This is a genomic window from Sphaerisporangium krabiense, assembly GCF_014200435.1.
In the GTDB taxonomy this organism is placed as follows: domain Bacteria; phylum Actinomycetota; class Actinomycetes; order Streptosporangiales; family Streptosporangiaceae; genus Sphaerisporangium; species Sphaerisporangium krabiense.
Window position 1 is genome coordinate 3,007,501 of the sequence record NZ_JACHBR010000001.1, and the last position, 115,343, is coordinate 3,122,843.

The window sequence follows — 115,343 nt, forward strand, 5'->3', positions numbered from 1 at the left end:
CAAGTAGCACGGGGCTCGAGGAATCCTGTGTGAATCTGCCAGGACCACCTGGTAAGCCTGAATACTCCCTGATGACCGATAGTGCACGAGTACCGTGAGGGAAAGGTGAAAAGCGCCCCGGTGAGGGGTTGTGAAATAGTACCTGAAACCGTGTGCCTACAAGCCGTAGGAGCGTAGACGAGGGCTTGCTCTTGTCTGTGATGTGACTGCGTGCCTTTTGAAGAATGAGCCTGCGAGTCATGGTGTGTGGCGAGGTTAACCCGTGTGGGGGAGCCGTAGCGAAAGCGAGTCTGAATAGGGCGTTTGAGTCGCATGCTGTGGACCCGAAGCGGGGTGATCTACGCATGGGCAGGTTGAAGCGCGGGTAAGACCGTGTGGAGGACCGAACCCACCAGGGTTGAAAACCTGGGGGATGATCTGTGTGTAGGGGTGAAAGGCCAATCAAACTCCGTGATAGCTGGTTCTCCCCGAAATGCATTTAGGTGCAGCGTTGCGTGTTTCTTGCCGGAGGTAGAGCACTGGATGGCTGATGGGCCTTACCGGGTTACTGACGTCAGCCAAACTCCGAATGCCGGTAAGTGAGAGCGTGGCAGTGAGACTGCGGGGGATAAGCTCCGTGGTCGAGAGGGAAACAGCCCAGACCACCGACTAAGGCCCCTAAGGGTGTGCTAAGTGGGAAAGGATGTGGAGTCGCAGTGACAACCAGGAGGTTGGCTTAGAAGCAGCCACCCTTGAAAGAGTGCGTAATAGCTCACTGGTCAAGTGATTCCGCGCCGACAATGTAGCGGGGCTCAAGTACGCCGCCGAAGTCGTGGCACTCACACGTGTAGCCCGGTGCGTTTTGCGCATCCAGGTGTGTGGGTGGGTAGGGGAGCGTCGTGTGGAGGGTGAAGCGGCCGTGTGAACGAGTCGTGGACTCCACGCGAGTGAGAATGCAGGCATGAGTAGCGAATCAGAAGTGAGAAACTTCTGCGCCGGATGACCAAGGGTTCCTGGGCTAGGTTAATCCGCCCAGGGTAAGTCGGGACCTAAGGCGAGGCCGACAGGCGTAGTCGATGGACAACGGGTTGATATTCCCGTACCCGCGGGCACGCGCCCATATCGAATCCAGTGATACTAAGGGTCCTTAACCCCCTGGTTCCTTCGGGAGCCGGGTGAGGGTGAACGCCTGGCCTGATCTGGTAGTAGGTAAGCGATGGGGTGACGCAGGAGGGTAGCCCATCCCAGGCGATGGTTGTTCCTGGGGTAAGCATGTAGGGAGGAGCGTAGGCAAATCCGCGCTCTATTATCCTGAGATGTGATGCCGAGCCGATTGTGGTGAAGTGGGTGATCCCATGCTGCCGAGAAAAGCCTCTAGTGAGTGTGCCGGCGGCCCGTACCCTAAACCGACTCAGGTGGTCAGGTAGAGAATACCGAGGCGATCGGGTGAACTGTGGTTAAGGAACTCGGCAAATTGCCCCCGTAACTTCGGGAGAAGGGGGGCCTTCGCTGGTGATGGACCGTGCGTCCGGAGCTGGTGGGGGTCGCAGTGGCCAGGGGGAAGCGACTGTTTACTAAAAACACAGGTCCGTGCGAAGTCGTAAGACGATGTATACGGACTGACGCCTGCCCGGTGCCGGAACGTTAAGGGGACCGCTTAGCTACACGCGAGTGTGGCGAAGGTGAGAACTTAAGCGCCGGTAAACGGCGGTGGTAACTATAACCATCCTAAGGTAGCGAAATTCCTTGTCGGGTAAGTTCCGACCTGCACGAATGGCGTAACGACTTCCCCGCTGTCTCAACCGCAGACCCGGCGAAATTGCACTACGAGTAAAGATGCTCGTTACGCGCAGCAGGACGGAAAGACCCCGGGACCTTCACTACAGCTTGACATTGGTGTTTGGGACGGCTTGTGTAGGATAGGTGGGAGACGGTGAAGCTCGGACGCTAGTTCGGGTGGAGTCATTGGTGAAATACCACTCTGGTCGTTTTGGATGTCTAACCCGCGCCCGTGGATCCGGGTGGGGGACAGTGTCTGGTGGGTAGTTTAACTGGGGCGGTTGCCTCCTAAAGGGTAACGGAGGCGCCCAAAGGTTCCCTCAGCCTGGTTGGCAATCAGGTGGCGAGTGTAAGTGCACAAGGGAGCTTGACTGTGAGACCGACGGGTCGAGCAGGAGCGAAAGCTGGGACTAGTGATCCGGCGGTGGCTTGTGGAAGCGCCGTCGCTCAACGGCTAAAAGGTACCCCGGGGATAACAGGCTGATCTTCCCCAAGAGTCCATATCGACGGGATGGTTTGGCACCTCGATGTCGGCTCGTCGCATCCTGGGGCTGGAGTAGGTCCCAAGGGTTGGGCTGTTCGCCCATTAAAGCGGTACGCGAGCTGGGTTTAGAACGTCGCGAGACAGTTCGGTCCCTATCCGCTGCGCGCGCAGGAGACTTGAAGGGGGCTGTCCCTAGTACGAGAGGACCGGGACGGACGAACCTCTGGTGTGCCAGTTGTTCTGCCAAGGGCATGGCTGGTTGGCTACGTTCGGGAGGGATAACCGCTGAAGGCATCTAAGCGGGAAGCCTGCCTTGAGATGAGGTCTCCCACCCCTGTGAGGGGGGTAAGGCTCCCAGGTGACGACTGGGTTGATAGGCCGGGTGTGGAAGCATCGTAAGGTGTGGAGCTGACCGGTACTAATAGGCCGAGGACTTGACCACAAAGCAACAACACCCGCTGCGCGGGTGGTGCTCGCGTCCACTGTGTGATCTCAGAGACATCAAACCTGAGACCCACACCGATACCAACACCGCAGGCATGCCCCTCTGGGTGCGTGTGTGGGGTGGTTGGCAGGGTGGTGTGCTCGGTTGGTTGTTTCACGGGGTTACGGCGGTTTTAGCGGAAGGGAAACACCCGGTTACATTCCGAACCCGGAAGTTAAGCTTTCCAGCGCCGATGGTACTGCACCGGGGACGGTGTGGGAGAGTAGGACACCGCCGGACAATTTTTCGAATAGCAGGAAGGGCCATCCAGGAGCCGCAGGGCTTCCAGGGTGGCCCTTCCTGCATTTCCAGGGACATTTCTGCGGTCACTCCGTTTTCCGGTGGGGAGCTGGTACGGGGTTGGCACGGGACCACCGCTTGGGAAGAGCGGCCGCCCTGCTGGCAAGCGTTTTCACCGGGCACGTGAAGCATTGCGCCCTGCAGGGATCGTTGCTGCGGGGACGTGCTGAGGTGGCGCCTGGCTTCGCTTGGCAAGTAGGCGCGGGGCTGCGCCGGGATATGGGCCTCGCCTGCAGCTCGGGCTGTGTTCTCTGGCGCTGACGCGCATTCCTCGCTAGGCGCTTACCACAGGCGAACCGGCTGGCCGGCGGCCGCTATGGGCGCCGGGCTCCACTGACCTACGTCCTGCCGACGCGGCGCCTGAGAAACGGTATGCACCAGGACTGAAGTCGCGCATGCCAGTGCTGATGTCGGAGCAGAACGATGAGCTAGACCAAGGAGCGGGAGTCAACGCCGGGCTTCGCTAAGAAGTGGACGTAGGGCTGCGCCGGGATATGGGCCTCGCCTGCAGCTCGGGCTGTGTTCTCTGGGCGCTACCGCGCACCCCGATCGACCCGTGACGCCTGACAACAACTCCTGGGGAGCTTCGCGCATCCCTGCCACGACCTCCGGAACCTCTCGCTCCGCCACGATGGGACCCATTAAGGGCGCCGCGGCGGCGGGACGCAGGTCGGCGAATCCCGGCGCCTACTACGGCGGCCCCCCCGATCCCCATCGGCACCGGCCCCGCCTCCTCGCGAAGGCATGAACGCTGAGGCACACCACGGAACGGGCCTCACCTGTGGCTCGGGCTATGTCTTCTCGACACCTTCGCGCGACCCGATAGGGCCGTGCGCCTGACATCAAACCCCGACGGCGTCGTGCGCACCCTGCGACGAGCTCCGGGGCCTCACCCTTCGCCACGATGAGGACCCATCAAGGGCGCCGCGTCGGCGGGATGCAGGCCGGCGAATCCCGGCGCCTACTACGGCGGCCCACCCATCCCTGGCGGCACCGGCCCGACTCCTCGCGAAAGCACGAACGCTGGGGCGGACTGCGGAACGGGCCTCGCCTTCGGCTCGGGCTGTGTTCTCTGGCGCTGACGCGCATTTCTCTCGCACCGCGTACGGCACAAGAGCGGCCGGGCCGGTTAGGCGCCGTTGTGGGCGCCGGACTCCGCCGACCTGCGTCCCGCCGACGCGGCGCCAAGGAGAGCGCGCAGCGGGGCAGGGCAAGTGGGGCGGGGCAAGGCAGGGCAAGGTGGGGCAGGGCAAGGTGGGGGCGGGGCAGGGCGGGGCAGGGCGGGGCAGGGTGAGAGTGCTAGGACTGGGTTCGAACTAGGGGCCCTGGTCGAACGCGAGCCGGCGATCGTAGCCTGATGTGTGGTGCTAAACAGGGACACCATGAGAGAGACGGCAATGGGCCAAGGCGCCCGCGGCGAGCTCGTCAGTTGGCTGGTCGAGGCGATCAGGTCCGTCTCGACCGCGCACCCGTTGCGGGTCGCCGTCGACGGGCCGCCCGCCGCCGGTAAGACCACGCTGGCCGACGAGCTGGCCGTCGTCCTGCGTGCGCAGGACCGCGACGTCATCCGCGCGACCATCGACGACTTCCTCTTTCCTCGTGCACAGCGCTACCGACGCGGCCGGTACTCGGCCGAAGCCTGCTACTTCGACGCCCACGACCGCGCCGCGCTATGCCGGGTCCTGCTCGATCCGCTGGGCCCAGGCGGAGACCGAAAATTCCAACGGGCGGTCTACGACAGTGACACCGACACCCCATTGTCCCCGCCGCCCACGACCGCCCCCGCAGACGCCGTCCTGCTCTTCGACGGCGTCTTCCTCCTGCGCCCAGAACTCGTCGACCGGTGGGACCTGCGCATCTTCGTGTCCGTCCCGTTCGAGCAGACGGTAGATCGCGCCCGAGACCGAAGCACAGCGCTGACCGGGTCCACCGCCCACACCACCGAAATCGAACGGTCCTGGCGCGACCGCTATATCCCCGCCCAGCAGCTTTACTTCGCCACAGCCCGCCCAACCGACCACGCCGACATCATCGTGTACAACGACCAGCTCCAACGGCCGACCTGCGAAGTCCGACCACACTCATCGATACACAGAATTTGACAGTGTCGCCGTGAGGGCTGATGCCAGTTGAGGAGGTGTGTGTGCTGCCTGCTGTGATGGCGGGCGGTATTGGGAGTGGCCTCGTTGTGGGCTGCGGGCTTGGCGGGCGGCGGGGTGGTCGCGGGCCGGGGGAAGGGGTCGGTGGCTGTTGGGGGTGGCGGGTTGTGACGGAGGTGAGGGGGGTTTTCGGGGGAGTTCTGGGCTTACTTTCCTGCGGTGGTTGCGGTGCAATTCGGTTGCAAGCGGAGTACAGCTGTCGTGGGGGAGAGTGGTCTTGCTGGGGAGGATGGGTTAGACGTGGAGGTGGCCGGACCAGATGGTCAGGGCTTGGCCGGCGAGGTGGACGCGGTCGCCTTTGACCGTGGTGTGGACCGTGCCGCCTCGGGAAGAGAGCTGGACGCCGGTGAGTGAGGCCGAGCCCAGTTTCTCGGACCAGTAGGGAGCGAGCATGCAGTGGGCCGAGCCGGTCACCGGGTCCTCAGGGACGCCGACGGCGGGAGCGAAGAAGCGGGAGACATAGTCCGCGTCGCGGGAAAGGGAGCGATTCGAGCCGTTGGGAGCGGAGTAGTCCGACCCCGGAGAGGGCGAGTGATCCCGGTCGCAGGATGGCGGGTCGTCTGGGCCGCTGGAAGGTGGGTAGTCCGGGTTTTCGGATGGCGAGAGGTTCGGGGCGGCGTCGGCTCGGGTAAGGGTGGCGTTGCTGGGGAGAAAAGTGGTGTTCGGGTGAGTCGCGGTGCGGGCGGTTACGCAGACGGCGCGGGCCGGAAGGGTGGCCAGCGCGTCGAGGTCGGGGTCCAGTGTGCGGACGGCCTCCTCGGAGTCGAGTTCCGCCAGCAGGTCGAAGCGGCCCATGCCGACCCACGTCGGGGACGCTCCCAACGCCTTGGCCAGGACCTCGGGGGCCGATATCTCGGTGGGCGGAGAAGCGGGGAAATCCATCGAAATACGCCCGTGATCGAGCTGCCGGGTCGTCAGGATTCCACTCTTCGTAGAAAATTCGATCGAACCGGAGGCCGCGCCGGTCGAATACAGGACATGCGCGGACGCGAGCGTGGCGTGCCCGCACAATGCGACCTCTACCGTGGGAGTGAACCATCGCAGGGACCACGGACGGCCCTCGCCCTGAGGCAGCACGAAGGCCGTCTCGGAGTGGCGCATCTCGCTGGCCAGGGCCTGCATCCACTCGTTCGATCGCGGACTCTCCAGCAGGCAGACCCCCGCCGGGTTACCCTTGAAGGGCCGATCGGTGAACGAATCCACGGTGAAGATACGCATGCCGCCGATCCTATCCACCCCCAGATAACCGGTCGAAACGGCAGTGAAACCCGTGCAAAATCAAAAGGACGTGGGCGTGTCGCACCCTCCCCGGCGACGTGTCCGTTACGGTCATTTGTGGTGGGGCACGGCGAATGCGGCCGGTTCTCGCGGAAAGGACAGAGCCGATGGGGGCAGTGCGCAGGGTGGTGAGTTACCTTGGCCTGGGCGATGGGGATCAGTACGACGAGCCCTACGACTATGACGAGTACGAGGATGAGCGGATGCCCGCGTCGGAACGGGCCGCCAGGCGCTGGGGGTCGGGTGTGGATCCCGCACGGATCATTATGATCCGCCCGCGGAAGTACTCCGACGCGCTCATCGTGGGACAGCACTTCAGGGACGGCCAGGCGGTCATCATGGACGTGGCCGGCATGTCCCTGGCCGAGGCCACGCGCATGGTCGACTTCGCGGCCGGCCTGACGTATGGCTGCGACGGACGTATCGAGCGGATCGCCGACAAGGTGTTCCTGCTGGCTCCGGCCGACATCGAGATCACGACAACCTAGCGCGACGCGTACGTGCGTCGGCCGGGTTGGCCGACGTAGAACGGCGTGAAGTCGCCGTGCCATGTCCGGCCGGCCCGGCCGTCGTGCGGCTGTGAGTGCCGTGTCGGCGCCGGCTTGGAGCGCCGTGTCCGCTGGGGAAGGGGCAATACGCGACGTGGGGTCTCGGGCTCCGGCGCTCCCCTTTCCGGCCTACTTCAGATGATCTTTCACTCAGGTTCGCCTTCGTCCTCGTGTCGTCGCGTGCCCCGTGTTGTCGCCTGTCTCTCGCTCAGACGCCGTGCGGTCGGCTGAATCTCCGGGCCTCTGGCACGCGCTCCTCTCGCACGGCGTAGAGGGCTGGCATGGCTGGCCGCCGTTATAGGCGCCGGGATTCGCCGACCTGCGTCTCGCCGACGCGGCGCCCAGGAGAGCACGTACTAGGGCCGGGGGAACAGCACGTACCAGGCGGTCCTAGGCGCCGGGATTCGCCGACCTGCGTCTCGCCGACGCGGCGCCCAGGAGAGCACGTACTAGGGCCCGGGAAGAGCACGTACCAGGCCCTAGGCGCTGGGGTTCGCCGCCTGCGTCTCGCCGACGCGTCGTCGTGTGTGCTGACTGGGTCAGCGGGGGGAGGCTGGGCGGTGGTCGGCGACGGCGGGGCCGCGGCGGAGGAGGCGGGTGATGGACGCGAGGTTGTCGGCGGCGGTCTCGGCCCGCTGTGCCGATTCGCGCGCGTAGTCGTGTAATGCCCAGACGGCCGCCTCGGCTTGCTCGCGGAGGCGGGTGATCTCGTCCTCGACCCGGCGGGCCTCGGCCTGGTCGCGGGTGTTGACGCGCCACAGAAGGGCTCCCACGATGCCGCCGAGCACCAGGGCGGCCACGGCGAACAGTTCCGACACCGTGAACGCCAGCACGAGCGCCACGATCGGCAGCAGCGCGGGTCCGTACACCAGCCAGCGCGGCGAGCGGCGGGCGGCCTCCGCGGCGCGGATGGCCGACTCCGCGGCGGTGAGGGACGGAAGGTCGGGTCCTTCGGGGCGGAGGATGACGTCGTGGCCGAGCAGGGGGACGGTGATCTCTGCGGGCGGCGCGACGGCGCTCTCTTCGGCCAGCCGTCCGGCGGCGTCGCGGACGACCGGGGCGGCGACGTGGAAGGCGATGGCCGCCAGGTACGGGTCCGCGTCGGGCCGGATGTCGTCCAGGAGGTGCGCGGTCAGCGGCTTGAGCGGCACGGAGCCGTCCTCCAGGACCATGGAGCGCAGTACGGTGAGCGGCTCGGCGTCCGGGGGCGGGGCGGAGTCGTCCTTCCCGGCGATGGTGGGAAGCTCCGGACGCGGCGGGTCGTCGGCCGACGGGTTGGCGAGGCTGGAGAGGTCGATACGCCGGGGGTTGGGATGGTCGGCGCGTGTCCCGGAGGAGTCCGTCTGGGCTTCAGAAGAGTGAGTACGAGCTCCGGGCGCGTCCGCACGGTGTGCGGAGGGCTTCGCAGGGGATCCGGAGCGGTCTGCATGGGATCTTGTGGGCTCCGCGGGAAGTCCGGAGCGGTCTGCGCTGGATCCGGTGGGGTCCGCGGCGGCTCCGGAAGGGTCCGTAAGGGGGCCGGAACGGTCCGCGTGGGGGCCAGAAGTGTCCGTGTGGGATCCGGGGGAGGCCGTGGATCCAGGAGGGGCGTTGCGCGGTTCTGACGGTGCGGGGCGCGGGGTGGGCGGGGTGTTCCTGGGCGGGCGGGTGGAGGTGATGTCCGTGCACCGGTCGAGCAGGCGGGACAGGCGCGCGGCGGCCTGGACGGGCGCGGCCAGCTCGGGGACGTCGGCGAGCGCGGGGAGCGCGGTCATGGCGGGGGAGGTGCCGGAGGACGACTCCTCTGGGGCCAGGACGCGCAGCCACAGGTCATGGTCGACGGACGAGGCGACGCCGGCGGCGTCGAGCTTGCGGAGCACGAAGATCTTGCCTGCGGGGCCGTACGCGCCTCGGGCGGCGGCGGTCCAGAGGGCACGCTGACCCGGGGTCACGGGGTGTTCGGCGGACAGGTCGCCGAAGGCGGTGCCGAGCCAGGAGGCGTGGATCCGGTCGCCGTGGCCGCTGACGGCGAGGGCGAGGCACAGGAACAAGGCGGTGCCGGGCTCGTCGAGCTGCGCGGCACGGCTCAGCGGCTCCAGCGCGTCCTCACCGGAGAGGATCAGCAGCAGCGCCTCCACTGCCGGGGCCAGCCACGTGTCCGTGACGCAGAGAACTCCCGCCGGCGGCCGCGGCGCGGCCCCGCCCGCCGCCAGCTCCTCGACCAGACGCTCGGCATACCGCCTCAGCTCCGCAGGCTCCCCAGGATTCGGACAACGCCCCGGATGCACGGACGGTCCGCAGGTCAGGGGTCCAGCGGCATGAGAGGCGTCCGCCGAGTGTGCGGGCTCTTCGGCACCCGAACGATGCTCCGGGTGCCCCGTCGGTCCGTGGGGCGGGAGGTCGGTGGCGTGGGAGGAGTCGGAGGATTGCGTGGGCTGCCCGGCGTTCGGGGGGTTTTCGGGGTGCGCCGTCGGTCCGTGGGGCGGGAGGTCGGTGGCGTGGGAGGAGTCGGGGGACTGGGTGGGTTCCCCGGCGTTGGGAGGGTTTTCGGGGTGCGCCGTCGGTCCGTGGGGCGGGAGGTCGGTGGCGTGGGAGGAGTCGGGGGACTGGGTGGGCTGCCCGGTGTTCGGGGGGGTTTCGGGGTGCGTTGACGGCTCGTAGGCCAGGGGGCCGGCGGGGGTGGAGGTGGTGGCTGGGGAGGTGGTCGGTGGTGCGGGGGGTGGGGGGATGACGGGGGCGGCCGCCGGTGGTGTTGTGGGGGAAGGGGCGGGGGCTGCGGGGGCCGGGGGCGTGGTCGAGGGTGGGGTGGGGTCTCCGGGGGTGGAGACGTTGGAGTTCGTGGTCAGGTCCATGCTCAAGGCGGGCAACTCCCCGAAGGCGTGAGGAAGGCCCCCGGCGGCGAGGGTTCGGCAGGCACTCCCATGACCGCGCCAAGGTTAGTTCTTTGGGCGCCGCGGTGTACGGCGGCACGCCGACGGAGGCCGGATAACCAGGTCAGGTGGTCACATGCGGTCAGGGACCGGCACGCCCAAAAGGTTCAGACCCGACTCCAGCACGCGAAGCGCGAGCGCGCACAGCGCGAGCCGGGAGGCGCGCGTGGCCGGGTCGACGCCGTCCTTCAGGACCGGGCACTTCTCGTAGAAGGTGGTGAAAGCGCTCGCGGTCTCGAACAGGTAGGCGCAGACGCGGTGCGGCTCGGCGGCCTGTGCGGCGGCCTCGACGACCGTCCCGAACCCGAGGAGCTGGAGCGCCAGATCGCGTTCGGCCTGTTCGCCCAGGATGATCGGCCCGGTCACCTCGGCCGGGTCGATGTCGCCCTTGCGGAAGATCGAGCGGATTCTGGCCGTGGCGTACTGCATGTACGGGCCGGTGTTGCCGGTGAAGGCGAGCATGCGGTCGAAGTCGAAGACGTACTCGCTCTCGTGGCTGAGCGACAGGTCGGCGTACTTGACCGCGCCCATGCCGACGACGTTGGCGATCTCGGAGCGCGTGGCCTCGTCGTAGCCGCGGTCGGCGATGGCGGCGGAGGCCCGCTCGACGGCTTCGTCGAGGAGGTCGCTGAGCTTGACGCTCTCGCCGCTGCGGGTGCGGAACCGGCGGCCGTCGGAGCCGAGCATCATGCCGATGCGGATGTGCTCGGCGGAGACCTCGTCGGGCAGCCAGCCGGCCTGCCGGGCGGCGGCGAAGACCATCTGGAAGTGGAGGGCCTGCTCGTTGCCGACGACGTAGAGGACGCGGTCGGCCTTGAGGTCGCGCACGCGGTACCGGACGGCGGCGAGGTCGGTGGTGGCGTAGCCGTACCCGCCGTCGCTCTTGCGGATGATGAGCGGCAGGGGCTTGTCGTCGGTGCCGGTGAAGCCGGGCGGGAACACGCACAGCGCGCCCTCGCTGATCACCGCGAGCCCGCTCGACTCCAGATCGTCGCAGACCTCGGCGAGCATGGGGTTGTAGGTGCTCTCGCCGGCGATGTCGGCGTCGGTGAGCGTGACGCCGAGGGTGGCGTAGACCTTGTTGAAGTAGCGGATCGTGGCGTCCATGAACAGGTGCCACAGCCGGATGGTCTCCGGATCCTCGGCCTGGAGGGTGGAGACTCGCCGCCGCGAGCGCTCCTTGAAGGCGGGGTCGGAGTCGAACTTGGCCCGCGCCTCCTGGTAGTACTCGTTGCCCTCGCCGGCCTCCAGTCGCGCGATGGCGTTGGCCTCACCGATGTCGAGGAGATGCTCGATGAGCATGCCGAACGGAGTGCCCCAGTCGCCCAGGTGGTTCTGCCGGATGACGCGGTTGCCGAGGTGTTCGAGGAGCCGCACCAGCGAGTCGCCGACGATGGTGGTGCGCAGGTGGCCGACGTGCATCTCTTTGGCGGCGTTGGGCGCGGAGTAGTCGACGACGACGGTCTGCGGCGGCGTGGAGCGGCCGACACCGCTGCGGGGATCGCGCAGGACCTGCTCGGCCTGGGCGGAGATCCACGCGTCGCTCAGCGTGATGTTGAGGAAGCCGGGGCCGCTGACCTCGACCTTGGAGAAGGGATCGTCGGGGCCGCCCGCGCCGAGCGCGGCCGCGATGGCCTCGGCGACCTCCCGCGGGGCGCGTCGCAGCCGCTTGGCCAGGCTCAGCGCGACGTTCGCCTGGAAGTCGGCGAACTGGGAGGGCCGGATCAGCGGGTCGGCGCTCACGTGCTCAGGGCCGAAGGCGGTGCCCAGCGCCTGCTGGACCCGCTCGGCGAGCACGAGCTGCGGGTCGGTCATGCCCCAAGGATATCCGCTGATCATATGACCAGGAGCGCATTATCCACAGACATGATCATCATCGTGGGTCCGGAGGCGCGACGGCTCCTACCAGCGGCGATGTTTGTGCCCGGCCGCGATGCGCTCCCCCACGTGGGCGACGGTGCCCTGGCGGGCGAGGTTCATCGCGAGGACGCAGGCGGCCGTGACGCCCTTGGCCGTCGAGGCGCCGTGCGCGATGACGACGGTGCCGTTGAGCCCGAGCAGGACGGCGCCGCCGTACACCTCGGGGTCGAGGCGTTTGCGCAGGTCGCGAAGCCGTCGTCGTTGCAGGGCCGCCGCGAGCCGCGCGACGTGCCCGCTTTCGAGGGTCTCGCGCAGTTCGGTGAAGGCGTACCGGACGGCGCCCTCCATGGTCTTGAGCGCGATGTTGCCGGTGAAGCCGTCGGTGACGATGACGTCCACGACGCCGTTCAGCAGGTCGTGGCCCTCGACGTTGCCGGTGAAGTTGAGGGAGGGGACGGCGGCGGCGAGCAGTTCGTGGGCGCGCTTGGTGAGCTTGTTGCCCTTCTCGGCCTCTCCGCCGATCGTGAGCAGGCCGACGCGCGGCGCGGCCAGGCCGAGCGCGGTCTCGGCGTAGGCGGCGCCGAGGTGCGCGAACTGGACGAGCGTCTCCGGCTTGACGTCGGCGGTGGCGCCGGCGTCCAGGAGGACGGTGGGATGGGGCCTGGTCGGGAGGGGGACGGCGATGGCGGGCCGCAGCACTCCCTGCTGGGCTCTCAGCCTGAGCTTGCCGGTGGCCACGACCCCGGCCGTGGACCCGGCGGACACGACCGCCGAGGCGTCGCCGCGCCGGACGAGGTGGCAGGCGACGGCGATGCTGGAGCGAGGGCGGCGCAGGCTGGCGAGGGCGCCCTCGTCCATGGCGATGGCCTCTTCCGCCCGCACGATCGGGATCTCTCCGGCGGCGTCGTGGACGGCGAGGGCCTCCGAGACCGTCCGGGGGGACCCGACGAGGACGACGGGCACGCCGTGGTCCCGTACGGCCGCCACGGCTCCCGCCACGATCTCGCCGGGGGCGTTGTCGCCGCCCATGGCGTCCAGTGCTATCGGCGGAATGCCGTCCAAGCGGTCACCTCGTACGGAATCAGTGTGTGTCCCGCATCGTAGGTCGCCGGGTGGGGTGTTCGGCGCGGCAGGCCAGGTGTGGGGGCTGGTGGGGGGTGGTCAGTGCGCGTGCCAGGGCCAGTGGAAGCGGGTGGCGCCGCGCGAGACCACGACCTTGCCGAAGACGGCACGGCCGGTGACCCGGATCAGCGGGCCGTTGGGGTCGCCGCCCTCCTCGCCGCCGGAGATGTGGCGCTTGGAGAAGATGGCGCTGCCCTCGTCCATGACCCGGGCGTTCTCGGGGACGCGGACGATCAGCTTGCCGCAGAAGGAGTTGAGCTCGAGGGTGATCTCGCGTCCGGGCAGCACGGCGTCGGTGAGGTCGATGATGAGGGCTCCGAAGGTGGAGCGCAGGACGGTGTGGCGTCCGGTGACCCAGCGGCCCCCTCGGATGATCTTGCTGAAGACGGCGGAGACCTGCTGCTGGTCGGCGCTGAACCCGGCCGAGGCGGCGGGGGCGAGGCCGGGGAGGTCGCGGGTGATGGGGACGAGCTCGCCGACCGTGACCGCGTTGTAGGTGGCCTCCAGCCGGTCGGCGTGCTCGACGCTGGTGAGGCGGCCGGTGGCGAGGGCCTCGCCCAGGACGGCGGCGACGTGGTCGCGGTCGGCGTCGGACGCCCGCTGAGCGGTGTCCCGCGACTCGAAGGGCGTAAGAGAACTCACACGGAACAGCGTAGCCCAACTCAAGATATGTCGCGATATGCGGAAGGTTTTACCAAGGCTTTTCGGTCGCACGGAACCAAGCCGACGCGTCCGTGCGTCGGTAAGAGCAACAGACGCATAACAGGCGCATCAGGTTTACCGGACAGCCCACAAGAGAGGAAAAAATCTCTAGTGACCCTGACACAGGCCGGTACGCGAGGTTTCCGGGCCTACACGGCCAAGCATCTGGACGAACTGCTGCGACGCGCTGGATACGACACCGAGGCGCGGCTGCGCATCCGGGCGGTCGCGTCCGTGCTGCCGTTCCGGACAAACCAGTACGTCGTGGACGAGCTGATCGACTGGTCCGACATTCCCGGCGACCCCATCTACCGCCTGGTGTTCCCGCAGGAGGACATGCTCCCGGAAAGCGACGTGTCCGCCATCGCCGCGCTGCTCCGGTCGGACGCGCCCGCCGCCGAGATCCAGGCGGCGGCCAACAAGGTGCGCATGACGCTCAACCCTCACCCAGCCGGGCAGATGGAGCTGAACATGCCCAGGGTCGGCAAGGAGCCGATGCCCGGCGTGCAGCACAAGTACCCAGAGACCGTGCTGTTCTTCCCCAAGCAGGGACAGACGTGTCACGCCTACTGCACCTACTGCTTCCGCTGGGCGCAGTTCGTCGGCGAGCCGGACCTCAAGATGGCCTCCGACGACGTCCAGGGCCTCGTCCGCTACCTGCGCGAGCACCCGCAGGTGACCAGCGTCCTCATCACCGGCGGCGACCCGATGATCATGAGTGCGCCCGTGCTGCGGAGGTACGTCGAGCCGCTGCTCGCGCTCGACCAGCTCGAATCGATCCGCATCGGCACCAAGTCGCTGGCCTACTGGCCCGGCCGGTTCGTCACCGACCCCGACGCGGCCGACGTCCTCAGGCTGTTCTCCACGGTCGTCGAGTCCGGCAAGAACCTCGCCTTCATGGCCCACTTCTCCCACCCGCGCGAGATGGAGCCCGAACTCGTCCAGACCGCGGTGCGGGCCATCAGGGACACCGGCGCCGTGATCCGCACCCAGGCCCCGCTGATCCGCACCGTCAACGACCGCCCGGAGGTGTGGGAGCGGATGTGGCGCACCCAGCACGCGCTGGGCATGGTGCCCTACTACATGTTCGTCGAGCGCGACACCGGGCCGCGGGACTACTTCGCGGTGCCGCTGGCGCGGGCGTACGAGATCTTCCGTGACGCCTACGCGCGGGTGTCCGGCCTGTGCCGCACGGTGCGGGGGCCGTCGATGTCCTCGACGCCGGGAAAGGTGTGCGTCGACGGGATCGCCGAGGTGGCGGGGCGGCGGGTGTTCGTGCTGCACCTGATCCAGGCGCGGGACCCGAGCCTCGTCGGGAGGCCCTTCTTCGCGGAGTACGACCCGAGCGCGGTGTGGCTGGACGACCTGCGGCCGGCCTTCGCGGACCGTTTTCCCTTCGAGACCGGGGCTTTGGACGCGGCACGGCCGCTCGTGACGCCGGGCGGCCCGCTCGGCCGGCTGTAAGCCCGCCCGGCGAGCCGGGGGGCCGGCGCGTCCAGAGGAACCGGCCGGCGCCTCGCCCGAGGCGCCGGCCGGTTTTCGAACGACGTGGCGAATATCGGTGGACGACGGGTCAGGTGTCAGGTATCTGTCAGTTGTCGCCCGGATCGCGCACGTAGGTGCGGCGGGCGATCTGGGCCTGCAGACGGGCCATCTGCCAGTGCAGCTCGATGAGCTGCTCGGCGAGCAGGGCCCGAGGAATGTCCGAAGGGTCCTCGGCGGACAGGTGATCGATCGCGATCGCCAGCTCTCGCACCCCGCACCCCCACTCCATCACGTATCCCTCAGATCGAATCTTCGTTCGAATCATAGTGGAACGCCGGTCGCGATGTCAGCAGATTCGGGGGCGCGTGTCGGACTTCTGTACGGTCTGGCCCGTCCCGCATCAGAGGCCCCGCCGGGGCGCTCAGGTCTCGTAGACGGGCGCGAGGTAGCCGCGGGCGAGCGTGTTGGCCGTGATGTTGAAGCCCACGACGGCCGCCGCCGGGTCGTCCCCGACGTCGAGCTTCTCCACGCCGAGCGCGTGCACCGCGAACAGGTACCGGTGCGGCGCGCCCGGAGGCGGCGCGGCGCCGCCGTAGTGCTTGAGGCCGTAGTCGTTGCGCCCGTGGACCGCGCCCGCCGGCAGGCCCTCGAACCCCGCCGACCCGGCGCCCGCGGGCAGCTCGGTCACGTCGGCGGGGATGTCGTAGAGCACCCAGTGCCAGAAGCCGCTGCCCGTCGGCGCGTCGGGGTCGAAGCAGGTGACCGCGAGGCTCTTGGTGCCCGCGGGCACGCCGGACCAGCGCAGATGCGGCGAGACGTTGCCCCCGCTCATGCCCCAGCCGTCGAAGACCTGCTCCTGCGACAGACGCTCACCGTCGCGGACGTCGTCGCTCTCGACGGTGAGCGGCGCCACCTCGGGCAGAAAGTCGTAGGGAATCGGTGGCTGCTTTGCCACAGGGACCTCCGATAGAAAGACGTTCACGAACGCCCTCATCTTGCCCTGTGAGTGGCCGCCTATCTGGTTGCGCCCGGCCCCGTGGTTCGGGGCGCGGCGGTGTTCTGGAGTCGTCAGGCGCAAGGGTGAGGAACGATCCCTTGCGCCTGACGACGGAAGAACGCCGCCTAAAAGGCGCCCCGAACCCGCCGCGCCGGAGGCGCGGCCATGAACACAGCCATGAATTAGGCGTTATAAGCCGCGAGGACCGTCGCCGGGTCGCCGTCCATCTTGATCTTGCCCTTGTGGAGCCAGATGACGCGGTTGCAGGTTTCCTCGATGACGTCCAGGTTGTGGGCGACGAGGAAGACGGTTCCGGCCTCGTCGCGCATCTGCTGGATGCGCTCCTGGCTCTTGCGCTTGAACTCGCGGTCGCCGGTGGCGAGGGCCTCGTCGATGAGCAGCACGTTGTGGGTCTTGGCCGAGGCGATCGAGAAGCGCAGGCGGGCGCCCATGCCCGAGGAGTAGGTCGACATCGGGAACTGCACGAACTCGCCGATGCCGGAGAACTCCACGATCTCGTCGTAGCGCTCGCGGACCTGCGCGGGGGTCATGCCCATGGCGTAGCAGCCGAGCACGATGTTGCGCTCGCCGGTCAGCTCCTTCATCAGCGCCGCGTTGACGCCTAGGAGCGAGGGCTGGCCGTCGGTGTAGACGGCGCCCTTGTGCGGGGGCAGCAGGCCCGCGATGGCCCGCAGCAGGGTGGACTTGCCCGAGCCGTTGCGGCCGATGATGCCGATCGCGTCGCCGTGGCGGGCGATGAAGGTGACGCCCTTGACGGCGTGGACCTCCTTCATCTGGGGCCGGCCCTGGCGGCGGACGATGCGCATGAGGGCGTTGGCGGCGTTGCCCTTCTCGCTGTCGCTGGCCGCGCCGAAGACGCGGTAGACGATGTGGAGGTCGTCGACGATGACCGTGGGCGCGGGCTCGGACGTGTCCCGCGGGGCCGGGCCCTGGGCGGCCACCTGCTCGTTCGCCATGCCGGACAGCTCCTTGGTCAACTCAGCCACGGCCGTACCTTTCCTCGGCCCGCCAGAAGTACCAGAAGCCGCCGATCAGCGCGACCGCGGCCCAGAAGCCGGCGTACAGCCACAGTTGCGGCAGGCTGCTGTGCGGGAAGCCGTGCCGGACGAGATCCTCCGGGTAGGTCTCCAGGAGCAGGTGGCGCATCAGGTCGATGAAGACCGACGGGGGGTTGAACTCCAGCAGGAAGCGGGCCCAGTCGGGGTTGTCCTTCATCTTCGCCGGGATGCTGTAGAAGACGCCCGAGGTGTAGAGCCAGGTGCGCAGGATGAACGGCAGCAACTGGTTCATGTCGCGGACGAACGCGCCGATGCGGGCGAGCAGCAGGCTCATGCCGATGTTGAAGATGGTCTGCAGGACCAGCGCCACCGGGATCAGCAGCCACATCCACGTCAACGGCTCGCCGGTGACCAGCACGATCACGGCCAGGACGCCGATCGAGATGGCGAGCTGCTGGAACTCCTGGATGGTGTACGCCAGGGGGAGCGCCGCGCGCGGGAAGTGCAGGGCCCGGATCAGCGACAGGTTGCCCGAGATGGACTTGGCGCCGCCGGTGATCGACCGCTGCGTGTAGCCGTAGACGAACACACCGGTGATGAGGAACGCCGGATAGTTCGTGATGTTGTTCTTCTGCCCCAGGATCAGGCCGAACATCAGGTAGTAGACGGCCGCGTTCAGCAGCGGCGTCAGGACCTGCCAGAGCTGCCCGAGGATCGAGTCGGAGTACTTCGAGACGTTGCGCGACGTGGCGTACGTCAGGACGAAGTGCCGCCGCTCCCACAGTTGACGCAGGTATACGGGCAGACTGGGGCGCGCGATGGCGCGTCGCAACCCGTGGCGCTCGGCGAGCGCGGACAGCGACTCCTTCCCGCCCTGGGAGGAGCCGTGCGCCCGGTCGCCCGCCCGGGAGTCCGCGACAGCGGAATCCGGCTGACTCATGGCATGGACTCTATTGGATCCGGGTGAATGAGATGCCTGCGGTTCCATTCGATCGGGACGGGGGTCCGAACGTTCGGGGGTCGGCCGGAGGCCGGCGCGTTCGCGCAGGTAGGCCGGGGGAAGGGAGTGGCGTCCTGTATGCCATGAGGTGCGACCACTGGCCTAGCGTGTGTACCTTAGTGACGACTTTGTGCCATATCAAGGCATTATTGGCGGCCTAGTTGGTATGCGTGTGACGCCCGACAGGACGACGTGTGACCGAACTGCAATGCACCAGAGACTCGCTGGTGAGAAGTAGTGAGGGATGCTCGCGGTCGACTGGCAGGGCGTCAACTGACTTGACCGTGTCCGCGAATCTCAGGGCCGGATCCTCTGAGAGGCGTGCTGACATGAGCGGTTCAGTGTCAACGCTCACCTTAGAGGGAGGACAATCCACGATGCGTGTGACCAAGGGCGCACAGATCGTCACGGCGACCGCGTTGCTCGCGCTGGCGGTTGCGGCGTGTGGCGGTAGCGGCGACACATCCAGTTCCAGTTCGGGCAGCGCCGCCGCGGGGAACGCGAGCGCGGTCAGGGTGGAGATCGCCGAGCCTCAGCACGACCTCATTCCGGGCAACACCACCGAGACCAGCGGCGCCGAGGTGCTGAACGCCCTGTTCGTCGGACTTGTCGACTACGACGCGGACAAGAAGCCTTTCAACCGCATCGCCGAGTCCATCGAGTCGACGGACTCCACGACGTGGACGATCAAGCTCAAGGACGGGTACAAGTGGCACAACGGTGAACCCGTCGTCGCCCAGAACTTCGTCGACTCCTGGAACTACACGGCGAACGGCGCCAACGCCCAGGAGGGCAACTACTTCTTCGGCAGCATCGCCGGTTACGACGAGCTGAACCCGGGCGAGGGCAAGACGCCGTCGGCGACCACCCTCACCGGCCTGAAGGTCGTCGACGACAAGACCTTCACCGTCCAGCTCAAGAACCCCTTCTCCGGCTTCCCGACGATGCTGGGCTACACGGCGTTCTCCCCGCTGCCCAAGGCCGCCTTCGAGTCCGAGGGCAAGCTGAAGGCCGACTTCGGCTCCAACCCGATCGGCAACGGCCCCTTCAAGATCTCCAAGCCGTGGAAGCGCGGCACGGACCAGACCATCTCCACGGTCCGCAACGAGGAGTTCAAGGAGGGTAAGGCCAAGGTTGAAGCGGTCGACTTCAAGATCTACACCGACCTGGCCACCGCCTTCAACGACCTGCGCGCCGGCAACCTGGACATCATGGACCAGCTGCCCGCCGAGGCCATCGCCACCGCCAAGCAGGAGTTCGGCGACCGCTACATCGAGCAGCCCTCCTCCGGTATCGGCTACATCGGCTTCCCGGTCGTCAGCGGCGCCGACTACGCCAAGAACGCCGACATCCGCAAGGCGATCTCCATGGCGATCGACCGCAAGACGATCACCGAGACGGTCTTCTCCGGCACCCGCGTCCCGGCCGACGACTTCATCAGCCCCGTCGTCGCCGGTTACCGCCAGGGCGCCTGCGGCGAGGCGTGCACCTACGACCCGGCCAAGGCCAAGGCCCTGTTCCAGCAGGCCGGCGGCGACAAGATGAGCGAGATCGTCATCGGCTACAACGGCGACGGCGGCCACAAGGAGTGGATCGAGGCCATCGCCAACAACCTGCGCACCAATCTCGGTGCAAAGGTGACGCCGAAGCCCGTCGAGAAGTTCGCCACCATCCTGGACGACCTGGGCGCCAAGAAGTGGACCGGGTCCTTCCGCATGGCGTGGATCATGGACTACCCCTCGCCGGAGAACTACCTGCGCCCGCAGTTCGGCAGCGGCGGCAGCTCGAACTACTCCGGGTTCAAGAGCAAGGAGTTCGACGACCTGCTCACGAAGGCCGACGCCGCCAAGACCCTGGACGAGGGCGTCAAGTACTACCAGCAGGCCGACGACCTGGTCCTGAAGGAGCTCCCGTACATCCCGGTGTACTTCTACCAGACCAACGGCGCCTACTCGCAGCACGTGAAGAACGTCAAGATTGACCCGTTCGAGCGGATCGACCTGTTCAACGTAGAGAAGGCCTGACGTCGACCACGCCGGGTGGTTCGATACATTCGAACCGCCCGGGGTGGGCGACCACCCATGAGGGCAGCCCAGAGGTTGCGGCGGGCTGCCCTTTGTAATGATCGGGAGAATGAATGGGCCGCTACGTTCTACGGCGTCTGCTACAGGCGATCCCTGTACTGCTGGGCACCACGTTCCTCATCTTCGCCATCGTTTACGCCCTTCCGGGCGACCCCCTCCAGGCGCTGGCCGGCGAGAAGCGCGTCGACCCCGTCTTCGCTGCCGCGATGAGGGAACAGTTCCACCTCAACGAGCCGCTGGTCGTGCGGTACGGGTACTACGTCCGCGACATCGTCTCCGGCAACTTCGGAACGACGTTCCGCGGCCTGCCCGTCTCGACCATCTTCGAGGGCAAGTTCCAGGTCACCTTCAAGCTGGCGATGACGGCGCTCATCTTCGAGGCGATCATCGGTGTCGGGCTCGGCCTGTGGGCGGCGCTGCGCCGCGGCAAGTGGGAGGACAAGGCCGTCCTGGCCTTCACCCTGCTGCTGGTCTCGATCCCCACCCTGGTCAGCGGCTTCGTGCTCCAGCTCGTCCTCGGCGTCAAGTTCAAGCAGAGCACCGGGCTCGCGCTCTTCCCGGTCGCGGGCATCGGGGACGGCCTGCGCAGCTACCTGCTGCCGGGCTTCGTCCTCGCCACCGTCTCGGTCGCCTATCTGACCCGCCTCACGCGGACGAGCCTGATGGAGACCCTGCGCGCCGACTACGTGCGGACGGCCATCGCCAAGGGCATGCCGCGCCGCCGGGTGCTCGGACGGCACGCGTTGCGCAACTCGCTGATCCCCATGGTGACGTACCTGGGCGCCGACCTCGGCACGCTCATGGGCGGTGCGGTGATCACCGAGACGATCTTCAACCTGCCCGGTATCGGCCAGCAGCTTTTCCAGTCGGTCTACTTGCGGGAGAACCCCGTCGTGGTCGGCATCGTGACGGTCCTGGTCCTGATCTACATCGTGGCCAACCTCGTGGTCGACCTGCTGTACGCCGTCCTCGACCCCAGGATCCGCTATGAGTAACGACACTCTGCCCGCGGCCGCCCCCGCCGCGCCGCCGGCCAAGCCGGTCAAGCCGGAGAAGCCCGCCAGCCTGTGGTCGGACGCCTGGTACGACCTGCGGCGCAACCCGGTGTTCATCATCGGCGCCCTGATGGTCGCGATCTTCGTGCTGATCTCGGCGTTCCCGGGCCTGTTCGACACGGTCGGCGTCGACCCCTCGACCTGCCAGCTCGCCGACGCGCGCAAGACCTGGTCCTCCGCGCACTGGTTCGGCAGCGACAACCTCGGCTGCGACGTCTACTCGCGGGTCATCCACGGCGCCAGGGTCTCCATCCTGGTCGGCTTCATCAGCGCAGGGGTGACCGGCCTGATCGGCGGCCTGCTCGGGCTGCTCGCCGGCTTCTACGGGCGCTGGGTGGACGTGATCCTGTCCCGCGTCGCCGAGATCTTCTTCGCCATCCCCTCGATCCTGGGCGCCCTGCTCATCCTGGCGGTCGTCGGCCGCGACAACGCCGGCATCGGCAGCGTCGTGCTGGCCCTGTCCCTGCTCGCCTGGCCGATGGTGCTGCGCATCATGCGGGCCGCGGTGATCACGGCCAAGCACCAGGACTACGTGGTGGCCGCCCGCGCGCTCGGCGCGGGACCGTGGCGGATCATGCTCAGGCACATCCTGCCGAACGCGATCGCGCCCGTGATCGTGGTCTCGACCATCAACCTCGGCGCGTTCATCGCCGGCGAGGCGGCCCTGTCGTTCCTCGGCGTCGGCATCCAGTCGCCGCAGATCTCCTGGGGCCTGATGATCGCGGACGCGCGCAACCGCTTCCTGGAGGCGCCGCTGCCGCTGCTGTTCCCCGCGCTGTTCCTGAGCCTGACCATCCTCAGCGTCGTGATGCTGGGTGACGCGGTTCGTGACGCGCTCGACCCCAAGCTGCGGTAGGAAGGCACCGAGGTGAAGAACCCTTCGATCGACTCGCACCCGCTGCCGGGCGAGAACGCGACCGAGCCCCTGCTGGCGGTGGACAACCTGCACGTGGAGTTCACCACCCGCCAGGGCCTGGTCCGGGCCGTCAACGGCGTGAGCTACACGGTCAACGCGGGCGAGTCGCTGGCCGTCCTCGGCGAGTCCGGGTCGGGCAAGTCCGTGACCGCGCAGGCCATCATGGGCATCCTCGACATGCCGCCCGCCCGGATCCCCAAGGGGGAGGTGCGCTTCCGCGGTACCGACCTGCTCAAGCTGTCGGACCAGGCGCGCAGCCAGATCCGCGGCCAGCGCATCGCGATGATCTTCCAGGACGCCCTGTCGGCGCTGAACCCGGTGTTCACGGTCGGATGGCAGATCAGCGAGATGTTCCGCGTCCACCGCGGCGTCTCCAAGCGCGACGCCATGAAGAAGGCCGTCGAGCTCATGGACCGCGTCCGCATCCCGGCCGCGCGCCAGCGGGTCAACGACTACCCGCACCAGTTCTCCGGCGGCATGCGCCAGCGCATCATGATCGCGATGTCGATCGCGCTGGACCCCGAGGTGCTCATCGCCGACGAGCCCACCACCGCGCTGGACGTGACCGTCCAGGCGCAGATCATGGAACTGCTCGCCGAGCTGCAGCGCGAGAGCAACATGGGGCTCATCCTGATCACCCACGACCTCGGCGTCGTGGCGGACGTCGCCGACAAGATCGCCGTGATGTACGGCGGGCGCATCGTCGAGAACGCGCCCGTGCACGACCTCTACAAGACCCCGGCGCACCCCTACTCCAAGGGCCTCCTGGACTCGATCCCCCGGGTCGACATGAAGGGCCAGGAGTTGTACGCCATCAAGGGCCTTCCGCCGAACCTGCTCGACATGCCCTCGGGCTGTGCCTTCCACCCCCGCTGCCCGTACCGCCGGGACAACTGCGTGACCGAGGTGCCTCCGCTGTACGAGATCAGCGGGACGCGCGGCAGCGCCTGCCACTACTACAGGGAGGTCCTCGATGGCACCGTCGGGTGAGCCGATTCTTCAGGTCCGTGACCTGGTCAAGCACTTCCCGCTGAGCCAGGGCATCGTCTTCAAGCGGCAGGTCGGCGCCATCAAGGCGGTGGACGGCGTCTCGTTCGACCTGCACCGCGGCGAGACCCTCGGCGTCGTCGGCGAGTCCGGCTGCGGCAAGTCCACGCTCGCGAAGCTGCTGATGGCGCTGGAGCGGCCCACCTCGGGAGAGGCGAAGATCAAGGGCGTCGACCTGGCCAAGGCGCGCGGGTCGGAGCTCAAGCGGATGCGCCGCAACATCCAGATGGTCATGCAGGACCCCTACACCTCGTTGAACCCCCGCATGACGGTCGGCGACATCATCGGAGAGCCGTTCGAGATCCACTCCGAGGTGGCGCCGCGGGGCGACCGCCGCAGGAAGGTGCAGGAACTGCTGGAGGTGGTCGGCCTCAACCCCGAGCACATCAACCGTTACCCGCACCAGTTCTCCGGCGGTCAGCGGCAGCGCATCGGCATCGCCCGCGGCCTGGCGCTCCAGCCTGAGATCATCATCTGCGACGAGCCCGTGTCGGCGCTCGACGTGTCGATCCAGGCGCAGGTGATGAACTTGCTGGAGCGCCTGCAGAACGAGTTCAACCTCGCCTACATCTTCATCGCCCACGACCTGTCGGTCGTCCGGCACATCTCCGACCGCGTGGCGGTGATGTACCTGGGCAAGATCGTGGAGCTGGGCAAGGACGCCGACATCTACGAGCGGCCGAGCCACCCCTACACCCAGGCGCTGCTGTCGGCCGTGCCGGTGCCCGACCCCGAGGGCAGGGAGGGGCGGGAGCGGATCATCCTGCAGGGCGACCCGCCGTCGCCCGCCGACCCGCCGTCCGGCTGCCGGTTCCGCACGCGCTGCTGGAAGGCGCAGGACATCTGCGCCGAGCAGGAGCCCCTGCTGGAGATCCGCGCGGGCGGGCATCCGAGCGCCTGCCACTTCGCCGAGGCGCAGGACGTGATCAACGCCTGACGGGCGTGATCGGCAAGGGCGGTGTCCATGGCCTTCCATGGGACACCGCCCTTATCGTTCATCCGCGCGGACGTCAGAGGACGCTGAGGTTCCCGATGCCGACGCCCACGAGGCCGCCGGTGCCGACGCCGGTGTTCCCGTTGTGGTGGCCGCCGTAGCCGCCGAGGTAACCCCCGCCGTAGCCTCCGCCGAGGTAACCGCCGCCGACGTAGCCGCCGCCGACGTAGCCCCCGCCGACGTAACCACCGCCGACGTAACCACCGCCCCAGTAGCCGTTGCCGTAGCCGACGGCGTAACCGCCGGCGCACGGCACGACGGGAGTGACGACCGTGGCGGAGGGGACGACTGCGCCGACGGGGCCGCAGGGGCAGCAGTCGGCCTTGGCGCTCTTGGCGGAGCTGGAGGCCTTGGCGTTGGTGTCGGCCGAGGCGGCGGCGGCGGGGGCGACGATGGCGATACCGACGCATGCCGTAGTGACCAGAAGGCGGCGAATCATTCGTGCTTCTCCTTGAAAGAACCATCCGGAGCCAGGGGTGGCGTATGCACTCAGTGCTCAGATGGTTACTGGACGTGACCGCTCAGACAGTACCGAACCCGCGAGGCGGATCGACGGCTGAGATGGCCAGACGAGAGCAATGATTGACGGGCCTTTACGTGGCGGGACCACGCCGCTCGTCGCGGTCCGCACGGTGAATTGCTAGGTCAGGGCACCTGCCGGACCCCGGCTTCCGCCACGGTGACGCGGTGCGCCGGGTTGACCGAAGCTTGACCTGGCGCGGCCCCCGGGCTTCAGGCGATAAGCGCGCGATACGGACACTCGGCGCGCGGGCTCATCCGCCTGCCACGCGCCCGAGCCGCACGTGCGCGCCCGGGGGGAGGCCGAGGCGCTGGGCGGCGTCCCCGGAGTTGACGGCCACCGACACCATGCCCGCCGAGTCGGTGAAGGCGACCAGGGTGCCCGGCGGCACGGCGGCGTAGGTGTCGCGGAAGGGGACGGTGACCTGCCGCCTGCCCATGGAGACGGCCAGGGTGTCGCCGACGCGGATCCCGAGGGACGCCAGGTCGCCGGCGGTGACGGAGAGCTGGACGTTGCCGTAGCGGTCCAGGGACAGCACCTCGCCCTCGGCCGTGTCCTGACCGAGGCGCGCCGTGGGCGCGGGGAGCTGCAGCAGCCGGTCGAGGGCGACCTCCGGGCCGAGGTCGGCGGGCTTGCGCCCCGCGCACAGGTGGGCGGCCACCGGCGCGTAGATGTCGCGCCCGTGGAAGGTCGGCGACACGGGGGCGAGGAACAGCTCCTCGTTGGTGATCTCGTACGCCGCCCGCGCGCCGCCGGAGGCGAGCACCGCCCACGACAGCAGGCCGTTGTCCGGGCCGATGAACACGCGCTGCCCGGCCTCGACGGCGACCGAGCGCCGCGTGCAGGCGGCCGCGGGGTCGACGGCGGCGATGTGGACGCCGGCGGGGAGGTACGGCAGCGTCTGGGCGAGGATGGCGGCGCCGCGGCGGATGTCACCGGCCGGGACCAGGTGACATACGTCGATGATCCGCGCCTGCGGGGCGATTCCCACGATCACCCCGTGGCACGACGCCACGAAGCCGTCTTCGAGCCCGTAGTCGGTGAGGAGCGTGATGACAGAGGTCACACTTGGTGACCTTACGTCGCGAGAAGGCGGTGTCATAGGGGCGCGTCCGGACATATCAACGACCAACCGATCTTCGGTTTCGACCGGCCCGATCAAACCCGTACTCCACGCATGGATATACCCACATATCCGGCGAGATGCGCGGCGCGGGACCGAGCCTCCTGCCGGCCCGCCGTCCCGCGACCGGGCCCCCAGGTCTCCCGAACTGTCATGAACAGCCGCGAAATCCCTACTAGCATGGCCTCGGGCCCCACACGCGCGTCGTGGTCCAGGGGCACGCTCGCCCGGGCACACGTTCGCCGGTCTCCCGCATTCCCCCGCCCGGCCTGCCGTCCGCCCCTCCGCGTGCCCGCGCCGAGCCCGATCGCGTCCGATCGAGCCCGATCGAGGAGGACATCATGGACACCGCGCCGGACCACGGCGACGGCGACGCCGAGGACGCCGCGGTTCCCCAGGCCGCCGGTGAGCTGTCCGCCAGGGAACGCGAGCTCCTCGCCTTCGAACGCCAGTGGTGGCGCCACGCGGGCGCCAAGGAGCAGGCGATCCGGGACACCTTCGAGATCTCGGCGACGCGGTACTACCAGTTGCTCGGCCGGCTCATCGACCGTCCCGAGGCCCTGGCCCACGATCCGATGACCGTGAAGCGGCTGCGGCGGCTGCGCGCCTCCCGGCAGCGCGAGCGCGCGGCGCGGCGCCTCGGTATGCGTCCCTGAATCCGGGGGTACTGCTCCACGCGTGACTCATGAAGCATTGCCGGACAATGCCGGGTTAGCTGCTATAAAGGCGGATCCGACGGGCGCGGTGATCGGCCTCGACTTCGACGGCACGCTGGCGCCCATCGTCCCCGACCCCGCCGACGCCCGCGTCGCCCCCGAGGCCGCCGCCGCGCTGGTGCGGCTCGGCGGCCTGGTGGGCGCCGTGGCGATCGTCACCGGCCGCCCCGCCGCCACGGCCATCGAGTACGGCCGGGTGCCCGGCGGTCCCGGCCTCGCCGACGTCCCCGGGCTGGTCGTCCTCGGCCAGTACGGCCTCGAACGCTGGGAGGGCGGGCAGGTGACCTCGCCGCCGCCCCCGCCGGGCGTCGAGCGGGTCCGCGCCGAGGCGCCCGCCCTCGTGGCCTCTCTCGGGTTCACCCTCACCGACGGCGCCGAGCCGGGCGTGACCCTGGAGGACAAGGGCCGGGCCGTCGCCGTCCACACCCGGCGCGCCCCGGATCCCGAGGGGACGCTGCGGGCGCTGCGCGAGCCCTTGGCCAAGCTCGCCGCCGAGACCGGGCTCGCCGTCGAGCCGGGGCGGCTGGTCCTGGAGCTCAGGCCGCCCGGCATGGACAAGGGCCACGCGCTGGGGGCGTTCCTGGCCGAGCGCGCCGCGCGGTCGGTGCTGTTCGCCGGGGACGACCTGGGCGACCTGGCGGCGTTCGAGGCCGTGCGCCTGTCCGGCCTGCCGGGCGTGACGGTGTGCAGCGCCTCCACCGAGGTCACCGAGCTGGCCCGGCGCGCCGACGTCGTCGTGGACGGCCCGGCCGGGGTCGCGGCGCTGCTCACGGCGCTGGCGGACGCGCTTCCGCCGCGCGCCGCGAGCTGACCGCGATCCCGCAGACGGCGCAGAGGATCAGCAGCGGGACGATCAGGAACGCCGTGTGCGTGCCGAAGCCGTCCGCCAGGGCGCCCAGCGCGAACGGGCCGACGCCGGTCGCGGCCGAGCCCCACACCGAGGCCGCCGCGCTGGCCTCCGCCGCGCGACCGCCCGAGGACGCGATGACCCTCGCCAGGCCGAGCGGGAACTGCAGCGCGGCGCCGACGCCGCTCAGCACCAGGCCGGCGTAGCACAGCGCCGGCCTGTCGCCGATCCAGAACACCGCCCAGCCGGTGAGGGTCACGAACAGCGCGCAGGTCAGCAGCCGTGTGGGATCGACCCGCAGGGTCAGCCGCACGGCCGCGAACCGGCCGGCGGCGACGCCGACGGTGAACGCCGTCAGCCCGGTGGCCGCGGCGGCGGCCGTCATGCCGGTACGGTCGGCCAGCAGCTTGGCCGCCCACATGTTGAACAGGAACTCCATCGCCACCAGGCAGAACAGCACTCCGCACGCGGTGTGGAACCGCCAGCCGAAGGGGGCCTTCCGCGCGGCGGGGACCTCGCGCGCGGGCGCGCCGCCCGCGCCGGCGTCCCCCGGGATCCACACCCGGCCCATCAGCACGAGCAGCAGCACCGCCGCGACCGGCGTGACCAGGATGCCGGCGCGCCAGCCGAGCGGAGTGGGCGCCAGGGCGCTGATCAGGTAGGACACGCCGATGCCCACCGTGACGCCGACCGCGTTGGCCTCGTTGATGGCCGCGGGCCCCGCGCCGCCGTGGTGGTCGCTCAGCACCGACATGCCGGCGTACAGCGAGATCGAGCCGCCCGCGCTGGCCAGCCCGTACCCGAGCAGCGTGGCCGGGAGCGCCGGGGTGACGGCCACCAGCGTGACCCCGGCCGTCATCGCGGCCGTGCCGATCCAGGTGGTCAGGCGCCGGCCGATTCTGGCGATCACGCGGGGCATGGCGAGCCCGCTGGTCACGCCGCCGACGGCCATGGCGGTGCCGTGCAGGCCCGCGACGGCCTGCGAGACGCCCTGGTCGAGGCGCAGCAGCGGGAGGGCCGCGGACAGGCCGTACAGGTAGGTCGCGAAGAGGGCGAGCTGGAGGTAGATGAGCCAGGTGGGACGGTCCCGGGTGAGCGATCGGACGATGACGGTCGAGCTCACAGAACCCCCGGGTCTCGAAGTGGGCCACGATCCCACCCGAAATTACCATCGAGCGGACCTTTCACCCCGGGACCGCCGAGGCTAGAAATGTCCTACCCCGCGCCCCGGCTCGCCGGTCTCAGCGGTCGAGGGCGGCGAGCTGGTCGGCGAACCACCGGTGCGGGGGCAGCGCGGTGGCCGCCGCGCGCAGCCGCGCCCCGCGCTTGGCCCGCTCCTCCTCCGGCAGCACCAGCGCGTCGTGCAGGGCGTTCGCCGTGCCCGAGACGTCGTAGGGGTTCACCACCAGGGCGTCGGCCCCGAGCTCCGAGGCGGCCCCCGCCTCGCGCGACAGCACGAGCGCGCAGTGCGGCGCGAGGATCGGGCCCTCCTTGGCGACCAGGTTCATGCCGTCCCTGATCGGGTTCACGAGCAGGACGTCGGCCATGCGGTAGGCCGCCAGCGACCGGGCGTAGTCGTCGTTGACGTTGAGGATCAGCGGGTCCCAGTCCTCGCCGCCGAACTCGTCCTCGATCTCGGTGGCGCAGCGCTGCACGGCCGCGGTGTACTCGCGGTACTCGGGCAGGTCGTGGCGCGAGGGGTAGGCGAAGGCCAGGTGGACGACCTTGCCGTGCCACTCCGGATGGTCGGTCAGGAACTGCTTGTAGGCGAGCAGGCCGCGCACGATGTTCTTGGACAGCTCGGTCCTGTCGATGCGCACGATGAGCTTCCTGTCGCCCACGCGTTCGCGCAGCGCCGTCATGTGGGACTCGACGTCCGGCTCCAGCGCCCGCGCCCACAGCGCGTCGCCGTCCACGCCGAGCGGATGGACGCCGACGCGGGTCACCCGGTCGTCGTAGGTGATCGTGCGCTCGGCGCGGTCGACGTGCGCGCCGAGCAGCGTCTCGCAGCAGTCCATGAACGCCGAGGCCCAGCGGGCGGTGAGGAAGCCCGCGCGGTCGGCGCCCAGGATGCCGCACAGCAGCTCGGCGGCGATGTCGTCGGGCAGCAGCGAGAAGTACTCGGGCGGCGCCCAGGGGGTGTGCGAGAAGTGGGCGATGCGCAGGTCGGGGCGCTCCACGCGCAGCATCGCGGGGGCCAGGGTGAGGTGATAGTCCTGGATCATGACGCGGGCGCCGTGCGTGGCCTCCTCGGCCAGGGCCAGCGCGAACGCGGCGTTGTAGTCCTGGTAGGACTCCCACTCGCGGCGGAAGCGGGTGTCGAACTGCGGGGAGTTCGGCGTGTCGTAGAGCAGGTGGTTGACGAACCACAGCGTCGAGTTGGCCACCGCGTTGTAGGCGCGGTGGAACGTCGCGGGCGGGATGTCCAGCATGCGCACCGCGCCGGTGTCGTAGCCCGCCTGGTCCAGCCGTCCGCCCGGGGCGCGGCGCACGGCGCTGCGGTCGCCGTCGGAGAGGGCGGCGCACACCCACAGGACGTCGGCGTCCTTGGCCACCTCGGAGAGCCCGGAGACCATGCCCCCGCCGCCTCTGCGCATGGTCAGCGTGCCGTCGTCGGCGAGCGTGAACGAGACCGGGCCCCGGTTCGAGGCCATGAGAACCGTGTTCATCCGCCCATCACCACTCCTCGTCCGCCGTGGCGGTCGTCTCCACGCCGTTCCTGTCCATCGGAAAGCTCACCTGGCCGTGGATTAATGAAATTTAACTCTCCCAATAGGATGGGCCGGTGGTCAGGGCGAGGCGAGGCGCGGACGGTCGATGGAGGCCCCGGTATGGCGCTTGACGATACGACCGAAGAGCTCGCCCGTGCGGCCGCTCAGGGCGACCACCGGTCCCTTGGGGAGCTTCTCCGCCGCATCGAGCCCGACGTCCTGCGCCATTGCGCGAGGTTCCTGCCCTACCACCAGGACGCGGAGGAGGCTTGCCAGGATACTTTGCTGGCGGTCGCCCGCAACATCGGCAGGTTCGAGGGCCGGGCACGTTTTTCCACCTGGTTGCACATCGTGACGGCCAACTGCGCCCGCACCACCTACCGCACGCTCAAGCGGCGCGCCGCCGAGCAGGCGTCGGAGGACCTGCCCGACCTGCGGGCCGACCCGGGCCGGGTGAGCGTGATCGCCGGCTACCGGCTCGACCTGCTGGACGCGATGGAGGCCCTGGAGGCCGACAAGCCCGATCTGGCGCAGGCCCTGGTGCTGCGCGACATCTGCCAGCTCGACTACAACCAGGTCGCCGAGCAGCTCGGCATCCCCCTCGGCACCGCCAAGTCGCGCATCCACCAGGCGCGCAAGTACGTCCAGGGCATACTCGGCGACGCCTACGGCCCGCTGGCCTGACCGCCATGCGGTCGTGATCGTCCCACGATGTGGGACGGCACGCCGGTCCCGCGGGGCGCGAGGTACAGTGATGTCGGTCTGCCTGTCATGTCGGCAGTCTTACAACTGAACATTGCTCATCCAGAGGGGTGGAGGGACCGGCCCTGCGAAGCCCCGGCAACCCTCCCGGCTGTGGTCATCGCGTCTCCGAATGGCGCGGCACTAGACCAGTGTGACCGGCCGGGACAGGTGCCAATTCCGGCCCGAGACCAGGGTGGTCCGGGCGAAGATGAGGGAAAGGCCTCGCTTCATGGCGCTCGCGACAGCTGAGATCACCACCTCCAACGACTTCGGCCCCGCCGTCGGCCTGTCCTGCCGCGAATGCGGCACCCGCTATCCCCTGGGCCCGACCTTCGCGTGTATCGAGTGTTTCGGGCCACTCGAAGTGGCCTACACCTGGAGCGGCCCGGACTTCGACGGCGCCGCGCCCGTCACGCGCGAGCAGATCGCGGCCGGTCCGGCCAACATCTGGCGCTACCGGGCGCTGCTGCCGGTCCCGGCCGACGTCGCCGACAAGCCCAACCTCGCCCCTGGCTGGACCAAGCTCGTCAAGGCCGACAACCTGGCGCGCGAGCTGGGGCTGCGCAGCCTGCACGTCAAGGACGACTCGGGCAACCCCACCCACTCCTTCAAGGACCGGGTGGTCGCCATCGCCCTGGAGGCGGCGCGCACCTTCGGCTTCCACACGCTGTCCTGCTCCTCCACCGGCAACCTGGCCGGCGCCGTCACCGCCGCGGCGGCCCGGGCCGGGCTCGACGCGTGCGTGTTCATCCCCGCCGACCTCGAAGAGCCCAAGATCGTCATGGCCTCGGTGTACGGCGGCCGCCTGGTCGGCATCGAGGGCACCTACGACGAGGTCAACCGGTTCTGCTCGGAGCTCATCGGCGACCCGCTCGGCGACCGGTGGGGCTTCGTCAACGTCAACCTGCGGCCGTACTACGCCGAGGGCTCCAAGACGCTCGCGTACGAGATCGCCGAGCAGCTCGGGTGGCGCATTCCCGACCAGATCGTCATCCCGGTCGCCTCGGGCTCCCAGCTCACCAAGATCGACAAGGGCTTCAAGGAGCTGATCAAGCTCGGCCTCGTCGAGGACAAGCCGTACAAGATCTTCGCCGCGCAGGCGGAGGGCTGCTCGCCGGTGTCGGCCGCCTTCAAGGCCGGGCGGGAGGTCGTGCAGCCGGTCAAGCCGCGCACCATCGCCAAGTCGCTGGCCATCGGCAACCCCGCGGACGGCCCCTACGTGCTCGACATCGCCCGCCGCACGGGCGGCGCGGTCGAGGACGTCACCGACGCCGAGATCGTGGACGCCGTGCGGCTGCTCGCCCGCACCGAGGGCATCTTCGCCGAGACGGCGGGCGGCGTCACCGTGGGCGTGCTCAAGAAGCTCACCGAGAAGGGCCTGCTGGACCCCGAGGCCGAGACGGTGGTGCTCAACACCGGCGACGGCCTCAAGACCCTGGACGCGGTCGCGTCCGGCGCCCGGCCGACCGCGGTGATCCGTCCCTCTCTCGACGCTTTTCGTACGGCTGTCGTGGAAAACTCCTGAAAGGTCCACATAAATGAGCGTTTCTGTACGGATTCCGACGATTCTCCGTACGTACACCGACGGCGCGGCCGAGGTGGCGGGCGAGGGGGGCACCCTTCGCGACGTGCTGCAGAAGCTCGACGCCGACTACCCCGGAATCGGGGCGCGTATCCTGGACGAAACGGGCAACATCCGCCGTTTTGTCAACGTCTATGTCGGAGAAGAGGATGTCCGTTTCGTGGACGGACTTGACACCCCCACCCCGGACGGAGCCCAGGTTTCGGTGATCCCCGCGGTCGCCGGCGGCTGACCGCAAGCCGGGCCGAACGCCCGCTCGTCCCCCGGGACGGGCGGGCGTTCGTGCGTTCTGGGCCCTTGAACGGCCCAGCTATCACAATAGAAGCTTTTACTGGGTCCCCTCGGTAGTGTAATTGTCAACTAACTAAACGCGAGTGCGAAATAGTCACGTACCGCTTTGAGCGAACGTCAAGAAGTAGTTTCGTGATTGACTCTGTTGCGCCAAGGCATGCCACAGGTATGGTCGAGAACGATCGACGTGGCCGAGGAGTTCGCATGCGTCTCGGTTCCGAAGGTCACGGACCTCGCGGAGGAGTGGGCGGGGTCCGGAGCCCAGCAAGAGGAGTCGGAAAGTGGCGCAGGGCACCGTCAAATGGTTTAACGCGGACAAGGGCTACGGCTTCATCGCGGTAGACGGTGGTAAGGACGTGTTTGTCCACTACTCAGCGATCCTGGCGGAGGGATACCGTTCCCTCGAACAGGGTCAGCGGGTGGAGTTCGAGATCACACAGGGCCAGAAGGGTCCGCAGGCCGAGTCCGTACGGACTGTGTGACGCGGCCGGCGAGCCCGGCCCCGCAGTCGAAGAGATCCACTGGTCTATCACAGCCACTAGAAGGAGGGGCCGGTCCGCCCTGCGCAGGGGCGGGCGGGCCCTCTCCCGTTCTGACGTGGGACATCCTCGCCCGCCCGGCCGTCGCCGGATGAGGGGCAGGCCCAATATTCGGCATACGGTCGGAGAAATCCGTGTGCCTCCCAGGTCATAGGGGTGGTCGCTTGCACTCGACCGGGTAGAGTGCTAAATAGTTCGTTGGCACTCTCGTGCGGAGAGTGACAACCTGGATCGAGGCGATGGGGCCCGGTGATCCACGGCGACAGGGTCGTGGAGGAGCGGGTCTACATGCCGTCGCGGGCGTCGGCTCGATCCGTCGCAAGCCACCCTGTATCTGGGAGGTCTAGCCGTATGGCAGCCAAGATGATCGCGTTCAACGAGGACGCCCGGCGCGGTCTCGAGCGCGGTATGAACCAGCTCGCCGACGCCGTCAAGGTGACCCTTGGGCCCAAGGGCCGCAACGTCGTGCTGGAGAAGAAGTGGGGCGCGCCCACCATCACCAACGACGGTGTCTCCATCGCCAAGGAGATCGAGCTCGAGGACCCGTGGGAGAAGATCGGGGCCGAGCTCGTCAAGGAAGTCGCCAAGAAGACCGACGACGTCGCCGGTGACGGCACCACCACCGCCACCGTGCTCGCCCAGGCGCTGGTACGCGAGGGGCTGCGCAACGTCGCCGCCGGCGCCAACCCGATGTCCCTCAAGCGGGGCATCGAGGCGGCCGTCGAGCGCGTGAGCGAAGAGCTCTCCAAGATTGCCAAGGACGTGGAGACCAAGGAGCAGATCGCCTCCACCGCCTCCATCTCCGCCGGCGACACCCAGATCGGCGAGATGATCGCCGAGGCGATGGACAAGGTCGGCAAGGAAGGCGTCATCACCGTCGAGGAGAGCAACGCCTTCGGGCTCGAGCTCGAGCTCACCGAGGGTATGCGCTTCGACAAGGGCTACATCTCCGGGTACTTCGTGACCGACCCGGAGCGCATGGAGGCCGTCCTCGACGACGCCTACATCCTCATCGTCAACGGCAAGGTCTCCGCCAACAAGGACCTGCTGCCCCTGCTCGACAAGGTCGTGCAGTCCGGCAAGCCGCTCGTCATCATCGCCGAGGACGTCGAGGGCGAGGCCCTGGCCACCCTGGTCGTCAACAAGATCCGCGGCCTGTTCAAGTCCGTCGCGGTGAAGGCTCCCGGCTTCGGCGACCGCCGCAAGGCCATGCTCGGCGACATCGCCACCCTCACCGGCGGCCAGGTCATCAGCGAGGAGGTCGGCCTCAAGCTGGAGACCGCCACCCTCGACCTGCTGGGCCGCGCTCGCCAGGTCATCATCACCAAGGACGAGACCACCATCGTCGACGGTGCCGGCGACCCCGAGCAGATCGCGGGCCGCGTGAACCAGATCCGCGCCGAGATCGAGAACACCGACTCGGACTACGACCGCGAGAAGCTGCAGGAGCGCCTGGCCAAGCTGGCCGGCGGCGTGGCCGTCATCAAGGCCGGCGCGGCGACCGAGGTCGAGCTCAAGGAGCGCAAGCACCGCATCGAGGACGCCGTCCGCAACGCCAAGGCGGCCGTCGAGGAGGGCATCGTCCCCGGCGGTGGCGTGGCGCTGATCCAGGCGGGCGCGAAGGCGTTCGACAAGCTGGAGCTCTTCAACGACGAGGCCACCGGCGCCTCGATCGTCCGCAAGGCGCTGGAGGAGCCCCTCAAGCAGATCGCCGTGAACGCCGGCCTCGAGGGCGGCGTCGTGGTGGAGAAGGTCCGCAACCTGGAGGCGGGCGTCGGTCTGAACGCCGCCACGGGCGAGTACGTGAACCTGCTCGACGCGGGCATCATCGACCCGGCCAAGGTGACCCGTTCCGCGCTGCAGAACGCCGCCTCGATCGCGGCCCTGTTCCTCACCACCGAGGCCGTCATCGCCGAGAAGCCGGAGAAGGAGAAGGCTCCGGCCGTCCCCGGTGGCGGCGGCGACATGGACTTCTGAGCCGCCTCGGCGCCCAGATTTCCCAGATATCAGCGAAAGGGCCATTCCCGGTCTTCCGGGAGTGGCCCTTTCGCGTGCGGGGGAACCCCGCGCCGCTGCCGTCAGCGGCCCTCGACGGCGCGTTCCAGCGCGTCGAATCCGCGCTCCAGCAGGGCGACGTGGTCCTCGGCGACCTCGGCGGCGGGGTCGCCCGCGATGAGCCTGCGCGCGCTCTCGGCGTACGTCGTGCGGTAGACCGTGACGACGAAGGCGGCGGTCATCTTCTGCCACGGATCGCCGGGGTCCGCCCCCGCGGCCTCGGCCAGCGCGGCGGCGAGGACGCTCTCGGTCTCCTGGACCGACTCGCGGACGCGCGCCAGCAGGGCCGGTGAGCCGGCCACCACGCGCCAGAAGGCGTCGTACCCCTCGCCCACGCCGCCCAGCGGATGTCCCTGGCGCACCAGGCCGACGAACAGCCGGCGCAGCGCGGTCAGCGGCTCGACATCCGGCGGCCGGTCGCGGACGGCGCCGGTGATCAGGTCGAGCGCCTCGGGCAGCCGGTCCAGGAACAGGTCCTCTTTGCGTGGGAAGTAGTTGAAGACCGTCTTGGGGGAGACGTTCACCGCCTCGGCGATCTCGGTGACCGTGACGTTGTCGAAGCCCTTCGTGAGGAACAGGGACGAGGCCACGTCCGAGATCAACTGCCGTGTCTGCCGCTTCTTGCGCTCGCGAAGCCCTGGGTCACCGTCCACGGGATCCCACTGTACTGGCTAGAAAAATACTGTTACGGTAATTTTTTAGTGAAGGTATCTACAGGGGAGGCGGCATGACGGACGATGTGGACGTGCTGGTCGCGGGCGCGGGACCCGTGGGGCTGATGCTGGCTTGCGAACTGGCGCTCGCCGGCGTCTCGGCGCTGGTCGTCGAGCGGCGCCACGAGATCGACCCCACGATCAAGGCGGGAGCGTTGAACACCCCGTCGGTGGAGGCGCTGTACCGGCGCGGCCTGCTGGACGAGCTGCGGGAGGCGCAGGCACGCAATATGGAGCAGTTCGCCGCCTTCATGCGGCAGCGGGCGGGCGGCGACGGACCGGCCGGCGGGCCCCCGCGCACGCCGCCCCGGTTCGCGGGCCACTTCGCCGGCATCATGCTCCGCGCCGACCTGCTGGACGGCGACGACCCGGACCTGGCGGGCCACGGCCCCGCCGACGCGATCGGCCTGGTCAACCAGCAGCAGCTCGAAGAGATCCTCGCCGCGTGGGCCGGCCGCCTCGGGGTGCGGGTGCGCCGGGGCGCCGAGCTGACCGGCTTCACGGCCGACGACACGGGCGTGACGGTGACGGTCCGCGACGGGAGTGCGGACGGTCAGGGCGAGAGCGCGGTCCGGTGCCGGTGGCTGGTCGGCTGCGACGGGGGCAGGAGCACGGTGCGGAAGCTCGCCGGCTTCGAGTTCCCCGGCACCGATCCGGAGATCACCGCCTACCAGGCCCTGGCCGAGATGTCGGGCACCGAGGCGCTCGGCGTCGGCTGGCACGTCACCCCCACCGGCGTGTACGCCCACGGCCCCGTGCCGGGCCGCATCCTGACCGTCCAGTTCACCGGGCCCCGCGCCGAGCGCGACGCCCCCGTCACGGCCGAGGAGCTGGAGGCGTCGATCCGGCACGTCACCGGGGCCGAGGTGACCGTGGGCGAGATCAGGACGGCCACGCGGTTCACCGACAACGCGCGCCAGGCGAGCACGTACCGCCTCGGCCGCGTCCTGCTCGCGGGCGACGCCGCCCACGTCCATTCCCCGTTCGGCGGGCAAGGGCTGAACCTCGGCCTCGGGGACGCGGTGAACCTCGGCTGGAAGCTGGCCGCCACCGTGCGCGGCCGGGCCCCGGAGGGGCTGCTCGACACCTACACCGCCGAGCGGCACCCGATCGGCGCGTGGGTGCTGGACTGGACGCGCGCCCAGGTGTCGGTGATGCGCCCGGACTCCCACGGCCGGGCGATGCGGCAGGTGGTCCAGGACCTGGCCGGCACCGTCACCGGGACCACCTACTTCGCCAAGCGCATCTCCGGCGTCTGGCAGCGGTACGCCATCCCCGGCGACCACCCGCTCGTGGGCGCGAGCGCCCCCGACCTCGTCTTCGCCGACGGCGTCACGCTCGCCGGCCATCTGCGCGAGGGCCGTGCCGTGCTGTTCGATCTCACCGGGGACCTCGCGCCGGTGGCCGCCGGGCACCGCGACCGCGTGACCGTGGTCGCCGCCGCCTGCCCGGAACGTCCAGAGCTGGCGGGGTTGCTCGTCCGGCCGGACGGGTTCGTCGCCTGGGCCGGCGACGCGGGCGCGGCCGACATCGGGGCCTTGGAGCGGGCGCTGACCATGTGGTTCGGCGCGCCGGTCGCCGTGCTCGCGTGAGTACGTGGGGGTGATCAGCGGGCGCCGTAGGCGCCGATGCCCTTCTCCAGCAGGTCGAAGGCGGCCTCCGCGTGGGCGCGCAGGTCGGCGATGACCCGTTCGGCGTCCTCGCCCGCCATCCTGCGCCGCATCGCGTGCGCGGTAAGCCGCCGGGTGACCGCGGAGAGCTGGGCGGCGACGAGCCAGGGCGTCATGTCGTCGGGGTCGGCGTCGGTCTCGTCGGCCAGGGTGCGGGCGAGCGCCTCCTCCTGGCGCTCGCCCAGCTCGCGCACGCGGGCCGTCAGCGAGGCGCTCTGCTCCACCATGCGGGTGAAGACGTCCGCCCCCTCGTTCATGCCGCTGCTCCAGTCGCGGGCGTCGAGGCGTTCGAGGAAGGCGCGCCGGGCCGCGGCCACCACGGACTCCCCGGGCCGCCGCTCGCGCACGACGCGGGACGGCATGTCCTCGACCAGCTCCATGCGGTCGAGGAACAGGTCCTCCTTGGTCCGGAAATAGTTGAACACCGTGTTGACGGAGACGTCGGCCGTCCGGGCGACCTCGGCGACGGTGACCTGATCGAAGCCGCGGGCCATGAACAGGCCCATGGCGATGTCCGCGATGCGCTGCCGGGTCTCGCGCTTCTTGCGCTCGCGCAGGCCGAGTTGCTCTCCCATGCCTCGATCCTAAATACCTGGGGTGACTCCACAGTTGGCGTCACCCCAGGCAAGGGCCGGGGTCTTTTCCCGGTGTTTCCGGGGTGTACGACGCCGCGGCGCCGCTGGGACCATCGCCGGTGTGGCTCCGCGTGGGGCCAGGACCTGACGAGGAGAGACCATGCGGAAGATCGTCGTGAGCCAGTTCATCTCGTTGGACGGCGTCGTCGAGGCCCCGGAGACCTGGCACTTCCCCTACTTCAACGACGAGATGGGCGAGTCGGTGACGTCCCTGCTCACCGAGGCCGACGCTTTGCTGTTCGGCCGCGTGACCTACGAGACGTTCAAGGAGGCGTTCGCCGGCGCCGAGGGAGACCCGGTCGCCGACCGCATGAACGCCCTCGCCAAGTACGTCGTCTCCACCACGCTGGACACGGCGGACTGGGACGGCACGACGGTGGTGAGCGGCGACGTCGCCGCGCTCAAGCGCGCCCCCGGCGGGACCATCGCGATCAACGGCAGCGTCACCCTGGTCAGGTCGCTGCTGCGGGCCGGCCTGGTCGACGAGCTGAGGCTGCTGCTCCACCCGATCGTCGTCGGCAAGGGCACGCGCCTGTTCGAGGACGGCGGGCAGATCCCGCTGAAGCTCGCCCACGCCAAGCCGTTCACCACCGGCGTGCTGGAGCTCACCTACACCTCGGCCTGAGCCGTGAGCTGGGCGGGCAGGGCGGCGGCGTGCAGGACCGTCAGCGTGGTCACCGCGCGGGTGAGGACCACGTAGAGCCGCGCCAGGCCCCGGTCCTCCGCGGCGACGATGTCGGCGGGCTCGGTGACGATCACGTGGTCGTACTCGAGGCCCTTGGCGAGTGTGGCGGGGATCAGTGAGACGCGGGACTCGGCGGAGGAGTCGGGGCCGAGGACCTGGTGGGCGACGCCCGCGGCGGTGAGCGCCGCCGCGAGGGCGGGCAGGGCGGCGTCGGCGGCGATCAGTCCGACCGAGCCCTCGCGGGCCGTCACCTGCTCCACGGCCTCGGTCACGGCGGCGGGCAGGTCGGTGACCCGGCGGACGGTGAGCGACCCCGGGCCGGGGCGCAGGGACCGGGGGGCGGCCAGGGCGGGCGCCACCGACGGCAGCAGGCGGGCGGCGAAGTCGAGCACCTCGCGCGGCACGCGGAAGCCCAGCGTGAGCTCGGTGACCATGCCCTCGGCGAACCCCAGGTGGCCGAGGACCTCCTCCCAGGACCGCGCCGACCACGGCGTCGTGCCCTGGGCCAGGTCGCCGAGCACGGTGGCCGAGCCGGTACGGCAGCGGCGGCCGAGGGCGCGGAGCTGCATGGCCGACAGGTCCTGCGCCTCGTCCACGACGAGGTGCCCGAGCGTCGGGGTGCGCTCGATGAGGTCGGCCAGCTCGTCCATGAGCGCGGCGTCGGCGGCCGACCATTTGGCCGACTTCCAGGACCGCGGCGGCTTCGCCCAGACCAGCGTGTCGCGCTCCTCGGCGGTCAGGTCGCTCCTGGCGGCGCGGGCCAGGAACTCGCCGTCGGACAGCAGCCGGAACAGCACCTGCTCGGGGGTGACCCGCGGCCACACCGTGTCCAGGAGCTGCTTGACGGGCTTGGACCTGGCCACGGAGTCCTGCACCCGGTCGTCGGGCGACTCGCCGCGCTGCTCCATGCGCACCAGCACGGCGTGGGCCAGCCGCTGGGCGAGCGCCGCGCGGCCGGGGCCGTAGCGCGTGGTGCCGCGCAGGGACGCGACGATCTCGCGGACCTCGTGGTCGGCGACGCGGAACCGGTTGATGCCCCGGGTGATCAGCAGGCCCTCCTCGGGCTTGCTGACGTGCAGCCAGAGCGCGCGGTGCAGCACGGCGGCCATGCGGGCGTCGCCCTTGAGCGCGGCGACCGCCGGGTGCTCCGGGGCGGCGTGGTCGCCGAGGATGCCGGCGACCGTGCTCTGGTCGACGCGCACCTCGCCGAGGGCGGGCAGCACCGAGGAGATGTAGGACAGGAACGCCCGGTTCGGGCCGACGATCATGACGCCGTTGCGCGACAGCTTCTCGCGGTGGGTGAACAGCAGGTAGGCCGCCCGGTGCAGGCCGACGGCCGTCTTGCCCGTGCCGGGCGCGCCCTGGACGCAGACCGTGCTGGACAGGTCGGCGCGGACGATCTCGTCCTGGTCGGGCTGGATGGTGGCGACGATGTCGCGCATCGGGCCCGTGCGGGGCCGCTCGATCTCCTCGGTGAGGATGCGCGACTCGCGCCGCGGCCCGCTGCGGTCCAGCGGCTCGTCCTCGTACGCGGTCAGCTCGCCGCCGTGGAAGCCGAACCGGCGGCGCAGCCGCACGCCCATCGGGTCGGAGGGACGGGCCTGGTAGAAGGCGCGGGAGACGGGGGCGCGCCAGTCGATGACCATGGGGCGGCTGCCGTCGTCGTGGACGTGGCGGCGCCCGACGTGGATGGTGAGGGGAAGGTCGTCGTGGCCGGCGCGGTCGAGGCGGCCGAAGAACAGCGGCGTGTCGGGGTGGTCGGCGAGGGCGGCCACGCGCTGGTCGAGCAGGCCCTGGAGCACCTGCTGGGAGACCCAGTCGCCCGCGGCGTCGGCGGACAGGGACCGCGCGTGCTCGCGCATGGCCGTCAGCGCGGCGCGGGAGGCCGCGAGGTGGGCGCGTTCCTGGCGCAGGACGGCGTCCGGGTCGGTGCCGGGGGGAGCAGCGGGGTCTTCGGACGGGGAATCGGGGGTCTTGTCCGGTATGTCAGGGGCCAACTGGTGTCCGGGCATGCGGACGCACTCCTTGGAAGGAAGGGGGTCGACAAAGGCACGAACCCACAAGCTTATACGTCCGGACCCGCGTCCGCTGGAGAGGCGCGGGGTGTGTCCGCGCAGGCGTGCGATGGGAGGCTTGTCCTGGAGTTTGCAGACTGTTGAGCTTTGGGTACGCCGTGGGGGTGACGACGCGTACTCCGGGGGCGCTGTCTCCGGTCATTCCCATCCTGGCGAACCTCCTTCTGGGCGGGTTGTGGACGTTTTCGGTCTTCGCGGGATGGGGGTTGGAGGCCTTCTGCGGTAACGGGGAATCGCCGGAGTCGTGTGTGGACCGGCTCGGCATGGTGTCCCTGCTATCAGGGCTGTTCGCGCTGACCGCGGCCATCGCCACGGTTGCGGCCCTTCTTCCACCCCTATTCCGTAAATACCCGCAAAAGTCCCTCATGCTGGTAGGGATTACGACCGCCTCGTGGCTTATCGCGCTGGCCGTGCTTTACGTCGGCGGGTTGATCGGTCGGTGATCCTGCCAACACGTTGCGTGCACGTATCCCAAAATCCCGAAAAAGTGGGACAATCCTTGTGATTTGGTTAGATCATCGGGTATGCCGCAGTTGGCGCCGTGGGTGCCAATGGGCGAGGGGGTGAGTGGGGTGCGGAAGTTTAAGGGTATTTCGTGGATCTGAATCGTCAGCCACGCTGAAAGAACCCGAGACCGCTCTGGGTGGGGGCGACGGCGTGCCGCCCGGCGCTATTCGCCGGCCAGCACGTCGTCGGCGTCGATGATTTGGTAGGCGTAACCCTGCTCGGCCAGAAACCGCTGCCGGTGCGCCGCGAAATCCTGGTCCACGGTGTCCCTGCTGACCACCGAGTAGAACCGCGCCCCGCCGCCGTCCGACTTCGGACGCAGCACACGGCCGAGCCGCTGCGCCTCCTCCTGGCGTGAGCCGAACGTCCCCGACACCTGGATCGCGACCGACGCCTCCGGCAGGTCGATCGAGAAGTTCGCGACCTTGGAGACCACCAGTACCTGGATCTCCTTGTCGCGGAACGCCTGGAACAGCCGCTCGCGCTCCTTCACCCGCGTCTCGCCCTTGATCACCGGGGCGTTCAGGTGGTCGGCGAGCTCGTCGAGCTGGTCGATGTACTGCCCGATGACCAGGACCTGCTCGCCCGCGTGCCGCCGCACCAGCGTCTCGGTCACCCGGGTCTTGGACGGGGTCGTCGCGCAGAAGCGGTAGCGCTCCTCGGACTCGGCCATGGCGTACGCCAGCCGCTCCTCGTCGCTCAGCGTGACCCGCACCTCGACGCAGTCGGCGGGCGCGATCCAGCCCTGGTTCTCCATCTCCTTCCACGGCGCGTCGTACCGCTTCGGGCCGATGAGGGAGAACACGTCGCCCTCGCGGCCGTCCTCGCGCACCAGCGTCGCGGTGAGCCCGATGCGCCGCCGGGCCTGCAGGTCGGCGGTCATGCGGAAGATCGGCGCGGGCAGCAGGTGCACCTCGTCGTACACGACCAGGCCCCAGTCGCGGGCGTCGAACAGCTCCAGGTGGCGGTACACCCCCTGCCTGCGGGTGGTCATCACCTGGTAGGTGGCGATCGTGACCGGCCGGATCTCCTTCTTGGTCCCGGTGTACTCGCCGATCTCCTCCTCGGTCAGCGAGGTGCGCTTGAGCAGCTCCTGCTTCCACTGGTGGGCCGACACGGTGTTGGTGACCAGGATGAGCGTGGTCGCCTGGGCGTGGGCCATGGCCGCCGCGCCCACCAGCGTCTTGCCGGCGCCGCAGGGCAGCACGACCACGCCCGAGCCGCCGTGCCAGAACGAGTCGGCCGCCTCCCGCTGGTAGGGGCGCAGCGTCCAGGTGTCCTGGTCGAGGGTGATCGGGTGGTGCTCGCCGTCGACGTACCCCGCCAGGTCCTCGGCGGGCCAGCCCAGCTTCAGCAGGGCCTGCTTGATGTTGCCCCGCTCGCTCGGGTGGACGGCCACGCTGTCGTCGCCGATGCGCCGCCCGAGCATGGGCTGGATCTTCTTGGACCGCAGCACCTCTTCGAGCACGGCCTTGTCGGTGCTGGTCAGCGTCAGACCGTGGTGGTCGCTGTTCTCCAGCTTCAGCCTGCCGTACCTGGCCATCGTCTCGGCGATGTCCACGAGCAGCGCGTGCGGCACGGGGTAGCGGCTGAAGCTGATCAGCGCGTCCACGACCTGCTCGGCGTCGTGCCCGGCGGCCCGCGCGTTCCACAGCGCGAGCGGGGTCACCCGGTAGGTGTGGACGTGCTCGGGCGCCCGCTCCAGCTCCGCGAACGGCGCGATCGCCTTGCGGCACTCGCCGGCTCTCTCGTGGTCGACTTCGAGCAGCAGGGTCTTGTCCGACTGGACGATCAGCGGGCCATCAGACACGTTCTTTCTTCTCCCCGTCTTCGGACACGGCGCACCACCCCGGCGGCGCCGTCCGACTGTCCAACAAGCCGGCGGGCCGGATCAGTCCCGTTCTTCCCCGGCGCGGTGGCCCCCCGCCCCGCCTGCCGGGAACCACCCTTCTTATCACGACGCGGGGGACTCCCGCGCCAGCCGCGAGCGCAGCTCCCTCCTGTCGACCTTGAGCACGCTGGTCAGGGGGATCGCGTCCACGAACCTGATCTCGCGGGGATGGCGCAGCCGCCCGACCCTCTCCCTGGCCCACTCGGTCAGCGCCTCCGCCGTGACCGTGGCCCCCGGCCGCAGGCGCACGAACGCCACGACCTCCTCGCCGAGCCGGGGGTCCGGACGGCCCACGACGCCGGACATCGCCACGTCCGGGTGCCTGTTCAGCGCGTCCTCCACGTCCCGCGGGAAGATATTGAAACCGCCCCTGATGATCAGGTCCTTCCTGCGGTCCACGACGTACAGGTAGCCGTCGTCGTCCACGCAGCCGATGTCGCCGGTGCGCAGCTCCCCGTCCACCAGCGCACGCGCGGTCGTCTCCGGCGAGCGCCAGTACCCGCGCATGACCGGCTCGCCCCGGACGCAGATCTCGCCGAGGTCGCCCGGCTCCGCCGGCTCGCCGTCGTCGTCCCTGATCGTGATCGTGTAGCCGGGCAGCGGCGGGCCCGCGCTGCCCACCTTCCGCCGGTCCGGCGGGTTGACCGTCGCCACCGCGCTCGTCTCGGTCAGGCCGTACCCCTCCAGCAGCCGCACCCCGGCCATGCGCCGCTCGAACTCCTCGATGGCCTCCCGCCCGAGCGGCGCCGCGCCGCAGGTCAGGTACAGCAGATCGGGGAGCGGGGTGGTCTCCAGAGGCTCGTCCAGCAGGTCGCGCACCATGGCCGGCACCACCGCGCCGTACTGGACGCGGTGCTCGGTGGCGATCTGCAGGAACGCCTTGGCGGTGAACGCCCGCATCACCACGGTGTGCTGGGGTTCGGGGGAGTGCATGGCGGTGAGCGCGACGATGAGGCCGTAGGAGTGCGACAGCGGCACGGGGATGATGGCCCGCGTCACCCCCGGCCGGTAGGTGACCTCGTGGGCGGCCCTGGAGACCTGCCACAGGCCCGCGTGGGTGAGCATGACGCCCTTGGCCCGGCCGGTGGTGCCGCCGGTGTAGAGCAGGGCCGCGAGATCGCCCTCGTCACGGTCGGCGTGCCCCTCGCCGGGGGTGGCCTCCAGCTCGGCGAAGCCGACGACCCGCCCCTCGCCCTCCGGGGCCTCTCCGGTCACGACGATCGGGAGGTCCCGCGTCGCCGCCAGGACGAGCGGCAGCACCTCGGCGGAGACGACCAGGGCACGCGGCTCGCCGTCGGCCACGATGTGCGCCAGCTCGCCGGCGGACACCAGGGGCACCACCGGGGTCACGACCGCGCCCGCCGCCCACGCCGCCCGGTAGGCGATCAGCACCTCGGGCCGGTTGGCCGCCATCACCAGCACCCGGTCGCCCGGCCCCACGCCGAGCCGTCTCAGCCCCGCCGTGGCCCCGCGCACGCGTTCCGCCAGGGCGTGGGCGCGATGCCAGACGCCCTCGTGGTACAGCGCGTCGAAGTCGCCGAACCCGGCCCACGACCTCTCCGCCAGGCGGCCGAGCGTACGCTCCGGAGCCATCGCGATCACCTACTCCCACGGCGGGGGACTACCGTTCCGCACGCCAACCTGTTCCGGCGCGCCGGGCGGCGTCAACCCCTGTCGCGGTCAGTTCACGTCCGCGACACCGGTGATGCGGTGCAACGCGAAACGGTGGACGGCGGCGCGGGTCTCGTCGTACGCGGTGAGGTAGCCGCCCTCCATGCGGGCGGGCTCCAGGATGCGGCTGGTCGCGTGGCCCTGGGAGTCCAGGTAGCCGATCCAGACGCGCGAGCCCTGCCGGATCGCCTCCTGCAACAGCGTGATCGTCCCGGTCGAGGGCGTGCGCGGCACCTGGCCGTCCGGCGCGGCCGCGGGACGCCTGCGCGTCCGGTGCGCCTCGTCCCCCGCCCGCATGGCGCGCACGGCCGCCGCCGCCACGTCCGGGTCCAGGGCCGCGGCGGCGGGGACGGGACGGGCCGCGGGCGCGCGCTCGGTGCGGCGGGCGTCGGCCCGGGTGACCACCACGTCGCCCTCGGAGGACTCGGCGACGGGGGAGTACCCGAACGCGCGCAGCGAGTCCACCACGACCGCGCGGGAGCTGCGGGAGGCCACCACCGTGGGGGCCAGGCGCCGCAGCCGCAGCGGCGCCGCCCGCTTGTCGGCCATCACCTCGTCGAGCAGGGCCGGGTCGTCGCACCGCACGTAGGAGCTGGCCGTGCCCACCCGGACCCGGCCGTGCCGGCGCGCCACGTCAGACACCAGGTAGCGCAGCGGCTGCGGGACCGGCGTGGCCGAGTGCTTCTCCAGCATGGCCACCACGTCGTCCGCGCTGGCCCCGGCGTCCAGAGCCCTGCGGATCGAGCCCTCGCCGAAGCGGTACACGGTCGCGCCGCCCTTGGACTCGACGTCGGCGACCAGCGCCAGCCAGCGGCCGAGGTCGCCGGTCAGCGGGCCGGGGGCGACCGCCGTGAGGTCGGCCTGGAGCAGCACGTGGTCCACGGGCTCGGGCAGCAGCGGCGCCAGCAGCCGGGCGGGGCCCTCCGGCCCGGCGGACCCGGGCAGCAGGGCGCGGCCGAACACCGACATGACGCCGAGCCCGGTCACCCCGAGCTGCTCGGCCTCGCGCAGCGTGAACCCGGCGAGCCGGTCGCGGTAGGAGCCGCGGCGGCGCGGCTGCTCGAACGCCAGCCGCTCGCGCACCGACTCCGCCGACGGCGCCAGGCCGGGCCCGGCCGAGGCGGGGACGCGCAGCGTCCGCACCCGCACCTCGACGGCGGCCGGCCTGCGCAGTTCGGGATGCAGGACGTTGAGCAGGCGGTCGCGGTCGTCGCGCTCGCCGACCAGGCCCGGCACCCGGTCGCCGGACAGCCAGGCCGACGCCAGGACCTCCCAGCGGTCCTCGGTGGCCTTGACGCGCCAGATGTCGTACTGGGTGGTGGGCAGCCACTCGCCGTCGGCGGGCGCGCTGGAGGCGATGAGGCCCGCCGCGTGGGCGACCTCGATGACCAGCGCGGCCGTCCACTCGGGAAGGTCGAGCCACTGGGCGGTCCGCCGCAGATCGCGCACGGCGAGGCCGCCGGTGCGCAGCGTGCCCGGAGGGTCGACGCCCCAGCGCTCGCACAGCTCCTCGACCGTGCGGACGAACGTGAACGCCTGGCCCGCGGCCGTCCGGTCGGCCAGGGCCTGGTCGCGGACGGCGCCCTCCAGCGGCGGCGGGCCGGGGCGCAGGTCGCGGTGGATCCTGCCGCCGCGCAGCGCGAGCCCCACCTCGCGGGGCAGCACGACCGACTCCTCGCCGGTCGCGGCCAGCAGCCCGCGCGCCAGCAGCTCCTCGATCGGGGACTGGGCCGTGGCCACGCTCACCTCGCGCCGGGCGTTCGGCACGCGGCCGGCGGGCGGCCCCCAGGCCAGCTCGTCCAGCGCCGCGCGGGCCTGGGGGCCGATGCCGGCCAGCAGTCCTTCGACGACGCCCTGATCGGCCAGCAGCGCGGCGAGGCGCTCCAGCTCGCCCTGCCCCGCCGGCGCACGTCGCGGCTTGTGCCCCTGCCCGGCCGCGCGAAGGAGGTCGGCCAGGCGGTCGGGCGGGTGGTGGCGGAACGCCTCGACGGCCGGAGGGCCGAGCCCGGCGGGCGCGTCGGAGACGTCGCGGACCCCCGGCGCGGGGCGCAGCGCGTCGTCCGGCCCGTACACCAGGGCCAGGCCGCGCAGCCGGTCGACGGCCTCACGCAGCGGGCCCTCCAGCGGCCCGGCGTCCGCGGGCACGGACCCGGCCGTCGCCGCGCGCAGCTCGGCGTACGGCAGGCCGTCGCCGTCCTCGGAGGTCATGACGAGCAGGGTCTCGACCACGGCCAGCGCGAAGCGGTCCAGCCGGTCCAGCGCGCGGCCCGTCGCCGAGGGGCTGGTGGCGCGTATCACGAGCCCTTCGAGGTGGGCGGGCACCGGGGTGACCAGCTCGGGGCGCTCGGACACCAGCGCGCGCAGCCGGTCGTCGGGGAGCCCGCGCAGCCAGTCAGTGAACCGGGTGTCCATCACGCGCCACCGAACCCTCTGTTCACCGTCACCGCAAACGCCCGCTCGCCGTAGAAACCGTCTTCTCCATCGTAGGAGGCCCGCCGCGATGGCACGCCGGGCGGGCGATCACGGTCCCGTCCCGGCCGCGGGGTTCACGGTCATGGCGATTCCCGGGAAATGGTGCGTCCGCCGGGGCGGTGCGGCAGGATGGCGAGAATGAGCGAGCGCGCCGATCAGCTCGTCCTGGAGTACGTCAGCAAGGTCGCCGACCTCGCGCACGGCGTGTTGCGCACCGAGCAGCGCCTCGACTTCGTCCGGCGGCTGCGCGCCCGCGTCGAGGAGGAACGCCGCGGCAGGGACGACGTCGCGACCGCGCGCAAGGTGATCGCCCGCTTCGGCGATCCCGCGGCGCTCGTCCAGCGCGAACTTCGCCGCCTCGCCGACGGCGGGCAGGGCACCGGGGGCCGCGCGCCGTCCCCGGGGGCGCGCGCCGGCTCGGCGGCATCCCCACGGCGCGCCACGGGCCCGCGCCTCGGGAGCACGCCCCGCGTTCCGCCCCCGGACAGGGGGCCCACCGTCCGGGCCGTGCCCGCGGAGGCCGCGGCGGACGACTTCGGGGACTCGGCGACGGAGGTCATCCCCGCCGTCACCGACGATCCGCCCGCGGTCGTGACGGCCCCCGTCCCGGTGGTCCCTCGCGAGGCGGTCCCCGGCCGGCCCCTGCGTTCCGGCGGCCGTCCGGCGTCGGGGAGGCCCGTGCCCCCGGCCCGCGGGCGGGAGTCGTTGTCCGCCCGGCTGCGCGGGGCCGCGATGGCCCGGGTGACGGGGTGGGACGCCGGGACCGTCCTGCGCGAGCGGCGCCGCGAGGTCGCCGCGATGGCGGTGCTGCTGCTGGCCGGGCTGCTCATCCCCTTCCCCCTGCCGTACGTCGCGATCTTCCCGATGCAGCTGCTGGTGTGGGCGCTCGGCGCGGTGGCCGTCCTTGCCTGCGAGGGCTGGGGGTTCAAGGACCGCGTGACAGGGCTGCTGGCCCCGGTGTTCGCCTACGTCGTCGGCGGGGTCGTGCTCGGCGCGGCCAGGACGCCCGAGGCGCCGGGCGAGGGCCTGGCGGCGTTCTTCGCCTCGTTCATGAGCGTCAGCGGTCCGATGTTCATGGCCGGGGCCGCGGCGGGCGTGCTGTGGCTGGGGTACCGGCTGGTCGCTCCGCCGCCCCGGCGGCCGCTCGGCAGGGTGCGCTGACCGGTATCCCGCTAACGGCGGTATTTCCACATATAAAAGGTCAGTCGATAAAAGCGCTTCATCCCTTGTCCCGGTCGTCATGGCCATACGGAGTACGCGGGGCGTCGCGGGATTTGGCATCCTTCAAGGGTGTATTCCGTAGGATTCGATCTTGATCTCACGCTCGCGGACACCCGTGCGGGGATCACGGCGACGATGGGCGAGTTGGCGCGCCGCCTGGGCGTCCACATCGACACCGCCACCGTGATCGCCCGGCTCGGCCCGCCGCTGGAACAGGAGCTGGCCCACTGGCTGCCCGCCGAGGACGTCGCGGCGGCGGCCGACCTGTACCGAGAGCTCTATCCGGAGATCGGCGTCTCGATGACCACTCCCATGGCGGGCGCGGCGGAGGCCGTGGCGCTGGTGCGCCGGCACGGCGGGCGGGTCATCGTCGTGACCGCCAAGCACGAGAGGAGCGCCCGCGAGATCGTGGAGGCGCTGGGCCTGGAGGCCGACCAGGTGGTGGGTTCGGTCTTCGCCGCGGACAAGGGCGCCGCGATCCGGTCGTTCGGAGCGGCGGTGTACGTCGGGGACCACGTGGGCGACATCACGGCGGCCAAGGCGGGCGGTGCGCTGAGCGTGGGCGTGGCGACGGGCCCGTTCACCGCCGATGCGCTGCGTGACCATGGAGCCGATGTGGTGTTGTCGGATTTGACGGGTTTCGGGCAATGGTACGAGGGCTGGCGGGGCCCGGAAATCGAGGCCGTTTCGACGGTCATGTGATGCTCCGCCTGGGCATAACCTACATCCATCCACCATTCATGACAGTCTGAACGAGGTCACCCTGTGCCTACCGGCAAGGTCAAGTGGTACGACGCTGACAAGGGCTTCGGGTTCCTCACCCGCGACGACGGCGGTGAGGTCTTCGTGCACTCCTCGGCGCTTCCCAAGGGCGTGGAAGCGCTCAAGCCCGGTCAGAAGGTCGAGTTCGGTGTGGCCGAGGGCCGCCGTGGCCAGCAGGCTCTTTCAGTCCGCGTGCTGGAGCAGCCGCCCACGCTCGCCAAGACGGCGAAACCAAAGGCCAAGCGCAAGAAGCCGGACGAACTAGTCGTCATCGTCGAAGACCTGATAAAGCTCCTGGACGACGTCTCCAACTCCTACCAGCGCGGCAAGCACCCCGACGCCGCGCACGCCAGGAAGATCGCGACCGTGCTGCGCGCCGTCGCGGACGACCTCGACGCCTGAGGCGTCCCCTCGCCCGCTCTCCGATCCCGGCCCGCACCCCTCCCTGGGCCTCGGCCGGCGCGCGGGCCGTCGTCCCGTGCGGCTCCCCTCAGCCGTGCGGGTTGGTCAGTGGTTTGGTCCCGCCCGGCCTCGGGCCGTCCGAGTGCGACTCCGGGTACGACTCCCGGTGCGGCTCGGGCCGGGCCCCGGGGCCGTCGGCGCGGACGTCCTCGGTCCGGGCCGGGTACACGTCCGTGAACGGTTTCGGCCCGGCCGGTGACGGGGGCGGCACGTCGAGGACCACCCCGGCCCGGTCCCGCAGCCTGCGCCGCCTGCGGAGCAGGATCCAGACCAGCGCGACGACCAGCGCGGCGGCGACGACGCCGAGGCCCACCGGCCCCGTGGAGCGTCCCGACCACAGCGACAGCAGCAGGCCGGCGAGCCCGCCCGCCACCCAGGCGATCTGCAGCAGCGCCTCCACCACGCCGAAGGTCGAGGAGCGGACCTCCTCGCCGATCTCCCGCTGCACGACCGCGTCCAGCGCCAGCTTGCCGATCTCCTGGGCGAACCCGGCGACGAGGGCGACGCCGACGGCCGCCCAGAGCGAGAAGAAGATCGCCGAGGCCGCCGCCGTCACCGTGGCGAGGCCGAGCGCGACCAGCACGATCACCTGGGGCGGCCGGCCCCGCACCCAGGACGCGACGGCCGCGCCGAGCAGGCCGCCGGCGCCCGCCGCGCCCGCGAGCATCGCGATCAGCGCCTCCTCGGGGAGGCCGCTGCCGCGCAGGTTGCCGTCCTTGACCAGGAAGAGCAGGAACAGCACGAGAAAGCCGGACAGGACGCGAATCGCGGCGTTGGCCCGTACGGCCTCCGCCACCACCGGCCCGATGTTCAGCACCGTGCGCCAGCGCGGCCGCGCGGCCCCGCCCTCCTCGGTCTCCTCGAGATCGGGCGCGTCGACGTGCCGGGGCAGCCGCACCGCGCCCACCCCGGCCGCGATGAAGAGCACCATGGTGCCGCGCAGCACCCAGTCCGCTCCGGCCCACACCGTCAGGCCCGCCGCGACCGGGGCGGCCAGCCCCGCCGAGACCAGCGCGAACAGCGCGACCCGGGCGTTGGCCGTGACCAGGCCGATGTCGGCGGGCAGGACGCTCGGCATCGTCGCCGCCCGCGACACGTTGTACGCCTTGGACAGCACCAGGACCGCGAGCGCGGCCGGGAACAGCGTGAGGCCGTCGGCCGGGCCGATCGCGGCGGCCATCGCCCAGCACAGCAGGCCGCGGGCCAGCAGCGTCCCCGCCATGATGTAGCGGCGTCCCGAGCGGAAGCGGTCCAGCACCGGGCCGACGAACGGGGCGAGGACGGCGAACGGCACCATCGTGATCAGAAGGTAGAGCGCCACCTGGCCCCGGGCCTGGTCCACGGGCAGGCCGAAGAAGAGCGTGCCCGCCAGCGCCACCGTGACCAGCGCGTCGCCCGCGCTGTGGGCGGCGGTCAGCTCGATCAGGCGCCCGAGCCCGGTGCGGTCCGCCCCCTGGGCGTGGGTCAGCCTGCGGGTGGCGCCACGGACGCCGCGCCCGGCCCGCGCCGTCCCCTTGGCGGCGCCGCCGCCCGCCCGCGCCGTCGTCCTGACGGCCGTGCGCCCGGCGCGGAACGTGCCGCGGCCCGCGTCCGCGGTGGCGCGCGCCGCGCGGGACAGCGAGCGCCTGGCGCGGTTCCAGCCGTCCCCCATCACGCGCGCGCGGACGGGGCACCGTGACCGGTGGCCGAGCGATCCACGCTTCCTCCCTCGCAGCGATCGGTTCCGCCGTCCATCTCGCCCTCTATATGCGTCTTCCCCCTGTTCGCTGTGGCTCATGGCGGTACGCATGGATACGCCCGGCCGTCGCGGCCGGCGCCCGTTCCCGGCCGCTTGACGATGGGTCTTCCCGGCCTTGGGCGCCGCTTTGGTTTCCAGTCCTACCCCACCCATCGGCGTGATGTCCGCTCCCGGCATGGGTGAGAATTGACGTGTGAGCCGCACTCGTTCCCGCACCTTTGCCGTCGACCAAGCCTGCGCCGTCGCCGTGGAGCCGGCCAGGGCCGCCGCCGAAGCCATCGCCCGCCCCGGCGAGGTGGGGGAGCATCTCGGCTTCGAGTCGGAGGGCGAGCGCGTCGTCACCCACTACTTCGCCTGCCTCGACCGCGCCTATCGCGGCTGGCGCTGGGCCGTCACCGTGGCCCGCGCCTCCCGCGCCCGCAACGTCACCGTCAGCGAGACGGCCCTGCTTCCCGGCGCCGACGCGCTGCTGCCCCCCGCGTGGGTCCCGTGGAGCGAGCGGCTGCTCCCCGGCGACCTCGGCGTGGGCGACCTGCTGCCCACCTCGGAGGACGACGACCGCCTCGCCCCCGGATACACCGTCACCGACGACGACTCCGACCAGCAGATGATTTTCGAGTACGGCCTGGGCCGCGCCCGCGTGCTGTCGGCCGTCGGCCGCGACCGCGCCGTGCACCGCTGGCACGCCGGGGACTCCGGGCCGCACACCCCGCTCGCGCACGCCGCGCCCGCGCAGTGCTCCACCTGCGGCTTCTACTGGCCGCTCGCGGGCTCGCTGCGGCTCGGCTTCGGCGTGTGCGCCAACGAGTTCGCCCCCGACGACGGCAAGGTGGTCTCGGCCGACCACGGCTGCGGCGCGCACTCCGAGGCCGTCGCCACCGCGCCGGGGGGCGCCGAGCACGCGGTGCCCATCCTCGACGATCTCGGCTACGACCTCATGGAGGAGGGCGTGCCGGAGGCCGGCTCGGTCGTGGCGTCCAACGGCGAGGACGGCTCCGAGCCGCTCGGCCACTCCTGACCGCCGGGCGGGATCGTCCGCGAAACCCGCCCGCCACGGGCCGCGTCACGATATCTCCGGAAATTTCAAGCTTTACGGCTGTGTGGCAGCCGGCCGCCCTCCAGCATGGGACACGACTGGTGACCGACGTGACAGTGACAGACGGTGCGACAGACGGCGCGGCCGACGGCTTCGGCGCCGAGCGCGTGCGCGCGACCGTCCTCGCCGCCTGGACCGCCTCGCCCGCCCGCTTCCGCGAGGACGCCAACGCCGAGGAGGACTTCGCGCTCGGCGGCTACCGTGACCGCCTGATCGTCGAGCTGGCCCAGAACGCCGCCGACGCCGCCCTGCGCGCCGGGGTCCCCGGGCGCCTGCGCCTCACGCTCGAGGACGGCGTGCTCAGCGCCGCCAACACCGGCGCCCCGCTCGACGCGGCCGGGGTCGAGGGTCTGTCCACGCTCCGCGTCTCCGGCAAGCGCGACGAGACCGGCTCGATCGGCCGCTTCGGCGTCGGGTTCGCGGCCGTCGTCTCCGTCTGCGACGAGCCCCTGATCGCCTCCCGCGCCACCGGGGCCGTGCGCTGGTCCCGCGCCGAGACCGCCGCCCTGGTCGGGGCCGAGCCCGCCCTGGCCGCCGAGCTCGCCGCGCGCGGCGGCCACGTCCCGCTGCTGCGCCTGCCCTTCGCCACCGAGCCGGTCGAGGTCCCCGCCGGGTACGACACCGTGGTGCGGCTGCCGCTGCGCGACAAGGCCGTCGAGCAGGCCGTGCGCCAGATGCTGGACGAGACCGGCCCGGCGCTGCCTCTGGCCATGCCCGCCCTGGCCGAGATCGAGATCCAGGTCGGCGGCGAGTCCCGCGCGATCACCGCCGAGGGCTGGACGGTGATGGAGTCCGCGGGCGACTTCGGCCCCGAGCAGGTCGCCGAGCTGTTCGCCGACCGTCCCACCGAGGAACGCGCCCGGCCGTACTGGCTGGTGCGCTGGGCGGTGCCCGCCGCGGAGGGGCCGCTGCCCAAGGACGTCGCCCCGGTCGTGCACGCGCCGACGCCGAGCGACGAGCCGCTCGACCTGCCCGCCCTGCTCATCGCCACCTTCCCCCTCGCCACCGACCGCCGGCACGTCGCGCCCGGCAGGCTCGCCGACTTCCTCGTCGAGCGGGCCGCCGACACCTACGTCGAGCTGCTGCGGTCCCTGCCGAGGACGCCGCGCCTGCTCGGCCTGGTGCCCGGCCTGATGGGCAAGGGCGAGCTCGACGCCGCGATCCGCCGGGCGATCCTGCGCCGCCTGCCCGACACCCCGTTGCTCCCCGCCATCTCCCCGCCCGCCGACGCCGACCCGGGCCAGGCCGATACCCACGGGCCCGCCGCCGACCGGCCCGGCGAGCCGCCGTACGTCGTCTCCGGCCGGCAGGCCGCCGTGGTCGAGGGCCCGGCCGAGTTCCTGGACAAGATCGCGCACGCCGTGCCGGGCCTGCTGCCCGCGGGCTGGGCCGTCCGGCACCCCGCGCTCACCACCCTCGGCGTGCGGCGGGTCGAACTGTCCGACGTCATCGACCTGCTGTCCGGCGACGCCGTCGCGGACGCCTCGCCCGCCTGGTGGCGCGAGCTCTACGAGACGCTGCCCGGCGACGACCGCGAGGCCCTCGGCGCGCTGCCCGTCCCCCTCGCCGACGGCCGCCTCGTGCGCGGGCCGCGCGGCACGCTGCTGCTCGGGGACGGCGGCTCCTCCCTGGACGCGGCGCTGCTCGCGCCGCTCGGCCTGCGCATCGTCCACCCCGAGGCCGCCCACCCTCTGCTGCTGCGGCTCGGCGCCGCCGAGGCCACCCCGAACAGCGTCCTCGAGGACCCGCTCACCCGCGCCACGGTCTCGGAGTCCCTCGACAGCGCCGACCCCGAGCCGGTCGCCCAAGCGGTCCTGGCGCTGGTCGAGGCCGCGGGCCTGTCGGCGGGCGAGGCCCCCTGGCTGTCGGAGCTGGCGCTGCGCGGCGCGGACGGCGAGCTGTACCCGGCGGGCGAGATGCTGCTCGGCGAGGGCTCGCTGGCCAAGCTCATCGACCAGGACGTCCCCTTCGGCGTGGCCGCCCCCGACCTGGTCGAGCGGTACGGCTCGCGCGTGCTGTCCGCGGCGGGCGTCCTGGACGGCTTCGCGGTCGTCAACGACACCGACGTCCTGCTCGACCCCGACGAGTGCGACCACGAGCTCGACGCCGAGGACCAATGGCTCGAAGCCGTCCTCGACGTCCTGCCCGAGACCGCCGTCCCGCCGGTGGCCCGCGAGTTCACCGCGATCAGGGACCTCGAATACGTCGCCGACTGGCCCGCGGCGCTGGCCCTGCTGACCCGCCCGCCCCTGCGGGCCGCGCTCCAGCCGCTGCGCGCGCTCGCCGACGGCGAGGTGGTCGAGGCGCCCTCGTACACCGCGTGGTGGCTCTCCCGGCACCCCGTGCTGGACGGGCGCCGTCCCACGTCCCTGCGCCTGCCCGGCGGCGACCCGTTGCTGTACGGCCTGTACGGCGACGCGCCGGCCGGCCTGGACGCCACCGCGCTGTCCATGCTCGGTGTGCGCACCACGCTGGCCGACCTGCTCGCCTCGCACGGCGGCCCCGACGAGCTGCTCGACCTGCTCGCCGATCCCGCGCTGGAGGTGGACCGGGCCCAGCTCCGCGCGCTGTGGATCGCCCTGGCGGGCGTCGAGCCGTCCCGCGTCGCCCCGCCCACGGCCGTGCGGGCCGTGCTGTCCGGCCGCATCGTCGTCGCCGACGCCGAGGACGGCCACCCGATCGGCGGCAACGGCCCCGGCGACACCGTCGAGGGCCTGACCTCCGCGGGCGCGCCGGTCGTCGTCGAGGCGCCCGACCTGCTCGCGCTCGTCGCCGCGCGCCCGCTGGTGCTGGCCCCGTTCGACCTGGCAGAGGCGCTGTCGGAGCTGCTCGACCTCCCCGTGGCCGGGGAAGAGGTCACCGGCGAGGTCACCTCCTCGGGCGAGGAGCGTCCGGTGCCCGCCCAGGTGCGCTCGCTGCTGCCCTCCGCGCCCGCCACCTACGTCGAGCACGCGGCGCTCACCGTGGACGGCGCGCGCGTGCCGTGGCGCTTCTTCGAGGGGGCCGTGCACGCGACCGGCGTCGAAGGGCTGGCCCGGGGCCTGGCCTGGGCGAGCGGCCAGTGGGGCGACCGGCTCGCGGTCGCGGCCCTGCTGCGCGACCCGGACGCCGTGCCCCTGCTCCTCGCGGAGGCCGACCTCGACAGCTAGGGGACGCTACGACGGCGTGTGGCCGGGCACCGACCGGCCCGCGCGGTCGTCGTCCGGCATCTCGGCGGGCGGAGGGGCCGCGTGCCGGTCGCGGCGCCAGACGTAGAAGCAGCCGAACAGCCCGAGCCCGATGCCCGCCACGCACGTCCAGATCCACCAGCCGTGCTCGGCGGGCACCCCGAGGACGAGCAGCACGACCAGCGCGACCACCCACAGGCCCGTGCCCACGAGGATCGCCGCGGTGTCGTTGGTCTTCAACGGGGCAAGATCCGGGGGGCGCGGCTCGTTCACGCAGTCCAGCCTAGGCGAGAACCCCCGGCGAGGGGTCCACCGGGCCTTCGTCAGGACCCGAACCGCGCACAAGTTGGTCTCGAAAGGACTACGAGCAGGTCAGAGCTCTTCTCCGTTCTGACAGCGAGGTGCGAATCTGCCCGCGTGAGTGAGATAACCGCCCCTGCATCCCCGTCGTCCGGATTCCGCGACCGGCTCGACCGGTACTTCCACATCAGCGAGCGGAACTCGACGCTGAACCGCGAGATCCGCGGCGGTCTGGCCACGTTCTTCACGATGGCCTACATCGTCGTGCTCAACCCGCTGATCCTCGGCGGGGTCAAGGACGCCGACGGGCAGTACCTCGGCGACGGGACCACCCAGAACATCGCCCTCATCGCCGCGGCCACCGCGCTGACGGCGGGCGTTCTCACGATCCTCATGGGCGTCGTGGCCAAGGTGCCGTTCGCCCTGGCGGCCGGGCTCGGCCTGAACGCCTTCGTCGCCTTCGGGCTGGCTCCCACCATGTCGTGGGAGGACGCGATGGGCCTGATCGTGCTGGAGGGCATCGTCATCACGATCCTCGTGCTGACCGGGTTCAGGACGGCCGTCTTCCACGCCATCCCCGCCCAGCTCAAGACCGCGATCAGCGTGGGCATCGGCCTCTTCATCGCCCTGATCGGGTTCGTGGACTCCGGCTTCGTCCGCAAGGCCGCGGGGACGCCGCTGGAGCTCGGCATCGGCGGCTCGCTGTCGAGCTGGCCGATCTTCGTCTTCGTGATCGGCCTGCTGATCACCGTCCTGCTCGTGGCGCGCAAGGTGAAGGGCGCGATCCTGCTCGGCATCGTCGCCACCACGGTCCTGGCGATCCTGGTCGAGGCCGTCGCCAAGGTCGGGCCGTCCGCCGGAGGCAAGAACCCGCTCGGCTGGAGCCTGGTCACCCCCACCATGCCCGACAAGATCGTCGGCGTGCCGGACCTCAGCCTGTTCGGCCAGTTCAGCCTGTTCGGCTCGTTCACCAAGATCAGCGCCGTGCTGGCCGTCATGTTCGTGTTCACGCTGCTCATCACGGACTTCTTCGACACGATGGGGACGATCGTCGGCGTCGGCGGCCAGGCGGGCCTGGTCGACGCGGACGGCACGCTGCCCCGCACCCGCGAGATCCTGCTGATCGACTCGGTCGCGGCGGCGGCCGGCGGCGCGGCGTCCACCTCCTCCAACACCACCTACATCGAGTCGGCGGCCGGCGTCGGCGAGGGCGCCCGCACCGGCCTCGCCAGCGTGGTCACCGGCATCCTCTTCCTCCTGGCCGCCTTCCTCTCCCCCCTCGCCAACGTCGTCCCCTACGAGGCCGCCGCCCCCGCCCTGGTCGTCGTCGGCTTCCTCATGCTGACCGCCATCCGCCAGATCGACTTCACCGACTACGAGATCGCCATCCCGTCCTTCCTGACGATCGTCCTGATGCCCTTCACCTACTCGATCAGCAACGGCATCGGCGCGGGCTTCATCACCTACGTCATGATCAAGCTGGTCAAGGGCAAGGCGCGCGAGGTGCACCCTCTGCTGTGGCTCGTGACCGCACTATTCGTGATCTACTTCGCCATGGGGCCGATCAAGATCCTCTTTGGGTTGACCTGACAGCGACCTTCCGGGGCCGTTGTGGAGGACGTGAAGCACTTGCCGCGACGGCCCTCGCGTCGGCTTCTCCGTTGTGCGAGGGGACAGAGCGATGGATCACGTTCCGCTGAAGTAGGAGAACGGAGCCACGGATACACCTTCGGACACGGCTCTGTCGTCCTCCTCGCCGGCGTCGGGGTCCAGTTCCCCGGCCCACACTGAGCGCATGGACCACACGGAGAAGCCTGCATGGAAGTCGAATCCGATGTCCGATGGCTCGCTCGTGTACCATTCCGACGCTCGAACGCCTCGCTGCGGCGTTGGAGTTGCGGCTCAGCGTTCAGCTGGAGCCACGGCGCCAGGCGAGCTGATGGCGGCGGTGAGGTCTCAGCGCTTCACGGCGCGGAGGATGACGAACTTCGGGTTGCTGGCCGCTGTTTCGCAGTTGCCGAAGAGGCGGCGGAGTTTGGTGTGGTAGGCGAGGTGGCGGTTGCCTATCACCCAGAGTTCGCCGCCGGGGCGGAGGGCGGTGCGGGAGCCGGTGAACATGCGCCAGGCCGTGGCGTCGGTCGTGGCGCGGTGGGTGTGGAACGGCGGGTTGTTCAGGATCAGGTCCACCGACGCCTTCGGGACGCCTGACATTCCGTCGGAGGCGAGCAGTTCGACCGGGGCGTCGAGGTTGGCCTTCCAGGTGGCCTCGGCGGAGGCCAGGGCCTGGTGGGACTCGTCGATGAAGAGCACCTCGGCGTCGCGGTTGTCCAGGGCCGCCGCCATCCCGAGGACGCCGTTGCCGCATCCGAGGTCCACCACCCGGTCGTGGCCCCGGCGGTGCGGGAGGTTGCTCAGCAGGAAGCGGGTGCCGATGTCGAGCCGGTCGGCGCAGAAGATGCCCGCGTGGTTCACGACGGTCCGGCCCGAGGCGACGCCGACGTCGGAGGGGAGCTCGTAGCGTCGCGGCCACGGGCTCGGGCCCGGGTTCAGGCCGGGGTCCGGCGCGCAGAAGATGAGCCGCGCCTTCTTCGCGGCGAGGGACGTGCGGGTGGGGCCGAGGATCTTCTCGAAGAGGCGCAGCGTCGAGGTGTGGATCTCGGTCACCATGCCCGTGCCCACGACGAGCGTGCCCGCGTGGACGGAGGGCGCGAGGCGGTGGAGCTGGTCCTCCAGGAGGGCCAGGCTCTTGGGCACGCGGACCAGCAGCGTGTCGACGCGCGGGGGAGGGTCGTCCCGGGTGGTCAGCAGGCGCACGGCCGCGGGGTCCACGCCGTTGCGGGCCAGGTTGGCGCGGGTGGCCTCCTGGGTGAGGAACGAGTCGGTGATCTGGACGGGACGGCGCTCGGCGAGCGCGGTGACCAGCGCGCCCCACCGGTCGCCGAGCACGACCACGGTGCCCCGCGGATCGGCGGGCGGTCCGTCGGCGCCGGCGAGATGCCGGAGCAGGTACTCGTCGGCGGCGTCCCAGGCGCGCAGCGGATCGCGAGGATCCTCGGGATGGCGGGCGAGGTCGAGCTCGCCCCATTCCGTCGTCAGCCGCTCCACCGCGCCCACGCTAGCGACTCCCGAAGCCTGGGGAGTAATCCACGTCCCGGCGCCCGAGGGCGGACGCGCGGGGCCCGCGGCAGAGCCTTCGAGATGGGCCGCGCGGGCGTGGTGAGGGGACGGCGGACGGGCAGGCCGGGGTTAGGGTGGGGTGTGGTCGGCAAGGGGCGTCGGGGCGTGCCGGTGGAGCTCTTGGGGCATCTGCGGCAGGCGCGTGACCGCATGGACCGCGATTACCGCGCGGAGCTGGACCTGGACGCGCTGGCCGCCGTCGCCGGGATCTCCAAGTACTACTTCATCCGCTGCTTCGAGGCGGCCTACGGCGAGACCCCGATGCGCTACCTCACGCGCCGCCGCCTGGAGCGCGCCCAGGACCTGCTGCGCGCGGCCAACCTGACGGTGACCGAGATCTGCATGGCCGTGGGGTTCACGAGCCTCGGCTCGTTCTCGTCGAAGTTCACGCAACTCGTCGGCGAGAGCCCGAGCGCGTACCGCGACCGGTGGGCGGCGCGCGGCCGCCCGCACATCCCCGGGTGCTACCTGTTCATGAACGGCGTGCTCGACCTGGCCGGGACGAAGGCGCCGGGGGACACGGGGCCGTCCGATTGTGCAATTTTGGAGAAGCCCAGTTCAGAGGGCCCGGAGTAGCTTCTCCCGCATGATTACGAACATCTCGCTGACCACGGTGTACTGCCTCGACCAGGACGAGGCGCGTGACTTCTACGTCGACGTCCTCGGCTTCGTCCCGGCCGCCGACGTGTCCATGGAGGGCTTCCGCTGGGTGACCGTGTGCCACCCCGACCACCCCGAGCTCCAGATCACGCTCATGAAGCCGGGCCCGCCGCTGGACGAGGAGGCCGCGGCCTTCTACCGGCGGCAGCTCGAGAAGGGCCAGAGCGGGGGCCTCGGGCTGGCGGTGGACGACTGCCGCAAGACCTACGAGGAGCTGACCGCCAAGGGCGTGACGTTCCTGCAGACGCCGGAGGAGCGGCCGTACGGCGTCGAGGCCGTCATGCGCGACAACCAGGGGAACTGGATCGTGCTGGTCGAGGCCAAGGCGCGAGGCTGAGCCGGGGCCGCCCGCGACGGGGGTCGCGGGCGGTCGGCGCGGGGGTCAGCCCGTCAGGCAGGTGGCTCCGTTGAGGGAGACCTTGACGGGGGCGGTGGCGGTGCCGCCGTGTGCGGCGTTGAATCCGACCTGGGTGGCGGTGCCGGCGGGGATGGTCTTGTTCCATTGCAGGTGGGCGCCGCTGATCCGCGTCCCGTCCTGTGTCCAGGTGGCCGACCAGCCGGAGGCCAGGCGGGGCGCGGGCGAGGCGTAGTCGATGGCCAGCGTCCAGCCGTCGATCGTGGTGGTGCCGGTGTTGCGGATGGTGATCTCGGCGCTGAGCCCGGTGGTCCATGTCGTCGCCCGGTAGGTCACCGTGCAGGTCCCGGTGGGCAGGCCCTCGCGGGCCAGGGCGGACAGCGAGTCGGAGGGCAGGCTGAGGTTGTCCGCCGCGTCCCTGGCCACCACGAAGTAGAGGTAGCGCTTGCCTGTCTCCAGGCCCGACTCGGTGAAGCTGGGGTGCGCGGAGGCCGTGCGCGTGCCGACCTTGAGGTAGGTGGTCGCGGTCTTCCGGTAGAGGTCGTAGGCGGCCACGCCGACGTTGTCGGTCGAGGGCTGCCAGCAGAAGGCCACGCCGGGGTAGTCGGCCAGGCAGCCGTCCGTCAGACCGGTCGGTTTGGTCGGCGCCGCGATGTCGTCGGGGACGGGGCTCGGCGAGATGGTGGGCGTCATCCCGAGCGTCGCCACGGTTGTGATCATCTGGGACGGCAGGCTGACGTTGCCCGCGGCGTCCCTGGCCGAGACGTACATCGTGTACAGGCGGCCGTAAACGCCGGAGAAGCCGCCGATGGTGCTGGTCGTGGTGGTGCGGTAGACGAATCCGGCGGAGGTCAGCTCGTAGATGTCGTATCCGACGACCCCGGTGTCGTCGTTCGAGGGCGTCCAGCAGATGGAGGCGTACCCGGTCGGGACGGTGGGGGCCAGCGGGGGCGGGCAGGGACGCACGCCCCCGGGCTCGGTGGGCGGGGTGACGTCGCCGGCCGCGGCGGCGTTCGCGGCCTGCGGCGGGAGCGCCGCGGCCACCTGGGGTGCGGGTACCGCGAGGGCGGCCTGTCCCGCGGATCCGATCACGAGCGCGGTGGCGACGAACGCCAGGGTGAGGAGAACCGCGCTTAAGGAGTGCTTGCCGATCTTCATTCCGCCCCTTGTGTCGATTGGTGTCGGCGTGGATCCCCCCGCGTAGAGCGTGAAGCAACTTCACCAATTCGTAAAGGGCCCGAACTTTCGTGACCGGGGCCGCCCGCGACGGGGGTCGCGGGCGGTCGGCGCGGGGGTCAGCCCGTCAGGCAGGTGGCTCCGTTGAGGGAGACCTTGACGGGGGCGGTGGCGGTGCCGCCGTGTGCGGCGTTGAATCCGACCTGGGTGGCGGTGCCGGCGGGGATGGTCTTGTTCCATTGCAGGTGGGCGCCGCTGATCCGCGTCCCGTCCTGTGTCCAGGTGGCCGACCAGCCGGAGGCCAGGCGGGGCGCGGGCGAGGCGTAGTCGATGGCCAGCGTCCAGCCGTCGATCGTGGTGGTGCCGGTGTTGCGGATGGTGATCTCGGCGCTGAGCCCGGTGGTCCATGTCGTCGCCCGGTAGGTCACCGTGCAGGTCCCGGTGGGCAGGCCCTCGCGGGCGAGCGCCGAGAGGAAGGCGGACGGCAGGCTGATGTTGTTCGCCACGTCGCGGGCCACCACGAAGTAGTTGTAGCGCTTCCCGGCCTCCAGGCCCGACTCGGTGAAGTTCGGGGACGAGGTGGCCGTGCGGGTGCCGACCTTCAGGTAGGCGGTCGCGGTCTCGCGGTAGACGTCGTAGGCGACCACCCCGATGTTGTCGGTCGAGGGCGTCCAGCAGAACGAGACGCCCGGATAGTCGGCCAGGCAGCCGTCGACCAGGCCCGCCGGCCTCGACGGGGGCTGGATGTCGGGGAAGGCGGTCGGGGAGGGCGTCGGGGACGGCGTCATCCCGGTGACCGCGGGGACGGTGATCAGCTCGGACGGCTGGCTGACGTTCCCGGCCATGTCCCTGGCCACGACGTAGATCGTGTACATGCGGTTCAGTTCACCGCCGAATCCGCCCACGGTGGACGTCGTGGTGGCCGCCTTGACGAACCCTTCCACGTCGAGGCGATAGAGGTCGTAGCCGGCGATGCCGGAGCTGTCCGACGAGGAGTTCCAGCAGATCGAGGCGTATCCGGACTGGTAGTTCAGGGCGAGGGGCACCGGGCAGTGCCGCAGGCCCGAGGGCCGGGTCGGAGGCGTGGTGTCGTCCGCGCTCTGCGCCCGCGGAGCCGCCTGCCCGGGGACGACCTGGGCCTGTATCGGGGCCTTGGCCGCCTGCGGTGCGGGAACGGTCGCGCGGGCGGCCTGCCCCGTGGACCCGAGGACGAGCGCGGCGGCGACGAACGCCAGGGTGAGGAGAACCGCGCTTAAGGAGTGTCTGCCGAGCTTCATTCCGCCCCTTGTCGATTGGCGTGGCGTGGATCCCCCCGCGTAGATCGTGAAGCAACTTCACCAATTCGTAAAGGGCCCGAACTTTCGTGAACGGAACCACGCATGGCGAGGGACGCGCGGAAGAGAGGGCGGGCCTGCGGCGCGGGCGGGCGGCGGAAAATTGATTGCCGACGCCGGGCGGGATGACTAGCGTCGGACGCCCTTGCCCCGGACGATCGGATAGTGCTCATGGTGTGGCGCGCGGGCGCACGCCGGTTTCCGGTGCTCGCGATCCGGGACTTCCGGCTGCTGCTGGCCGATCGGCTGCTCGCGCCCGCCGCCGTGGCCTTCTCGGTGGTGGGCGTCTCCTTCGCCGTCCTGGACCTGACCGGGTCCACCGCGGACCTGTCCTACGTCCTCGCGGCCCAGATCGCACCGGCCCTGGTGTTCACGCTGATCAGCGGCGTGGTGTCGGACCGGGTGCCCCCGCAGCGGGTGATCGTCGCGGCGAACGTGGTGATCGCGCTGTCGGAGGGGCTGCTCGGCGTCCTGGTGCTGAGCGGCGCCGTCCGTCTCTGGCACATGATCGTGCTGGAGACGCTGACCGGCGTGGGCATGGCCGCGCTGTGGCCGGCCATGCAGTCGGTGCTGCCCAAGATCGTGCCGGACGAGCTGCTGCAGCAGGCCAACGCGGTGAGCCGGCTGGCGATGAACGGCGCCCAGATGGGCGGGGCCGCGGTCGCGGGCGTGGTGGTCGCGGCGGTGGGGCCGGGCTGGGCCATGAGCGTCTGCGGGGTGGGCCTGCTCGCCACGGTGCCCATGCTGCTCTCGATCCGCGCCTCCGGTCACGCGCGCACGGACGAGACGAGCGCGTTGCGCGACCTCAGGGACGGCTGGTCGGAGTTCCGCAGCCACACCTGGCTGTGGACGATCGTTGCGCAGTACTGCGTCGTGCTGATGGCCTGGTACGGCAGCTTCCAGGTGCTCGGCCCGCCGGTCGCCAAGGACCATCTCGGCGGCGCTGCCGCCTGGGGGGCGATCACCTCGGCCGAGGCGCTGGGCCTGATCGCCGGTGGCGTGATCTCGCTCCGCTTCACCCCGCGCAGGCCCCTCTTGCTCGTGGTCTCGATCGGCGCGATCCTGGCGGTGTCGCCGTTGTCGCTGGCCATGCGGTGGCCCCTGGTGGCGATATGCCTGGCCACGGCCGTGCTCGGCGTCTTCCTTGAGATCATGATGGTGCAGTGGAGCGTCACGCTGACCCGTAACGTGCCGCCGGAGAAGCTGGCCCGGGTCTCGGCGTACGACGCGCTCGGCTCGGTGATGGCGATGCCGATCGGCGCGCTGGTCGCGGGCCCGCTGGCGGCCGAGATCGGGCTGTCGGCGACGCAGTACGGCGCGGCGGCGCTGATGGTGGCCGTCTCGTCGCTGGCGCTTCTGCCCCGCGACGTGCGCCGGATGCGCTCCACGGACGGCGGGAGCGCGCCGTCCGTGCCCGCCGCGTCCCCGTCAGGATCCTGACCGCCCGAGTGCCGTCCCGCCCCGGTGGTGGGGGTGGGCCGAGCTGCGTCGGTTGCGGAGCGCGCCCTTTGTGTGGCAAGACGTAGCAAATGATCTCGGCGTCTCCGGCATTTTCGGCGTTTCGGACATCCCGGACGTATCCGCAGGGGCGTGCGGGAATCAGGGCCACGGGTATATAGTTAGCAAAGGTAATGAGTTATGACGAACATCACCACAAGGACGGAGCGCCCGGCGGTCCCGCGCAGCGACGCCGAGCTGGCGTCCGCGCTGCGCGTGTCTCTGGCCCGTCTGAACCGGCGGCTGCGGCGGCAGGCCGGAGCCAACAGCCTGACCCCCACCCAGTTCGCGACCCTCGCCGCCGTCGAGCGGCACTCCGCTATAACGCCTGGCGAGCTCGCCGAGCTGGAGAAGATGCAGCCCCCTTCGATGACGCGGGTGATCGCCGCACTGGAGCACAGAGGACTGCTCGCCCGCACCCCTCACCCGACCGACCGGCGACAGGTGACCATCAGTGTGACCGAGGCCGGACGCGGGCTGATGAAGGAGGAACGCCGACGGAAAGAGGCGTGGCTCGCCATGCGGCTGATGGAGCTGTCGCCCGAGGAACGGGCGACGCTGCGGGCCGCGGCGCCGATCCTGGAGAAGCTCTCGCAGACCTGAACCATCCCCGGGCCGCGGACTCCGGCGTGGCCACCGCCCAGGTGACCGAGCTACGCGAGGTCCAGGCCGAGGAGACGCAGGGCGCCGAGCCCGTCGCGCGCTCCCGCGGCGGGATGTTCCGGTCGCTCAGAAACTACAACTACCGCCTGTTCGTCTCAGGCAGCGTCGTGTCCAACGTCGGCACGTGGATGCAGCGCACCGCGCAGGACTGGCTGGTCCTGGAGCTGAGCCACGGCAGCTCGGCCGCGCTCGGCGTGACCACCGCCCTGCAGTTCCTGCCGGTCGTGCTGTTCGGCCTGTGGGGTGGAATGCTGGCGGACCGCTACCCCAAGCGCCCGCTGCTGATGGCGGCCCAGTCCCTCATGGGCCTGCTCGCGCTCGCCATGGGCGTACTCACGATCACCGGGCACGCGCAGATCTGGCAGGTCTACGTGATGGCGTTCATGCTCGGCTGCGTGTCGTGCGTCGAGGTGCCCACCCGGCAGTCGTTCGTCGTCGAGATGGTCGGCCGCAGCGACCTGCCCAACGCGATCGCGCTCAACAGCTCCACGTTCAACCTCGCCCGGGTCGTCGGCCCCGCCGTCGCCGGCGTGCTGATCTACGCGCTGGGCGGGACCGGCCCGATCTTCCTGCTGAACGCCCTGTCGTTCGCCGCCGTGATCTCCGGCCTGGTCCTGATGCGGACCACCGAACTGCGCACCCCCGAGCCGGTCGCCCGCGCCAAGGGCCAGCTCCGCGCGGGCCTGCGGTACGTGTGGCAGCGGCCGGAACTGCTGATGCCGATCCTGGTGGTGGCGTTCGTGGCGATGTTCGCGACGAGCTTCTCGATGAGCATCGCGCTGATGGCCAGGCAGGTGTTCGGCCAGGACGCCTCCTCGTTCGGCGTGGCCTCCAGCGTCTTCGCGGTCGGCGCCCTCGGCGGGGCGCTGCTGGCCGCGCGGCGCGCCCGCCCGACCCGCCGGCTGCTGATCGCCGGAGGCATCGTCTTCGGCGCCGCCCAGATCGTCGCCGGGCTGGCCCCGACGTACGCGGCGTTCCTGATCCTGCTGGTCCCCGCGGGCATGGCCATGATCACGACGAACACGACCGCGAACTCCTCGGTGCAGCTCGCCGCGTCGCCCGAGATGCGCGGGCGGGTCATGGGAATCTATGTGCTGGTGTTCACCGGTGGCGCCCCGATCGGCGCGCCGCTGATCGGCTGGGTCGGCGAGCTGGCCGGGCCGCGCCTCGGAGTGGTGATCTGCGGGGTGATGTGCCTGGCCGGGGTCGGGCTGGCCATGCTGCTGACCAGGTTCGCCGCGGGAAGGACGCGTCGTGCGGTTGTTCGTGGCGTTGTCGCCGCCCCCGGAGGCGCTCGCTGAGGTCGCCGGGGCCGTCGGCGCGCGTCCGGAGCGGTGGCCGGACCTGCGCTGGACCGGCAGCGAGACCTGGCACATCACGATGGCCTTCCTCGGCGAGGTCCCCGAGAAGGCGCTGCCCGAGCTGGAGACCCGCCTGGGCCGCGCGGCCGGGCGCCACGCGCCGATGACGCTGCGCTTCGAGGGGGCGGGGGCGTTCCCCTCCGCGCGGCGGGCCCGGGTGGTGTGGCTGGGGCTGGCGGGCGGGGGGACGGCGATCTCGCGCCTGGCGGCGTCCCTGGCCGCCGGGGGCCGGCGCGCCGGGGCCGCCGGCGCCGAGGGCAAGCCCTTCCACCCGCACCTCACGCTCGCCCGCGCGCGCCCGCGCGACGGCCTGGACGCCAGGCCCCTGGTCGAGGAGCTGAAGGACTTCGGCGGCGCGCCGTGGCGCGCCGACGCCGTCCACCTCATGCGCAGCCATCTCGGCCCCAAGACGCGTTACGAGGCGCTCGAATCCTGGCCATTGACCGGTGGCGGCTAGGCTTCAGGACGTGGACCGTCCCCGCCGCTGGCTGCTGCCCGCAGTGCTCGCGCTGCTCGTGGCGATCGTCGTCGTCGGCGCGCTGCTCACATAGCCGCCGGTCATCGAGGCCGTGCCGCCCGTCGGAGGGCGAGCACGGCCTCGGACGTCCCGTCACGGAAGACGGGGCCCTCCTACCAGGCGTACGCCTCGGGGGCGGGGCCGCCGGGGCCGGGGAAGATCTCGTCGAGCCGGGCGAGCGCCTTCTCGTCGAGCTCGATCTCCAGGGCCCTGAGGCTGCCGTCGAGCTGCTCGATCGTCCGCGGGCCGACGATCGGGCCGGTGACCGCCTTCTGCGCGAGCAGCCAGGCCAGCGCGACGTTCGCCGGGTTCTCCCCCAGCTCATCGCAGAACGCCTCGTACCGCTCGATCTTGTCGCGGTGCTTCTCCAGCTCGCCGAGCATCCTCTCGGACGCCGACCGGCCCTTGTCGATCTTGCGGAGCACGCCGCCCAGCAGGCCGCCCGCCAGCGGGCTCCACGGGATCACGCCGAGCCCGTAGTCGTCGCACGCGGGCAGGACCTCCAGCTCGACCTCCCGGACGAGCAGGTTGTAGTGCGACTGCTCCGACACCAGGCCGAAGAACCCGCGCCGCTTGGCGGTCTCCTGCGCCTTGGCGATGTGCCACCCGGCGAAGTTCGACGAACCGGCGTAGATGATCTTGCCCTGCTGGCGGAGGACCTCCATCGCCTCCCAGATCTCGTCGAACGGGGTGTTCCTGTCGACGTGGTGCATCTGGTACAGGTCGATGTAGTCGGTCTGCAGCCGCTTGAGCGAGGCGTCGCAGGCCCGGCGGATGTTCAGCGCGGACAGATACGACTCGTTCGGCCAGTCGCCCATCGAGCCGTAGAGCTTGGTGGCGATGACCGTCTTCTCACGACGGCCGCCCCCCTTGGCGAACCACCGCCCGACGATGTGCTCGGTTATCCCCTCGCCCTTCTTCCAGCCGTAGACGTTCGCGGTGTCGAAGAAGTTGATGCCGACGTCGTGGGCCTTGTCCATGATCGCGAACGAGTCCTCTTCCGAGGTCTCGGGCCCGAAGTTCATGGTGCCCAGGCAGAGGCGGCTCACGGACAGACCGGCGCGTCCCAGGTGTACGTATTCCATGAGCCTCACCCTAAGCACCTGGAGTGCACTCCAGCCCAGCCGAGGCCCGCCGGAAACGCGTCGTACGTCAGGAAGCGGCCGCGAAGACGACGGTCTCTCGACCAGACCTATCCCAACTCCAGCCCCCGACCCACGCCGACGGTCGGACGCGGCGCCCGTGGTGGCGGGGCATGATGTGGCAATGGGGAGTAGACGGGTGATCGCGGGGGCGCTGGCGGCGCTCGCCCTGGCGCCGCTGGGAGGCGCGATCGCGTCCCCCGCGCACGCCACGGCCGGGCACGGCTCCGGGGGGACGTCGGGCGGGTCCGAGGACGGCAAGGAACGGCTGCTGTTCCGCTTCAAGGACCCGCGCATCGGCGAGTCCAGCGGGCTCGCCGTCTCGCCCACGCACAAGAACGTGTACTACACGCACAACGACAGCGGGGCCAGCCCGCAGTTCTACGCCGTCGGGCCCGACGGCCGCACGCTGGCCACGTTCACGCTGGCCGGGGCGGCGGCCCGCGACTGGGAGGCGATGGCCGCCTCGGTGGACCCGGCGACCGGGCAGAGCCACCTGTGGTTCGCCGACATCGGCGACAACATGAACGGCGCCTGGCCCGACTACTCGATCTACAAGGTCGCCGAGCCGAAGGCCATGCGGGACGCGACCCTCCAGGCGACGCGGTACCGCTTCCGGTACGAGGACGGCGGGCGCAACGCCGAGGGCATCATGGTCCACCCCACGACCGGGCGGCTGTACGTCGTCAGCAAGGAGTTCGCCGGGTCGATCTACGCGGCCCCGGCCAAGCTGCGCACGGACAAGGTGAACATCCTGCGGCGGGTCGGCCCCGCGCCGATCATGGCGACGGACGCCGCCTACGCGCCGGACGGGTCGAGCTTCGTCATCCGCACCTACTTCTCCGCCTCGCTCTACAAGGCGCCGGGGGAGTTGATCGGCCGGGTGACCATGCCCGCGCTGGACCAGGCCGAGTCGATCACCTACACGCGGGACGGCAGATACCTGCTCACCGGCACCGAGGGCGCCTCCAGCCCGGTGTACGCGGTGCCGCTGCCCGCCTCGGCCGTCGCCAAGCACGCCAAGCCGGAGCCGGCCCGCACCGGAGGGCCCGCGCGCACGGCGTCCGCGCCGGACGTCGCCGCCTCGCACGCCGCCGGGAGCACCGGCGACGACGGCGGCGTCCCCGCCGGGGTGATCGCGCTGTGGCTCGGCGTGGCGCTCGGCGCGACCGGCATCATCGCCGTGCTGGCCCGCAAGGCCGGCTGACCCTCGCGGAGAGGGGCCGATGACGGGAGAGCCTGCCGGGCCGTGGTTCGCCGGCAGGCTCTCGCGTCCGTCCGGGCCGGGTCTCGGCCGGACGTCACGCGAACGCTTCTAGCGCGCGGGGCGCGGCAGCGGCACGGCCGTGTCCGGCGGCGCGATCAGGTAGCCGTCGGCGAAGTGCTCCGGCGCCTGCGCCGGCCTGGTCTGCCCCGCGGACGTCGCCGGCTTGGCGTGCGACGGGGGCGTCAGCGGCGTGCCCGCGACGATGGGCGGCGCCACGGGCTTCTGGACGGGCGTGACCGGTGTCACCGGCTTGACGTCCGGGGCGTGCGGCTGCGTGGCGGGCTTGAGGTCCGGGGCGTACGGCGGCGTGACGGGCTTGACGTCCGGGGCGTACGGCGGCGTGGCCGGCTTGGCGCCCGGGGCGTAGGGAGGCGTGGCCGGCTTGGCGCCTGGGACGGCGGGCGGCGTGACCGGCTTGACCCCCGGCGGCGTCACCGGATGGCCGGGTCTGACGCCCGGGGTGACCGGCTGGTGCGGCTGGATCGGCAGCCCGAGCGTGTCGCACGCCCGGGGCGAGTGCTTGGTCGCCTTCGGGCACGGCGGGGTGCAGAAGATCTCCACCGAGTCCAGGAAGTTGCCGTAGCTCGGCGACCCCGCGGCCGAGGAGACCGACTCGACGGCGATGCGGGTCACCCTCTGCCCCCTGGGCACGCGGTAGATGCCCGTGTAGTGGCCCCAGGAGATGCCGCCGTCCGCGATGTCCCCGGAGCTCTGGCCGAGCGGGACCTGGACGGTCAGCGCGCCCGGGGTGCCGATCTTCACGCGGACGACGTCCTTCTGGTCGGAGGTGGTGGTGCGGGCCCGGTGGGCGATCCGCCACACCAGGATCGTCCGGGGGTTGGTCGCGACGTCCTGGTAGAGGGTGGAGACCTGCGTCCCGTTGAGCTCGGCGAACTGCCTGCCGCTGTCCGCGGCGACCTCGCCGCCGTTGGCGCCCGCGTTGCCGGGGCCCCAGATCTCGATGGCGCCGTCGCTGGCCGTGGTGTGCCAGGCGGGGATGTCGGTCCTGAGGTTCCCCGCGCTGGTCAGCCCGCCGGGCTGCTCGAAACCGCCGTTGGCGGAAACGCACGCGGCCGGTGGGGGGGTTTTGGGAGGCGCCGGTTGCGCGGCCGCGCCGGCGGCCCCCGCGGCGGGGACCGTGAGCAGCGTGACGGCGCCGCCGAGCAGGAGGACACGCTGAGGCAGGGGCACCAGAGCATGGGTTCGGTTCATGAGATTCCCCTCGATCGATGACCGCCCCGGGAGGTCGGGGCGGGCACGCCGCGAACATCAGTGCGAATCATGTCGGCGTGCCTGTCGAGGTATGCCCTGCTGAAACGGGGAACCGTGGGACCGGAGTGACTCTTGGGACCGGCCGACCCATGGTTTTACCTAGGCGATCTTCTTTGTCCTGACTCGTCCAGGCGGGCGACGAAGGGCTCGCCGCGCAGCGCCTGCTCGACGAGCGCGATGGAGGCGCCGAGCTCGACCAGCCGCGGGCCTTCGCGGCGGTAGGCGGCGAGGACGGCCTCGACGGCGTGCGGCGGGAGGTGCTCCTTGAGGTCCACGGCGGCGGTGCGGTACCCGGCGCGGGCGGCCTCGACGGTGGCGTCCACGTGCTGGCGCGCCATGCGGGCGAGCGCCAGGGGGTACCGTCTGAGCACTCCGTAGGCCCGGTAGTCGGGTGGCACGGCGTCGAGCAGCCAGGTCACCGCCGAGGTCTCCCAGTCCGGGCTCCCCGGCGGCAGGACCTCTTGCGGCCAGCCCGGTGGCAGGTACACGTCGGGAAGTGTATCGAATGTCCGTTCGAGTTGGGGTATAGGCGTTATGTCGGTTGTGAAGATCCTGGCGGTCCGAAGCCCGTCGTCCCGACGGTCCGGAATCGGGTGGTCCGTGCTTCATTTCCCGCTGTCCTGGCGCCTGCTGTGGAAAACGAGGAAAATACCCAGTTGTGACTGAGCGAATCGGGGTGATCGGCGCCGGCATCCTGGGGCTGGCGGTGGCCAGGGAACTGGCCGCGCGTGGCGCCACGGTGACCGTCCTCGACAAGGAGGACCGGGTCGCCGCGCACCAGACCGGCCACAACAGCGGCGTCGTCCACGCCGGCATCTACTACGCCCCGGGGTCGCTCAAGGCGCGGCTGTGCAGGACCGGCGTCGCGCTGCTGCGCGAGTACTGCGCCGAGCACCGCATCCCCTACGAAGAGGTCGGCAAGCTCGTCATCGCCTCCAGCTCCGCCGAACGCGCCGGGCTGCGCCGCATCGCCGAGCGCGCCCGCGAGAACGGCGTCCCCGGCATCGCCGAGCTGGACGCCCTCGGCCTGCGCGAGATCGAGCCGCACGCGGTCGGCGTCGGCGCCGTCCACTCGCCGCACACGGCGATCATCGACTTCCCCGCCGTCGCGCGCCGCCTCGCCGAGGACGTCAAGGACCTCGGCGGGTCCGTCCGGCTCGGCCACCCGGTGCGCGCCCTCCGCGAGACCGCGAGCGGCGTGCAGGTGCTCGGCGGCACCACCAAGTTCACCTTCGACCGGCTGGTCGCCTGCGCCGGGCTCGGATCCGACGCCATCGCCAGGATGGGCGGCCACGCGGGCGACGTCCGGATCATCCCGTTCCGCGGGGAGTACTACAAGCTCGCCGGCGGCGCCAAGGACCTCGTCCGCGGGCTCGTCTACCCCGTGCCCGACCCGCGCTACCCCTTCCTCGGCGTCCACCTCACCCGGCGCATCGACGGCGAGGTGCTCGTCGGCCCCAACGCCGTCCTCGCCCTGGCCCGCGAAGGCTACACCTGGCGGGACGTCTCGGCGTCCGACCTGCGTGAGATCCTGCTCTGGCCGGGCACGCGCAAGCTCGCCGCCCAGCATTGGCGCACCGGCGTCTCCGAGGTCTACGGCTCGCTGGTCAAGAACGCCTTCCTCAAGGCCGCCCGCCGGTACGTCCCCACGCTGGCCTCCCACGACCTGGTCCGCACGCCCGGCGGCGTGCGCGCCCAGGCCGTGGCCAGGGACGGCGGCCTCGTGGACGACTTCGTGGTGGACGTCCACGGACGGGTGATCCTCGTGCGCAACGCCCCCTCGCCCGGGGCGACCTCCAGCCTGGCGATCGCCCGGCACATCATGTCTTTCGTCCCGGCTTAAGTCCGGCAGGTCACTATAGGTGGGTGACCGAATCGTCTGAAGCCCGACTGCTGATCGTCGAGGACGACCCCAACATCCTTGAACTGCTCGCCGCCAGCCTGCGCTTCGCCGGGTTCGACGTGGACACGGCCGCGAGCGGGACGAACGCCGTCGAGGCCGCCCAGCGCCGCCGCCCCGACCTGATCGTCCTCGACGTCATGCTGCCGGACATGGACGGGTTCGACGTCGTACGCCGCCTGCGCGGCGGCGGCGCGCACACGCCGGTCGTCTTCCTCACGGCCAGGGACGCCACCGAGGACAAGATCAGAGGGCTCACGCTCGGCGGCGACGACTACGTCACCAAGCCGTTCAGCCTCGAAGAGGTGATCGCCCGCATCCGCGCCGTCCTGCGCCGCACCGCGGGCGACCCGGCCGTGCCGCCGCCCCGGATGACCTTCGCCGACATCGAGCTGGACGAGGAGAGCCACGAGGTGTGGCGGCAGGGCAAGGTCATCCCGCTGTCCCCGACCGAGTTCAAGCTGCTGCGCTACTTCATGGCCAACGCCGGCCGGGTGCTGTCCAAGGCGCAGATCCTCGACCACGTGTGGGACTACGACTTCCGCGGCGACGCCGGCATCGTCGAGTCCTACGTCTCCGTCCTCCGCAGAAAGATCGACAACACGCCTCCCCGCCTCATCCACACCCTCAGAGGCGTCGGCTACGTCCTCCGCCAGCCCCCGAAATGACCCCCGCCCCGCCTGTACTCGCCTCCGGATCCGCGAGATGAACCCCACCGCGCCGCCCCCGCCCGAGAACCCTCGCCCGCTGCCGTACCCCGCTCCACCACCCGCGCCCCCCGGAGCCGTACGGCGGCGCAAGCGGTTCCTCGCGTCACTCTCGGGACGCACGCCGCTGCGCGTCAAGCTCATCTCCACCATGCTGGCGCTCGTCGCCGTCGCGCTGACCGGCATCGGCGTGAGCAGCGTGTCCGTCCTGCGCGGCCACCTCGTCGACCGCGTCGACCAGCAGCTCGACACCTGGGCCCACGACGTCGCGCGACGCCTGCAACGCGCCCCCGGACTCGGCCTCGGCACCCGGATCCCGCCGGACGGGCTCGTGCAGGTCCGCGACGCGAACGGCCAGGTCGTCGCCGAGGCCGTGGGCCTGGAGGCCGAATCACAGCCCGGGCCCGCCCTGCCGGCCACGATCTCGTCCTTCGAGCCCGAGACCGTCCCCGCCGCCACCGGAGGCGGCGACTGGCGGGTCCGTGTCGTCCCGGTGGCCGGCGTCGGCAGCGTCGTCATCGCCATCGACCTCACCTCCGTCGACCAGATCACCTCGCGCCTCATGATGAGCGAGCTGCTCGGCGGCGGCATCGTCATGGTCGTCCTCGCGGTGCTCGGCGTGGTGATCGTCCGCAGGAGCCTGCGTCCCCTCGTCGAGATGGAGCACACGGCCGCCGCCATCGCGGGCGGCCAGCTCGGCAGGCGCGTGCCCGACGCCGACCCGCGCACCGAGGTCGGCAGCCTCGCCGCCTCGCTGAACGGCATGCTCGCCCAGATCGAGGCCGCCCTCCACGCCCGCGAGGTCTCCGAGGCCGCCGCCAGGGGCTCAGAGGAGCGCATGCGCCGGTTCATCGCCGACGCCTCCCACGAACTGCGCACGCCGCTCACCTCGATCCGCGGCTACGCGGAGTTCTACCGCCAGAACCCGTCAGGCGACCCGGCCAAGCTCATGCGCCACGTCGAGGACGCCGCGGCCCGCATGGGCCTCCTCGTCGAGGACCTGCTGCTGCTCGCCCGCCTGGACCAGCAGCGCCCGCTCACCATGGGCCCCGTCGACCTGCTCGCCCTCGCCGCCGAGGCCGTCCAGGACGCCCGCATCCTCGCCGCCGACCGTGAGGTCGGCCTGGAGGTCTCCGGCGACACCGCCCCGATCGTCTCCGGCGACGAGGCACGCCTCCGCCAGGTCCTCGGCAACCTGATGACCAACGCGCTCACCCACACCCCCGCGGGCACCCCGATCCGCGTCCGCGCCGGCACCACAGGCCCCACCGCCTTCGTCGAGGTCATCGACAAGGGCCCCGGTCTCACCCGCGACCAGGCGGAACGCGTCTTCGAACGCTTCTACCGCGCCGACCCCTCCCGCGCGCGCACCACAGACGACAAGAACCACACGGACCCGAGCACCCGCGGCACCGGCCTCGGCCTCGCCATCGTCGCCGGCCTGGTAGCCGCCCACTCCGGCACCGTCACCATAGAAACCGCCGTAGGCACCGGCTCCACCTTCCGCGTAACCCTCCCCCTCGCCCCCGAGGTCCTAGCCTCGGACTGAGCAGGTTCAGCGCTCCCACCGAATTGGTGCGGTGCACTCTCGTGGAGGGGATGGTCGATGCAGGGCCTCTTCCGAAAAGGGCCTCCGCTCCGCTCCGGGCTGTTTTTCCCAGGGGGCCCGCCCCCTTCGACCCCCAAGCTGAAGCCTGCCCGAGGGAGGCCGTTGGTTACAGGGCGCCGTTTTTGAGCGCGATACGAAATGCACCCCACCCCGTGTGAGTGAAAGCCAGAATCCTGCCATGAGGATCCTTAGAATCGCGCACCAGGTACAGTGATTTCTCTCCCCCTCCGTACGATGCACGACTCGCGCCACGCGCGATGCAGACCTCGACGCAGTCTCCGCCGTTGTTGCTGTGACTACTCTTACGCCATTGACCGTGGAATCGAAGCTTGTCGTCCATCCGGCGCCTCCGTGAGGAGTCGGTCATGAAAGCTCTCTGGCCGTCCGTTCGATCAAGGCGCGTGAATCCACGGGTTCAGTCACGGGTAAGGCGGCAGGGGGACGGAGAAGCACAGCCCGAGCGTAGCGAGGACCAATGTTCAGGGGGTGGCCGTCGCTTCGGGAGTGACTGAGGTGTGTACTCGGCGTAGGTATTCCATGGCGTGTTCTGTGGCCGGGTCGTGGTTCAGTCGGTCGCGGTAGAAATGGAGACGGTCCTCACAGTCGTCGATGATCTCGCTCCAGGTGCGTGCCCAGAGGCGCACCCCTCCTTCCCACTCGGCGATACATCCGGGTGGGCGGTTCGGTGCGCTCGCATCGCGCCTTACGGTCTTTTCCAACTCGGTGGAGACGACCCAGAAGTCCCAGGAAACGCGAGCGTCGCGGAATTGGGGATCGCTGACTATCGCCTCCGCGTAGCTCTTGATCTGGGCGACCTCGACTTGACCGACCTTGACATTGGGAGCCTTCAACTCGACCACGAGATGCTCCCTTCCGGCGTTTCCCCTGTGGGCGCGTCCCAGAAGCAGGTCGACGATCCCCGTTCGGCCGTCCTCGCGACGTACCGGATTCAGCCGGCCGTCCTCGGGTCGGCGTCCAAGCTCTTTGAGATGGCGCGCCAGCACGGCGTCAAGGCTCTGGTCGCTGACCATCAGCGCGTAGGCGTCACCGAAGATCCAGGTCTCGCGTTCGAGGATCTTGTGGAGCTCGGCCCGCTCTTTGACCGTCCGGCTGATCGCCGGCTCGAATACCAGCTTCTTGAGGGCGGCGAGGAAGTCGAGCCGGTCGCTGACCTGGCTGGTCGCCTTGATCACTTCGGAGAGGCTGGTTCTCTGGAGGATACGCTTCAGCGCTTCCTGCTCGGACTGCGGCAGCCGGAACAACTCATCGAGTACCGGGTAGAGCCCGCCGGGGTCGTGCGCGATGATCTCCTTGAGCAGCCGCAGTGTGGTCTTCTTGCTCTGCGTCACACCTGGCAGCCGTCGTGCGATCGTGGTCGCCACCTCGTCGAACATCTGGCGTTCGACCGCCTGGGCGGGCAGGACGGGCTCGCCCGTGTACGGATAGACGCCTTCGCTTATCCAATCCTGGATCAGCCGTTCCCGTCGTTCCTGGTCGCGTCTTCTGAAGTGTATTCGCAGCTTTTCGCGCGCCGATTCCAGCAGGTCTGTGATCTCGTCCAGCTCTGCCAGCGGCAGATTACCTCGTCTTTCGACGAACCCGTCCCACAGAAGGTAGGCGGTGAAATGGTAGCCGGGAGCCTGTATTCCAGGGGAGGGCTCGTCCAGGACCACGCCGTTGGCGTCGCAGAGTGCGAGCACCCGGCCGACATTTTTGCGCCACTCGATGACGCGGAGCAAAGGAGGTGCCTGGTCCGCCGCATCCGGCCATGGCAGCACGTACTCCGCAATTTCAGTCCATACGGTGGCCGGGTCGAGTTGCGTGCCGTGATAGATGATTCGCACATCCGGATTGGCGGCGAGGAAGGGGGCGAAGGTGGAGGTGAGTTGCTGGGCGGTGTCCTCATGCGAGAGGCGGCCGACGAAGTTGGCCGGAACCGATACCTCGACACGAGTCCCGCACGGGATTTCGACGCGTTCTGGCTCGGAGATCTCGAAGTCGGCAGGCCGATCGACCGCTCCTGTGATGACCGTCCGCTCGGTCCGTCCGTCGGCGGCATGCGCCACTGTGATCCACCGAACCTGCTCTCCGAGGGCGAAAGCCCGAAGCCTGCCCTGCCCGCTGCGGCCATGCAGACCGCGCTTGAGGTTCGGCGAGACCTTGGCGGTCGTCTTCCATGATCCGCCCAGGCCGCTGAAGTAGCTCGTGCACGAGGCGTTGGGCATGCCATGGCCGTCATCGGTGATGCTGACCGACTCGACGCCGTTCAGTTCGTTGACCTCAAGTTCAACGCGGACATGACAGGCTTCGGCGTCCAGAGCGTTCCAGATCATCTCCGCGACCGCGCCCACGGGGTCTTTCTGCCGTGCCAGGCGCAGAAGATGATCGGGTTTCGCTTCGATGTGAACGATCGGCACAGGGTCACTATCGCAGACCATGTGCGTGACCACGGCGTGATCAGGTGAGAGGCGCGCCGCCGTTGGCGGTGGTCGTCTCAAGCGGCGGCGGCTGGGGAACTGTCGCGGCACATACCTCAAGGAGAGGCCGGTCGGGGCTGGCCGGGGGTGACGAGGCCGCATTCGTAGGCGAGGGCCACGGCTTGGGCGCGGCTGTTGAGGTGGAGTTTGGTCATGGCGCGGTTGAGGTGGGTTTTGACGGTGGCCTCGCTGACGCCCAGGGAGGTGGCGATCTCGGCGTTGGACCGGGCCTGTCCGACGTGTTCGAGCACCTCGACCTCGCGCCTGGTGAGGACGTCCAGGGCAGAGGACGGTGGGGCGGGGGCGGCCGGGAGGCCGGCCTGGTTGGTGTAGACCTCGATCAGGCGGCGGGTGACGCTGGGCGCGAAGAGCATGTCGCCGGAGGCGATCGTGTGGATGGCGGCGATGAGGCGTTCGGGCGGGGTGTCCTTCAGCAGGAACCCGGAGGCGCCGACGCGCAGCGCGTCGTAGACGTACTCGTCGAGGTCGAAGGTGGTCAGGATGAGCACCCGCGGCAGGTGGTCGCCGGGAGCCGCCAGGATGCGTTCGGCCGCGGTGACCCCGCTCATGCCCGGCATCCTGATGTCCATGAGGATGACATCGGGGCCGGTGACCGCCGCCTGGCCGACGGCCTCCTCGCCGCAGGCCGCCTCGCCGACGACGTCGAGATCAGGTACGGACCGCAGCAGCGCCACCAGGCCGGCGCGGACCAGGACCTGATCGTCGACGACAAGTACCTTGATCATGCATTCGGCTCACTGTTGTCGGTGGACAGGCTGATCAGGGGTGTCCGGAACCGATAAGGGCAGGGTGACCAACACCTCGAACCCCCCTGACGGTCCGGGGCCTGACTTAAGCGTTCCCTTATAGAGCTTGACGCGTTCCCGCATGCCGATCAAGCCGTGGCCCTCGCGTCCTGGGGCGGCGGATGCTCCGAGCCCGTCATCGGTGATGCGCAGCTCCAGGTCGGCTCCGTAGTGCAGATGGATGCGCGTCGTGGCCCGGCCCGCGTGTTTCAGCACGTTGGTGAGGGATTCCTGCACGATCCGGTAGGCGCACACGTCGATGCCGGGCGGCAGGGAGCGCACCGTGCCGGTAATCGACAAGTCCACCGGTACGCCAGCGCCGCGTAACCGATCCGCCAGCGTTTCGAGCCGTTGGAGGCCGGGCGCGGGGGAGTAGGCGTCGGCGTCGTCGTCGTCGGAGTCCACGCGCAGGACCGCCAGGAGCCGCCGCATCTCGCCCATGGCCTCGCTGCCGGAGTCGGAGATGGCGGACAGCGCGCCGCGGGCGGTGGCGGGGTCGGAGTCGAACACGTACCGGGCCAGCCCGGCCTGGATGACGATGACCGATATGTGGTGGGCGACCACGTCGTGCAGTTCGCGGGCGATGCGCACCCGTTCCTCGGTGACGGCGCGCCGGGCCCGGTCCTCCTGCTCCTGGCACAGCCGGGCGCCGAGCGCGGAGAGCTGCCGGTTGCGTTCGACCAGCATCCGGGTGCTGGTGCCGAATGACCACGCGACCGCGACGATGATGCTCGTCCGCCCGATGTTCAGCCAGATCTGGTCGTCCGGGCCGAGGGTCAGGGCGTACCACCACTGGGCCGCCACGCCCAGCGCGCAGAGGACCGACACGGCCGGGAGCAGGCGGCAGGTGACGGTGTAGAGGGCCAGGAGGGGCGCCGCCTCGTTGAGCTTGGTGGTGTAGCCGGTGACGTGGAAGATGGTCGCCGCCGTGCAGGAGATCGCCAGCACGGTGAGAGGCGCCCGCCGCCGCCAGGCGAGCACGAGGTTCGTCAGAAGGGCCAGTCCCACGCCTGCGGCGTCCATCGAACGCCGCGCGTACTCGGGGTCGGCAGAACCCCCCGTGAAAACGAACGCGAAGCCCAGCGAGATACCGGTGAGGAGCAAGCTCAACAGCAGGTCGACGATGAAGGGATTCGTCGTGGGGAGCCGTCGCAGGGACGACAGCACCTTTGCGCCCATCAGCGCATGCTAGCCGTCGGCCTCGCGATTGCTCATTGACCATGCGATTGATCGGAACTACGACCGGTGCGGTAGAGGCGGCGGGTCGTCTACCGCGCAGGTTTACCCGGCGGCGGTGCCCTACGGCGGGACGGCAGGTGGGCGTTCATCCTGCGGGCTGACGCCCTGTTTGACCGACCTGTTTCACAATAGTCACGTTTCGGATCGCCGGCACCTCCCATGCGGCGGGCACCGATGAGTACTCCGTGGAAATCCGTTACGCCGATTCTCTGGAGGCTTCATGCGCCGCCGCACCCGTGGTGGTCTCCTTGCCGTCGTCCTGTCGCTGACGGCCGGCTGCCTGGTGGCCGTACCCATGACGACGACGCCCGTACGCGCGGCGACGGGAAACGTCCCCGCGCAGACGGAACGGGAGGCCCTTGACCGCGCACGTGGCACCAAGCAGCAGGTCGAGGTCCTGTCACTGCGTACGGAGACCCGTCAGGTGTTCGCCAACCCCGACGGCTCGTTCACCTCGCAGACCTCGGCGCTGCCGGAGCGGGTACGGCGCGGCGGCGGATGGGTCGACGTCGACCCGAGCCTGGTCTTCGCCGCGGACGGGAGCGTACGAACCGTGGCGACCCCGCTGGAGCTGACCTTCTCCGGCGGCGGGACGGCCCCGGTGGCCGCCATCGGCGACGGCGGCCGTTCGGTCGCGATGACCTGGCCGCGGAGCCTGCCCAAGCCGTCCCTCGCCGGGGACACCGCGACGTACACCGAGGTCCTGCCGGGAGTGGACCTGAGGCTGACCGCGTCGGCGCTCGGCTTCTCCGAGGTGCTCGTGGTCAAGTCCCGGCAGGCCGCCGCCGACCCGGCGCTGAGCAAGCTCGCCTTCGGCGTGCGCGCGAACGGGGTGAGCGTGCGGAAGACGGCGACCGGCGGCCTGAGCGCGGTCACGGCGACGGGGACCGAGGTGTTCCACGCGCCCGCGCCGCGCATGTGGGACTCCTCGGGCGCGCCGGCCGCCGCCACGGCGAAGGCCGGGCCCGCGGCCGAGGGCAGGCAGGCGGTCATGGACGTGGAAGTGGCGGCGGACCGTCTCGTGATCACGCCGGACAAGGAGCTGCTGACCTCTCCCGGTACGACGTACCCGGTCTACATCGACCCGCAGTGGTCGGGGTCGAAGCTGGCCTGGACGTACGTGGACAAGGCATACCCCTCGCAGGAGTACTGGAACTCCAGCCACATGGCGGAGGCGGGGGACTACGGGAGCGGGGTCAAACGCTCGTTCTTCCGGATGGACTCCAACAACGTCAACGGCAAGCACATCCTCAAGGCGACGTTCCGCATCACCCAGATCAAGTCGTGGGGCTGCACCTCCACTCCGCAGGGCGTGGAGCTCTGGCTCACCGGCGGCATCTCCTCGTCGACGAACTGGAGCCACCAGCCGTCCTGGAGCCAGTACCAGGGCACCGTCGCCTCCGACGCCGGCTACAGCTCCTCCTGTCCCGACAAGGGCATCGAGTTCAACGTGACCGGCGCGATCGTCAAGGCCGCCAAGGGCGGCTGGTCGAGCACCACCTTCGGGCTGAAGGACTACAACGACACCAACAGCAGCGTGTGGGGCTGGAAGGGCTTCAGCAACGCGCCCAAGCTGGTCATCGACTACAACACCCCGCCGGCGGCCCCGGCGGGCATCGGCACCTCCCCGGCCACCCCTTGCGTCACCGGCGCCGCCAGGCCCACGGTCAACGCCGGCGACGCCGAGAGCCCGATCCAGCTCAAGGCCAAGATCTACGACCCCGACAAGGCCAACGACGGTGTGCGGGCCGAGTTCATCCTGCACCACTACAACACCGCGACCGGCGCCTGGGACGACATCACCTCGACCATGCCGGGCGGCGGCAAGACCGCCTACAAGTACACCACCTCGGCCACCGACCACTCGGTGAAACTGGCCGGGCTCGTCACCGGGCACAGCTACGCCTACAAGGTCAAGGCCTACGACGGCACCGACTCCAGCGCGTGGAGCAAGTGGTGCGAGTTCACCGTGGACACGATCGACCCCGCCACCCTGCCCAAGGTGACCTCCCTGGACTATCCGGCCGACACCCCGGACGCCTGGCAGGGCAGCGTCGGCTGGGCGGGCGCGTTCACCCTGGCCCCCGGCGACGGCGAGACCGACGTGACGGGCTTCCTCTGGGCGCTCGACGACCGGGAACTTGCCACCCCCGCCACCAAGGTGACGATCCCCGCCGGGCAGACCTCCGTCAACGTGCGCGTCGCCCCCCGCCACGACTGGCTGAACTCCCTGTTCGTCTACCCGGTCGACCGGGCGGGCAACGTCGGCAAGAATTACGCCGTCTACGACTTCTATGTGAACCCCGGGTTCGGCCCGGAGGGGCACTGGCGGCTGGACGAGACCTCCGGAACCACGGCCGCCGACTCGGGGGCGACGGCACACCCGGCGACGATCGCGGGCGGTGCCACCTGGGCCGGTGCCCGCGTGGCCGGTGGACTGAGCCTGAACGGCAGCACCGGATACGGCAGCACCGACGGCCCGGTGGTGCACACCGACAGGAGCCTGAGCGTCTCGGCCTGGGTGCTGCTGAAGGACAAGAGCAAGAACTCCACGGTGGTCAGCCAGAACGCCGCGCGCAACTCGGGCTTCCAGCTCTACTACTCCTCCGGCTACAAACGCTGGATCTTCAACAAGATCGCCGCCGACGTCGACGACATGACCATCGTCCGGGCGATCAGTGACGCCGAGCCGACGACCGACATCTGGACCCACCTGACCGGCGTGTACGACGCGCCCCACCGGCAACTGCGCCTGTACGTCAACGGCATCCTGCAGTCCACGACGGCCTCCTTCCCCTACGAACCCTGGGATGCGACCGGCCCGCTGCAGCTCGGACGGTTGCAGTGGCACGCCACCTACATCGAGAACTTCGCCGGCGACATCGACGACGTGAAGGTCTGGAAGCGGGAGCTGTCCGACCATCCGCAGACCGTCACCGATCCCGCGCTCGGCAACGAGATCGCCGCCATGGCCAAGCAGCCGCCCATCCAGCGCGGCTGGTGGAAGTTCGAGGAGACCAGCGGCAACACGGCCGCCAACACCGTCGACAGCCGCTGGCCCGCGGCGCTCGGAGGCGGCGCCGCCTGGTCCGACGACGGCTTCGACGACGGCGGCGTGCTCAGCCTCAACGGGACCACCGGCTACGCGGCCACCCCGTCGGCGCCGCTGCGGACCGACCACAGCTACACGGTGACGGCCTGGGTGCGCCTGACCGGCGACGACACCTGCACGCTGCCCAACCGTGTGATGACCGTCCTGGCCCAGGACGGAACCAACTACAGCTCCTTCTTCCTCAGCTACCGGCTCTTCAGCGAGAACGGTGTCGCGGTGCCACGCTGGTCGTTCTCGACGATCCCCGACGCCGCCGGCGGCACCCTGACGCACGCCTCTTCGGCCGAGCCCATCGACTGTTCGGCGATCACCGCCTGGACCCACCTGGCCGGCGTGTACGACGAGCAGTCCAAACAGATCCGCCTCTACGTCAACGGCCAGCTCAACGACCAGCGAACCTTCGGCACCGGCTGGTCGGCCGGGGCGCTGCAGATCGGCCGGGCCAAGTACCGCGGCGTGCCCGTCGACTACTTCGGCGGCGACATCGACGATGTGCGCGCCTACACCGGCGTCCTGACCGACCACCAGGTCCTCGCCGTCGCGCAGAACCTCCCCATCGACTCCTAGGCCCACCACGTCACCGACGTCCGCTCACGCTCACCGACCCCCTCGGAGGAAGCCGTGCCCGGTTCATGGCGAGGCTGGAACAAGATCGCCGTCATCCTGGCCATCGCGGTACCGGCCACGCTGGCCCCGCCGATCGCCGCGCAGGCGACCGCCGGTGATCCGGCCTGGCAAAAGGCCCAGGAGCAACATCCGGTACCCGGCCACGTCGCGAAGCCACGCGCGCCCCTGGCGGATCCAGGCGCCGCCTACGACCTGAAGGGCGCGCCGCCCGTCTCCTGGCCGGCGCCGGCCACGGCGGCGGTGAACCTCTCGCCGGCCACTCCAGGGGTGACGGCGCGCGGCGGCGACACCGCCAAGGTCCGGGCCGCGGGACTGCCGATCTGGCTGAGCCAGGCCGCCGCGAAGAGCGGCGGCACCCCGGCCGCCGTCACCGGCGTCCAGGTGCGCACGATGGACGCCGCCACCGCCGGCAGATCCCACATCACCGGTCTCGGCATCCAGCTCACCCCCCAGACCCGGCCCGCCGGGGAGTCCCGCCTGACGGTCGAGGTCGACTACTCGGGCTTCCGGTACGCCTACGGCGGCGACTGGGCGTCCCGCCTGCGCCTGGTCCGATTACCCGAATGCGCGGCCATCACGCCCGACCTGCCCCAGTGTCAGGGCAGAACGCCGCTGCCCACCCGCAACGACGTCAAGGCCGGCCATCTGACCGCCGACGTCGGCCTCACCACCGCCGGCACGATGACGCTGGCCGCCGAGGCCGGTCCGTCCGGAGCGGCGGGCACGTACGAGGCCACGTCGTTGTCGCCGTCGGCCACCTGGGACGTCAGCGAGCAGAGCGGCGCGTTCTCCTGGTCCTATCCGCTGCAGCTGCCCCCGGTCCCGGGCGGCCCGACTCCCAACATCGGCTTCGCCTACTCCTCCGGGAACGTAGACGGCCGCACGGTCGCCACGAACAACCAGGTGTCCTGGATCGGCGAGGGCTTCGACTACTGGCCCGGTTTCATCGAGCGCCGGTACAAGTCGTGCGCCGACGACGACGTCACCCCCAAGCGCAACGACCAGTGCTGGGGCAACCACAACGCCGTATTGTCGCTGAACGGCCAGGCCACCGAGCTGATCCTGGACGACGAGACCGGCACCTGGCAGCCGAAGGATGACGACGGCTCCAGAATCGAGAAGTTGTCGGGCGCCGACAACGGTGACGACGACGGCGAGTACTGGCGCGTCACCACCCCCGACGGCACCCAGTACTACTTCGGCCGCAACCGCCTGGTGAAAGGCGAGGCAGAGACGCAGTCGACGTGGACGGTCCCGGTGTTCGGCGACGACGACGACGAGCCCTGCCACAAGGCCACCTTCTCCGACTCCTGGTGCAACCAGGCATGGCGGTGGAACCTCGACTACGTCGTCGACACCCACGACACGGTCGCCACCTTCTGGTACGGCCGCGAAACCAACTACTACCGCCGCGACGTCACCACCCTGACCAACGGCGTTCCGAACGGCACCCCCACCGTCTACGACCGGGGCGGCTACCTCAAGCGCATCGACTACGGCCAGCGCTCGGATGCGATCTTCACCTCCTCGGCTCCGGCCCGGGTCGTCTTCGACGTCAGGGAGCGGTGCATCCCGGCCTCCGGTTTCGACTGCGCCGAGGGCAAGTTCACCAAGGACAACGCCAAGTACTGGCCGGATGTCCCCTACGACCAGCATTGCGTCTCCGGGGACAAGTGCGTCGACCGCTACTCCCCGACGTTCTGGACGCGTAAACGCCTGGCCGCCGTCACCACCCAGGTGCTGTCGGGCAGCGCGTACACCGACGTCGACACCTGGACCCTCGATCAGCAGCTACGCGCGCCCGGCGACGGCACGGCGCCGGCGCTGTGGCTGGCCGGGATCCAGCACACCGGAAAGGTCGGCGGGACGGCGTCGCTGCCGCCGGTGAAGTTCGCCGGCGTGCAACGCCCCAACCGGGTCGACGCCCTGGAGGGACGCCCGCCGCTGACCAAGTGGCGCGTCTCCGCGATCGACAACGAGACCGGCGGCGCCCTGTCCATCACCTACTCCGACGAGGACTGCGCCGCCGGGCACACCCCCGAGCCCGACTCCAACACCCGCCGCTGCTACCCGCAGTACTGGACCCCCGAGGGCGCCACCACCCCCAAGCACGACTGGTTCCACAAGTACGTCGTCACCCAGGTCCAGCAGATCGACAGGACCGGTGGTGCCCCCGACGTGCTGGAGACCTACGAATACCTCGGCGGCGGTGCCTGGCACCACGATGACGACGACGGCCTGGTCAAGGAGAAGTACAAGACCTGGTCGCAGTGGCGCGGCTACGGCAAGGTACGGGTGCTGCGCGGCGCCCCCGGCGAGCAGCGATCCAAGGTCGAGTTCACCTACTTCCGGGGCATGGACGGCGACGAGCTGTCCGGCGGCGGCAGACGCGACGTCAAGGTCACCGACTCCACGGGCGCCGCCGTCGACGACTCCGACCCCCTGCAGGGCCGCGTCCGCGAGGAGATCCACTACGACGGACCCTCCGGGCCCGCCATGACCGGCACCATCACCGGCTACTGGACCAGGCAGACCGCCAAGCGCGTCCGTTCCTGGGCCACCACCACCGCCCACATGGTGCGCGACGACAAGACCCGCACCCGTACGGCGCTGGCCGCCGGCGGCTGGCGGTACACCACCACCGACACCGACTACAACACCGACGGCCTGCCCACCCAGGTCAACGAGCTCGGCGACGGCGCCACCCCCGACGACGACCAGTGCGTCCGCACCACCTACGCCCGCGACACCGCCCGCTGGCTGGTCTCCTTCGCAGTCCGCGTGGAGACCGTCACCAAGGCGTGCGACCTCACGCCGCAACGTCCCGGCGACGTGGTCTCCGACGTGCGCAAATACTACGACGGCAAGGCGTTCGGCGACGCGCCGTCCAAGGGGAACGTCACCAGGACGGAAAAGCTCGGCTCCTGGGACGGCGGCCCGCAGTACGTCACCGTCGGCTCCACCACCTTCGACATCTACGGGCGCCCTTTGGTGGTCACCGACCCCAACGGCACCACCACCAAGACGTCCTACACCCCGGCCACCGGCCTGCTCACCCTCAAGCAGGAGACGAACGCGCTCGGCCACGTCATCAGGACCGAGATCGAGCCCGCCTGGGGTCTCGCCAAGGCGACGACCGACGCCAACGGCAAGCGCGCCGACCTGGCCTACGACCCGCTCGGCCGGCTGACCGGCACCTGGCTGCCCGGCCACGCCAAGGCGACGTTCCCGGCCACGCCGAACATGAAGTTCGGCTACCAGGTCCGCGCCGACGGCCCGACCACCGTCACCACCTCGACCCTGCTCGCGGACGGGACGACCTACGCCACCGGCTACGCCCTCTACGACGGCCTCCTACGCCCCCGCCAGGCGCAGGAACCCGCCCCCGGCGGCGGCCGGCTGGTCAACGACACCTTCTACGACACCCGCGGCCTGGTCTACAAGACCAACGCCGACTACTACACCGAAGGCACCCCCGGCAACGCCCTGTGGGTCCCGGGCAGCGACGACGACGTCCCCGGCCAGAACGTCACCGTCTACAACGGCATGGAGTGGCCGACCGCGGAGATCTTCCGCAAGCGCGGCACCGAGCAGTGGCGCACCACCACCACCTACGGCGGGGACCGTATCAGCGTCGACCCGCCCGCCGGCGCCACCCCCACCACCACGATCACCAACGGGCAGGGCGAGACCGTCGAAGTCCGCCAGTACAAGGGCGACTCTCCGACCGGCGACTACGACGCCGTCAAGTACACCTACACCCGCGCCGGGAAGCCGGCCACCGTCACCGACGCCGCGGGCAACACCTGGGCCTACCACTACGACCTGCGCGGCCGCCTGACCCAGGTGGACGACCCCGACAAGGGCACCGCCGAATACACCTACAACGACAAGAACGACCTCGTCACGACCATCACCGACGCGCGTGACTCCAGCCTCTTCTTCACCTACGACGCCCTCGCCCGCAGAACCGCGGAGTACGAGGGCACCTCCGCCGCGGGCACCAAGCTCGCCGAGTGGACGTTCGACGAACTGCCCGACGGCACCGTGGTCAAGGGCCAGCCGACCGGTTCCACCCGCTACGTCAAGAACGCCACCACCGGCGCCATGGACGCCTACACCAGCGCCGTCACCGGCTTCGACGAGGCCTACCGGCCCACCGGCACCCAGACCGTCATCCCGGCCGCCGAAGGCGCCCTTGCCGGTACGTACAAGACCACGACCGACTACAACTCCGACGGCACCATCCACCGCACCGTGCTGCCCGCCGCCGGCGGCCTGCTCGGCGAAACGCTCCTGTACGACTACGACGAGCTCGGCAACCCCACCACGATGCGGGGCCTGACCAACTACGTCACCTCGACGAGCTACTCCAAGCTCGGCCAGATCCTCGCCACGACGATGAGCACCGGCCTGAAGCGGGTCAAGGAGACCAACTTCTACGAGGAGGGCACCAACCGGCTCTCCCGTTCGGTGTTCGAGCGGGAGACCGCCCCCATCTCGGTGTCCGACGCCAACTACACCTACGACCCGGCCGGCAACGTCACCAAGATCGCCGACACGCCCTCCGGGCAGACGCCCGACGTCCAGTGCTTCCGCCAGGACCACCTGCAACGCCTGACCGACGCCTGGACGACGACCGGTGACTGCGCCACCGACCCCACCCAGGGCAGCGTCGGCGGACCCGCGCCCTACTGGCAGTCCTTCGCCTACGACGTCGTCGGCAACCGCACCAAGGAGATCGACCACCAGGCGAGCGGGGACATCACCAAGAGCTACGCCTACGCCGGACCCGGCAAACCGCGACCGCACACCTTGGCCTCCGTCGCCTACGAGGGCGGTCCGCGCGACGGCCAGACCGATGCCTACACCTACGACCAGGCCGGCAACACCACCCAGCGCGGCGCGGGCCGCCTCCTGGAATGGGACGTCGAAGGCCACCTGGCCAAGTCGACCGACCCCTCCGGCGTCAGCACCTACCTCTACGACGCCGACGGCGAACGGCTCATCCGCCGCGACCCCACCTCCACCACCCTCTATGTCGCCGACATGGAGATCCGGCTCGACGTCAAGACCGGCGCCAAGAGCGCGACCCGCTACTACGACTTCGCCGGGCAGACCATCGCCACCCGTACCGGCAAGGGCGTCACCTGGCTCGGCGCCGACCACCACGGCACCGCCGACGCCTCCGTCGAGGACACCTCCGTCCAGGCGACGAGCCGTCGTCGCTTCACCCCCTTCGGCCGGCAGCGCGGCACGCCTCCGTCGTCCTGGCCCGGCCAGAAGGGCTTCGTCGGCGGCGTCATCGACGAGGCCACGGCCCTGACCCACCTCGGCGCCCGCGAGTACGACGCCGAGACGGGCCGCTTCATCTCCGTCGACCCCGTCTTCGACGACGCCGACCCGCAGAGCTGGAACGGCTACGCCTACGCCGACAACAACCCGGTCACCGGTTCCGACCCGACCGGCCTGATGTACGACGGCGGCACGCAGTGCGGTGTCATCGCGTCGAACCCGTGCAACGCGCCCAGCGGAGGCGGCGGTGGGGGTGGCGGCGGTGGACGCCCCAAGTGGTCGCCTCCTCCGCCGAACAACCCGCCCACCTGCGGCCGGTTCGGGGCCCTCGGCTGCATGGCGAAGAAGTTCTGGAACAAGCACAAGGCCACCATCGTCAACGTCACCGTCACGGTCGTCGTCACAGTCGGCTGTGAGGCGGCCACGGAAGGCGCCGGCAGCATCGGCTGCCTCGCCGCGGGTGGGGCGGCGGGAAACGTGGCGGGCTACATGGTCGCGACCCCCCGCGACGAATGGAACACCGGGGACGCGTTCAAGGCCGCGGCGGTCGGCGCCACCACGGGCGCCGTCTTCGGCGCCATCGGCAAGGGCGTGGGCGCGGTACTCGGCAAGCTCGCCACCACAGCGGCCGGCAAGGTCGTCACCGCGGCGGTGAGCAAGGCGGCCGGCAAGGTGGGGAGCATCCTGGGACGCGGTGGCGGTTCCGCGATCGTGCCGAGCGCCCGTGGAATCGCCGGCAAGAACCCTGTGACACCCGTATTCGGTAAGGCGGAGGGTTTGTTCAAGCGCCAAAAGCTGGCGCGACTGGAGTCGCAGGTTCCTGGATTCGCGCTACGCAACCGCACCAGTAAAACCGCGGGTCGAGCGTACGTGGGCGCGCTGAACACCAGGACGGGTCAAACCGTTCTGGCAGCCTCCGGCGGCATTCCGGGATGTGCCTCCTACTGCGCCGAGGGCAATGCGCTGCTGGCTCTCGGTGGCGATGCCAGTGAAGTGATTTTCACCAAGGCTTTTTGGGTGAGGAGAATCTCCGGCGAATACCGAGCGGTACCGAAGCCGGTATGTAAGGGATGTCAGAAGGACTATCCCAGGTCGAACTTCCGCCGTGGCGTGAAGGGGGAGCCTGGCGGAGAATGGAACGACTAGGATGCCCTTCGTGAACCTCGTGAAGCTTGAGATCGAGCGGCACCGCTGGGATGGAATGCAGTGCGGCTGTGATCGGTCCGCTGCGCACGTAGCGACAGATCTGCTGCGACTGGCCCAGGGAGGCGGCGAACACGGATTCGACGTCGTCGAAACTCTTGACGGCCACGCGTACATCCCGTCGGTGCTGTTCGAGCCTTCCGTTCCCGCGGTGTCCGTCGTATTGGCGGCGCTCGCCGATGACATTTCCCCGGACGCTCGGGAGGGCTTCCTGGAGGCACTACTCCATCTGGTCGCCGGAGAAGGGCAGTCGATCAAGGCGGAAGCCGAGGGAAGAGACCTGATCAGTGAATGTATCGACGCGGCAAAAAGCGGGATCTGGCTCCTATATTCCGAGATGTTCTCCGGACGTTCTGTAGGCGCGGCCGGCTATGCCTATGAGGTGCTGACTCTGGTCGACGAGGATGAGGACCGTGTCAGGCGTGCCCAAGCCGCCGCCGCGCACTTCCTGCCCGAAGATCTCCGGCCTGAATGATCGAGGCCACGCCGGCACCTCGACGTCGCCCATCTCCGCGATAGCGAAGACGGCCCGTCGCGGGGATGGATGGCGGCGGCGTGAGTGACAGGGCCCGCCCGTGGTCGAGGGCGGGCCCTGATCTGATCACTCGCTTTTGAAGGCGCCCGGACCATGTGGGCGCGCCCTGGGTGGCGTGGCCGGGGCGAGTCCGCCGATTCCGTGGCCCGCCCGTCCTGGGCGAGAGTCGCGCGACGACTTTCCCATTGGGAAAGTAGATGCTACTTTCCTTGTAGGAAAGTAGTCATGCCGACCACGGGGGTGGACTTCTTGAACCCACACGACGCTCAGTCCTCGCTCGACGACATCCGCCGGTTCCAGGACACGACCAGGAACGAGATCGTTCGTCGTGCCTTCGCCATGCCTCGCGTGATCGTTGTCGCGCTCGGGCTCTTCCTCGGCTTCGCCTCGATCGACCTGGAGACGCCCTGGCGGCTCATCTGCTTCGCGCTCGGGTTCTTCCTGTACATCGGGGTGGGCATCGTGTACGAGTACCGGGCCGCGGTCCAGAGGCAGCCCACCATGCAGGAGATGCTGTACCACGGCATGGTGCTGATCGGCGTCTTCGTGGTCTTCGTCGTCGGGCGGGTCCTCGCCTTCGCGCTCTTCCACGCGCCCGCTCACGGCCTGATGTCCCAGGCCATGGCCGGCGCCGTCCTTGCGGCCGTCGCGTACGTCGCGGCCACGCCCATCAACCGGTCGGTGATGAGATCACTCGTCCGGCAGGGCGGTGGGCGGGGCTGATGGATCCGGGGTTCGACGAGTTCTTGCACGTACCGGCGCGACTGTCGATCGTGGCGGTGCTGGCGCCGGCCGACTGGGTGGACTTCGCCTTCCTGCGCGACTCGATCGGCACCAGCGACTCGGCCCTGTCCAAGCAGGTTTCGGCGCTGGCGGGCGCCGGATACGTCGTCGTCCGCAAAAATCAGGACAAGCGGGCTCGGCGTACGTACGTGCGGCTCACCCCGCAAGGGCGGGAGGCGTTCGTGCGGCACGCGGCGGCACTGGAGCGGATCGTCGCGCTCGCCCGCCCGTTCGAGGAGCGACCCGCCGTCGAGAGCGTTTCCTCGTCCAGACCCGAGGACGGCCCGGACGCCGCGCCGGCAGGCTGAGAACGCCTCTCTCCCGTACCGGTCAGGGGGTGGGGAAGGGGTCGGTGGGGAAGCCGGCCGAGTCGGGGGCGGGGAGTTCTATGCGGTCGCCGTCCTTCAGGCCCGAGCGGATCTCCACGTATTGGTCGCCGCGGATGCCTGGTTCGACCTGGCGGGTGGTGGTGTGGTCGCCGTCGCGGACGGTCACGGTCGTGGTGCCGTCGCCGCCGGGGCGGATGGCCTGGGCGGGGATGTAGACGGTGTCGTCGGCCTTGGCGGTCGTCACCTGGACGGTCGCCGTCTGGCCGACCAGCAGGCCCTTCGGCGGGTGGTCGAAGGCGACCGTGACGCCGTACTGGACCAGGCGTCCGTTGGTGGTCGCGGTGGGGTCGATGCGGGTGACCTCGCCGGTGTAGGTGCTGCCGGAACGGGTGGCCAGGGTGACGGACGCGGGCTGGCCGATTTTCAGGCGGCCGACGTCGGTCTGGGAGAACATGGCCTTGACCTGGAGCTCGTCGAGGTCGCCCAGGGTGAGGAAGCTCGTTCCCGCGGTGGCGTTCGCGCCGGTCGTACCGGAGACGGTGAGGATCGTGCCCGCCGCCGGGGCCTTGATCGTGACGCCGGCGAGGGCATGTTCGGCCGCCGTCAGCGTGGTCCGGGCCTTGCGGACGTTCGCCTCGGCTTGGGCGACCGTGGTGATCTGCCGGCCGCCCTGCGCTCCCTGGCCGGACCGGCCACCTGCCCCGGATTGGCCGCCTTGGCCTCCGCTGGCGCCGCCGCGTCCTCCGGTCTGGGGCATCTGTCCTCCTTGGCCGTTCTGGCCGTTCTGGCCTGAGGTGCCTTGGGGTGGGGACGTCTGCTGCCCGTTCGGGGGTTGGCCGTCGCCGTTCGGAGCCGTGCAGCCACCCGCGGGCTTCCTCGTGGGCGTCGCGGTCGGCTTGATCGGTTCAACGGTCGGCCTGGTCGGATCGACCGGTACGACAGTGGGCCTGGTCGTCGGCTTCGGGGTGGGTGTCGGCTCAGCGGTGGGCTTGGGAGCCCGAGACGGGCGCGTACGGCCGTCGGGGGTGTGGTTCTCGGTGTCCGGCGACGTCTTCGTTGCGCTGTACGCGGCCGGAACGACCGGGTGTGGTGTGACGGTGTAACCGTGGTTCCCGCCGTCGTCGTGCCGGAGGGTGGGAGTGGGGGAGGGGGTTGGCGCCGAGGGAGGGCAGGTGGAGGTCGGTCCTGATGACGGCTGTCCCTGCCCGGTCGGTGTGCCGGAGCCACCGGAACCGCCCGAGCCGCCGGAACCGCCGTGACCGCCAGATCCGCCCGCGCCGCCAGAACCTCCCGCACCTCCCGAGCCACCGGAGCCGCCCGCTCCTGCGGCGCTGCCGGCCGTGCCACCTGTGGTCAGGGTGCCGTTCTCTATGGCGTCGAGGGTTTCCTCGGCGGCGGCCAGGGACGCGCGGGCCGCGGTGAGGTCCTCCTGGGCGAGCGTGTCGTCGATCCGGGCGAGGACCTGGCCCTTCCTGACCTTGTCGCCGGGCTGGACGTACACCTTCTCGACCGTGCCGGACGCGCCGAAGGCCAGGTCGCGAATGTGGGTGTCCACGGTGTTGCCCGCCGCCGAGACCGCGCTGACCACCGTGCCGCGTTTGGCGGACGCGAGCTGGATCCTTGCGGGGGCCGTGTCGTCGCCGCCTCCCGCGTACACCAGCCCGGCGCCGGCCAGGAGGACCACGGCCGCGAGGGCGAGGCCGCCGACGCGGACCACGGTGGGAGGAGTGCTCGATCTCATGCGGGTCATCCTGGCGGTCCGACGTCATGCCCAGCTCAGCCGGACCTCCAGGTTTCCTGTGGAAAACCCGGCGATAGGGACGCGGTGAGCTGCGGTTTCTTCGCACCATAGGATGCTTTGCACGTCGATCGCCTACATATCGCGACGTTGCCAGGAAACGTTCAGGTATGCCGGAGGTTCGCCCAAGCGGCGTGCACCAGGCTCGGCGTCGTGAAGCTGTCGACGAAGCGCAGAGCGCTGATCGTGAACGGCGCCCTCGCCGTGGTGCTGCTGGGAGGTGCCGGTGTCGCCTACGCCTCGCTGAACCAGGGCCCGGCCGCCGAGGCCACCCCGCAGACCACGCGCGTCGCACGCGGGACCGTCCTGTCGGCGGTGTCGGCCTCAGGCTCGGTGGCGAGCGCACGGACCCGCTCGCTGGACTTCGGCACGAGCGGCACCGTCGAGAAGATCTACGTCGAGGCCGGCGACAAGGTGACCAAGGGGCAGATCCTCGCGAGGATCGACGACACGGCGGCCAGGGACGCGCTCGACGCGGCGCAGGCGAGCCTGGACGCGGCCGAGGACGGCGACACGACCACGGCGTCCGGCTACTCCCAGTACATCCAGGCCAGGAACTCCTACCGCGAGGCCCGGCGCGCGGTGAACGCCACGGTGATCAAGGCGCCGTTCGGCGGGACGGTCACGGCGGTGAACGGCACGGTCGGCGGCTCGTCCTCCGGAAGCGGCTCCTCCGGGTCCAGTGGGTCGTCCGGCTCCGGCGGCGCGGGCGGGTCCTCGGGCGGATCGTCGGGAGGCTCCTCCGGGAGCGGCTTCATCGAGCTGGCCGACGCCGGCCGCCTCCAGCTCGTCGGCAACTTCACCGAGGCCGACGTCACCAAGCTGAAGATCGGCCAGCCCGCCACCGTGACGTTCGACGCGCTGCCGGGAGTCACCGCGAGCGGCAAGGTCACGCGGATCGACCCCGTCGCCCAGACCACCGACAACGTCGTCCAGTACGCCGCCACGATCTCGCTGAGCGACGTGCCCGCCACCGTGCGCCTCGGCCAGACCGCGTCCGTCCAGGTCGTCGTCGCCAAGGCCGACGACGTGCTCACCGTGCCCACCTCGGCGATCAGGACCGCCGGAGGCCAGAACACGGTGACCGTGCTGGAGAACGGCCGTCAGGTCGCCAAGCGCGTCGAGGTCGGCGTCAAGGGCGACACCACGAGCGAGATCACCTCGGGGCTGTCCGAGGGAGACCAGGTGGTGCGCTCGACGGGCGGCACGAGCGGCGGCCTGCAGGGCGGCTTCCCGGGCGGGGGCTTCCCCGGCGGAGGGCTCACCGGCGGCGGCATCCGCGTCGGCGGCGGAGGCGGGCGATGACCGCGCCCGTCCTGGAGGTCCGCCAGGTCAGCAAGATCTACGGATCCGGGGACGCCCAGGTCCACGCCCTGCGCGGCGTCTCCCTGGTCGTCGAGCGCGGCGACTACGTGGCCATCATGGGCGCGTCCGGCTCCGGCAAGTCGACGCTGATGAACATCCTCGGCTGCCTCGACGTGCCCACCAGCGGCACGTACCTGGTGGACGGCACGGACGTGGGGGTGCTCGGCGACCGGCAGCTCGCCGTCCTGCGCAACCGGAAGATCGGCTTCGTGTTCCAGTCGTTCAACCTGATCCCGCGCATGAGCGCCCTGGCCAACGTGGAGCTGCCCCTCGCCTACGGCGGCGTCGGCGCGTCCGCCCGCCGCAAGAGGGCGCTGGCCGCGCTCGACCAGGTGGGGCTCGGCGACCGGCTGCACCACGAGCCGAACGCGCTGTCCGGCGGCCAGCAGCAGCGCGTCGCCGTCGCCCGCGCGCTCGTCACCGCGCCGTCCCTGCTCCTGGCCGACGAGCCGACGGGCAACCTGGACACCACCTCCACCGAGGACGTGCTGCGCATCCTCGACCGGCTCAGCTCCTCTGGACGGACGATCGTGCTGATCACCCACGAGAACGACGTGGCCGCGCACGCCAAACGCGTCATCAGGCTCATCGACGGGCGCGTCGTCGACGACCGCCGCCAGGCGCCGGTGGACGGCCCCCCGCCCCGGTTCGCGCGGGTGGCCCCCTGATGGGCGCCCTGGAGGTCCTGCGGTTCGCGGTGCGCGGGCTGACGGCGAACAAGATGCGCAGCGCGCTCACCACGCTCGGCATCCTCATCGGGGTCGCGGCGGTGATCCTGCTGGTCGCGGTCGGCGAGGGCACCTCGCAGTCCATCCAGCAGAACATCCAGCGGCTCGGGTCCAACACGCTGACCGTGATGCAGTCGTTCGCGGGCGGCGGCGCCCGGGGCGGCGGCGGGTTCGGGGGCGGCACGCCCGGCGGTCAGCGGCAGGGCGGCACGGGCCCGCGCACGCAGGCCAAGGAACTGAGCCTCGACGACGCCCGCGCCCTGGCGGACGCCACCGCCGCGCCCTCGGTGAAGAGCGTGTCCCCGGTGGTCACCGCGTCGTCGCAGGCCGCCGCGTACGCGGGGGCGAGCCACTCGATCGCCCAGCTCGTCGGCACCTACCCGAGCTACTTCGAGGCGTCCAACAAGCCGATCGCCAAGGGCTCCTACTTCTACAACGACGACGTGACCGCCGCCCGCAAGATCGTGGTGCTCGGGCAGACCGTCGTGGACGACCTGTTCGGCGGCGTGGACCCGATCGGCAAGCGGATCACGGTCGCGGGCGTGCCGTTCACCGTGGTCGGCGTGCTCAAGGCGGCCGGGTCGTCCGGGTTCCAGGACGCCGACGACGTGGCGATCGCGCCGCTGCCCGCCGTCCAGCAGAGCCTCACCGGCTTCGGGCCGCTCGGGCAGATCATCGTCCAGGCCAAGAGCGCCGAGGCCGTCGACACGGCGCAGTCCGAGGTCACGGAGATTCTCAACCAGCGGCACGGCATCACCGCGACCTCCACCGCCGACTACCGCATCCTCAACCAGGCGCAGCTGCAGGAGACGGTCAGCCAGACGATCGGCACCTTCACCGTGCTGCTCGGCGCCGTCGCCGCGATCAGCCTGCTCGTGGGCGGCATCGGCATCACCAACATCATGCTGGTCACCGTCACCGAGCGGACCCGCGAGATCGGCATCCGCAAGGCCATCGGCGCGCCGCGCGGGGCCATCCTCGGCCAGTTCCTCGCCGAGGCCACGATGCTCAGCCTCGTCGGCGGCCTGCTCGGCGTCGCGATCGGGTTCGCGGGCAGCAGGTTCACGATCGCCGGCGTCCAGCCGGTCATCGTGCCCGCCTCGATCGCGCTCGCGCTCGGCGTGTCGGTCGCGATCGGCCTGTTCTTCGGCAGCTACCCCGCCAACCGCGCGGCCAAGCTGCGGCCCATCGAAGCGCTCCGGCACGAGTGACGTACGGCTACCGCACCAAGGAGTGACATGAGCGACATGGGCACGCACAGACGCGGGCCGTACCCCGCCGAGGCGCCCGCCGACCCGCTGGAGACCTCCCCGTTCGACGGCGACCTCGACGCCGTGCTCGCGGCCCGGCCCGAGGCGCGCCGGACGTCCCGGCTGACGCTGGCGCTGGCCGCCGGGGTGATCCTCGTGCTCGGCATGCTGCTCGGCATCCAGGCGCACAAGGCGTGGGGGTCGGGCGGCGAACGCGGCGGCACGTCCTTCGGCGCCGTGGCCGGCCAGCGGGGGACGAACGGCGGCACGCGGAGCGGGTTCGGCGGCCAGGCCGGGCAGACGGGGCAGGCGGGCCAAGGCGGCGTGCCCGGGCAGCCGGGCGGCCAAGGGCAGGGCGGCGGGTTCACCGTCGGCACGGTGAAGCTCGTCGACGGCGGCAAGCTCTACGTGCAGACCGCCGGCGGCGGCCTCGTCGTCGTCACCACCACGGACGGCACGAAGGTGCAGGTCAGCAAGGCGGGCAAGCTCAAGGACCTCAAGCCGGGCAGCACCGTCGTCGTCCAGGGCACCCAGGGCGAGGACGGCTCGGTCAGCGCGACCTCCGTCAACGGCGGCGGGTTCGGCGCCAGGGGCGGCGGCTGATGCCCGCGCGCGAGACCAGGCCGCGCGGACGGCCGGCGCCGGGCGGCGGCGAGGCCAGGCTGCTGATCGTCGACGACGAGCCGAACATCCGCGAGCTGCTGTCCGCCACCCTGCGCTACGCCGGGTTCGACGTGCTGACGGCGTCCGACGGGCGCGAGGCCGTGCAGATCGCCGAGCGCGTGCGCCCCGACCTGGTCGTCCTCGACGTGATGCTCCCCGACATGGACGGCTTCGCGGTCGCGGGGCGCCTGCGCACGGCCGGTCGGCGGGTTCCCGTCCTCTTCCTGACCGCCAAGGACGAGCCGGAGAGTAAGCTGACCGGCCTCGGCGTCGGGGACGACTACGTGACCAAGCCGTTCAGCCTCGACGAGGTGCTCGCCAGGATCCGCGCGGTGCTGCGCCGCACCCGGGCCGACCTCGAACTGCCCTCCCGCCTCCAGGTGGCCGACCTGGAGCTCGACGAGGAAGGGCACCAGGTGTGGCGGGCCGGCGAGCGGGTCAAGCTGTCGCCGACCGAGTACAAGCTGCTGCACTACTTCATGGTCAACTCCGGCCGCGTGCTGTCGAAGGCGCAGATCCTCGACCACGTCTGGCACTACGACTTCGGCGGCGACCGCAACGTCGTGGAGTCCTACGTCTCCTACCTCCGCCGCAAGATCGACACCGTCGAACCCCGCCTCATCCACACACTCCGGGGGGTGGGCTACGTCCTGCGAGCACCACGCCCCTGACCTCCCCACCCCCCACCAGGAGAACACCGGCCCACCTCCCTCCACCACGACGCCGGAGCCCACCTCGCCAGAGGCCGGCTCCGCCGCTCCGTCGCCGGACCGCGGCGCCGCGACGGGCACGCCGTCCGGGGCGGCCGTCGTCCGATGGGTGCGCGCCCCTGCGCGCGAACTGCGGCGCCGCGTCGCGCGCACCCCGTTGTGGCTGCGGCTGGTCGCCGGGACGCTGTTGCTGGTCACGCTCGCCGTGACGCTCACCGGCGGGTTCGCCGTCCAGCTCCTGCGCGGGTACCTCGTGGACCGCGTCGACCGGCAACTGATGCTCGCCGCCGTCATCCGCCGCGAACCTCCCCCTCCGCCGCCCGCGGACGGCGCGCGCCGGCAGTACGGCCTGTACTACGTCGCCCTGCTCGGCCGGGACGGCGCGGTGGAGCGCATCCTCCAGGAGAGCCCCGGCACCGACCCGCCCAGCCTCCCCGCCCTCACCCCGAGCCAGGTGGGGAAGAGCGCGCCCCACCCCTTCACCGTCGTGTCCGGCTCCGGGACGAGCTGGCGGGCGATCGCCGTGGAGGACGGCGACGGCGCCCACGTCCGCGTGGTCGCCATCCGCATGGCCGACATCGACGCCACCGTCACCCGCCTCGCCGTCATCGTCGCCACCGTCGGCGGCGGCGTCCTCGTCCTGCTCGGATTCGCCTGCCACTGGCTGGTACGGCGCAGCCTGCGGCCCCTCGGCGAGATCGAGCGCACGGCGGGCGCCATCGCGCGCGGCGACCTGTCGCGCCGCGTCCCCCTGCGCCATCGCCGTACCGAGGTGGGACGGCTGGGGCGCGCGATCAACGGCATGCTGGCCCAGATCGAGTCCGCCTTCCGCGCCCGCGAGGCGTCCGAGTCCGCCGCCCGCGAGTCCGCCGCCGCGGCCCGGGAATCGGCCATCGCCGCCCGCGAGTCGGCCGCCGAGGCCCGCCGCTCGGAGGAGCGCATGCGCCGCTTCATCGCCGACGCCTCCCACGAACTGCGCACCCCGCTGACCTCGATCAGAGGCTTCGCCGAGCTCTACCGCCACGAGACCCCGGACCTCGCCGAGGCCGCCCGGCTGCTCTCCCGCATCGAGGCGGAGGCCGCGCGCATGGGCCTGCTCGTGGACGACCTGCTCCTACTCGCCCGCCTGGACCAGCACCGCCCCCTGGAACGCCGGCCCGTGGACATGCTCAGCCTCGTCGCCGGAGCCGTCCTCGACGCCCGCACCCTCGCCCCCGACCGCGAGATCGACCTGATCCGCCTCGACAACGCCGACGCCCCCGTCACAGTGCTCGGCGACGAGCCCCGCCTCCACCAGATAATCACCAACCTCATCGCCAACGCCCTCCGCCACACCCCACCGGGAACCCCGTTCCGCGTCGCCATCGGCAACCTGACCCCCCGCGCAGACGCCCCCGCCCCCTGCGCGGACGACCCTGCCCCAGGCACGGACCACCTCATCACCAACGCCGGCGACTCCGGCCCCCGAGTCGTCATCGAGGTCACCGACGAGGGCCCCGGCCTGCGCCCCGAGGACGCCGACCGCGTCTTCGAACGCTTCTACCGCGCCGACCCGGCCCGCACTCGCACCGACCCCACCGGCGGCACCGGCCTCGGCCTCTCCATAGCCGCCGCCCTAACAAAGGCCCACAACGGCACCATCACCGCCACCTCCACCCCAGGCCGCGGCACCACATTCCACCTCGAACTCCCCGCCGCACCGGATTCCTGACCCAGGACACGCGATACCGGCGCGTCGGAGACTGTAAAAGATGGCCCGGTAACGTATCGATCAGGGCAGTAGCTCGAAGAATCCGCCGTGGACATTCCTCACAGCGCCGAAGTGGCGGTGGTCCAAGGTGGCGATCTCCTGGACACCGAGCCGTTCCGCGATCGCGATCACGGAGGCATCCACTGCGCCCAGGGGAAAATTCGCATAGGTGGTCACCAAGGACCTCATCCTTGTGACGTCGGCAACGGACAGGGCCTCTAAGATCAACTCGCCGGCCACGATGGACTGGAGAAATTCAGCTTCTGCGGCTGGGCCCACGCGTGACTCCAGGATCCAGCACACTTCCGCGAGAACCGGGCCAGGGAGGATCAGAGGCCCTTCGTGGCTTTCGAGGAGATTCAAGCAGCGATCATGATCCTGGTCCTTACGGTTCATCGCCGCATACAGCGGACCAGTATCACAGACCAGCACTAACGGCCTCGGAATCGGTCGGCCAGAATCTCTTCCGAGCGTTGGGCGCTATCGGCTTCGTCGGAGACGATGCCGGCGAAGGAGAGGCGACGTCGTCGGCCATGTGGCTGGACCACGGTCGCGGCTTCGTTCTCAACGAGCTCAAGAGCGACGGCGCGCAGCGCTCTGGCCTGGTTGGGCGTCAAGCGATCGACCAAGCGATGCAGGTCTTCGTACTCTTCCGGTGCCGCGCTCATACATGCCAGTCTACGTCGCAACGAAGATCACCTATCGGTATCGGCTCGTCAGGCCGCATCCTCGCGAAACATGTCGCGGCCAAGGTGCGCCGCACTTGATCGCGCCTCCACTCGTCAATCCACGTCGAGGACGGCCTTGCCGGTTATGCGGCGAGCGGAGAGGGCCTGGGTGGCTTCGGTCACCTGGTGCCAGGAGACGCGCAGGCTCACCTCCGGGCGGAGTTCGCCCTGGGCGAGCAGGGTGAGGAGGGTGGTCAGGTCGGTGGCGGAGGCGGTGATGTCGCCGAAGGAGCTCAGGGTCTTCGCCGGGCCCAGGGAGAACGTCGCGTACGGGGGGAGGACGGCGGGTTCGCCGGAGGCCCAGCCGATGCTCTGCAGATCGCCGCCTGGGGCGAGGAGGTGCCACGCGGTGACCAGGTGGGGGCCGCCGACGTTCTCCAGGACCAGGTCGACGGGCTCGCCGATGCCGTCCAGGCCGGTCACCACCTCGTCGGCGCCGAGTTCGCGCAGGCCCGCGCCGCGTGCCTCCGAGCCGACGGAGGCGATCACGTGCGCCCCGCCGAGTGCCGCGAGTTGGACGGCCATCCGTCCGACGCCGCCGGACGCTCCGGTGATCAGGACGCGCTTGCCCGGGAGCAGCCGGCCGGCGCGCAGCGTCCGCAGCGCGGTGAGCCCGGCCGCGGGGACGGCGGCGGCGTCGGCCAGGTCCACCGACGCGGGCACCTCGGCCAGGTCGCCCGTCGGCACGGCCACCCGCCGCGCCCAGGCGCCCACCACGAAGGCCGCCACGCGCGTTCCCACGGCCGGGCCGCTGCCGTCGGCCGCCGCCCGGACCACCACGCCGGAGCCGTCGACGCCGAGCACGGTGCCGGGAGGACGCACCTCGGTCCGCAGGTCCCCATGGTTGACGGACGCGTGGCGCATCTCGATCACGGCCTGATCCGGCCGGGGGCGCGGGTCGGGGACCTCGCCCATCCTCATTCCGCCGGGCGCTTCGGGATCGGTGATCACAGCGCGAACGCTCATCGGGTTCCCCCTCGGTACAGGTGTGCGGTGGCGCGGACGACGGTCGCCGCGCCGCCCACGAGGTCAGTCGGCATCCACGAGGTCAGCCGGCCCGCCTCGGGGACGGATGCCGTGTCCGGGTTCGATGAACCGGACCAACAGTCCGGTTAGCTCTGGTCGATAATATACGGACCAGCGGTCCGCCTCTTCAAGAGGAGACCGGTGATCGGTGACAGGAGGCGTCGTGAGCGAAACGCAGGAGCGTCCGGAGCGCGCCGACGCCGTGCGGAACCGGCGGGCGATCCTGGAGGCGGCCGAGGCGCTGGTCGCCGAGCACGGGTCCGACTATGTTTCGCTGGACAAGGTCGCCGCCGCGGCCGGGGTGGGCAAGGGCACGGTGTTCCGCCGCTTCGGCAGCCGCACCGGCCTCATGCGCGCGCTCCTCGAAGAACGCGCGACCGTGCTCAGCGAGGCCATCGTGTCCGGCCCCCCACCTCTGGGCCCCGGTGCCCCACCCGGCGAGCGACTCCCCGCCTTCCTGGACGCCCTGACCGACCTGGCCACCCGCAACATCGCCGTCCTGACGGCCCACGAACGCGCCTGCGCCCCCGCCAAGCTCTCCGACCCCACCTACCTACGCTGGCACCGCCACATCACGTCCCTGCTCCACGAGGCCCGCCCGGACACCGACGCCGACTTCTACGCGCACACCCTGCTGAGCATGTTCGACGCCGACCTCGTCAGAACCCTCACCGCCAACGGCGGCCCCGCCCGCCTGTCCTCCTCCCTCCGCGCCCTCGTCGGCGCGATCCTCCGCGCGCCGGCATGATCTCGTGGTTTTCCAGGAGGCCGCGGGGGCGCGTGACCGGCTGTGATGGGGGTGCGTCGAGGACGACGCATCGTTTCGCGGGCGGGAGAGTGCCATGGAGGACGCCGAACGAGGATTAGGTCGGCGCGGTTTTATGGGGCGGGCGCTGCTGGGGGGTGCCGCCGTGGTGGCCGGGGGCGTTCTGGGGGATGTGGCCGTGCCTGCGCCGGCGCGGGCGGGGGTGAGTGACGCGTTTCGGTGGTGTAGCCGGTGTCAGAACATGTGGTTCGTCGCGGGCGGGAACAACGGGCACTGTCCGGTCAGTCACTTGTGGGACCACAACCACTACACCAACGGGAGCTGGACGTTCTGGCTGCCGGACGATCAGTCCACCGACACCTTCGGCCGGCTGTTGCTGAAGTGGTGCCAGACCTGTAAGGCCGTGTACTTCGCCGGCTCGGGGCGGGGCGTTTGCCCCAACAACGGGAACGGGCACACGCCTTCCGCGCGCGCGTACCGCATCGAAAGCAACGTGGGCGGCACGATCTCCGGTTTCGCCAAGCAGTCGGGGTGGCGGCGCTGTGAGCGGTGCCTGCTGTTGTGCTGGGGCGCCGGCTGGCTGGACAGTCACTGTCCCATGGGCGGCGGGGCGCACGTCATGGCCTGCTTCATCCACCCCACCTTGGGGTGGGTCTTCGAGGACTACATGCCCCGCCACACCTGATCCGCTGACCGGTGAGGCACGTGGACGATCGCCGTGCGAAGCGCCGCCGTCCGCACCGCCCGGCGTGGGCGGCGGTGGCGGTTGACAGGTTGGTTTCAGGTTCGGCTCATGGATTTTTGAGGTTGGGGGGCTGTGATGGGGGAGCCAAAGTCCCTCGGTTTCCCGACGGAGTCCACCTGTGACCGCGTTGCGCCGTGTCGTCGGCACCGCCGCCGTAGCCGCCACTCTGCTGACCTCCGGCTGCGGTGGTGGGGAGTCGCAGGCCACGACCGGAGCCCATCCTTCGCCCACTGGGTCCGGAGACGGGCGTGCGGCGTTCGTCGCGTGCATGAGGCAACACGGTGTGGAGGTTCCGTCCGGTCGTCCGGGAGGACGGCCGACGGCTCGGCCCAGCGGTTCCCCGTCCGTTCCGCCGAGCGGGGGGCCGAGGGACTTCGGCACCATGCCCTCCCAGTCCCCGCAGACGCGCCAGGCACTGGAGGCGTGCCGCTCGCTCATGCCGGGCGGGTTCGGCCAGGGGCGACGGCCGGGCGGGGGCATGGACGCCTCGGCGCTCCAGGCGTTCCGCACGTGCATGAAGGACAACGGGGCCGAGCTTCCCGAGAACGGCGGCATGCGGGGCCTGAAGACGGAGGACCCGGCCATCGCCAAGGCGCTGAAGAAGTGCCGCCCGCTGCTGCCCACCATGCCGCCCCGCGTGCCCGGCGGCACGGCCTCCCCGACCACGGGGGCCTGACCCGGACCGGCATGGGCCGGGAGGCTTGATCCGGTTGCGCCGCCGGCCCGGCGTATGTGTCGGCCGGTGTACGGCACCGGACACGGACGGCGCGGGCCCGGTGACCTAGGGTTTTCCACAGGTGGTGGATAGGTGGCGCTTCCTGGGGCATGACCGGTCGTATGGCAGGGAACGACGGCCTGCTCGCGGCCTTGGAGAACCTGCGACGCCTGCTCGATCACGACCTCTTCCCCCTGGAGATCGGGGACGTCGCCTCGCATCGCCGTGCGCTGAAGGAGCTCAGGGGCCAGCTCGACGACTACCTGCTCCCGCGCGTCGCCGCGATGGACGCGCCCCTGCTCGCCGTCGTCGGCGGCTCCACGGGCGCGGGCAAGTCGACGCTGGTCAACTCGCTGGCCTGCGCCGACGTCACCGAGCCCGGCGTGCTGCGCCCGACCACCCTGGCTCCCACGCTCGTCGCCAACCCCGCCGACGAGCCCTGGTTCGGCAGGCAGAACGTGCTGCCCGGCCTCGCCAGGACCACGGGCCGCGGCCGGGGCGAGCCGGGAACGCTGCGGGTGGTCACCGCCGAGACGCTCCCGCCGGGGCTCGCCCTGCTCGACGCGCCGGACATCGACTCGGTCGTCACGGCCAACCGCGAGATCGCCGCGCAACTGCTCGCCGCCGCCGACCTGTGGCTGTTCGTCACCACCGCCGCCCGGTACGCCGACGAGGTGCCGTGGGGCTTCCTGCGCAGCGCTCGCGAGCGCAGCACCGCCCTGGCGGTCGTCCTGGACCGCGTGCCGCCCGAGGCGCTGGAACCGGTCTTCGCGCACCTGACCCGGCTGCTCGGCGAGAACGGCCTGTCCGGCACGCCGCTGTTCAGCGTCCCCGAGGTGGCACTCCCCGAGGAGAACGCCCGCCTGCCCGAGCCGGCCGTCCGGGACGTGCGGGACTGGCTGGCCGGCATCGCCGCCGACGCCCACGCCCGCGCCCGGGTCGTGCGCCGTACGCTCGCGGGCGCGCTCGACAGCATCTCCATCCGCGTCCCGGCCCTCGCCGACGCGGCAGAGCGGCAGCGCGCCGGGCTCGCCGACCTGCATCGCATGGTCGGCAGCGCGTACGGGGCGGCCATGGCGACGTTCGACGACGGGATCCGCGACGGGTCGCTGCTGCGCGGCGAGGTGCTGGCCCGCTGGCAGGACTTCATCGGCACCGGCGACTTCATGCGTTCGCTGGAGTCGCGGATCGGCTGGCTGCGCGAACGCGTCGTCTCCGCGTTCACCGGGCGGCCCGCCCCCGACACGCGGCTCCGCGTCGCCCTGGAGACCGGGGTGGAGGCGCTGATCCGCTCCGCCGCCGACACCGCGGCCGAGCGCGCGCTGGAGGCGTGGTCCGGCACGCCCGCCGGGCACGACGTGCTCGAACGGGCCGGCGTGGTCTCCGCGGGTCGGCTCGCCCGCGCCTCGTCCGCCCTGCCGGAGCGCGCCGCCGCGGCCGTACGGGCCTGGCAGGGGTACGTGCTCGACCTGGTCGCCGAGGAGGGGGCCGAGAGGCGGACGACCGCCCGGCTCGCCTCGTTCAGCGTCAACGGGGCGGGGCTGCTGCTGATGCTGATGGTCTTCGCCTCCACCGGCGGGCTCACCGGCATCGAGCTGGGCATCGCCGGAGGGACCAGCGTCCTCAGCCAGAAGCTGCTGGAGGCGGTCTTCGGCGACCAGGCGGTGCGCACGCTCACCCAGGCGGCACGCGACGACCTGCGCGGCCGGGTGCGCGCCGTGCTGGACGAGGACGCCGCCCGGTTCACCTCCCTGCTCGAAGGCGCGGGCCCGCCCGAGGACGTCGCCCCCGCGCTCCGCAGGGCGGCCCAGGCCGTGCGCGACCACCGCGACGAGGTCGAGGCGCCCGGCGCCGTGGGACAGGCGGACCGGTCGCGATGAAAGTACTCCGCAGGACAAAAGGTGTGTCGCTGGACGAACGGCTCGCCGCGCTGGCCGAGGCCGCCGACCTCGCCGAGGGCCGCCTGGACACCGGCGCGGTCGAGGACGCCCGGGTCGTCGTCGCGCGTGCCGGGGCGCGCCGGCGCCTGTCGGTGGACCACACGGTCGTCGCCCTCGCCGGCGCGACGGGCAGCGGCAAGTCGTCCCTGTTCAACGCGCTGTCCGGTACGTCGCTCGCCGGTGTGGGGGTCACGCGGCCGACGACGTCGGCGGCTCAGGCGGCGATGTGGGGCGCCGAGGGCGCCGGGCCGCTGCTGGACTGGCTGGAGATCCCGCGCCGCCACGGCGTCGACGACGGCTCCACCGTGGACGGCGTGCCGTCCGACCGCCGGGACTCGCTCGCCGGGCTGATCCTGCTCGACCTGCCCGACCACGACTCCATCGAGCTCGCCCACCGCCTGGAGGTGGACCGGCTCGTCGACGTCGTCGACCTGCTGGTGTGGGTGCTGGACCCGCAGAAGTACGCCGACGCCGCCGTCCACGAGCGGTACCTGCGGCCGCTCAGCCGGCACCGGGACGTCATGATGATCGTCCTCAACCAGGTGGACCGCCTGACGCCCTCGTCGGCGGGCCGCTGCCTCAACGACCTGCGCAGGCTCCTCGACGAGGACGGGCTGCGCGGCGTCCCGGTGCTGGCCACGTCGGTGCCGCGGCACGACGGCGTCGAGGAGCTGCGCTCGGCACTGGCGCGGCGGGTGGCGGACCGGCGCGCGTGGGCCGCCCGGCTCGGCGCGGACGCGGTGACGGCCGCCGACACGCTCGCCGTGGCCGCCTGCGCCGATCCGTCGAGGGACGGCGACGGGCGGGCGCATCCGGTGGCCGAGCAGGCCGTCACGGACCTGGGCGGACGCGCCGAAGCGGCCGAGCGGGCGGTCGACGGGGAGCTGGCCGGGCCGCTGACGGCGGCGCTGGCCGAGGCGGCCGGGGTGCCGCTGGTCGTGGCGGCGGTCGCCAAGGCCCACCGGCACCGTTCGATCGCGGCCACCGGGTGGCCGGTCACGCGGTGGCTGCGCCGGTTCCGCCCCGACCCGCTCCGCCGCCTGCGCGTCGGCGTGCCACCGTCCGGCCACGCCCTGATCAGCGCCACCGCCCGGAGCGGCACGGCGGACGGCACGGCCGCCGTCGCGCGAAGCGGCGAGGGCACGCCCGCCGCTCCACGGAGCGGCACGCCCGCCATCCGGCCGAGTGGTACGCCCGCCGTTCCGCCGAGCGGCGCGGCCGGTGGTACGCCCGCCGCCGCGGGCGCGCCTCCCCAGGGCCCCGCACGTGGCCCCGCCGGGCCTACGACCCCGGCCGTCCGCCGCGCGTCCACGGTGCCCGTCATCGGCCGTACCTCGATTCCGCCCGCGACGGCGATCCAGCGGTCGCAGATGGACATGGCGATCCGGGAGGCGGCGGCCGAGGCGGCGACCGGGCTGCCCGAGCCGTGGGCGCTGGCCGTACGGCGGGCGTCCCGGTCGCGGGCGGACGAGCTGGCCGACCGGCTCGACCAGGCCGTGTCGGTCACGTCCGTCGGCGCGGGACGGCGGCCACACTGGTGGCGGGCCGTCGGCGTGCTGCAGTGGCTCGTCTTCGCCGTGATGGTCGCCGGGCTGCTCTGGCTGTCCGCGCTGTTCCTCGTCGACTACATGCGGCTCCCCGAGGTGCCGACCCCCACGCTCGGCGTCGTCCCCTGGCCCACCGTGCTCGCGGCGGGCGGCGCGGCGCTGGGCGTCCTGATCGCCCTGCTCTGCCGCCTCCTCGCGTCCATCGGCGGACGCCGTCGCGCCCGCAAGGCCCGCAAGGCGCTGTGGTCGAGCGTGGACACCGTCGGCCGCGAGCTCGTCCTCGACCCGATGCGCGCCGAACTGGCCCGCACCCGCGACTTCGCCGCCCGCCTCACCGCCGCCCGCTCCTGACCGGCCGTCCCCGGCTCACAGGCGCCGCAGGAGAAGCACGACCATGAGCGCCAGGAGGGCCATGCAGGCGGCGCTGACGCCCGCGCTCAGGTGGAAGCCGGCGGTGAACGCCTCCCGGGCCGTGCCGAGCAGCCCGGACGACTCCGGGGCGGGGAGCCGCGCGGCGGCCGTCACGGCGCCGCCGAGGGTGTCGCGGGCCGCCGCCGGTCCGCCGCCCGCCATGCGCGCCCGGTACACCACCGTGATCAGGCTGCCCAGGATCGCGACGCCCAGGGCTCCGCCGAGCTGCGGCGCCGTCGAGGAGATCGCCGACGCCACGCCGACCCGTCCGGGCGGGGCCGCGGCGACGATCACGTCCGTGGCCAGGGCCATCATCGGCCCCAGCCCGGCCGAGACGACCACGGACCCGGTCACGAGCACGGCCAGGCCGCCGGTCGGAGGGACCTGGGTGAGCAGCACGAAGCCGAGAGACGCCAGCGCCAGCCCCGCGCCGATGACGACACCGCGGCCCACCCGGTGGGCGATCCGGGTGGCCACGATCGACCCGGCGATGACGCCCCCCGCCGAGGGCGCCGTCCACAGCCCCGCCTCCAGCGGATCCAGCCCGCTCACGAGCTGGAGGTACTGCGCGATGGCGTAGTTCGCGCCCCACAGGACGAAGATGCCGAGCGCGAGCGTGCCCGCCGCGGTGCTGAACGCCCGGCTCGCGAACAGGCGCAGGTCCACCAGAGGGTCGGCCGCGGTGCGCTGCCGGCGCACGAACGCCACGGCGAAGACCACGCCCGCGACGATGGCGGTCACCGAGACCGGGTCCGGCCGGCCGGAGGCGATCTGCTTGAGCCCGTAGACGGCCGGCAGCACCGCCGCCAGGAGGAGGACGGCGCCCGCGACGTCCAGCCGTCCCCCGGTCCCCGGGCCCTTCTCCGGCCGTGTCTCCGGCAGCAGGAGCGGGCCGAGTACGAGCAGCAGGGCCATCACCGGCACGCCCAGCAGGAAGACCGAACCCCACCAGAAGTGCTCCAGCAGCCAGCCGCCCACCAGCGGGCCGATCGCGGTGCCCCCGGCGACGCTCGCGATCACCAGTCCGATGGCCGTGGTGCGCTGCCGGGGGTCGCGGAACAACGTGGCGGTCAGGGCGAAGACCGACGGCATCAGCGTCGAGCCCGCGACGCCCATCAGGCCGCGGGTGACGATCAGCACGCCGGGGCTCGGCGCGTAGGCGGCGAGCGCCGAGGCCACGCCGAACGCGGCGGCGCCGCCCAGCAGCAGCCTGCGCTTGCCGATCCTGTCGCCCAGCGCGCCCAATGGGATCAGTGCGCCGGCCAGGAGGAACGCGTAGACGTCCACGATCCACAGCAGTTGCGCGCTGGACGCGGACAGGTCTCTGCCGATGGCGGGCAGGGCCAGGTGCGTCACGGTCAGTTCCAGGGAGGCGAGCACCGCGGGCAGGAAGAGCACGCCGAACCCGATCCATTCGCGGCGTCCGGCCGGCGCCGGGGGAGCCTCTTGCGTCGTCGTCATGCGGGCCATCCTGAAACCTCGACTATGGACGAGGTCAAGTCGTAGCCTGGCGACTGTGACGAAGCCGCCGTTCGACGCCAAAGAACTCACGGTGGGACAGCTCGCCGCCCGGTCGGGCGTCGCGGTGACCGCCCTGCACTTCTACGAGGAGAAGGGGCTGATCCGCAGTCGCAGGACCCCCGGCAACCAGCGCAGGTACCCGAGGGACACGCTGCGCAGGGTGTCGTTCATCCGCGTGGCGCAGCGGGTGGGCATTCCGCTGCGCATGGTGGCCGAGGCGCTCGCGACGCTGCCCGACGGGCGGACGCCCACCCGTCAGGACTGGGCCCTGCTCTCCGAGCGGTGGCGCGCCGAACTCGACACCCGCATCGATCAGCTCGTCCGCCTGCGCGACACGCTGTCGGACTGCATCGGGTGCGGCTGCCTCTCCATCGACAGGTGCGTCCTGCGCAACCCCGACGACGCGCTCGGCGACACCGGCACCGGCCCCCGGCGCCTCTACACCAAGCCGCTCGCCGACCAGACCGGCTTCGACCCGCCACCACCGGCCTGACCCTCGCGCCCGGGACCGGGCCGCCTGGGTCAGGACGAGGCGGGCGCGGGCGTCACGGCTCCTTGCGGGTCGTGTCCTTCTCGGCGGGCGCGGGCTCGGAGACGTCCAGGTCGGGGACGGGGTTCAGGGTCGGCGTGCCCGTGGTGAGCGAGCGCGGGCCGGTGTCCTCGGCGTCGGCGATGGCGGCCTTGGCGGCCTCCTCCGCCTCGGTCGCCGCCGTCTTGGCGGCGGACCTGGTGTCCGGGACCTCGCGGGTCGCCGGCGACTTCGGCAGCGCCTCGGTGAACGCCTTGGACACGCCCTGGAGCGCGGAGGTCACCTCGCTCGGGATCACCCAGAAGGTGTTGCCCTGGCCCTGCGCGAGCTGCGGAAGGACCTGGAGGTACTGGTAGGCGAGCAGCTTGGGGTCGGGGTCGTTGCGGTGGACGGCCTGGAAGACCTCGTCGATGGCCTGGGACTGGCCCTCGGCCTTGAGGATCGCCGACGTGCGCTCACCCTCGGCGCGCAGGATCGCGCTCTGCTTCTCGCCCTCGGCCGTGAGGATCTGCGACTGGCGCAGGCCCTCCGCGGTGAGGATCGCGGCGCGCTTGTCCCGCTCGGCGCGCATCTGCTTCTCCATCGCCTCCTTGATGGTCTTCGGAGGGTCGATGGCCTTGATCTCGACGCGGTTCACCCGGATGCCCCACTTGCCGGTGGCCTCGTCCAGCACGCCGCGCAACTGGCTGTTGATGGTGTCCCGGGAGGTCAGGGTCTTCTCCAGGTCCATGCCGCCGACCACGTTCCGCAGCGTCGTGACCGTGAGCTGCTCGACGCCCTGGATGAAGTTGGCGATCTCGTACGCGGCGGCGCGCGGGTCGGTGACCTGGAAGTACAGGACGGTGTCGATGTCGACGACCAGGTTGTCCTCGGTGATCACGGGCTGCGGCTTGAACGAGACGACCTGTTCGCGCAGGTCGATCAGCGGGCGCACCCGGTCCACGTACGGGATCACGAAGTTCAGCCCGGGGCCGAGCGTCCGGTAGTACCGGCCGAGGCGCTCGACGTTACCGGCCCGCGCCTGCGGGACGATACGCACGCCACGGAGGACCGTGAACACCGCGAAGAGGACGATCACGATTCCGGCGATCAAGGCGGCGTCCATGCTCTACTCCCGTGGATATACGAGGGCGGTGGCCCCTTCGATTTCTATGACGTCGACCGTCGCGCCCGCCGGGATCACCAGCGACTCGTCGTAGGCGCGGGCGGACCATTCCTCCCCGCCGATGCGCACCCGGCCGTTCCTCGCCGTGACCTCGTGCGTGACGTACGCGGGCTTGCCGACCAGGGCCGACACCCCGAACCGCTGGGCAGGCGGCTGCGTGAGGTGGCGCCGGGCGACGGGCCGCAGGAGGACGAGGCTCGACACGGACGCGAGGATGAACGCGGCCAGCTGGACCCCCATCGGCAGGCCGATCGCCGCGACGGCGGCCGTCAGCAGCGCGGCGGCGCCGAGCAACCCCAGTGCCGCGGTGAGCGTGAAGATCTCCGCTACGCCGAGCACCGCCGCGAGTATCAACCAGAAGATCCACGAGTCCATCGCGTCGGCCCTCCTACATGAGGAACGCGTTTCGACCGTCAGTGGTTCCGAGAATGCCACGTTAACCCCATTTCCCCCCCACCAACACACCCGCCTGCAATCCACCCACCCCGCGCCCCTTCAACCTGCCCGCGGGGATGGGGGGTGCAGGGCGCTGCCTTGGCGCCATTGGGGCCAAGGGAGTTGCCAGAAGCCCCAGCCGTTCCACCATTCGAGGGGTCTGTCGGTGCCGGTGACGGTTACGGGGTCGCCGCGCAGGGAGTGGTCGAAGAACCATTTCGCCTGGTCCGGCCGGGCGTTGACGCAGCCGTGGCTGACGTTGATCCGGCCCTGCGCCCACACGTTGCCGAGGGCGTGGACGTACTCCCCGCTGTTGGAGATGCGGACGGCGTGGTCGATCATGCGGTCGTAGTACCCGGGCTGGCCCTTGTGTCTGCCGGGGGACACCATGCGGACCGGATCGCCCTTGTCCATGGTGAGATGGACGCCGCTGGTCGTGGTGTACTCGCGGGTCGAGCCCTTGCCCGCGCTGATGGCCATGCGCTGCACGAGCCGGCCGTCCCGCAGGACGCGCATCTGGTGGGTGCGGGTGTTCACCACGCTGGTCTGCCGCCGTCCGATGGAGAAGCGCAGGGTGTGGTCGGCCGTGCCGTACGTGCGCGGGGCCGCGTGGACGCCGGCGAGGTGTGCCGTGAGGGTCACACGCCGCCGCGCCGGCCACAGGGCGCGTGGTCGGTAGACGACCTGGCTCTCGCCGAGCCACCGCCACGCCCCTTCCACACGCCGACCGGCCGGTGCCGTCGCGCCGGGCACGTCGCCGTCGGCGTCCGGCCGCAAGCCGGGTACGTCGTCGTCCAAGCCGGGGGAGGAATAGTGGGGGGTTCGGCTCGCCCGCACTTCGAGGGCGCGTTCGACGGCGGCGCGGTGCCGCACGGGGGTCGTGAAGGTCAGGATGATCGGCATGCCGACGCCGACCGTCTCACCAGGGCTGGGGACGGCCTCCTGAACGCCGAAGGCCCGTGGCGCCGGGCGGGTGTGGAAGGTCGCCACGAGCGCGGCCGGCCGGTCGCCCGGCCGGACCGGGCTCGCCGCGGCGGACACCACGTACGAGGCGCCCGGCACCAGGGTCCAGGACGATCGCCAGGCGCGCCGCGCGCGGTCGAAGCGGCCGGGCACGCGCACGCCGCCGACGGAGACGCGCACGCTGGTCAGGGTGCCCTTGGCGGCCGTGACGCGCACGTGGCGATCGGGGCGCGCGCGCACCGAGCCCGGGGCCGGCGCGACGGCGATGGCCACCGAGGGAGGCGGGACACGCCTCGCCTCGGTGATCGCCTGCGAGCCGCCGGCGGCGAACATGAGAAGGATCAGAGACACGACCAGGGGGTGCCGCATCGTCCCGCCCTCCACCCCATCGATGATCAGGAACACGCCTAGAGTACCTCTGCGTGTCCGTCCGATGACCTGGAGTGAGGGCGGTGTGGATAACCTGGCCGCCCCGGGTCAGGAGGGCTTGGCCGGGTGGATCGTGCCGGTGACCTCGCCCAGGGAGATGGTGCTTCCGTCAGGGCCGGGAGCGGTGGCGGTGAGGGTGATGGTGTCGCCGTCCTCCAGGAACGTGCGGGTCTGGCCGTCGGAGAGTTTGAGAGGGTCCGTGCCGTTCCAGGTGATCTCGATGAGCGACCCGCGCCGGCTCGGCTCGGTTCCCGAGACCGTCCCGCTGGCGAACAGGTCGCCCGTCCGCAGCGACGCGCCGTTGACGGTCATGTGCGCGAGCATCTGGTCGGGCGTCCAGTACATCTCCCGGTACGGCGGGGTGGAGATCGGCTCGCCGTTCAGCTCGACCCGCAGCGTGATGTCCAGTCCCCACGGCTCCCGCCTGCGCAGGTACTCCAGCGGCTCGGGATCCTGCGCGCGACCGGGCACCCGTGCGTGCTGGAGCGCCTCCAGCGGGGTGATCCACGCGGAGATCGAGGTGGCGAACGACTTGCCGAGGAACGGCCCGAGCGGGACGTACTCCCAGGACTGGATGTCCCGGGCGCTCCAGTCGTTCACGAGCGTCACCCCGAAGACGTGGTCGGCGAAGTCGCCCGCCGGCTCCCCCAGGCGGGTCGGCGTCCCGACCACGAACCCCAGCTCGGCCTCGATGTCGAGCTTGACCGACGCCCCCAGCACCGGCGGCCGTCCCGGGCCGGGAAGCCGCTGCCCGCGCGGCCGGGTGATCGGCGTGCCCGACACCACGACCGTGCCGGACCGTCCGTGGTACCCCACGGGCAGGTGACGCCAGTTCGGCAGCAGCGGCTCGCCGTCCGGGCGGAACATGCGGCCGAGGTTGGTGGCGTGCTCCAGCGAGCAGTAGAAGTCGACGTAGTCCCCGACCTCGATCGGGGGGTGCAGGCGCACCTGGCGCAGGGGGATGAGGTGCGGCTCGATCGCCGCCCGGTTGGCCGCCGCCTCCTCGGCCCGCGCGGACAGCAGCCGCTGGACGAGCCGCCGGGTGTCGCTCCACGCGGTACGGCCGCGCGCGAGGAAGCCGTTGAGACCGGACGCGGCGAACACCTCGTCGTGCAGCGCGGGCGCCAGGTCGAGCACGTGGTCGCCGATGCGCACCCCGACGCGCGGCGCCTCGCCGGGAAGGGAGAACACGCCGTAGGGCAGGTTCGCCAGGGTGTACGGCGAGGCGTCCGCCCCGGGCACCCAGCTCGACGTCACGATGCGTCCTTCCTCGGAGGGGGCGGCGGTCCCGGACCCGGCGGCCGATCCGGTCGGAGCGGTCTGGGGAGGAACCGTGGAGCTCGTCACGTCGCGGGCGGATGCGGTGGCGCCATGAGACGGGACGGGGTGGTCGATGAGGCCGAGGGCGCGCAGGTCCTCGACGGGCGTGGTGGTGTTGCAGGACCCGTAGGAGACCATCAGCTCACGGGCGCGCAGCGCGGTCTCCGGCCGTACGGAGCCCGCGAACTCCACCAGCTCGCGCCGTTCCATGAGCTCCAGCACGGGCACCGGGTCGCGCCCGTCCACGGCCGCGCACACCGCGAGCAGCAGGTTCAGGAACCCGTGCCGGTACACCCCGAGGCTCGGGTCGGGGTGGCGCACGGCGTGGTGCAGGCCCGCGGTGGCCTTGAACGGCGTGCCCCGCTGGGCGCAGGTGTGGATGAACGCGCCCAGGTCATGCGTGGAGGGGAACAGGTCCGCCGTGACCCCGCCACAGCGCACCTTGGCCCCCACACCCGGAGGAAGGTGAGCGAACTCCCCGGCGGGCACCTCGACGAACAGCCGCGCCCGCGGCGCGGCCTCCCGCACCCGGGCGGCCAGCGCGGCGACGTCCGCGCCGGCCGGCAGGGCGACCTCCACCAGCTCGACGGCGACGTCCGTGAGGTCGGCGAGGCCGTCCAGGTCGGGGACGCCCGACGGGTCGAGGATGATCCCGGCGCGGACGGGCCGCGTCAGCAGGGCGCGCAGCTCGTCCAGCCGGCCGATCGGGCACAGCAGGCGGTGCGTGAGGATCGGTTCCGCCGCGTCCTCGTCGGTGTAGTGGCGGGCCAGCGCGCCGGACATCGGGAGCGATGTGGGCGGGAACAGCCCCGCGTCGTCCACGAGCTGGAGGAACAGCGGGTTGGTCACGCTCTGCACGGCGCCGGGGAGGGCGGTGCGGTCCTGGCCGGTCATCGCGCCCACGTCCAGGCGTACCCCGGGTCCTCGCAGGACAGCGCCGCGTCGCCCAGGTCGAGCGGGCGGAAGGTGTCCACCATGACGGCCAGCTCGCTGGTCTCCTTGATCCCGCGCGCCACGGCCTCGACGGACGCCTCGACCGCGCCCGGCTGCGGGCCGTGCGTGAACCCGGCCGGGTGCAGGGATATGGAGCCGACGTCGATCCCGGACCCCTTGCGCGCGGTGTAGTCGCCGCCCACGTAGAACATGAACTCGTCGGAGTCCACGTTGTGGTGGTTGTAGGGGATCGGCACCGCCTCGGGGTGGAAGTCCAGCGGCCTCGGGCAGAAGGAGCAGACGACGAAGCCGGGCCCTTCGAAGGTCTGGTGGACGGGCGGCGGCGCGTGCGTGCGCTTCACGATCGGCTCGAAGTCGGCGATGTTGAACGCGTACGGGTACAGGTACCCGTCCCAGCCGACCACGTCGAACGGGTGGTGGGCGTAGGTGAGCCGGGTGAGGCCGCCAC

Annotated in this window: 92 protein-coding genes, 2 rRNA genes and 1 riboswitch (2 of these 95 only partly in view); of the genes, 53 read left to right on the plus strand and 41 right to left on the minus strand. The window is 71.0% G+C overall.

Going from position 1 to position 115,343, the window contains the following annotated elements; all coding sequences use genetic code 11:
* From BJ981_RS13470 to BJ981_RS13480, 3 genes are all read left to right on the plus strand, one after another.
* A 23S ribosomal RNA gene (locus BJ981_RS13470) occupies positions 1-2,684 on the plus strand; it begins 453 nt to the left of the window's first position.
* A gap of 165 nt (positions 2,685-2,849) precedes the next feature.
* Positions 2,850-2,966: ribosomal RNA gene (gene rrf / locus BJ981_RS13475) — 5S ribosomal RNA — on the plus strand.
* Between the two features lie 1,442 nt (positions 2,967-4,408).
* Positions 4,409-5,128: a cytidylate kinase family protein gene (locus BJ981_RS13480; RefSeq protein ID WP_204070559.1), complete on the plus strand. Its 720-nt coding sequence runs from the start codon at positions 4,409-4,411 to the stop codon at positions 5,126-5,128.
* A 291-nt stretch (positions 5,129-5,419) separates the two neighbouring features.
* On the opposite strand, the gene BJ981_RS38090 is transcribed toward BJ981_RS13480, so the two are convergent.
* Positions 5,420-6,403: a PhzF family protein gene (locus BJ981_RS38090; RefSeq protein WP_239139574.1), complete on the minus strand. Its 984-nt coding sequence runs from the start codon at positions 6,401-6,403 to the stop codon at positions 5,420-5,422.
* A 167-nt stretch (positions 6,404-6,570) separates the two neighbouring features.
* On the opposite strand from BJ981_RS38090, the gene BJ981_RS13495 reads away from it, so the two are divergent.
* Positions 6,571-6,951, plus strand: coding sequence for a cell division protein SepF (locus BJ981_RS13495; RefSeq protein WP_184611332.1), 381 nt, complete (start codon positions 6,571-6,573; stop codon positions 6,949-6,951).
* A 599-nt stretch (positions 6,952-7,550) separates the two neighbouring features.
* Here the strand turns inward: BJ981_RS13495 and BJ981_RS13500 are convergent.
* The 4 genes from BJ981_RS13500 to BJ981_RS13515 form a co-directional block, all read right to left on the minus strand.
* Positions 7,551-9,128 carry a hypothetical protein gene (locus BJ981_RS13500; protein ID WP_184611334.1) on the minus strand — a complete coding sequence of 526 codons (1,578 nt, stop codon included), beginning with the start codon at positions 9,126-9,128 and terminating at the stop codon, positions 7,551-7,553.
* Between the two features lie 864 nt (positions 9,129-9,992).
* Complete coding sequence (gene argS / locus BJ981_RS13505) at positions 9,993-11,735, minus strand: arginine--tRNA ligase (RefSeq protein ID WP_184611336.1); 1,743 nt, start codon at positions 11,733-11,735, stop codon at positions 9,993-9,995.
* An 87-nt stretch (positions 11,736-11,822) separates the two neighbouring features.
* Positions 11,823-12,842: a phosphate acyltransferase PlsX gene (plsX, locus tag BJ981_RS13510; protein WP_260324637.1), complete on the minus strand. Its 1,020-nt coding sequence runs from the start codon at positions 12,840-12,842 to the stop codon at positions 11,823-11,825.
* Between the two features lie 99 nt (positions 12,843-12,941).
* Complete coding sequence (locus BJ981_RS13515) at positions 12,942-13,544, minus strand: DUF1707 SHOCT-like domain-containing protein (protein WP_184611338.1); 603 nt, start codon at positions 13,542-13,544, stop codon at positions 12,942-12,944.
* 177 nt (positions 13,545-13,721) lie between these two features.
* On the opposite strand from BJ981_RS13515, the gene BJ981_RS13520 reads away from it, so the two are divergent.
* Positions 13,722-15,068, plus strand: a complete 1,347-nt coding sequence (locus BJ981_RS13520; protein WP_221315063.1) for a KamA family radical SAM protein — start codon at positions 13,722-13,724, stop codon at positions 15,066-15,068.
* A gap of 127 nt (positions 15,069-15,195) precedes the next feature.
* On the opposite strand, the gene BJ981_RS13525 is transcribed toward BJ981_RS13520, so the two are convergent.
* The 4 genes from BJ981_RS13525 to BJ981_RS13540 form a co-directional block, all read right to left on the minus strand.
* The gene (locus tag BJ981_RS13525) at positions 15,196-15,360 is read right to left on the minus strand and encodes a hypothetical protein (RefSeq protein ID WP_311745458.1); all 165 of its coding nucleotides are present in this window, start codon (positions 15,358-15,360) and stop codon (positions 15,196-15,198) included.
* A 150-nt stretch (positions 15,361-15,510) separates the two neighbouring features.
* Positions 15,511-16,044, minus strand: coding sequence for a YbhB/YbcL family Raf kinase inhibitor-like protein (locus BJ981_RS13530; RefSeq protein WP_239139575.1), 534 nt, complete (start codon positions 16,042-16,044; stop codon positions 15,511-15,513).
* 224 nt (positions 16,045-16,268) lie between these two features.
* Positions 16,269-17,063 (minus strand): ABC transporter ATP-binding protein, encoded by a 795-nt coding sequence (locus BJ981_RS13535; RefSeq protein ID WP_184616011.1) that lies wholly within the window; start codon positions 17,061-17,063, stop codon positions 16,269-16,271.
* 22 nt (positions 17,064-17,085) lie between these two features.
* A complete protein-coding gene (locus BJ981_RS13540; protein ID WP_184611346.1) occupies positions 17,086-18,045 on the minus strand; it encodes an ABC transporter permease in 960 nt (319 codons plus the stop codon).
* A gap of 437 nt (positions 18,046-18,482) precedes the next feature.
* On the opposite strand from BJ981_RS13540, the gene BJ981_RS13545 reads away from it, so the two are divergent.
* The 5 genes from BJ981_RS13545 (at position 18,483) to BJ981_RS13565 (ending at position 24,144) form a co-directional block, all read left to right on the plus strand.
* Positions 18,483-20,129, plus strand: a complete 1,647-nt coding sequence (locus BJ981_RS13545) for a peptide ABC transporter substrate-binding protein (RefSeq protein ID WP_184611348.1) — start codon at positions 18,483-18,485, stop codon at positions 20,127-20,129.
* 113 nt (positions 20,130-20,242) lie between these two features.
* On the plus strand, positions 20,243-21,184 hold the full coding sequence (locus tag BJ981_RS13550) for an ABC transporter permease (RefSeq protein ID WP_184611350.1): 942 nt from the start codon (positions 20,243-20,245) through the stop codon (positions 21,182-21,184).
* Positions 21,177-22,100, plus strand: a complete 924-nt coding sequence (locus BJ981_RS13555; RefSeq protein ID WP_184611352.1) for an ABC transporter permease — start codon at positions 21,177-21,179, stop codon at positions 22,098-22,100. The genes BJ981_RS13550 and BJ981_RS13555 overlap by 8 nt, the downstream gene beginning before the upstream one ends.
* A gap of 12 nt (positions 22,101-22,112) precedes the next feature.
* Positions 22,113-23,150, plus strand: coding sequence for an ABC transporter ATP-binding protein (locus BJ981_RS13560; RefSeq protein WP_184611354.1), 1,038 nt, complete (start codon positions 22,113-22,115; stop codon positions 23,148-23,150).
* The gene (locus BJ981_RS13565) at positions 23,134-24,144 is read left to right on the plus strand and encodes an ABC transporter ATP-binding protein (RefSeq protein ID WP_184611356.1); all 1,011 of its coding nucleotides are present in this window, start codon (positions 23,134-23,136) and stop codon (positions 24,142-24,144) included. Before BJ981_RS13560 ends, BJ981_RS13565 begins: the two co-directional genes overlap by 17 nt.
* A 73-nt stretch (positions 24,145-24,217) precedes the next feature.
* Here BJ981_RS13565 and BJ981_RS13570 read toward each other — a convergent pair whose 3' ends face one another.
* Positions 24,218-24,640, minus strand: coding sequence for a hypothetical protein (locus BJ981_RS13570; protein ID WP_184611358.1), 423 nt, complete (start codon positions 24,638-24,640; stop codon positions 24,218-24,220).
* Positions 24,641-24,974: 334 nt separating this feature from the next.
* On the minus strand, positions 24,975-25,787 hold the full coding sequence (locus BJ981_RS13575) for an SAM hydrolase/SAM-dependent halogenase family protein (protein ID WP_239139576.1): 813 nt from the start codon (positions 25,785-25,787) through the stop codon (positions 24,975-24,977).
* 398 nt (positions 25,788-26,185) lie between these two features.
* Here BJ981_RS13575 and BJ981_RS13580 point away from each other — a divergent pair, with 398 nt between their 5' ends.
* Both BJ981_RS13580 and otsB read left to right on the plus strand, forming a co-directional pair.
* Positions 26,186-26,500: a DUF3263 domain-containing protein gene (locus BJ981_RS13580; protein WP_184611362.1), complete on the plus strand. Its 315-nt coding sequence runs from the start codon at positions 26,186-26,188 to the stop codon at positions 26,498-26,500.
* Between the two features lie 88 nt (positions 26,501-26,588).
* Positions 26,589-27,371, plus strand: a complete 783-nt coding sequence (gene otsB, locus BJ981_RS13585; protein ID WP_184611364.1) for a trehalose-phosphatase — start codon at positions 26,589-26,591, stop codon at positions 27,369-27,371.
* Here the strand turns inward: otsB and BJ981_RS39155 are convergent.
* Both BJ981_RS39155 and BJ981_RS13595 read right to left on the minus strand, forming a co-directional pair.
* Positions 27,328-28,530 carry an MFS transporter gene (locus BJ981_RS39155; RefSeq protein WP_184611366.1) on the minus strand — a complete coding sequence of 401 codons (1,203 nt, stop codon included), beginning with the start codon at positions 28,528-28,530 and terminating at the stop codon, positions 27,328-27,330. The two genes, otsB and BJ981_RS39155, sit on opposite strands and share 44 nt — an antisense overlap.
* A gap of 118 nt (positions 28,531-28,648) precedes the next feature.
* Entirely contained in the window at positions 28,649-30,076 is a 1,428-nt protein-coding gene (locus BJ981_RS13595; protein WP_184611368.1) for an alpha,alpha-trehalose-phosphate synthase (UDP-forming), read from the minus strand.
* Positions 30,077-30,238: 162 nt separating this feature from the next.
* Here BJ981_RS13595 and BJ981_RS13600 point away from each other — a divergent pair, with 162 nt between their 5' ends.
* The 5 genes from BJ981_RS13600 (at position 30,239) to groL (ending at position 35,251) form a co-directional block, all read left to right on the plus strand.
* Entirely contained in the window at positions 30,239-30,802 is a 564-nt protein-coding gene (locus tag BJ981_RS13600; protein WP_184611370.1) for an RNA polymerase sigma factor, read from the plus strand.
* A gap of 113 nt (positions 30,803-30,915) precedes the next feature.
* A riboswitch (SAM riboswitch) is annotated at positions 30,916-31,077 on the plus strand.
* Between the two features lie 14 nt (positions 31,078-31,091).
* Positions 31,092-32,387 carry a threonine synthase gene (gene thrC / locus BJ981_RS13605; protein ID WP_184611372.1) on the plus strand — a complete coding sequence of 432 codons (1,296 nt, stop codon included), beginning with the start codon at positions 31,092-31,094 and terminating at the stop codon, positions 32,385-32,387.
* 13 nt (positions 32,388-32,400) lie between these two features.
* Positions 32,401-32,676, plus strand: a complete 276-nt coding sequence (locus BJ981_RS13610; protein WP_184611374.1) for a MoaD/ThiS family protein — start codon at positions 32,401-32,403, stop codon at positions 32,674-32,676.
* A 340-nt stretch (positions 32,677-33,016) separates the two neighbouring features.
* A complete protein-coding gene (locus BJ981_RS13615) occupies positions 33,017-33,217 on the plus strand; it encodes a cold-shock protein (RefSeq protein WP_114033242.1) in 201 nt (66 codons plus the stop codon).
* A gap of 408 nt (positions 33,218-33,625) precedes the next feature.
* On the plus strand, positions 33,626-35,251 hold the full coding sequence (groL, locus tag BJ981_RS13620; protein WP_184611376.1) for a chaperonin GroEL: 1,626 nt from the start codon (positions 33,626-33,628) through the stop codon (positions 35,249-35,251).
* 101 nt (positions 35,252-35,352) lie between these two features.
* Here the strand turns inward: groL and BJ981_RS13625 are convergent, their stop codons facing one another.
* Positions 35,353-35,982, minus strand: a complete 630-nt coding sequence (locus BJ981_RS13625; protein WP_184611378.1) for a TetR/AcrR family transcriptional regulator — start codon at positions 35,980-35,982, stop codon at positions 35,353-35,355.
* A 74-nt stretch (positions 35,983-36,056) separates the two neighbouring features.
* Here BJ981_RS13625 and BJ981_RS13630 point away from each other — a divergent pair, with 74 nt between their 5' ends.
* On the plus strand, positions 36,057-37,634 hold the full coding sequence (locus BJ981_RS13630; RefSeq protein ID WP_184611380.1) for an FAD-dependent monooxygenase: 1,578 nt from the start codon (positions 36,057-36,059) through the stop codon (positions 37,632-37,634).
* A 14-nt stretch (positions 37,635-37,648) separates the two neighbouring features.
* Here BJ981_RS13630 and BJ981_RS13635 read toward each other — a convergent pair whose 3' ends face one another.
* The gene (locus tag BJ981_RS13635) at positions 37,649-38,287 is read right to left on the minus strand and encodes a TetR/AcrR family transcriptional regulator (RefSeq protein ID WP_184611382.1); all 639 of its coding nucleotides are present in this window, start codon (positions 38,285-38,287) and stop codon (positions 37,649-37,651) included.
* 160 nt (positions 38,288-38,447) lie between these two features.
* On the opposite strand from BJ981_RS13635, the gene BJ981_RS13640 reads away from it, so the two are divergent.
* Complete coding sequence (locus BJ981_RS13640; RefSeq protein ID WP_184611384.1) at positions 38,448-38,972, plus strand: dihydrofolate reductase family protein; 525 nt, start codon at positions 38,448-38,450, stop codon at positions 38,970-38,972.
* On the opposite strand, the gene BJ981_RS13645 is transcribed toward BJ981_RS13640, so the two are convergent.
* Complete coding sequence (locus BJ981_RS13645; protein WP_184611386.1) at positions 38,957-41,044, minus strand: HelD family protein; 2,088 nt, start codon at positions 41,042-41,044, stop codon at positions 38,957-38,959. The two genes, BJ981_RS13640 and BJ981_RS13645, sit on opposite strands and share 16 nt — an antisense overlap.
* Before the next feature lie 167 nt (positions 41,045-41,211).
* Between BJ981_RS13645 and BJ981_RS13650 the strand changes: the two genes are divergently transcribed.
* Positions 41,212-41,550: a hypothetical protein gene (locus tag BJ981_RS13650; RefSeq protein ID WP_184611388.1), complete on the plus strand. Its 339-nt coding sequence runs from the start codon at positions 41,212-41,214 to the stop codon at positions 41,548-41,550.
* A gap of 227 nt (positions 41,551-41,777) precedes the next feature.
* Here the strand turns inward: BJ981_RS13650 and BJ981_RS13655 are convergent, their stop codons facing one another.
* The 3 genes from BJ981_RS13655 to BJ981_RS13665 form a co-directional block, all read right to left on the minus strand.
* The gene (locus BJ981_RS13655; protein ID WP_184611390.1) at positions 41,778-43,424 is read right to left on the minus strand and encodes a DNA repair helicase XPB; all 1,647 of its coding nucleotides are present in this window, start codon (positions 43,422-43,424) and stop codon (positions 41,778-41,780) included.
* 144 nt (positions 43,425-43,568) lie between these two features.
* The gene (locus tag BJ981_RS13660; protein WP_184611392.1) at positions 43,569-45,098 is read right to left on the minus strand and encodes a class I adenylate-forming enzyme family protein; all 1,530 of its coding nucleotides are present in this window, start codon (positions 45,096-45,098) and stop codon (positions 43,569-43,571) included.
* Positions 45,099-45,185: 87 nt separating this feature from the next.
* A complete protein-coding gene (locus BJ981_RS13665) occupies positions 45,186-47,588 on the minus strand; it encodes a helicase-associated domain-containing protein (RefSeq protein ID WP_184611394.1) in 2,403 nt (800 codons plus the stop codon).
* 198 nt (positions 47,589-47,786) lie between these two features.
* Here BJ981_RS13665 and BJ981_RS13670 point away from each other — a divergent pair, with 198 nt between their 5' ends.
* The 3 genes from BJ981_RS13670 to BJ981_RS39160 all read left to right on the plus strand — a co-directional run bounded on the left by BJ981_RS13670 (position 47,787) and on the right by BJ981_RS39160 (position 50,033).
* A complete protein-coding gene (locus BJ981_RS13670) occupies positions 47,787-48,809 on the plus strand; it encodes a hypothetical protein (protein ID WP_184611396.1) in 1,023 nt (340 codons plus the stop codon).
* A gap of 129 nt (positions 48,810-48,938) precedes the next feature.
* Positions 48,939-49,571 (plus strand): HAD family hydrolase, encoded by a 633-nt coding sequence (locus tag BJ981_RS13675; RefSeq protein WP_184611398.1) that lies wholly within the window; start codon positions 48,939-48,941, stop codon positions 49,569-49,571.
* 63 nt (positions 49,572-49,634) lie between these two features.
* On the plus strand, positions 49,635-50,033 hold the full coding sequence (locus BJ981_RS39160) for a cold-shock protein (RefSeq protein ID WP_184611400.1): 399 nt from the start codon (positions 49,635-49,637) through the stop codon (positions 50,031-50,033).
* 88 nt (positions 50,034-50,121) lie between these two features.
* Here the strand turns inward: BJ981_RS39160 and BJ981_RS13685 are convergent, their stop codons facing one another.
* Positions 50,122-51,744, minus strand: coding sequence for an MFS transporter (locus tag BJ981_RS13685; protein WP_184611402.1), 1,623 nt, complete (start codon positions 51,742-51,744; stop codon positions 50,122-50,124).
* A 280-nt stretch (positions 51,745-52,024) separates the two neighbouring features.
* On the opposite strand from BJ981_RS13685, the gene BJ981_RS13690 reads away from it, so the two are divergent.
* On the plus strand, positions 52,025-52,849 hold the full coding sequence (locus BJ981_RS13690) for a DUF3027 domain-containing protein (protein ID WP_184611404.1): 825 nt from the start codon (positions 52,025-52,027) through the stop codon (positions 52,847-52,849).
* A gap of 134 nt (positions 52,850-52,983) precedes the next feature.
* Positions 52,984-56,076 carry a sacsin N-terminal ATP-binding-like domain-containing protein gene (locus BJ981_RS13695; protein ID WP_184616013.1) on the plus strand — a complete coding sequence of 1,031 codons (3,093 nt, stop codon included), beginning with the start codon at positions 52,984-52,986 and terminating at the stop codon, positions 56,074-56,076.
* A gap of 6 nt (positions 56,077-56,082) precedes the next feature.
* Here the strand turns inward: BJ981_RS13695 and BJ981_RS13700 are convergent, their stop codons facing one another.
* Positions 56,083-56,367 carry a DUF2530 domain-containing protein gene (locus BJ981_RS13700; protein ID WP_184611406.1) on the minus strand — a complete coding sequence of 95 codons (285 nt, stop codon included), beginning with the start codon at positions 56,365-56,367 and terminating at the stop codon, positions 56,083-56,085.
* Between the two features lie 144 nt (positions 56,368-56,511).
* Between BJ981_RS13700 and BJ981_RS13705 the strand changes: the two genes are divergently transcribed.
* Positions 56,512-57,984 (plus strand): NCS2 family permease, encoded by a 1,473-nt coding sequence (locus BJ981_RS13705; protein WP_204070560.1) that lies wholly within the window; start codon positions 56,512-56,514, stop codon positions 57,982-57,984.
* Between the two features lie 366 nt (positions 57,985-58,350).
* On the opposite strand, the gene BJ981_RS13710 is transcribed toward BJ981_RS13705, so the two are convergent.
* On the minus strand, positions 58,351-59,499 hold the full coding sequence (locus BJ981_RS13710; RefSeq protein ID WP_204070561.1) for a methyltransferase: 1,149 nt from the start codon (positions 59,497-59,499) through the stop codon (positions 58,351-58,353).
* Positions 59,500-59,676: 177 nt separating this feature from the next.
* Between BJ981_RS13710 and BJ981_RS13715 the strand changes: the two genes are divergently transcribed.
* Complete coding sequence (locus BJ981_RS13715; RefSeq protein ID WP_239139578.1) at positions 59,677-60,147, plus strand: helix-turn-helix transcriptional regulator; 471 nt, start codon at positions 59,677-59,679, stop codon at positions 60,145-60,147.
* A 10-nt stretch (positions 60,148-60,157) separates the two neighbouring features.
* Positions 60,158-60,568: a VOC family protein gene (locus BJ981_RS13720; RefSeq protein WP_184611410.1), complete on the plus strand. Its 411-nt coding sequence runs from the start codon at positions 60,158-60,160 to the stop codon at positions 60,566-60,568.
* 45 nt (positions 60,569-60,613) lie between these two features.
* Here BJ981_RS13720 and BJ981_RS13725 read toward each other — a convergent pair whose 3' ends face one another.
* Together BJ981_RS13725 and BJ981_RS13730 are read right to left on the minus strand one after the other, a co-directional pair.
* Positions 60,614-61,744 carry a cellulose binding domain-containing protein gene (locus tag BJ981_RS13725; protein WP_184611412.1) on the minus strand — a complete coding sequence of 377 codons (1,131 nt, stop codon included), beginning with the start codon at positions 61,742-61,744 and terminating at the stop codon, positions 60,614-60,616.
* Positions 61,745-61,881: 137 nt separating this feature from the next.
* Complete coding sequence (locus BJ981_RS13730) at positions 61,882-63,039, minus strand: cellulose binding domain-containing protein (protein ID WP_184611414.1); 1,158 nt, start codon at positions 63,037-63,039, stop codon at positions 61,882-61,884.
* 261 nt (positions 63,040-63,300) lie between these two features.
* Between BJ981_RS13730 and BJ981_RS13735 the strand changes: the two genes are divergently transcribed.
* From BJ981_RS13735 to thpR, 4 genes are all read left to right on the plus strand, one after another.
* Positions 63,301-64,536: an MFS transporter gene (locus BJ981_RS13735; protein WP_204070562.1), complete on the plus strand. Its 1,236-nt coding sequence runs from the start codon at positions 63,301-63,303 to the stop codon at positions 64,534-64,536.
* Between the two features lie 198 nt (positions 64,537-64,734).
* Positions 64,735-65,196 carry a MarR family winged helix-turn-helix transcriptional regulator gene (locus tag BJ981_RS13740; protein ID WP_184611418.1) on the plus strand — a complete coding sequence of 154 codons (462 nt, stop codon included), beginning with the start codon at positions 64,735-64,737 and terminating at the stop codon, positions 65,194-65,196.
* A gap of 113 nt (positions 65,197-65,309) precedes the next feature.
* On the plus strand, positions 65,310-66,557 hold the full coding sequence (locus BJ981_RS13745; protein ID WP_184616020.1) for an MFS transporter: 1,248 nt from the start codon (positions 65,310-65,312) through the stop codon (positions 66,555-66,557).
* Positions 66,511-67,074: an RNA 2',3'-cyclic phosphodiesterase gene (gene thpR / locus BJ981_RS13750; protein WP_184611420.1), complete on the plus strand. Its 564-nt coding sequence runs from the start codon at positions 66,511-66,513 to the stop codon at positions 67,072-67,074. The genes BJ981_RS13745 and thpR overlap by 47 nt, the downstream gene beginning before the upstream one ends.
* A 173-nt stretch (positions 67,075-67,247) precedes the next feature.
* On the opposite strand, the gene BJ981_RS13755 is transcribed toward thpR, so the two are convergent.
* Positions 67,248-68,219, minus strand: a complete 972-nt coding sequence (locus BJ981_RS13755; protein ID WP_184611422.1) for an aldo/keto reductase — start codon at positions 68,217-68,219, stop codon at positions 67,248-67,250.
* A gap of 181 nt (positions 68,220-68,400) precedes the next feature.
* On the opposite strand from BJ981_RS13755, the gene BJ981_RS13760 reads away from it, so the two are divergent.
* Complete coding sequence (locus tag BJ981_RS13760) at positions 68,401-69,483, plus strand: YjiK family protein (RefSeq protein WP_184611424.1); 1,083 nt, start codon at positions 68,401-68,403, stop codon at positions 69,481-69,483.
* A 108-nt stretch (positions 69,484-69,591) separates the two neighbouring features.
* On the opposite strand, the gene BJ981_RS13765 is transcribed toward BJ981_RS13760, so the two are convergent.
* Together BJ981_RS13765 and BJ981_RS13770 are read right to left on the minus strand one after the other, a co-directional pair.
* Positions 69,592-70,755 carry a hypothetical protein gene (locus tag BJ981_RS13765; RefSeq protein ID WP_184611426.1) on the minus strand — a complete coding sequence of 388 codons (1,164 nt, stop codon included), beginning with the start codon at positions 70,753-70,755 and terminating at the stop codon, positions 69,592-69,594.
* 155 nt (positions 70,756-70,910) lie between these two features.
* On the minus strand, positions 70,911-71,303 hold the full coding sequence (locus BJ981_RS13770; RefSeq protein WP_184611428.1) for a hypothetical protein: 393 nt from the start codon (positions 71,301-71,303) through the stop codon (positions 70,911-70,913).
* A gap of 170 nt (positions 71,304-71,473) precedes the next feature.
* Here BJ981_RS13770 and lhgD point away from each other — a divergent pair, with 170 nt between their 5' ends.
* From lhgD to BJ981_RS13785, 3 genes are read left to right on the plus strand one after another with little or no spacing between them, the layout of a single operon-like run.
* A complete protein-coding gene (gene lhgD / locus BJ981_RS13775; RefSeq protein WP_239139580.1) occupies positions 71,474-72,658 on the plus strand; it encodes an L-2-hydroxyglutarate dehydrogenase in 1,185 nt (394 codons plus the stop codon).
* A 23-nt stretch (positions 72,659-72,681) separates the two neighbouring features.
* Positions 72,682-73,383 (plus strand): response regulator transcription factor, encoded by a 702-nt coding sequence (locus BJ981_RS13780; protein WP_184611430.1) that lies wholly within the window; start codon positions 72,682-72,684, stop codon positions 73,381-73,383.
* A 37-nt stretch (positions 73,384-73,420) separates the two neighbouring features.
* Positions 73,421-74,971 carry a sensor histidine kinase gene (locus tag BJ981_RS13785; RefSeq protein WP_184611432.1) on the plus strand — a complete coding sequence of 517 codons (1,551 nt, stop codon included), beginning with the start codon at positions 73,421-73,423 and terminating at the stop codon, positions 74,969-74,971.
* 166 nt (positions 74,972-75,137) lie between these two features.
* Here the strand turns inward: BJ981_RS13785 and BJ981_RS13790 are convergent, their stop codons facing one another.
* The 4 genes from BJ981_RS13790 to BJ981_RS13805 form a co-directional block, all read right to left on the minus strand.
* Positions 75,138-75,398, minus strand: coding sequence for a DUF397 domain-containing protein (locus BJ981_RS13790; RefSeq protein ID WP_307837845.1), 261 nt, complete (start codon positions 75,396-75,398; stop codon positions 75,138-75,140).
* A gap of 112 nt (positions 75,399-75,510) precedes the next feature.
* Positions 75,511-77,448 carry an ATP-binding protein gene (locus tag BJ981_RS13795; RefSeq protein ID WP_184611436.1) on the minus strand — a complete coding sequence of 646 codons (1,938 nt, stop codon included), beginning with the start codon at positions 77,446-77,448 and terminating at the stop codon, positions 75,511-75,513.
* Positions 77,449-77,564: 116 nt separating this feature from the next.
* Positions 77,565-78,254, minus strand: coding sequence for a response regulator (locus BJ981_RS13800; RefSeq protein WP_184611438.1), 690 nt, complete (start codon positions 78,252-78,254; stop codon positions 77,565-77,567).
* 9 nt (positions 78,255-78,263) lie between these two features.
* Positions 78,264-79,493, minus strand: coding sequence for a sensor histidine kinase (locus tag BJ981_RS13805; RefSeq protein ID WP_184611440.1), 1,230 nt, complete (start codon positions 79,491-79,493; stop codon positions 78,264-78,266).
* A 280-nt stretch (positions 79,494-79,773) separates the two neighbouring features.
* On the opposite strand from BJ981_RS13805, the gene BJ981_RS13810 reads away from it, so the two are divergent.
* From BJ981_RS13810 to BJ981_RS13830, 5 genes are all read left to right on the plus strand, one after another.
* Complete coding sequence (locus BJ981_RS13810; RefSeq protein ID WP_184611442.1) at positions 79,774-83,232, plus strand: LamG-like jellyroll fold domain-containing protein; 3,459 nt, start codon at positions 79,774-79,776, stop codon at positions 83,230-83,232.
* Between the two features lie 54 nt (positions 83,233-83,286).
* Positions 83,287-89,733: an RHS repeat-associated core domain-containing protein gene (locus BJ981_RS39165; protein ID WP_184611444.1), complete on the plus strand. Its 6,447-nt coding sequence runs from the start codon at positions 83,287-83,289 to the stop codon at positions 89,731-89,733.
* A gap of 10 nt (positions 89,734-89,743) precedes the next feature.
* Positions 89,744-90,265, plus strand: a complete 522-nt coding sequence (locus BJ981_RS13820; protein ID WP_184611446.1) for a hypothetical protein — start codon at positions 89,744-89,746, stop codon at positions 90,263-90,265.
* A 285-nt stretch (positions 90,266-90,550) separates the two neighbouring features.
* The gene (locus BJ981_RS13825; protein WP_184611448.1) at positions 90,551-91,048 is read left to right on the plus strand and encodes a hypothetical protein; all 498 of its coding nucleotides are present in this window, start codon (positions 90,551-90,553) and stop codon (positions 91,046-91,048) included.
* Positions 91,048-91,416 (plus strand): winged helix-turn-helix domain-containing protein, encoded by a 369-nt coding sequence (locus BJ981_RS13830; RefSeq protein WP_184611450.1) that lies wholly within the window; start codon positions 91,048-91,050, stop codon positions 91,414-91,416. Before BJ981_RS13825 ends, BJ981_RS13830 begins: the two co-directional genes overlap by 1 nt.
* A gap of 22 nt (positions 91,417-91,438) precedes the next feature.
* Here the strand turns inward: BJ981_RS13830 and BJ981_RS13835 are convergent, their stop codons facing one another.
* Positions 91,439-93,178: an efflux RND transporter periplasmic adaptor subunit gene (locus tag BJ981_RS13835; RefSeq protein WP_184611452.1), complete on the minus strand. Its 1,740-nt coding sequence runs from the start codon at positions 93,176-93,178 to the stop codon at positions 91,439-91,441.
* A 210-nt stretch (positions 93,179-93,388) separates the two neighbouring features.
* Between BJ981_RS13835 and BJ981_RS13840 the strand changes: the two genes are divergently transcribed.
* From BJ981_RS13840 to BJ981_RS13865, 6 genes are all read left to right on the plus strand, one after another.
* Complete coding sequence (locus tag BJ981_RS13840) at positions 93,389-94,540, plus strand: efflux RND transporter periplasmic adaptor subunit (protein WP_184611454.1); 1,152 nt, start codon at positions 93,389-93,391, stop codon at positions 94,538-94,540.
* Positions 94,537-95,268, plus strand: a complete 732-nt coding sequence (locus BJ981_RS13845; RefSeq protein WP_184611456.1) for an ABC transporter ATP-binding protein — start codon at positions 94,537-94,539, stop codon at positions 95,266-95,268. Before BJ981_RS13840 ends, BJ981_RS13845 begins: the two co-directional genes overlap by 4 nt.
* Entirely contained in the window at positions 95,268-96,539 is a 1,272-nt protein-coding gene (locus BJ981_RS13850; protein ID WP_184611458.1) for an ABC transporter permease, read from the plus strand. Before BJ981_RS13845 ends, BJ981_RS13850 begins: the two co-directional genes overlap by 1 nt.
* Before the next feature lie 27 nt (positions 96,540-96,566).
* Positions 96,567-97,181, plus strand: coding sequence for a hypothetical protein (locus BJ981_RS13855; RefSeq protein ID WP_204070564.1), 615 nt, complete (start codon positions 96,567-96,569; stop codon positions 97,179-97,181).
* On the plus strand, positions 97,181-97,912 hold the full coding sequence (locus BJ981_RS13860) for a response regulator transcription factor (protein WP_184611460.1): 732 nt from the start codon (positions 97,181-97,183) through the stop codon (positions 97,910-97,912). The genes BJ981_RS13855 and BJ981_RS13860 overlap by 1 nt, the downstream gene beginning before the upstream one ends.
* A gap of 148 nt (positions 97,913-98,060) precedes the next feature.
* Entirely contained in the window at positions 98,061-99,662 is a 1,602-nt protein-coding gene (locus BJ981_RS13865) for a HAMP domain-containing sensor histidine kinase (protein WP_239139581.1), read from the plus strand.
* Positions 99,663-99,722: 60 nt separating this feature from the next.
* On the opposite strand, the gene BJ981_RS13870 is transcribed toward BJ981_RS13865, so the two are convergent.
* The 3 genes from BJ981_RS13870 to BJ981_RS13880 all read right to left on the minus strand — a co-directional run bounded on the left by BJ981_RS13870 (position 99,723) and on the right by BJ981_RS13880 (position 101,395).
* Entirely contained in the window at positions 99,723-100,133 is a 411-nt protein-coding gene (locus tag BJ981_RS13870) for a type II toxin-antitoxin system VapC family toxin (RefSeq protein ID WP_184611462.1), read from the minus strand.
* Positions 100,133-100,369, minus strand: coding sequence for a hypothetical protein (locus tag BJ981_RS13875; protein ID WP_184611465.1), 237 nt, complete (start codon positions 100,367-100,369; stop codon positions 100,133-100,135). Before BJ981_RS13875 ends, BJ981_RS13870 begins: the two co-directional genes overlap by 1 nt.
* Positions 100,370-100,483: 114 nt before the next feature.
* A complete protein-coding gene (locus BJ981_RS13880; RefSeq protein WP_184611467.1) occupies positions 100,484-101,395 on the minus strand; it encodes a zinc-binding dehydrogenase in 912 nt (303 codons plus the stop codon).
* Positions 101,396-101,618: 223 nt separating this feature from the next.
* Between BJ981_RS13880 and BJ981_RS13885 the strand changes: the two genes are divergently transcribed.
* The 5 genes from BJ981_RS13885 to BJ981_RS39170 all read left to right on the plus strand — a co-directional run bounded on the left by BJ981_RS13885 (position 101,619) and on the right by BJ981_RS39170 (position 107,519).
* On the plus strand, positions 101,619-102,203 hold the full coding sequence (locus BJ981_RS13885; protein WP_184611469.1) for a TetR/AcrR family transcriptional regulator: 585 nt from the start codon (positions 101,619-101,621) through the stop codon (positions 102,201-102,203).
* 307 nt (positions 102,204-102,510) lie between these two features.
* The gene (locus tag BJ981_RS13890) at positions 102,511-102,906 is read left to right on the plus strand and encodes a hypothetical protein (protein ID WP_184611471.1); all 396 of its coding nucleotides are present in this window, start codon (positions 102,511-102,513) and stop codon (positions 102,904-102,906) included.
* A gap of 442 nt (positions 102,907-103,348) precedes the next feature.
* Positions 103,349-103,642 (plus strand): hypothetical protein, encoded by a 294-nt coding sequence (locus BJ981_RS13895; RefSeq protein ID WP_184611473.1) that lies wholly within the window; start codon positions 103,349-103,351, stop codon positions 103,640-103,642.
* A gap of 161 nt (positions 103,643-103,803) precedes the next feature.
* A complete protein-coding gene (locus BJ981_RS13900; protein ID WP_184611475.1) occupies positions 103,804-105,561 on the plus strand; it encodes a GTPase family protein in 1,758 nt (585 codons plus the stop codon).
* Positions 105,562-105,584: 23 nt separating this feature from the next.
* Positions 105,585-107,519, plus strand: coding sequence for a GTPase (locus BJ981_RS39170; RefSeq protein ID WP_275422327.1), 1,935 nt, complete (start codon positions 105,585-105,587; stop codon positions 107,517-107,519).
* A gap of 15 nt (positions 107,520-107,534) precedes the next feature.
* Here BJ981_RS39170 and BJ981_RS13910 read toward each other — a convergent pair whose 3' ends face one another.
* Positions 107,535-109,040: an MFS transporter gene (locus tag BJ981_RS13910; RefSeq protein ID WP_184611479.1), complete on the minus strand. Its 1,506-nt coding sequence runs from the start codon at positions 109,038-109,040 to the stop codon at positions 107,535-107,537.
* A 55-nt stretch (positions 109,041-109,095) separates the two neighbouring features.
* Between BJ981_RS13910 and soxR the strand changes: the two genes are divergently transcribed.
* Positions 109,096-109,593: a redox-sensitive transcriptional activator SoxR gene (gene soxR, locus BJ981_RS13915; protein ID WP_239139582.1), complete on the plus strand. Its 498-nt coding sequence runs from the start codon at positions 109,096-109,098 to the stop codon at positions 109,591-109,593.
* A gap of 52 nt (positions 109,594-109,645) precedes the next feature.
* Here the strand turns inward: soxR and BJ981_RS13920 are convergent, their stop codons facing one another.
* The 5 genes from BJ981_RS13920 to BJ981_RS13940 all read right to left on the minus strand — a co-directional run.
* Positions 109,646-110,734, minus strand: a complete 1,089-nt coding sequence (locus BJ981_RS13920) for an SPFH domain-containing protein (RefSeq protein ID WP_184611484.1) — start codon at positions 110,732-110,734, stop codon at positions 109,646-109,648.
* A gap of 3 nt (positions 110,735-110,737) precedes the next feature.
* On the minus strand, positions 110,738-111,169 hold the full coding sequence (locus BJ981_RS13925) for an NfeD family protein (protein WP_184611486.1): 432 nt from the start codon (positions 111,167-111,169) through the stop codon (positions 110,738-110,740).
* Positions 111,170-111,289: 120 nt separating this feature from the next.
* Positions 111,290-112,597 (minus strand): L,D-transpeptidase, encoded by a 1,308-nt coding sequence (locus BJ981_RS13930; RefSeq protein ID WP_239139583.1) that lies wholly within the window; start codon positions 112,595-112,597, stop codon positions 111,290-111,292.
* A 72-nt stretch (positions 112,598-112,669) separates the two neighbouring features.
* On the minus strand, positions 112,670-113,878 hold the full coding sequence (gene fahA / locus BJ981_RS13935; protein WP_239139588.1) for a fumarylacetoacetase: 1,209 nt from the start codon (positions 113,876-113,878) through the stop codon (positions 112,670-112,672).
* A 953-nt stretch (positions 113,879-114,831) separates the two neighbouring features.
* On the minus strand, positions 114,832-115,343 hold the 3' end of the coding sequence (locus BJ981_RS13940; protein ID WP_184611488.1) for a homogentisate 1,2-dioxygenase. It continues 664 nt past the right edge of the window; the window shows 512 of its 1,176 coding nt (coding positions 665-1,176); the start codon falls outside the window, past its right edge; its stop codon occupies positions 114,832-114,834.

Excerpts from the sequence above, each read along its gene's own strand:
- BJ981_RS13850 (WP_184611458.1), top strand. The coding sequence starts at position 95,268 with ATGGGCGCCCTGGAGGTCCTGCGGTTCGCGGTGCGCGGGCTGACGGCG.
- BJ981_RS13785 (WP_184611432.1), top strand. The coding sequence starts at position 73,421 with ATGAACCCCACCGCGCCGCCCCCGCCCGAGAACCCTCGCCCGCTGCCG.
- BJ981_RS13805 (WP_184611440.1), bottom strand. The coding sequence starts at position 79,493 with ATGGGCGCAAAGGTGCTGTCGTCCCTGCGACGGCTCCCCACGACGAAT.
- BJ981_RS13640 (WP_184611384.1), top strand. The coding sequence starts at position 38,448 with ATGCGGAAGATCGTCGTGAGCCAGTTCATCTCGTTGGACGGCGTCGTC.
- thrC (WP_184611372.1), top strand. The coding sequence starts at position 31,092 with ATGGCGCTCGCGACAGCTGAGATCACCACCTCCAACGACTTCGGCCCC.
- BJ981_RS13535 (WP_184616011.1), bottom strand. The coding sequence starts at position 17,063 with ATGGCGAACGAGCAGGTGGCCGCCCAGGGCCCGGCCCCGCGGGACACG.
- BJ981_RS13765 (WP_184611426.1), bottom strand. The coding sequence starts at position 70,755 with ATGAACCGAACCCATGCTCTGGTGCCCCTGCCTCAGCGTGTCCTCCTG.
- BJ981_RS13565 (WP_184611356.1), top strand. The coding sequence starts at position 23,134 with ATGGCACCGTCGGGTGAGCCGATTCTTCAGGTCCGTGACCTGGTCAAG.
- BJ981_RS13925 (WP_184611486.1), bottom strand. The coding sequence starts at position 111,169 with ATGGACTCGTGGATCTTCTGGTTGATACTCGCGGCGGTGCTCGGCGTA.
- argS (WP_184611336.1), bottom strand. The coding sequence starts at position 11,735 with ATGACCGACCCGCAGCTCGTGCTCGCCGAGCGGGTCCAGCAGGCGCTG.
- BJ981_RS13630 (WP_184611380.1), top strand. The coding sequence starts at position 36,057 with ATGACGGACGATGTGGACGTGCTGGTCGCGGGCGCGGGACCCGTGGGG.
- BJ981_RS13880 (WP_184611467.1), bottom strand. The coding sequence starts at position 101,395 with ATGAGCGTTCGCGCTGTGATCACCGATCCCGAAGCGCCCGGCGGAATG.
- BJ981_RS13860 (WP_184611460.1), top strand. The coding sequence starts at position 97,181 with ATGCCCGCGCGCGAGACCAGGCCGCGCGGACGGCCGGCGCCGGGCGGC.
- BJ981_RS13660 (WP_184611392.1), bottom strand. The coding sequence starts at position 45,098 with ATGGCTCCGGAGCGTACGCTCGGCCGCCTGGCGGAGAGGTCGTGGGCC.
- BJ981_RS13760 (WP_184611424.1), top strand. The coding sequence starts at position 68,401 with ATGGGGAGTAGACGGGTGATCGCGGGGGCGCTGGCGGCGCTCGCCCTG.
- BJ981_RS13555 (WP_184611352.1), top strand. The coding sequence starts at position 21,177 with ATGAGTAACGACACTCTGCCCGCGGCCGCCCCCGCCGCGCCGCCGGCC.
- BJ981_RS13830 (WP_184611450.1), top strand. The coding sequence starts at position 91,048 with ATGGATCCGGGGTTCGACGAGTTCTTGCACGTACCGGCGCGACTGTCG.
- BJ981_RS13745 (WP_184616020.1), top strand. The coding sequence starts at position 65,310 with ATGTTCCGGTCGCTCAGAAACTACAACTACCGCCTGTTCGTCTCAGGC.
- BJ981_RS13570 (WP_184611358.1), bottom strand. The coding sequence starts at position 24,640 with ATGATTCGCCGCCTTCTGGTCACTACGGCATGCGTCGGTATCGCCATC.
- BJ981_RS13875 (WP_184611465.1), bottom strand. The coding sequence starts at position 100,369 with ATGAGCGCGGCACCGGAAGAGTACGAAGACCTGCATCGCTTGGTCGAT.
- BJ981_RS13755 (WP_184611422.1), bottom strand. The coding sequence starts at position 68,219 with ATGGAATACGTACACCTGGGACGCGCCGGTCTGTCCGTGAGCCGCCTC.
- BJ981_RS13920 (WP_184611484.1), bottom strand. The coding sequence starts at position 110,734 with ATGGACGCCGCCTTGATCGCCGGAATCGTGATCGTCCTCTTCGCGGTG.
- BJ981_RS13895 (WP_184611473.1), top strand. The coding sequence starts at position 103,349 with ATGCCCTCCCAGTCCCCGCAGACGCGCCAGGCACTGGAGGCGTGCCGC.
- BJ981_RS13550 (WP_184611350.1), top strand. The coding sequence starts at position 20,243 with ATGGGCCGCTACGTTCTACGGCGTCTGCTACAGGCGATCCCTGTACTG.
- BJ981_RS13800 (WP_184611438.1), bottom strand. The coding sequence starts at position 78,254 with ATGATCAAGGTACTTGTCGTCGACGATCAGGTCCTGGTCCGCGCCGGC.
- BJ981_RS13790 (WP_307837845.1), bottom strand. The coding sequence starts at position 75,398 with ATGACCGACTCCTCACGGAGGCGCCGGATGGACGACAAGCTTCGATTC.
- BJ981_RS13635 (WP_184611382.1), bottom strand. The coding sequence starts at position 38,287 with ATGGGAGAGCAACTCGGCCTGCGCGAGCGCAAGAAGCGCGAGACCCGG.
- BJ981_RS13645 (WP_184611386.1), bottom strand. The coding sequence starts at position 41,044 with ATGCCCGGACACCAGTTGGCCCCTGACATACCGGACAAGACCCCCGAT.
- BJ981_RS13725 (WP_184611412.1), bottom strand. The coding sequence starts at position 61,744 with ATGAAGATCGGCAAGCACTCCTTAAGCGCGGTTCTCCTCACCCTGGCG.
- BJ981_RS13720 (WP_184611410.1), top strand. The coding sequence starts at position 60,158 with ATGATTACGAACATCTCGCTGACCACGGTGTACTGCCTCGACCAGGAC.
- BJ981_RS13600 (WP_184611370.1), top strand. The coding sequence starts at position 30,239 with ATGGCGCTTGACGATACGACCGAAGAGCTCGCCCGTGCGGCCGCTCAG.
- BJ981_RS13545 (WP_184611348.1), top strand. The coding sequence starts at position 18,483 with ATGCGTGTGACCAAGGGCGCACAGATCGTCACGGCGACCGCGTTGCTC.
- BJ981_RS13740 (WP_184611418.1), top strand. The coding sequence starts at position 64,735 with ATGACGAACATCACCACAAGGACGGAGCGCCCGGCGGTCCCGCGCAGC.
- BJ981_RS13685 (WP_184611402.1), bottom strand. The coding sequence starts at position 51,744 with ATGGGGGACGGCTGGAACCGCGCCAGGCGCTCGCTGTCCCGCGCGGCG.
- BJ981_RS13595 (WP_184611368.1), bottom strand. The coding sequence starts at position 30,076 with ATGAACACGGTTCTCATGGCCTCGAACCGGGGCCCGGTCTCGTTCACG.
- BJ981_RS13480 (WP_204070559.1), top strand. The coding sequence starts at position 4,409 with ATGAGAGAGACGGCAATGGGCCAAGGCGCCCGCGGCGAGCTCGTCAGT.
- BJ981_RS38090 (WP_239139574.1), bottom strand. The coding sequence starts at position 6,403 with ATGCGTATCTTCACCGTGGATTCGTTCACCGATCGGCCCTTCAAGGGT.
- BJ981_RS13810 (WP_184611442.1), top strand. The coding sequence starts at position 79,774 with ATGCGCCGCCGCACCCGTGGTGGTCTCCTTGCCGTCGTCCTGTCGCTG.
- BJ981_RS13730 (WP_184611414.1), bottom strand. The coding sequence starts at position 63,039 with ATGAAGCTCGGCAGACACTCCTTAAGCGCGGTTCTCCTCACCCTGGCG.
- BJ981_RS13900 (WP_184611475.1), top strand. The coding sequence starts at position 103,804 with ATGGCAGGGAACGACGGCCTGCTCGCGGCCTTGGAGAACCTGCGACGC.
- BJ981_RS13610 (WP_184611374.1), top strand. The coding sequence starts at position 32,401 with ATGAGCGTTTCTGTACGGATTCCGACGATTCTCCGTACGTACACCGAC.
- BJ981_RS13580 (WP_184611362.1), top strand. The coding sequence starts at position 26,186 with ATGGACACCGCGCCGGACCACGGCGACGGCGACGCCGAGGACGCCGCG.
- groL (WP_184611376.1), top strand. The coding sequence starts at position 33,626 with ATGGCAGCCAAGATGATCGCGTTCAACGAGGACGCCCGGCGCGGTCTC.
- BJ981_RS13670 (WP_184611396.1), top strand. The coding sequence starts at position 47,787 with ATGAGCGAGCGCGCCGATCAGCTCGTCCTGGAGTACGTCAGCAAGGTC.
- BJ981_RS13540 (WP_184611346.1), bottom strand. The coding sequence starts at position 18,045 with ATGAGTCAGCCGGATTCCGCTGTCGCGGACTCCCGGGCGGGCGACCGG.
- BJ981_RS13665 (WP_184611394.1), bottom strand. The coding sequence starts at position 47,588 with ATGGACACCCGGTTCACTGACTGGCTGCGCGGGCTCCCCGACGACCGG.
- BJ981_RS13835 (WP_184611452.1), bottom strand. The coding sequence starts at position 93,178 with ATGAGATCGAGCACTCCTCCCACCGTGGTCCGCGTCGGCGGCCTCGCC.
- BJ981_RS13845 (WP_184611456.1), top strand. The coding sequence starts at position 94,537 with ATGACCGCGCCCGTCCTGGAGGTCCGCCAGGTCAGCAAGATCTACGGA.
- BJ981_RS13825 (WP_184611448.1), top strand. The coding sequence starts at position 90,551 with ATGCCGACCACGGGGGTGGACTTCTTGAACCCACACGACGCTCAGTCC.
- BJ981_RS13495 (WP_184611332.1), top strand. The coding sequence starts at position 6,571 with ATGGGGGCAGTGCGCAGGGTGGTGAGTTACCTTGGCCTGGGCGATGGG.
- BJ981_RS13855 (WP_204070564.1), top strand. The coding sequence starts at position 96,567 with ATGAGCGACATGGGCACGCACAGACGCGGGCCGTACCCCGCCGAGGCG.
- BJ981_RS13910 (WP_184611479.1), bottom strand. The coding sequence starts at position 109,040 with ATGACGACGACGCAAGAGGCTCCCCCGGCGCCGGCCGGACGCCGCGAA.